The organism is Thalassospira sp. GB04J01 (assembly GCF_000751115.1).
GTDB lineage: Bacteria > Pseudomonadota > Alphaproteobacteria > Rhodospirillales > Thalassospiraceae > Thalassospira > Thalassospira lucentensis.
The window spans coordinates 171,282-286,624 of record NZ_CCDX020000015.1; the positions used below are offsets into that span (position 1 = coordinate 171,282).

The 115,343-nt window shown below is 53.2% G+C and carries 104 protein-coding genes, 5 tRNA genes and 1 riboswitch (1 of these 110 only partly in view); of the genes, 60 read left to right on the forward strand and 49 right to left on the reverse strand.

Annotated features, from left to right (window positions below; translation table 11 throughout):
* The 6 genes from AMM48_RS16560 to AMM48_RS16585 form a co-directional block, all read left to right on the forward strand.
* Positions 1-1,202, forward strand: the 3' portion of a protein-coding gene (locus AMM48_RS16560) for an LL-diaminopimelate aminotransferase (protein ID WP_022730507.1). The gene continues 40 nt to the left of window position 1, outside the view; the window shows 1,202 of its 1,242 coding nt (coding positions 41-1,242); its start codon lies off the left edge, out of view; its stop codon occupies positions 1,200-1,202.
* A gap of 125 nt (positions 1,203-1,327) precedes the next feature.
* Entirely contained in the window at positions 1,328-2,632 is a 1,305-nt protein-coding gene (locus AMM48_RS16565; protein WP_102784944.1) for a homoserine dehydrogenase, read from the forward strand.
* A 279-nt stretch (positions 2,633-2,911) separates the two neighbouring features.
* Entirely contained in the window at positions 2,912-3,871 is a 960-nt protein-coding gene (gene glpX / locus AMM48_RS16570) for a class II fructose-bisphosphatase (RefSeq protein ID WP_102784945.1), read from the forward strand.
* A 144-nt stretch (positions 3,872-4,015) separates the two neighbouring features.
* Entirely contained in the window at positions 4,016-5,308 is a 1,293-nt protein-coding gene (locus tag AMM48_RS16575) for an Hsp70 family protein (protein WP_102784946.1), read from the forward strand.
* Between the two features lie 139 nt (positions 5,309-5,447).
* A complete protein-coding gene (locus AMM48_RS16580) occupies positions 5,448-6,974 on the forward strand; it encodes an MBOAT family O-acyltransferase (RefSeq protein WP_146030420.1) in 1,527 nt (508 codons plus the stop codon).
* Positions 6,949-7,839, forward strand: coding sequence for a hypothetical protein (locus AMM48_RS16585; protein ID WP_102784948.1), 891 nt, complete (start codon positions 6,949-6,951; stop codon positions 7,837-7,839). Before AMM48_RS16580 ends, AMM48_RS16585 begins: the two co-directional genes overlap by 26 nt.
* Positions 7,840-7,973: 134 nt before the next feature.
* Here the strand turns inward: AMM48_RS16585 and AMM48_RS16590 are convergent, their stop codons facing one another.
* Complete coding sequence (locus AMM48_RS16590; protein ID WP_244271268.1) at positions 7,974-8,282, reverse strand: hypothetical protein; 309 nt, start codon at positions 8,280-8,282, stop codon at positions 7,974-7,976.
* A 225-nt stretch (positions 8,283-8,507) separates the two neighbouring features.
* Between AMM48_RS16590 and AMM48_RS16595 the strand changes: the two genes are divergently transcribed.
* The 7 genes from AMM48_RS16595 (at position 8,508) to AMM48_RS16625 (ending at position 13,830) form a co-directional block, all read left to right on the forward strand.
* Positions 8,508-9,044 (forward strand): peroxiredoxin, encoded by a 537-nt coding sequence (locus tag AMM48_RS16595; protein WP_102784949.1) that lies wholly within the window; start codon positions 8,508-8,510, stop codon positions 9,042-9,044.
* A gap of 111 nt (positions 9,045-9,155) precedes the next feature.
* Complete coding sequence (gene recJ / locus AMM48_RS16600; protein WP_102784950.1) at positions 9,156-10,952, forward strand: single-stranded-DNA-specific exonuclease RecJ; 1,797 nt, start codon at positions 9,156-9,158, stop codon at positions 10,950-10,952.
* Positions 10,953-11,154: 202 nt separating this feature from the next.
* Complete coding sequence (locus AMM48_RS16605) at positions 11,155-11,967, forward strand: ABC transporter substrate-binding protein (protein WP_146030421.1); 813 nt, start codon at positions 11,155-11,157, stop codon at positions 11,965-11,967.
* Positions 11,968-12,043: 76 nt separating this feature from the next.
* The gene (locus AMM48_RS16610) at positions 12,044-13,300 is read left to right on the forward strand and encodes an MFS transporter (RefSeq protein ID WP_102784952.1); all 1,257 of its coding nucleotides are present in this window, start codon (positions 12,044-12,046) and stop codon (positions 13,298-13,300) included.
* A gap of 233 nt (positions 13,301-13,533) precedes the next feature.
* Positions 13,534-13,609 (forward strand) — tRNA-Glu (locus AMM48_RS16615).
* 31 nt (positions 13,610-13,640) lie between these two features.
* Positions 13,641-13,716, forward strand: a tRNA-Glu gene (locus AMM48_RS16620).
* Between the two features lie 38 nt (positions 13,717-13,754).
* Positions 13,755-13,830: transfer RNA gene (locus tag AMM48_RS16625), tRNA-Glu, on the forward strand.
* 98 nt (positions 13,831-13,928) lie between these two features.
* Here AMM48_RS16625 and AMM48_RS16630 read toward each other — a convergent pair.
* Together AMM48_RS16630 and AMM48_RS16635 are read right to left on the reverse strand one after the other, a co-directional pair.
* Positions 13,929-15,296 carry a DNA polymerase IV gene (locus AMM48_RS16630; RefSeq protein WP_102784953.1) on the reverse strand — a complete coding sequence of 456 codons (1,368 nt, stop codon included), beginning with the start codon at positions 15,294-15,296 and terminating at the stop codon, positions 13,929-13,931.
* Positions 15,297-15,472: 176 nt separating this feature from the next.
* Positions 15,473-16,783 (reverse strand): EAL domain-containing protein, encoded by a 1,311-nt coding sequence (locus AMM48_RS16635; protein ID WP_102784954.1) that lies wholly within the window; start codon positions 16,781-16,783, stop codon positions 15,473-15,475.
* Between the two features lie 323 nt (positions 16,784-17,106).
* Between AMM48_RS16635 and AMM48_RS16640 the strand changes: the two genes are divergently transcribed.
* The 3 genes from AMM48_RS16640 to AMM48_RS16650 all read left to right on the forward strand — a co-directional run bounded on the left by AMM48_RS16640 (position 17,107) and on the right by AMM48_RS16650 (position 20,324).
* On the forward strand, positions 17,107-18,513 hold the full coding sequence (locus AMM48_RS16640; RefSeq protein WP_102784955.1) for an SPOR domain-containing protein: 1,407 nt from the start codon (positions 17,107-17,109) through the stop codon (positions 18,511-18,513).
* Positions 18,514-18,664: 151 nt separating this feature from the next.
* Positions 18,665-19,411, forward strand: coding sequence for an SAM-dependent chlorinase/fluorinase (locus AMM48_RS16645; protein WP_102784956.1), 747 nt, complete (start codon positions 18,665-18,667; stop codon positions 19,409-19,411).
* 88 nt (positions 19,412-19,499) lie between these two features.
* Positions 19,500-20,324, forward strand: coding sequence for an MBL fold metallo-hydrolase (locus tag AMM48_RS16650; protein ID WP_102784957.1), 825 nt, complete (start codon positions 19,500-19,502; stop codon positions 20,322-20,324).
* Positions 20,325-20,416: 92 nt separating this feature from the next.
* On the opposite strand, the gene AMM48_RS16655 is transcribed toward AMM48_RS16650, so the two are convergent.
* The 3 genes from AMM48_RS16655 to AMM48_RS16665 form a co-directional block, all read right to left on the reverse strand.
* Positions 20,417-21,109 carry a flagellar motor protein MotB gene (locus AMM48_RS16655; protein ID WP_102784958.1) on the reverse strand — a complete coding sequence of 231 codons (693 nt, stop codon included), beginning with the start codon at positions 21,107-21,109 and terminating at the stop codon, positions 20,417-20,419.
* A gap of 11 nt (positions 21,110-21,120) precedes the next feature.
* Positions 21,121-21,915: a MotA/TolQ/ExbB proton channel family protein gene (locus tag AMM48_RS16660; protein ID WP_101304630.1), complete on the reverse strand. Its 795-nt coding sequence runs from the start codon at positions 21,913-21,915 to the stop codon at positions 21,121-21,123.
* Between the two features lie 368 nt (positions 21,916-22,283).
* A complete protein-coding gene (locus AMM48_RS16665) occupies positions 22,284-23,996 on the reverse strand; it encodes a HAMP domain-containing methyl-accepting chemotaxis protein (RefSeq protein ID WP_102784959.1) in 1,713 nt (570 codons plus the stop codon).
* 256 nt (positions 23,997-24,252) lie between these two features.
* Here AMM48_RS16665 and AMM48_RS16670 point away from each other — a divergent pair, with 256 nt between their 5' ends.
* From AMM48_RS16670 to AMM48_RS16690, 5 genes are all read left to right on the forward strand, one after another.
* Entirely contained in the window at positions 24,253-24,519 is a 267-nt protein-coding gene (locus AMM48_RS16670) for a hypothetical protein (RefSeq protein WP_022730525.1), read from the forward strand.
* Positions 24,520-24,848: 329 nt separating this feature from the next.
* Positions 24,849-25,073 carry a hypothetical protein gene (locus tag AMM48_RS16675; RefSeq protein WP_102784960.1) on the forward strand — a complete coding sequence of 75 codons (225 nt, stop codon included), beginning with the start codon at positions 24,849-24,851 and terminating at the stop codon, positions 25,071-25,073.
* Between the two features lie 168 nt (positions 25,074-25,241).
* On the forward strand, positions 25,242-25,769 hold the full coding sequence (locus tag AMM48_RS16680) for an adenine phosphoribosyltransferase (RefSeq protein WP_102784961.1): 528 nt from the start codon (positions 25,242-25,244) through the stop codon (positions 25,767-25,769).
* Positions 25,770-25,885: 116 nt separating this feature from the next.
* A complete protein-coding gene (locus AMM48_RS16685) occupies positions 25,886-26,332 on the forward strand; it encodes a hypothetical protein (RefSeq protein WP_102784962.1) in 447 nt (148 codons plus the stop codon).
* Between the two features lie 139 nt (positions 26,333-26,471).
* Positions 26,472-27,014, forward strand: coding sequence for a hypothetical protein (locus AMM48_RS16690; RefSeq protein WP_101304633.1), 543 nt, complete (start codon positions 26,472-26,474; stop codon positions 27,012-27,014).
* Between the two features lie 52 nt (positions 27,015-27,066).
* On the opposite strand, the gene AMM48_RS16695 is transcribed toward AMM48_RS16690, so the two are convergent.
* Both AMM48_RS16695 and AMM48_RS16700 read right to left on the reverse strand, forming a co-directional pair.
* Positions 27,067-28,155, reverse strand: coding sequence for a ChaN family lipoprotein (locus AMM48_RS16695; RefSeq protein ID WP_244271269.1), 1,089 nt, complete (start codon positions 28,153-28,155; stop codon positions 27,067-27,069).
* A 31-nt stretch (positions 28,156-28,186) separates the two neighbouring features.
* Entirely contained in the window at positions 28,187-29,341 is a 1,155-nt protein-coding gene (locus AMM48_RS16700) for an aminotransferase class V-fold PLP-dependent enzyme (RefSeq protein WP_181951585.1), read from the reverse strand.
* Between the two features lie 102 nt (positions 29,342-29,443).
* Between AMM48_RS16700 and AMM48_RS16705 the strand changes: the two genes are divergently transcribed.
* The 3 genes from AMM48_RS16705 to AMM48_RS16715 all read left to right on the forward strand — a co-directional run bounded on the left by AMM48_RS16705 (position 29,444) and on the right by AMM48_RS16715 (position 32,824).
* A complete protein-coding gene (locus tag AMM48_RS16705) occupies positions 29,444-30,757 on the forward strand; it encodes an FAD-binding oxidoreductase (RefSeq protein ID WP_101304634.1) in 1,314 nt (437 codons plus the stop codon).
* Between the two features lie 181 nt (positions 30,758-30,938).
* The gene (locus AMM48_RS16710; protein WP_102784963.1) at positions 30,939-31,469 is read left to right on the forward strand and encodes a hypothetical protein; all 531 of its coding nucleotides are present in this window, start codon (positions 30,939-30,941) and stop codon (positions 31,467-31,469) included.
* Positions 31,469-32,824, forward strand: a complete 1,356-nt coding sequence (locus AMM48_RS16715; RefSeq protein ID WP_102784964.1) for an FAD-dependent oxidoreductase — start codon at positions 31,469-31,471, stop codon at positions 32,822-32,824. Before AMM48_RS16710 ends, AMM48_RS16715 begins: the two co-directional genes overlap by 1 nt.
* Before the next feature lie 9 nt (positions 32,825-32,833).
* On the opposite strand, the gene AMM48_RS16720 is transcribed toward AMM48_RS16715, so the two are convergent.
* From AMM48_RS16720 to AMM48_RS16740, 5 genes are all read right to left on the reverse strand, one after another.
* On the reverse strand, positions 32,834-33,685 hold the full coding sequence (locus AMM48_RS16720; RefSeq protein ID WP_181951586.1) for an EamA family transporter: 852 nt from the start codon (positions 33,683-33,685) through the stop codon (positions 32,834-32,836).
* A gap of 91 nt (positions 33,686-33,776) precedes the next feature.
* Complete coding sequence (locus tag AMM48_RS16725) at positions 33,777-34,829, reverse strand: MBL fold metallo-hydrolase (protein ID WP_102784966.1); 1,053 nt, start codon at positions 34,827-34,829, stop codon at positions 33,777-33,779.
* A gap of 230 nt (positions 34,830-35,059) precedes the next feature.
* Complete coding sequence (locus AMM48_RS16730; protein WP_102784967.1) at positions 35,060-36,025, reverse strand: ABC transporter substrate-binding protein; 966 nt, start codon at positions 36,023-36,025, stop codon at positions 35,060-35,062.
* A gap of 82 nt (positions 36,026-36,107) precedes the next feature.
* Positions 36,108-36,908: an ABC transporter permease gene (locus tag AMM48_RS16735; RefSeq protein WP_102784968.1), complete on the reverse strand. Its 801-nt coding sequence runs from the start codon at positions 36,906-36,908 to the stop codon at positions 36,108-36,110.
* On the reverse strand, positions 36,905-37,702 hold the full coding sequence (locus AMM48_RS16740) for an ABC transporter ATP-binding protein (RefSeq protein WP_102784969.1): 798 nt from the start codon (positions 37,700-37,702) through the stop codon (positions 36,905-36,907). Before AMM48_RS16740 ends, AMM48_RS16735 begins: the two co-directional genes overlap by 4 nt.
* Positions 37,693-37,804: riboswitch (TPP riboswitch) on the reverse strand. (Overlaps the previous gene by 10 nt.)
* 227 nt (positions 37,805-38,031) lie before the next feature.
* On the opposite strand from AMM48_RS16740, the gene AMM48_RS16745 reads away from it, so the two are divergent.
* Complete coding sequence (locus AMM48_RS16745) at positions 38,032-38,640, forward strand: GNAT family N-acetyltransferase (protein WP_102784970.1); 609 nt, start codon at positions 38,032-38,034, stop codon at positions 38,638-38,640.
* Between the two features lie 17 nt (positions 38,641-38,657).
* Here the strand turns inward: AMM48_RS16745 and AMM48_RS16750 are convergent, their stop codons facing one another.
* Positions 38,658-39,734: an alpha/beta hydrolase gene (locus AMM48_RS16750; RefSeq protein WP_102784971.1), complete on the reverse strand. Its 1,077-nt coding sequence runs from the start codon at positions 39,732-39,734 to the stop codon at positions 38,658-38,660.
* A gap of 123 nt (positions 39,735-39,857) precedes the next feature.
* On the opposite strand from AMM48_RS16750, the gene AMM48_RS16755 reads away from it, so the two are divergent.
* The 5 genes from AMM48_RS16755 to AMM48_RS16775 all read left to right on the forward strand — a co-directional run bounded on the left by AMM48_RS16755 (position 39,858) and on the right by AMM48_RS16775 (position 42,330).
* Positions 39,858-40,994: an acetoin utilization protein AcuC gene (locus tag AMM48_RS16755; protein ID WP_244271270.1), complete on the forward strand. Its 1,137-nt coding sequence runs from the start codon at positions 39,858-39,860 to the stop codon at positions 40,992-40,994.
* Complete coding sequence (locus tag AMM48_RS16760) at positions 40,991-41,437, forward strand: DUF192 domain-containing protein (protein WP_102784973.1); 447 nt, start codon at positions 40,991-40,993, stop codon at positions 41,435-41,437. Before AMM48_RS16755 ends, AMM48_RS16760 begins: the two co-directional genes overlap by 4 nt.
* 147 nt (positions 41,438-41,584) lie before the next feature.
* Positions 41,585-41,661, forward strand: a tRNA-Pro gene (locus AMM48_RS16765).
* Between the two features lie 146 nt (positions 41,662-41,807).
* Positions 41,808-42,101, forward strand: a complete 294-nt coding sequence (locus AMM48_RS16770) for an ETC complex I subunit (protein WP_022730547.1) — start codon at positions 41,808-41,810, stop codon at positions 42,099-42,101.
* Between the two features lie 152 nt (positions 42,102-42,253).
* Positions 42,254-42,330 (forward strand) — tRNA-Arg (locus AMM48_RS16775).
* A gap of 266 nt (positions 42,331-42,596) precedes the next feature.
* Here AMM48_RS16775 and AMM48_RS16780 read toward each other — a convergent pair.
* From AMM48_RS16780 to hisI, 5 genes are all read right to left on the reverse strand, one after another.
* A complete protein-coding gene (locus AMM48_RS16780) occupies positions 42,597-42,884 on the reverse strand; it encodes a hypothetical protein (protein ID WP_102784974.1) in 288 nt (95 codons plus the stop codon).
* Positions 42,885-43,040: 156 nt separating this feature from the next.
* A complete protein-coding gene (locus AMM48_RS16785; RefSeq protein WP_347876287.1) occupies positions 43,041-43,754 on the reverse strand; it encodes a YitT family protein in 714 nt (237 codons plus the stop codon).
* A gap of 129 nt (positions 43,755-43,883) precedes the next feature.
* Entirely contained in the window at positions 43,884-44,714 is an 831-nt protein-coding gene (locus AMM48_RS16790; RefSeq protein ID WP_102784975.1) for an aldo/keto reductase, read from the reverse strand.
* Positions 44,715-45,052: 338 nt separating this feature from the next.
* A complete protein-coding gene (locus tag AMM48_RS16795) occupies positions 45,053-46,177 on the reverse strand; it encodes a GTP-binding protein (RefSeq protein ID WP_102785131.1) in 1,125 nt (374 codons plus the stop codon).
* 14 nt (positions 46,178-46,191) lie between these two features.
* Positions 46,192-46,590: a phosphoribosyl-AMP cyclohydrolase gene (hisI, locus tag AMM48_RS16800; protein WP_022730553.1), complete on the reverse strand. Its 399-nt coding sequence runs from the start codon at positions 46,588-46,590 to the stop codon at positions 46,192-46,194.
* A gap of 150 nt (positions 46,591-46,740) precedes the next feature.
* On the opposite strand from hisI, the gene AMM48_RS16805 reads away from it, so the two are divergent.
* Genes AMM48_RS16805 through AMM48_RS16815 form a run of 3 tightly spaced genes read left to right on the forward strand, consistent with a single transcriptional unit; the run spans position 46,741 to position 48,813 of the window.
* Positions 46,741-47,217, forward strand: coding sequence for a Fur family transcriptional regulator (locus tag AMM48_RS16805; protein WP_022730554.1), 477 nt, complete (start codon positions 46,741-46,743; stop codon positions 47,215-47,217).
* On the forward strand, positions 47,198-48,019 hold the full coding sequence (gene znuC / locus AMM48_RS16810; protein ID WP_102784976.1) for a zinc ABC transporter ATP-binding protein ZnuC: 822 nt from the start codon (positions 47,198-47,200) through the stop codon (positions 48,017-48,019). The genes AMM48_RS16805 and znuC overlap by 20 nt, the downstream gene beginning before the upstream one ends.
* Entirely contained in the window at positions 48,016-48,813 is a 798-nt protein-coding gene (locus AMM48_RS16815) for a metal ABC transporter permease (RefSeq protein ID WP_198413548.1), read from the forward strand. Before znuC ends, AMM48_RS16815 begins: the two co-directional genes overlap by 4 nt.
* Positions 48,814-48,859: 46 nt before the next feature.
* Here AMM48_RS16815 and AMM48_RS16820 read toward each other — a convergent pair whose 3' ends face one another.
* Complete coding sequence (locus tag AMM48_RS16820) at positions 48,860-51,151, reverse strand: SulP family inorganic anion transporter (RefSeq protein WP_158246481.1); 2,292 nt, start codon at positions 51,149-51,151, stop codon at positions 48,860-48,862.
* A 298-nt stretch (positions 51,152-51,449) separates the two neighbouring features.
* Positions 51,450-52,634 (reverse strand): cystathionine beta-lyase, encoded by a 1,185-nt coding sequence (metC, locus tag AMM48_RS16825; protein ID WP_102784979.1) that lies wholly within the window; start codon positions 52,632-52,634, stop codon positions 51,450-51,452.
* A gap of 207 nt (positions 52,635-52,841) precedes the next feature.
* On the opposite strand from metC, the gene AMM48_RS16830 reads away from it, so the two are divergent.
* Entirely contained in the window at positions 52,842-53,798 is a 957-nt protein-coding gene (locus AMM48_RS16830) for a threonine/serine dehydratase (RefSeq protein WP_102784980.1), read from the forward strand.
* 237 nt (positions 53,799-54,035) lie between these two features.
* Here the strand turns inward: AMM48_RS16830 and rpmF are convergent, their stop codons facing one another.
* From rpmF to AMM48_RS16855, 5 genes are all read right to left on the reverse strand, one after another.
* Complete coding sequence (gene rpmF / locus AMM48_RS16835) at positions 54,036-54,215, reverse strand: 50S ribosomal protein L32 (RefSeq protein ID WP_007090029.1); 180 nt, start codon at positions 54,213-54,215, stop codon at positions 54,036-54,038.
* Between the two features lie 41 nt (positions 54,216-54,256).
* Positions 54,257-54,943, reverse strand: a complete 687-nt coding sequence (locus tag AMM48_RS16840; RefSeq protein WP_102784981.1) for a GNAT family N-acetyltransferase — start codon at positions 54,941-54,943, stop codon at positions 54,257-54,259.
* On the reverse strand, positions 54,940-55,482 hold the full coding sequence (locus AMM48_RS16845; RefSeq protein WP_102784982.1) for a GNAT family N-acetyltransferase: 543 nt from the start codon (positions 55,480-55,482) through the stop codon (positions 54,940-54,942). The genes AMM48_RS16840 and AMM48_RS16845 overlap by 4 nt, the downstream gene beginning before the upstream one ends.
* A 118-nt stretch (positions 55,483-55,600) precedes the next feature.
* Positions 55,601-56,473 carry a 3-mercaptopyruvate sulfurtransferase gene (gene sseA / locus AMM48_RS16850; RefSeq protein WP_102784983.1) on the reverse strand — a complete coding sequence of 291 codons (873 nt, stop codon included), beginning with the start codon at positions 56,471-56,473 and terminating at the stop codon, positions 55,601-55,603.
* 141 nt (positions 56,474-56,614) lie between these two features.
* The gene (locus tag AMM48_RS16855; RefSeq protein WP_102784984.1) at positions 56,615-57,325 is read right to left on the reverse strand and encodes an alanyl-tRNA editing protein; all 711 of its coding nucleotides are present in this window, start codon (positions 57,323-57,325) and stop codon (positions 56,615-56,617) included.
* A 250-nt stretch (positions 57,326-57,575) separates the two neighbouring features.
* Between AMM48_RS16855 and AMM48_RS16860 the strand changes: the two genes are divergently transcribed.
* The 3 genes from AMM48_RS16860 (at position 57,576) to AMM48_RS16870 (ending at position 59,490) form a co-directional block, all read left to right on the forward strand.
* On the forward strand, positions 57,576-58,301 hold the full coding sequence (locus tag AMM48_RS16860) for a hypothetical protein (RefSeq protein ID WP_102784985.1): 726 nt from the start codon (positions 57,576-57,578) through the stop codon (positions 58,299-58,301).
* 89 nt (positions 58,302-58,390) lie between these two features.
* Positions 58,391-58,903 (forward strand): hypothetical protein, encoded by a 513-nt coding sequence (locus AMM48_RS16865; protein ID WP_102784986.1) that lies wholly within the window; start codon positions 58,391-58,393, stop codon positions 58,901-58,903.
* 308 nt (positions 58,904-59,211) lie between these two features.
* Positions 59,212-59,490 carry a S4 domain-containing protein gene (locus AMM48_RS16870; RefSeq protein ID WP_022730566.1) on the forward strand — a complete coding sequence of 93 codons (279 nt, stop codon included), beginning with the start codon at positions 59,212-59,214 and terminating at the stop codon, positions 59,488-59,490.
* 44 nt (positions 59,491-59,534) lie between these two features.
* Here the strand turns inward: AMM48_RS16870 and AMM48_RS16875 are convergent, their stop codons facing one another.
* Together AMM48_RS16875 and AMM48_RS16880 are read right to left on the reverse strand one after the other, a co-directional pair.
* Positions 59,535-60,695, reverse strand: coding sequence for a PA0069 family radical SAM protein (locus tag AMM48_RS16875; protein ID WP_102784987.1), 1,161 nt, complete (start codon positions 60,693-60,695; stop codon positions 59,535-59,537).
* 75 nt (positions 60,696-60,770) lie between these two features.
* A complete protein-coding gene (locus AMM48_RS16880; RefSeq protein WP_244271271.1) occupies positions 60,771-62,408 on the reverse strand; it encodes an inverse autotransporter beta domain-containing protein in 1,638 nt (545 codons plus the stop codon).
* A gap of 352 nt (positions 62,409-62,760) precedes the next feature.
* Here AMM48_RS16880 and AMM48_RS16890 point away from each other — a divergent pair, with 352 nt between their 5' ends.
* On the forward strand, positions 62,761-63,393 hold the full coding sequence (locus tag AMM48_RS16890; protein WP_102784989.1) for a LysE family translocator: 633 nt from the start codon (positions 62,761-62,763) through the stop codon (positions 63,391-63,393).
* 56 nt (positions 63,394-63,449) lie between these two features.
* On the opposite strand, the gene AMM48_RS22210 is transcribed toward AMM48_RS16890, so the two are convergent.
* From AMM48_RS22210 to AMM48_RS16900, 3 genes are all read right to left on the reverse strand, one after another.
* A complete protein-coding gene (locus AMM48_RS22210; protein WP_158246482.1) occupies positions 63,450-63,608 on the reverse strand; it encodes a hypothetical protein in 159 nt (52 codons plus the stop codon).
* 1 nt (position 63,609) lies between these two features.
* Entirely contained in the window at positions 63,610-65,184 is a 1,575-nt protein-coding gene (locus AMM48_RS16895; protein WP_102784990.1) for an L-lactate permease, read from the reverse strand.
* A gap of 183 nt (positions 65,185-65,367) precedes the next feature.
* Complete coding sequence (locus AMM48_RS16900; protein ID WP_102784991.1) at positions 65,368-66,387, reverse strand: LLM class flavin-dependent oxidoreductase; 1,020 nt, start codon at positions 66,385-66,387, stop codon at positions 65,368-65,370.
* A 141-nt stretch (positions 66,388-66,528) separates the two neighbouring features.
* Between AMM48_RS16900 and AMM48_RS16905 the strand changes: the two genes are divergently transcribed.
* Entirely contained in the window at positions 66,529-67,047 is a 519-nt protein-coding gene (locus AMM48_RS16905) for an AAA family ATPase (RefSeq protein ID WP_102784992.1), read from the forward strand.
* Between the two features lie 10 nt (positions 67,048-67,057).
* Here AMM48_RS16905 and AMM48_RS16910 read toward each other — a convergent pair whose 3' ends face one another.
* Positions 67,058-67,972, reverse strand: coding sequence for a LysR family transcriptional regulator (locus tag AMM48_RS16910; protein ID WP_102784993.1), 915 nt, complete (start codon positions 67,970-67,972; stop codon positions 67,058-67,060).
* A 111-nt stretch (positions 67,973-68,083) separates the two neighbouring features.
* On the opposite strand from AMM48_RS16910, the gene AMM48_RS16915 reads away from it, so the two are divergent.
* Positions 68,084-69,442, forward strand: a complete 1,359-nt coding sequence (locus AMM48_RS16915; protein WP_102784994.1) for an MFS transporter — start codon at positions 68,084-68,086, stop codon at positions 69,440-69,442.
* A gap of 108 nt (positions 69,443-69,550) precedes the next feature.
* On the opposite strand, the gene AMM48_RS16920 is transcribed toward AMM48_RS16915, so the two are convergent.
* Both AMM48_RS16920 and AMM48_RS16925 read right to left on the reverse strand, forming a co-directional pair.
* A complete protein-coding gene (locus AMM48_RS16920; RefSeq protein WP_102784995.1) occupies positions 69,551-70,549 on the reverse strand; it encodes a cysteine synthase A in 999 nt (332 codons plus the stop codon).
* Between the two features lie 133 nt (positions 70,550-70,682).
* Entirely contained in the window at positions 70,683-71,312 is a 630-nt protein-coding gene (locus tag AMM48_RS16925; protein WP_101300128.1) for an NUDIX domain-containing protein, read from the reverse strand.
* Between the two features lie 295 nt (positions 71,313-71,607).
* On the opposite strand from AMM48_RS16925, the gene AMM48_RS16930 reads away from it, so the two are divergent.
* The 3 genes from AMM48_RS16930 (at position 71,608) to AMM48_RS16940 (ending at position 75,457) form a co-directional block, all read left to right on the forward strand.
* Positions 71,608-73,239 (forward strand): diguanylate cyclase, encoded by a 1,632-nt coding sequence (locus AMM48_RS16930; RefSeq protein WP_102784996.1) that lies wholly within the window; start codon positions 71,608-71,610, stop codon positions 73,237-73,239.
* Positions 73,240-73,343: 104 nt separating this feature from the next.
* Positions 73,344-73,853: a GNAT family N-acetyltransferase gene (locus tag AMM48_RS16935; RefSeq protein WP_102784997.1), complete on the forward strand. Its 510-nt coding sequence runs from the start codon at positions 73,344-73,346 to the stop codon at positions 73,851-73,853.
* Positions 73,854-73,996: 143 nt separating this feature from the next.
* Positions 73,997-75,457 carry an aminoacyl-histidine dipeptidase gene (locus AMM48_RS16940; RefSeq protein WP_102784998.1) on the forward strand — a complete coding sequence of 487 codons (1,461 nt, stop codon included), beginning with the start codon at positions 73,997-73,999 and terminating at the stop codon, positions 75,455-75,457.
* A gap of 68 nt (positions 75,458-75,525) precedes the next feature.
* On the opposite strand, the gene AMM48_RS16945 is transcribed toward AMM48_RS16940, so the two are convergent.
* Positions 75,526-76,878, reverse strand: coding sequence for a DnaJ domain-containing protein (locus tag AMM48_RS16945; RefSeq protein ID WP_102784999.1), 1,353 nt, complete (start codon positions 76,876-76,878; stop codon positions 75,526-75,528).
* A 184-nt stretch (positions 76,879-77,062) separates the two neighbouring features.
* On the opposite strand from AMM48_RS16945, the gene AMM48_RS16950 reads away from it, so the two are divergent.
* Together AMM48_RS16950 and ykgO are read left to right on the forward strand one after the other, a co-directional pair.
* Positions 77,063-78,094 carry a phosphoethanolamine methyltransferase gene (locus AMM48_RS16950; protein WP_101300135.1) on the forward strand — a complete coding sequence of 344 codons (1,032 nt, stop codon included), beginning with the start codon at positions 77,063-77,065 and terminating at the stop codon, positions 78,092-78,094.
* 148 nt (positions 78,095-78,242) lie between these two features.
* Positions 78,243-78,368: a type B 50S ribosomal protein L36 gene (gene ykgO / locus AMM48_RS16955; RefSeq protein ID WP_007090004.1), complete on the forward strand. Its 126-nt coding sequence runs from the start codon at positions 78,243-78,245 to the stop codon at positions 78,366-78,368.
* Positions 78,369-78,435: 67 nt separating this feature from the next.
* Here ykgO and AMM48_RS16960 read toward each other — a convergent pair whose 3' ends face one another.
* The 3 genes from AMM48_RS16960 to AMM48_RS16970 all read right to left on the reverse strand — a co-directional run bounded on the left by AMM48_RS16960 (position 78,436) and on the right by AMM48_RS16970 (position 82,829).
* Positions 78,436-80,328: an adenylate/guanylate cyclase domain-containing protein gene (locus tag AMM48_RS16960; protein WP_158246483.1), complete on the reverse strand. Its 1,893-nt coding sequence runs from the start codon at positions 80,326-80,328 to the stop codon at positions 78,436-78,438.
* Positions 80,329-80,484: 156 nt separating this feature from the next.
* The gene (locus AMM48_RS16965; RefSeq protein ID WP_102785001.1) at positions 80,485-82,344 is read right to left on the reverse strand and encodes an adenylate/guanylate cyclase domain-containing protein; all 1,860 of its coding nucleotides are present in this window, start codon (positions 82,342-82,344) and stop codon (positions 80,485-80,487) included.
* A 47-nt stretch (positions 82,345-82,391) separates the two neighbouring features.
* Positions 82,392-82,829 (reverse strand): Lrp/AsnC family transcriptional regulator, encoded by a 438-nt coding sequence (locus tag AMM48_RS16970; RefSeq protein ID WP_102785002.1) that lies wholly within the window; start codon positions 82,827-82,829, stop codon positions 82,392-82,394.
* A 176-nt stretch (positions 82,830-83,005) separates the two neighbouring features.
* Between AMM48_RS16970 and AMM48_RS16975 the strand changes: the two genes are divergently transcribed.
* Positions 83,006-84,088: a saccharopine dehydrogenase C-terminal domain-containing protein gene (locus AMM48_RS16975; protein ID WP_102785003.1), complete on the forward strand. Its 1,083-nt coding sequence runs from the start codon at positions 83,006-83,008 to the stop codon at positions 84,086-84,088.
* Between the two features lie 264 nt (positions 84,089-84,352).
* Positions 84,353-86,782 carry a tetratricopeptide repeat protein gene (locus tag AMM48_RS16980; protein WP_244271272.1) on the forward strand — a complete coding sequence of 810 codons (2,430 nt, stop codon included), beginning with the start codon at positions 84,353-84,355 and terminating at the stop codon, positions 86,780-86,782.
* Between the two features lie 68 nt (positions 86,783-86,850).
* Here AMM48_RS16980 and AMM48_RS16985 read toward each other — a convergent pair whose 3' ends face one another.
* The 3 genes from AMM48_RS16985 to AMM48_RS16995 form a co-directional block, all read right to left on the reverse strand.
* Entirely contained in the window at positions 86,851-87,354 is a 504-nt protein-coding gene (locus tag AMM48_RS16985; RefSeq protein WP_022730588.1) for a universal stress protein, read from the reverse strand.
* 239 nt (positions 87,355-87,593) lie between these two features.
* Complete coding sequence (locus AMM48_RS16990; RefSeq protein WP_244271273.1) at positions 87,594-88,358, reverse strand: TIGR02186 family protein; 765 nt, start codon at positions 88,356-88,358, stop codon at positions 87,594-87,596.
* Positions 88,358-89,281 (reverse strand): sulfite exporter TauE/SafE family protein, encoded by a 924-nt coding sequence (locus AMM48_RS16995; protein WP_028791257.1) that lies wholly within the window; start codon positions 89,279-89,281, stop codon positions 88,358-88,360. The genes AMM48_RS16990 and AMM48_RS16995 overlap by 1 nt, the downstream gene beginning before the upstream one ends.
* 24 nt (positions 89,282-89,305) lie before the next feature.
* Between AMM48_RS16995 and AMM48_RS17000 the strand changes: the two genes are divergently transcribed.
* Together AMM48_RS17000 and AMM48_RS17005 are read left to right on the forward strand one after the other, a co-directional pair.
* A complete protein-coding gene (locus tag AMM48_RS17000; protein ID WP_309471169.1) occupies positions 89,306-89,653 on the forward strand; it encodes a sulfurtransferase TusA family protein in 348 nt (115 codons plus the stop codon).
* Between the two features lie 86 nt (positions 89,654-89,739).
* Positions 89,740-90,222 (forward strand): GNAT family N-acetyltransferase, encoded by a 483-nt coding sequence (locus tag AMM48_RS17005; RefSeq protein WP_102785004.1) that lies wholly within the window; start codon positions 89,740-89,742, stop codon positions 90,220-90,222.
* Between the two features lie 53 nt (positions 90,223-90,275).
* Here AMM48_RS17005 and AMM48_RS17010 read toward each other — a convergent pair whose 3' ends face one another.
* The 4 genes from AMM48_RS17010 to AMM48_RS17025 form a co-directional block, all read right to left on the reverse strand.
* Positions 90,276-91,667 (reverse strand): DUF2336 domain-containing protein, encoded by a 1,392-nt coding sequence (locus AMM48_RS17010; RefSeq protein ID WP_102785005.1) that lies wholly within the window; start codon positions 91,665-91,667, stop codon positions 90,276-90,278.
* A gap of 12 nt (positions 91,668-91,679) precedes the next feature.
* Entirely contained in the window at positions 91,680-93,404 is a 1,725-nt protein-coding gene (locus AMM48_RS17015) for a diguanylate cyclase (RefSeq protein WP_102785006.1), read from the reverse strand.
* Positions 93,401-95,254, reverse strand: coding sequence for an EAL domain-containing protein (locus AMM48_RS17020; protein WP_102785007.1), 1,854 nt, complete (start codon positions 95,252-95,254; stop codon positions 93,401-93,403). Before AMM48_RS17020 ends, AMM48_RS17015 begins: the two co-directional genes overlap by 4 nt.
* 310 nt (positions 95,255-95,564) lie before the next feature.
* Entirely contained in the window at positions 95,565-96,260 is a 696-nt protein-coding gene (locus AMM48_RS17025; RefSeq protein WP_102785008.1) for a GGDEF domain-containing protein, read from the reverse strand.
* 146 nt (positions 96,261-96,406) lie between these two features.
* Here AMM48_RS17025 and AMM48_RS17030 point away from each other — a divergent pair, with 146 nt between their 5' ends.
* Positions 96,407-96,715, forward strand: coding sequence for a DUF5818 domain-containing protein (locus tag AMM48_RS17030; protein WP_102785009.1), 309 nt, complete (start codon positions 96,407-96,409; stop codon positions 96,713-96,715).
* Between the two features lie 24 nt (positions 96,716-96,739).
* On the opposite strand, the gene AMM48_RS17035 is transcribed toward AMM48_RS17030, so the two are convergent.
* The 3 genes from AMM48_RS17035 to AMM48_RS17045 all read right to left on the reverse strand — a co-directional run bounded on the left by AMM48_RS17035 (position 96,740) and on the right by AMM48_RS17045 (position 101,573).
* A complete protein-coding gene (locus AMM48_RS17035) occupies positions 96,740-97,588 on the reverse strand; it encodes an SPOR domain-containing protein (protein ID WP_146030422.1) in 849 nt (282 codons plus the stop codon).
* Positions 97,500-99,884, reverse strand: a complete 2,385-nt coding sequence (locus AMM48_RS17040) for an ATP-binding protein (RefSeq protein WP_102785135.1) — start codon at positions 99,882-99,884, stop codon at positions 97,500-97,502. Before AMM48_RS17040 ends, AMM48_RS17035 begins: the two co-directional genes overlap by 89 nt.
* A gap of 246 nt (positions 99,885-100,130) precedes the next feature.
* Positions 100,131-101,573 carry a PLP-dependent aminotransferase family protein gene (locus AMM48_RS17045; RefSeq protein WP_102785011.1) on the reverse strand — a complete coding sequence of 481 codons (1,443 nt, stop codon included), beginning with the start codon at positions 101,571-101,573 and terminating at the stop codon, positions 100,131-100,133.
* Positions 101,574-101,652: 79 nt separating this feature from the next.
* On the opposite strand from AMM48_RS17045, the gene AMM48_RS17050 reads away from it, so the two are divergent.
* The 10 genes from AMM48_RS17050 to AMM48_RS17095 all read left to right on the forward strand — a co-directional run bounded on the left by AMM48_RS17050 (position 101,653) and on the right by AMM48_RS17095 (position 114,360).
* On the forward strand, positions 101,653-101,937 hold the full coding sequence (locus AMM48_RS17050) for a DUF1127 domain-containing protein (protein ID WP_102785012.1): 285 nt from the start codon (positions 101,653-101,655) through the stop codon (positions 101,935-101,937).
* Between the two features lie 117 nt (positions 101,938-102,054).
* Positions 102,055-103,020 (forward strand): threonine dehydratase, encoded by a 966-nt coding sequence (locus AMM48_RS17055; protein WP_198413549.1) that lies wholly within the window; start codon positions 102,055-102,057, stop codon positions 103,018-103,020.
* Positions 103,020-104,453, forward strand: a complete 1,434-nt coding sequence (locus AMM48_RS17060; RefSeq protein ID WP_102785013.1) for a pyridoxal-dependent decarboxylase — start codon at positions 103,020-103,022, stop codon at positions 104,451-104,453. Before AMM48_RS17055 ends, AMM48_RS17060 begins: the two co-directional genes overlap by 1 nt.
* Positions 104,454-104,514: 61 nt before the next feature.
* Positions 104,515-105,339 (forward strand): PhzF family phenazine biosynthesis protein, encoded by an 825-nt coding sequence (locus AMM48_RS17065; RefSeq protein ID WP_102785014.1) that lies wholly within the window; start codon positions 104,515-104,517, stop codon positions 105,337-105,339.
* 273 nt (positions 105,340-105,612) lie between these two features.
* Positions 105,613-107,484: an SLC13 family permease gene (locus AMM48_RS17070; protein WP_022730606.1), complete on the forward strand. Its 1,872-nt coding sequence runs from the start codon at positions 105,613-105,615 to the stop codon at positions 107,482-107,484.
* A gap of 175 nt (positions 107,485-107,659) precedes the next feature.
* Positions 107,660-108,841 (forward strand): phosphoserine transaminase, encoded by a 1,182-nt coding sequence (locus tag AMM48_RS17075; protein ID WP_102785015.1) that lies wholly within the window; start codon positions 107,660-107,662, stop codon positions 108,839-108,841.
* Between the two features lie 154 nt (positions 108,842-108,995).
* Entirely contained in the window at positions 108,996-110,162 is a 1,167-nt protein-coding gene (locus AMM48_RS17080) for an ATP phosphoribosyltransferase regulatory subunit (protein ID WP_102785016.1), read from the forward strand.
* A 35-nt stretch (positions 110,163-110,197) separates the two neighbouring features.
* Positions 110,198-111,493 (forward strand): adenylosuccinate synthase, encoded by a 1,296-nt coding sequence (locus tag AMM48_RS17085; RefSeq protein WP_102785017.1) that lies wholly within the window; start codon positions 110,198-110,200, stop codon positions 111,491-111,493.
* A 251-nt stretch (positions 111,494-111,744) separates the two neighbouring features.
* Complete coding sequence (locus tag AMM48_RS17090; protein WP_102785137.1) at positions 111,745-113,877, forward strand: serine/threonine-protein kinase; 2,133 nt, start codon at positions 111,745-111,747, stop codon at positions 113,875-113,877.
* A gap of 9 nt (positions 113,878-113,886) precedes the next feature.
* Positions 113,887-114,360, forward strand: a complete 474-nt coding sequence (locus tag AMM48_RS17095) for a hypothetical protein (protein WP_102785018.1) — start codon at positions 113,887-113,889, stop codon at positions 114,358-114,360.
* A gap of 113 nt (positions 114,361-114,473) precedes the next feature.
* Here AMM48_RS17095 and rpoH read toward each other — a convergent pair whose 3' ends face one another.
* Positions 114,474-115,340, reverse strand: a complete 867-nt coding sequence (rpoH, locus tag AMM48_RS17100; protein WP_101300170.1) for an RNA polymerase sigma factor RpoH — start codon at positions 115,338-115,340, stop codon at positions 114,474-114,476.
* Between the last annotated feature and the right edge of the window lie 3 nt (positions 115,341-115,343).

Sequence of the window (115,343 nt, forward strand, 5' to 3'; positions counted from 1 at the left end):
ATGTATTCGCAGAAGTAAATGCGATGAAGGCGGCGGCACGGCGCGCGGGTGAGGACATTATTGATTTCGGCATGGGCAACCCGGACCCGGCCACCCCACAGCATATTGTTGATAAACTGGTCGAAACGGTTCAGAACCCGCGCACGCATGGTTATTCGATGTCACGCGGCATTCCTGGCCTGCGTAAAGCATTGGCTGCTTATTATGGCCGTCGTTTCGGGGTGGATATTGATCCGGAAACCGAAACGGTTGTAACCCTTGGCTCCAAGGAAGGTTTGGCCAATCTGGCGGCTGCGATCACAAGCCCCGGCGATATCTTTTTGGTGCCCAACCCATCCTATCCGATCCATGCCTTTGGTTTTATCATTGCCGGTGCCGCATTGCGCCACATCCCGATTGGCCATGATGATCAGGGCACATTCAGCACCGAAAGTTTCATGGAACAGCTGCACCGGGCGGTAAAACACTCCGTACCCAAACCAAGTGCGGTTGTGTTGAACTTCCCGGCCAACCCAACGTCACTTGTGGTTGATCTGGCGTTTTATCAGGAAGTTGTCGATTTCTGCCGTAAGCATGAAATCTATGTCCTGTCTGATATTGCCTATTCCGAGATTTATTTTGATGGCAATCCGCCTCCCTCGATCCTGCAATGCAAGGGGGCCAAGGATATCGCCGTTGAATTCTATTCGCTTTCGAAAACCTATTCGATGGCCGGCTGGCGCATCGGGTTTGCCACGGGCAATAAAAAGCTGATCAACGCCCTGACGCGGATTAAGTCATATCTGGATTACGGTGCGTTTACCCCGGTTCAGGTGGCGGCAACCGCCGCCCTTAATGGCCCGCAGGATTGTGTTGAGGAATTCCGTAACCTGTACCGTGAGCGCCGCGATATCTTTATCGAGGGTGCATTAAGTGCAGGCTGGGAAATCCCAAGCCCGGCGGCCACCATGTTTGCATGGGCACCGATCCCTGATGCCTTTGCCGAACTCGGATCACTTGATTTTTCCAAGTTGCTTTTGCAGGAAGCGGGCGTTGCAGTGGCACCGGGGCTTGGCTTTGGCGAGTATGGTGATCGTCATGTTCGGATTGCACTGGTGGAAAACAAACACCGCATCCGACAGGCCAACCGGAACATCAAACAGTTTTTTTCCAAGTGCCCGGATGCAGATTCTGCACGTGAACTGTTGAAGAAATCTGTCTGATATCTCATAAAGCATTCTGTGTTTCGCCCGGGACATGTCCCGGGCGTTACTTTGTCAGGATGCAGGACGCATGAAATGATGCGGTTTGTGTCCTTGCGGATTAAACCACGGGCTTAGGAGTTATCGTGAAAGACGTCGTTAAAATCGGTGTGGCAGGCCTCGGTACGGTCGGTGCCGGAACCGTTAAACTGCTGAGTGAACATCGCGACATTCTGACCGACCGTTCGGGTCGCCAGATTGTTGTTACAGCGGTATCGGCGCGTGATCGAACTCGCGATCGTGGTTTTTCAACTGACGGTCTGACATGGTATGAAGATGCCCGTGATTTGGCGGCTGACAAGGACGTCGACATTCTGGTCGAACTGATCGGTGGATCAGACGGCATTGCCTATGACGTATGCAAGGCCGCCCTTGAAAACGGCAAGCATGTTGTCACCGCCAATAAGGCGCTAATCGCGCTTAAGGGTGCTGAGCTGGCCCAGATTGCCGATGCCAACAAAGTCACCATTGCCTATGAAGCAGCGGTTGCCGGCGGTATCCCGGTGGTCAAGGCGCTTCGCGAAGGTTTGGCAGGGAATGCCATTTCGCGTGTCACCGGCATCCTGAACGGGACCTGTAACTTCATCCTGACCACCATGCGTGAGCAGGGCCGTGATTTTGCCGACGTTCTGGCCGAGGCGCAAAAACTTGGTTATGCCGAGTCTGATCCGACCTTTGACGTTGATGGTATTGATGCCGCGCACAAGTTGGCGATTTTGGCCAGCCTCGCCTTCGGGGTTGAGGTTGATTTCGATGCGGTGGCGGTTGAAGGCATTCGCAGTGTTTCGGCGCTTGATATTCAGCTGGCCGAAGAACTTGGATACCGCATCAAGCTTCTTGGGATTGCCAAGCAGACGCCAGAAGGCATTGAGCAGCGCGTATCGCCCGTAATGGTGGACCGTTCAACACAGATTTCCAAGGTCGAAGGCGTGTTTAATGCCGTCGCGCTTGAAGGCGATTACGTTGGCCCGGTTGTCCTGCAGGGACGCGGGGCGGGTGAACGCCCGACCGCATCCGCCGTTGTTGCCGATATTGTCGATATCGCAGCGGGCCGCACCGCACCGGTATTTGGTGTTCCGGCAGAACGGCTTAAGAAGAACGTGCGTGCGTCACTCGAAAAGCATGTTGGTGCCTATTACCTGCGCCTGATGGTCTGGGATCGTCCCGGGGTTATGGCAAAGGTGACCGCGACCCTTGCCCAGCACGGTGTTTCGATGGCCTCCATGATCCAGCATGGCCGGGCTGAAACCGAAGGTGGTGTTGTGCCCGTCGTGATTGTTGCGCATGAGACAACCGAAGCCGCAATGTCGGGGGCGGTCGAAGATATCGCAGCGTTTGAAAGCAATTCGCAGCCGCCGGTTCTGATGCGGATTGAAAGTTTCGCATCTTAATAAAACAAACAAGATATAAACGCCTCGCACCTGTCAAGATGCGGGGCGTTGTTGCAGCAGTCAGTTTGACTGGTATGATCACGCAGGTTCGCGGGGCTTGAGGCAACTGTCATAGAAAACCTGTAGAAAGACATATTTCGATCAAGGTTTCGCGCCACTGTAGGTTTTTACAGTTAGGCCCCCGGTCGGTGGGGAAATGCGGAAAAGACAAGAAAAATAAAGCAAGACAACAACGAGACAGGGCCCCCAGACCCTGCACCACGAAACAAGGAAGACAAAATGGATCGAAATCTCGCGCTTGAAACCGTCCGGGTTACCGAGGCCGCAGCACTGGCGTGCTCTGGCCTGATGGGACGTGGCGATGAAAAGGCTGCTGATCAGGCGGCTGTTGATGCGATGCGTAATGCGCTTAACAGCATGGACATCAGAGGCACGGTCGTCATCGGTGAAGGTGAACGCGACGAAGCCCCGATGCTGTTCATTGGCGAAGAAGTCGGGTCGGGCGAAGGCCCGGAAATCGACATCGCGCTTGATCCGCTTGAGGGCACGACCATCTGTGCGACCGGCGGGCCGAACTCTTTGGCGGTTGTTGCCATGGCGGAAAAGGGCGGCTTTTTGAACGCGCCTGACACCTATATGGAAAAAATCGCCGTTGGTGGTGGTTTGCCAGACGATGTTGTTGATCTTGATGCCAGCCCGGCCGAAAACCTGAAAAACCTTGCAGCGGCCAAGGGCTGTGCGGTTGCTGATCTTGTGGTTTGTATTCTGGATCGTCCGCGCCATCAGGACATCATTGCCAAAACCCGCGAAGCAGGTGCACGCATCATGTTGATTGGTGACGGGGATGTCGCCGGTGTAATTGCGACCTCGCAGAAAACATCGGGCATTGATCTTTATATGGGGACCGGTGGCGCGCCAGAAGGCGTTCTTGCCGCAGCCGCCCTTCGTTGTATCGGCGGTCAGTTCCAGGGGCGTCTTGTTTTTCGCAATGATGACGAAATTGCGCGGGCGAAAAAATGGGGTATCGAAGACCTTAACCGCAAATACAAGCTTGGCGAACTTGCCAAGGGCAATGTGATGTTTGCCGCCACGGGCGTTACCGATGGTGCAATGTTGCGCGGTGTGCGCCGTTTTGCCAATGGTGCGGAAACCGAAAGCATCGTGATGCGCAGCCAGTCAGGCACCGTGCGTTATGTTCGCGCGGTTCACGATTTCAGCCGGAAAGTCTGGTACAAATAAGCGCCATATTTTCGCAATGGTCAAAAGGGAGTGCCGCGCACTCCCTTTTGTCGTTATACCAGTATTCTAATCGCTTGCAGGGCAGGGCGGTCTGGGTTACATCCTGCGCCCCTTTAAAACATAAAAAACGCCGGAGCCCGCCAAATGTCGGAAATTATTGCGCTTGATTTTGGAACGACCAATTCCGTTTTGGCGGTGGCCGACAGTGCGGGCAATGTGCAATCGGCAAAGTTCGAAGTGGGTGCCAACAGTTTTGATACCTACCGCACCATCCTGTATTTCTGGGAAGAACAGGAACTGACCGCGCCAGGCGCACCGACCCATATGCAAAGCCGGTCCGGCCCGTTTGCGATTGCAGAATATCTGCGCGAAAGCCACGATTGCCGCCTGATCCAGTCGATGAAGTCATACCTTGCATCCAAGGATTTTGACGGCACGGATATCTTTGGCACGACCTATTCGATCGAAGATTTGATCGCGACGTTCCTGACCCAGATCCATCATTTTGCACAGCACAGCCTTGGCTGGTTGGGACAGCGGGTGATTTCCGGGCGTCCGGTGGCCTTTGCCGGGAGTAACCCGGACAATGATTTTGCCGAAATGCGCCTGCGCAGTGCCTATGAGCAGGCCGGGTTTGACGTTGAAGCCATGGTGTTTGAACCCTTGGCCGCGTCCTATTATTACGGGCGGGAACTTGAAAAAGCCGAAACCGTTCTGGTTGCCGACTTTGGCGGCGGGACCAGTGACTTTTCGCTGATCCGCTTTACGCCCGGTCTTGGTATGCGCGGCGTGCAACCATTGGCCCATACCGGCCTTGGCGTTGCGGGCGACCGGTTTGATTACCGCATCATCCAAAAGGCCGTCTGGCCGCGCCTTGGTTTTGGTTCTGACTATAAATCAATGGGGGCGACGCTGCCCGTGCCGCGCCAGTATTACACCGCATTTTCACGCTGGCACGAACTTGCCATGATGAACCAGCCCAAAACCATCAATGAAATCAAAAGTCTGATCCGCTCGGCGACCAAGCCCGATGATATCGAGGATCTGGTGGCGATCATTGAAGAAGAAATGGGTTTCCATCTTTATCAAACCGTGTCGAAAGCCAAGGCAGAACTGTCTGATAACGACAGCGCCTTACTGCAATTTTCCCACGGTGGGGTGGAGATTGAAGAACGCCTGACGCGGGCTGATTTCGAGGCTGCGATTGCGCCTGACATGGCCGAGATTGAGGTCGCAGCCAAACACTGCCTTGATCAGGCAGGCTTAAAAGCCGGTGACGTGTCCAAGGTCTTTATGACTGGCGGCACATCCTATGTTCCAGCAGTGCGCGAAATGTTTGAAGACGGCTTTGGCAAGGACCGCATCGAAATCGGCCAGCCGTTCCTGTCGGTCGCCCATGGCTTGGCGCTGATAGCAGCGGATGAGGGGATTGTTTGAAAAGGTGATCGAATTTATGGACGTGGACGAAACTGTGCTTTAAGCCATTTTAGACATTTGAAGTTCGAACTAGAAGACACTCACGGCAGGTTTGGTGTGAACTAGATGCTCTTGTGATTTGAGGGGGGGGGGGGAGACTTTGCTATTTCATGAACTGGCGTTTTTATACGTGTTCATGCCCGTAACTATGGCGATTGCGATTTGGGCCGGGCGTAAAGACGATAAGTCCCTTTTCATATACTTTCTATGTGCAGCATCCCTTGTTTTCTATGGTTGGTGGAACCCGGTTTTTGTGCCGCTTTTGGTTATGTCAATCGTATCTAACTATTTTTTGGGTAATTTCCTCGTTAAATCTCGGGACGCCTCTCGGAAAAAGGCATTCCTTTTCTTGGGAGTGGCGGCAAACCTGCTGGTACTTGTTGTGTTTAAGTATTTGGGGTTCTTTGCCGATATTATCGGGGATGCTTTTTCAGCCAAACCTGTTGTCCTTCAGTTAGAGCTTCCTCTAGGGATATCGTTTTTCACTTTTTTACAAATTGCATACATTGTTGATGCTGCAAAGGGTGAGACTGTTCGTGACAAATTTGCCCCCTATTTTCTTTTCGTTACTTTCTTTCCGCATCTGATTGCGGGGCCATTGGTTCATCATCGAAGTCTGATTAGTCAGTTTTCACAGAAGATGACTAACGCTACTGAAAATCTATCGGTAGGGTTTACGATCTTTGTGATCGGTCTCTTCAAGAAGCTGGTTCTTGCTGATATTGTTGTCTACTGGTCTGACGCAGTTTTTAATGGTGCAGCAAATGGTGTTGCTCCAAGTCTGGTTGACAGCTGGGTTGGCGCCATCTCCTTTACCCTGCTGATTTATTTTGATTTTTCGTCCTATTCCGATATGGCGATTGGATTGTCGAAAATGTTGGGCATCCGTCTTCCTGAGAATTTCAATTCTCCCTACAAGGCGACTTCGATCATTGAATTCTGGCGGCGATGGCACATTACGTTGTCGAGTTTCCTGCGAGACTATCTTTACATCCCCCTTGGTGGAAATCGTAAAGGTCAGATGCGCCGACATGTCAATCTTATGATTGTGATGCTTTTGGCGGGGCTTTGGCATGGTGCCAACTGGCAATTCGTTCTTTGGGGCGGATTGCACGGCACGTATTTGCTGATAAACCATCTGTGGGGATCGCAGAAACTTATTATACTTCCAAAACTTGTTGGGTTTCTTATAACGTTTGTCGCGGTAGTTTTTGCTTGGATTCCATTTCGTGCGGAAACTTGGGATGCGTCGGTGTTGGTTCTGAAAGGGATGATTGGGCTGAATGGCATTATTCTGCCGGTTCACTATGAAGCACTGCTGCCGAGTGCTGCTGCGCACGCGCTTGAAAGCCTTGGTGTTATGTTCTCTGCCCTTACTGTCTACGGCGGGTTGACACAATTAATGTCTCTGGGAATGTTGCTGGTATTTGTCTGGGTTCTACCCAATACGCAGCAGATCATGGGACGATATGACGTGGTGCTGGAAAAACGGGCGAAACCCGTTCCCATCTGGATGTGTTGGAAGCCTTCCATTGCATCGGGATGTGTCGTCGCGGTTTTAGGCGCCTATCTTTGGATGTTGGGTTTGCAGGGAAAAGCTGGTGAGTTCATCTACTTTCAATTCTGATCGTTACTTGGTGATTGTTCTCGTGGGGGGGCTCCTAGTACTTGCCTTTATTCTTTTCGGGCTGGAGTTGTTCCTTCGTAATCAGGCATCAGGCAGCGCTGGCGATCAGCAATATCGTGAGCGTTTCCTCCATGGTACGGCTCCTTGGGTTGCTTTTGGAGATTCGCATGTAGAGGGCGGTTTGCTCTCTGTTGCATGGTTGGACAATCTTGGAAAAGCGTCTGACAACCTTGAAACCATTTCGGATAAAGTATCGTTAAGGCTGCAGAGGGGCGGTTTACAAGGGGTAATACTGCCAGCTGATCCACAAATTTTCTCGTTCTACCGCCTGTCAGCAAAACAAGAAAACAGGATTGATGCTTTGCGGTCAGATCCTTCGGTTAGTTTGTTTATTCTCAACCCTAGTTACCGCCAATACCTGGAAATGATCTTTTGGACGTTGGTGCAAAAACCAATACATTTTTTTGTCGGGGAAAATGAACGAACTGAACAAGACAAGGAGGCCGATAGTTGGAACCGAACCATTGCAATAAGGGTGCAGTTGCATACGCCCGTACCAAACATTTTTGATCTTGATGCGGCGGATCAATACAGAAAAATGGTGCAGGTATTGAAATCGCATGGGCTGGCTGTTTGCCTAGTAAGATATCCAGTATCACATGACTACCTTCTCGCTACTCAGAAGTTGGATGGGTTTGAGAATGCGCAAAACTTCTTTAAAGCGGTGTCATCAAACTTAAATGTGCATTTCGTAGACTTATCCGAAATTCTGCCAAATGAAATCTTTGATGACCCCGATCATGTGCCGCCCTCTGCCAGAGGGGAAGTCACTGCCTTTGTGAAGGAGAGATGCGATATACAGTAGGCGAAGCGAATTCGTTGAGAGCGGAGATTTAGCCAGCATTATTTCTAACCGTGACCCATTGATCTGCGTCGACTGCAGAAAATGAAGAAATTTTTGCAGTTTCTTCTGTAACCTTTAGATAAATTTTATGATTTTTATGAACACGAAAAATCCCCGCCACATTGGATTTGCAAAAGCACCACAGCGGCGAAAAATAGGCCAACAGCCAAGCCGCTTAACGCATAAAGCCAGATCGAGAGCGGATGGCGTTTTAACACCCATGGCAGAATACCGCCCATAAGACACAGGGCCGGGAAGGCCAAGAGGCTGTAAAACATCAGTTGGGTAATCGGATTATTTTCCGATCTCGGTGCATCAAACATCATCACCATCGGCAGCGACAGAAGCGCGCCGAGGATGGAGATGATCGTCAAGGTGATCCGAAGGCCTTTTTTGTGGGTCATTTCGCGTATCCGTTTCGTGTTTTGATTGTTTTCTTTGCTATTGTTGTCGCACCAGTTTGCATACCTTTTGGCTGTGTGCAATGCGTTGTGGTGTAGGTGATGTTTTTCACCATGCGCAATCGCCCTTTCTTTTCAGGTGGTTCGACCACATCTATTTGCCAATGTAACGGACACGGTCGGCAACGGCATGCGAAGGTCCGCGTTTGAGATCAGGGAGAACGACCGATGAGTATGGAAAGTGACACTCATGTCATTGAACGGCTAACCGGGCAAATCGTGCCCGCACTTCCCTTACCGGCAACAGACGGGCAGCCGGTTGATTTGTCTGTTCTTTCCGGGCGCACGGTTGTCTATGCCTATCCACGGACCGCCGAACCGGGAACACCATCTCCCGCCGGGTGGGATCAAATTCCCGGGGCCAAGGGTTGCACGCCGCAATCCTGCTCGTTCCGCGATCACGCCAAAGAACTGGCTGGTGTTGGTGTCACCAACCTGTTTGGGCTTTCAAGCCAAAGCACGCAACACCAGCAAGAAGCGGGCGAGCGTCTTCATTTGCCGTTTGCGTTGTTGTCGGATGCCGATCATCGGTTTAAGGAGGCTATGGCAATGCCCGACTTTGAGGTCGAAGGTATGCGGCTGTTCAAGCGTCTGACGATGGTTCTGGACGATGGCAAAATTACCAAGGTGTTCTATCCGGTTTCGGAACCTGCACAGGATGCCGACAACGTTTTGAAATGGTGTCGGGACAATCCGCGGGCCTGATCTTTGACGCACGGGCGGTTATCATGGTTGGCTGATTCCGCCATTGTTCGGGCCGAACTGCATGAGCCGAAAAATTATCCAGTTTAAGCTGACCCAAGATTGCGCTATTTCATGGGCATGACAGATCATGCGTTTGAAAAGACTTTTATGGGGATCGAACGATCCGCGACCGGTAAATGGTGGCGGGAGCGCGATCTGGATGAGCGACTTGGCATTACCATTGCCCAGCGGTTCGGGGTGCCCGAAATTGTCGGGCGGGTGATGGCATCGCGCGGCATCGGCTTGGATGATGCCGAAAGTTTCCTGACCCCGACATTGCGTGATTTGATGCCTGATCCGTCCTCGTTAAAGGATATGGACAAGGCGGTATCGCGCATTGCCGATGCGATTGAGGCGGGTGAAAAACTTGCCGTTTTTGGTGATTATGACGTTGATGGTGCGACCAGCACTGCGCTTTTAAAACGGTTTTTCCGCGCTCTTGGCGCCGATGTGCCTGTCCATATTCCCGACCGCATGAAAGAGGGCTATGGACCGAATGCCCCGGCGTTGCTGGAATTGCAGCGCAACGGTGCCAACCTGATCTTAACCGTGGATTGCGGGGTGACTGCCTATGCCCCGCTGCAAGAAGCCAAGGATGCCGGGATCGAGATCATTGTGGTCGATCACCACGCGGCAGAACCGGAATTGCCGCCTGCGGTCGCGGTGGTGAACCCCAATCGACTGGATGACGAAAGCGGTCTTGGTAATCTGTGTGCGGCAGGTGTGGCGTTTTTACTGTGTGTCGCGATTTTGCGCGAAGTGCGCAGTCGCGGCTGGCTCGAAAAAGCCGGACTGCGTGCGCCGGATTTGCGTAACTGGCTTGATCTGGTGGCGTTGGGCACGGTGTGTGATGTTGTGCCGCTGCGTGGGTTGAACCGTGCCTTTGTCACACAGGGGATCAAGGTCATGCGTCATCGATCCAATGTCGGCATGACGGCATTGGCCGATATTGCTGGGGTGAATGAAACGCCAAGTGCCTATCACCTTGGGTTTGTTCTGGGGCCGCGTGTAAACGCTGGTGGGCGCGTTGGCGAGAGTTTCCTTGGCACAACCCTGCTTTCGGGGGAGAATCCCGCTGAGGCGCAGGATATCGCGCGCAGGCTTGATGAATATAACCGTGAGCGCAAAGCGATTGAGGATATCGTCCTTGATCAGGCAATTAGTGCCGCCGAAGGCAAATCAAAAGTCGGCTCGATGGTGCTGGTCGGTGGTGAGGACTGGCATCCTGGCGTGATAGGCATTGTCGCAAGCAGGCTTAAGGACCGGTATCACGTGCCATCCTTGGTGATGGGGATGGTTGACGGGGTCTATAAGGGATCAGCACGATCTGTGCGCGGCATTGACCTTGGGGCGGCAATCATTGCCGCACGCCAGTCCGGGCTTCTGATCAATGGCGGCGGGCATGGCATGGCGGCGGGCTTTACGCTTGATCCCGAAAAACGCGATGCGTTTGAAGCATTCCTTGAAGAACGCTTTGCCAAGATCATTGCCGAAAATGATATTCGCCCGACCATCACGGTTGATGGTGCGCTTCATGCCGCAGGCGCGACGTTTGATTTGGTTGAGGCGCTTGAAAATCTGGGGCCGTTTGGGGCAGGCAATGCCGAGCCCCGGTTTGTCTTTGTCGATTGCCGGGTGATCAAGGCCGATGTGGTCGGGGCTGATCATGTGCGCTGTATCCTCACCGGATCGAACGGCAAGGGGCGGCTTAAGGCCATCGCATTTCGGTGCCTTGATAATGATATGGGCCAGACGCTTATCAGGCATGGTGGGCGTCCATTGCATATTCTTGGTCATTTGCGTCGTGATAGCTGGCAAGGGCGCGAAGGCGTTCAGTTGATGATTGATGATGTGTCCCTGCCGGTGTGATCGTGATGTCTTGGTGGGGGCGCAAAACCCTGATATATTAAGAGGATAAATCGTCATGTTGCGTGAAATTCGTGGCTCATATGTGCTGAAATAGCATTAGAAGCGAGTATCCTTGTTGATCCTTTCTGGCGAAGCTCAGGACCTTCAGACAAGCCGACTTTGCCGCAATAACCCTGTTTTGCGTCGATGTTGCGGGTGCTTGTTGAGGGTTTTGCTGACTGCTGCGGTTGTGATGGTGACGGGAACCATTGTTCAGGCGGGGCCGCTTGATGGTTTGGACCCGTCCGATTTGCAAAAAGCGCGGAACGTCACACTCGTCACCGAAGAATATCCACCGTATAATTTTATCGACTCAGGTCAATTGCGCGGGGTTGGTGCCGATGTAGTGCAGGCCATGGCCTTGGCCATCGGTTATCATAAGGAAATAGAGGTTCTGCCGTGGAAGCGCGTACTTCTGCGTCTTGAGGATGAGGCGGAGCTTGGTGGATTTTCCATGACGCGCACCGCGCAGCGTGAAGAACAGTATGCCTGGGTTGGCCCGATTGTTAAGGCCAGTGTCGGGATGTACCAATTGGTGGGGCGAATTCCACCTTTGCGCTCGATTGAGGGGTTGCGCCATGTTGAAGCAATTGGCGTGCAGGCGGGCGGTGCGCATGAGCAGGCATTGCGCACATATGGTTTTGAGAATCTTGAGCCGATCTACAATCAGGGCAGTAGCATCCAGATGCTTGCAGCGGGCCGGATTGATCTTCTGGTTTCCTCGGACATTGAACTTTTTGAGCAGCTGAACAAAACAGCGCTTACGCGAGAAGACCTTGAATTGGTCTATAGCTTTGGCCGTGGTGATCTTTATCTGGCTTTTTCAAAAAAAATATCGGCATCTGCCCTGCAGGTTTGGCAGTCGGCCTATGATCATATTGTCGAAAACGGGGAGTTTGGTCGTATCATGGCAAAACACGGCGTGATGGACGGTCAGCATCCGCTGCTTGAAGGTGATCTGTCCGTCGGGCAGTAAAGAATAAACAACGCATATTTGCCCTGTGCGGCAAAGACTTGCCGTAATCTCAAGATGGGATTATGCCAGACGCATCATGACAAAGCACCCCACGACGCCATCCTCATCTTCTTCTCACAGTCTCAAAGCTTTTTTGACGGTTTTGATCCCGATCCTTCTGGCATTTTCACTCAGTCAGTTTTTCAGATCCGCTCAGGCGCTTCTCGCCGAACCGCTGCGCGCGGAGCTTATGGTTTCGCCAGAACAGCTTGGCCTGATTTCCGGTAGTTTCCATTTTGCCTTTGCCCTGATGCAAATTCCGGTTGGCGTGATGCTGGACCGTTATGGCCCACGGTTGACCAACGGCTGCCTAATGTTGGCGACGGTGGTTGGCGTTTTGATTTTTGCCAATGCGCAAAGCGTCGTCGGATTGATGATCGGGCAGGCGGTGATTGGACTGGGGTGCTCGGCGGCATTTATGTCTGCCCTTGTTCTGGCCGCCCGCTGGGTGGCACCCGAAAAGTTTGCGGCAACATCGGGTTTGATTGTGTCGTTTAGTTTGCTGGGGGTTCTGGCATCGGCAACACCATTGGCCGCCTTGGTCGAAAGCCATGGCTGGCGCATGGTTTATTACGGGTTGGCGGGATTGAGCGTTTTTGCCGTGATTCTTGACTTCCTGTTTGTGCGCGATACGCCGCCGGGCCGGGTCAAGGCCGACCAGAAGGGCGAAACCGTTATAGAGGCCCTACGCGGGATGGTTTCGGTCTGGAAAAATCGACAGGTCTGGCTTTTGTGCGGGGTGGCGTTTTTCAGCTATCCGACGATCCTGACGGTGCGTGGGCTTTGGGGCGGACCTTATTTGCATGATGTGTTTGATCTCGGGCCGGTCGGCGTTGGAAATATCCTGCTGATCATGACGGTGGGTATGATCCTTGGGCCGCCGACCTATGGGCAATTATCACGCAAGTGGGTGGGCAAGACGCATGGCTTGATTGTCTTTGCGGTGCTGGTCGGAGCGGCGGCCTGTTTGTTACAGGCGTTTCTGGGCCCTGTGGGGGTTGGTGTGGCCGCGGTGTTGCTGTTGCTGCATGGGTTCCTTGGCAGCAGTGCGACGCTTAACTACGCGGCCTCGCGTGAGGCTGTTGCGGAACATCAGATCGGCCGGGCCCTGACGACGATCAACCTTGCAACTTTTGCCGGGCTGTTTGTGTTGCAAGGCATTGCCGGATTGATCATAGGTCAGTATGAAGCCGGATCGCCCGATGGCTATCGCGCGATGTTTGTTTTCCTTGGAGTAGGACTTGGCGTGGCGGGGATCAGTTTCTGGTTCGGCGCGCGGCGTAAAAAGGGATAATCTGGAACCGTTCGACCATCGGCTCGGGTTGTCGCAACATGCTTTCATCCTTATGTGGAAGGACGAAACGTGAAATAAACCACCTGGTTAAACAAGGAGGCTTGGTTTTTCCGGGATTTGGCCGGTTATGGCCCTATTTTGGGTGGGGGATTAAAAAAAACGTCACAGGGGCGAAAAAGCCGCTTGACCTTACCCGACCCAATCGCTAAAAACCGGCCTCGTTAACGCGCTGCGTCCCCTTCGTCTAGAGGCCTAGGACACTGCCCTTTCACGGCGGCAACAGGGGTTCGAATCCCCTAGGGGACGCCACTCGTTAACACAGACTGTTTTTGGTGACCGTGTCCCCTTCGTCTAGAGGCCTAGGACACTGCCCTTTCACGGCGGCAACAGGGGTTCGAATCCCCTAGGGGACGCCACCGAAACACAGTCCACATAAAATCGCTTTGCGATCTGCGTCCCCTTCGTCTAGAGGCCTAGGACACTGCCCTTTCACGGCGGCAACAGGGGTTCGAATCCCCTAGGGGACGCCACTTTTCTGATCGCAGGATCAATGTGTTACCAGCAAATGCTCGTCCGATGGTTCGGCGGGCATTTTTTGTTTTCCAATCTCCCTTAAAAGTCGGAAGCCTTAAAACCGAAATCGGTGTTGGCGGACGATTTTCTTTTTGTGCAGGCGATATCGCCGCGTCAGGCTTTCACGCAGTTGCTCGGCCGTCGGGCGGGGGAGTTCGATGGTTTTGCGCAGGTCGGGTGTTTCATCCTCTGTGGTGGCATTGTCCGTGGCGATGACCGCTGCCGTCTCGGCGAATAAATCCACCGGATCGGCTTGGTCCGCGGCAAACAGGTCGGTCACCCCTACACCTAGCAAACGGTATTTCGTGCCGTCGATTTCCTTTTTCAAAAGTGTCAGTGCGGTATCGAGAATGACGTCTTCGCGTAACGTCGGATAGGTCAGGCGCATGTTGCGGGTGCGGATTTTGAAGTCCGATGATTTCAGTTTTAGCACCACGGTGTGGCCAGCAATTTCCTTGCGCGCCAGATCACTGGCGACACGGGCGGTCAGGCGGGTAGCAATTTTGGTCAGTTGATCAAGGCCTGCGACATCTTCGTTAAAGGTGGTTTCCGACGACAGGCTTTTGCGTTCGGTACTTTGTTCGACCCGACGATTGTCTTCTCCGCGTGAAAAGTAATACAGCCGTTTGCCAATGCTGCCGTAACTGCCTTGCAGGGCATGGATATCGCGTTCCTGAAGCTGTCCGATGGTGGTGATGCCATCGTCATGGAGCTTGCGTTCCATCGCCGGTCCAACGCCCCACATCATGCGCACCGGCTTGTCGGCCAGAAAATTAACCGCCTCGGCCGCACCTATTATTGAAAAGCCAAAGGGCTTGTTGAGATCAGATGCGATCTTGGCGAGGAATTTGTTATAGGAAAGCCCTATGGAAACGGTAATGCCGACCTCACGTCGGACGGTTGTCTGAAGTTCGACCAAGCATTCGGCAGGTGACTTGCCATGCATGTCATGGGCGTTTGACAGGTCCATAAAGGCCTCGTCAATCGACAGCGGCTCGATGTCCGGGGTCAGGGCGCGCATCATATCGCGAACCCGATATCCTTCGCGCTGATATTTCCTCATATCAGGGGGCAGGAACACGGCATCGGGGCACAATTCACGGGCCTTGAAGGCGGGCATGGCAGATCGGACACCGTATTTACGTGCCACGTAACAACAGGTCGAGACAACCCCGCGATGGCCACCACCAATGATCACGGGCTGATCAATCAATTCCGGGCGGTCGCGTTTTTCGATGGAGGCATAAAACGCATCGCAATCAAGGTGACCGATAAAAAGGTCCGGCAGTTCAGCGTGCGCAATGGCGCGTTTGGCACCGCAGGATGAGCAGGCAACATAGGAACCCGCACCGCCCTTGGGCAGCGGTCGATCAAGGGTCAGGCGCCATTTATGCTGGCAATCGGTACAAAGCGCATAGAGCATGCTTATTTGTACTTCTTTTGTTCCTTTGTTGCCAAGTCCGGAAATAGCCAAGCTGGTTTGAATTGTATGTTTGCTGACAGGTGCTGTCAGCAAGTCGGGCCAAGAAAAAGCCGGGGATGTGCCCGGCTTTGGTTATTGGTCTTATGGGTGACCGCGCATTTGCTTGGCGCCTGATGCTAGCTTGTCGGTTTTCGCTCGGCTGGTTTTGGGGCGGCCGGTTTTGTCGCTGCGGGCTTTTGCCCGGCCTTTGCGGCACGCTTTGCGCGGCGCTGGCGGGCGATCATTTGATCAATGTAGCGTCCCTGAAACAGCGTAATGCCAAGCGACTGGCCAAACTTGATGGCGGTTGGACTATCGCACCGGCACAGGATGACGCGTTCACGCCCGGAGTTTTTAACTAGACTGTCCATCTCGCCGTATTTTTTGCGGATGACATTGTCGGTCATTTCTTCGCGCCATGCGACTTTGATGAAATCGGCCTTAAGCCGTTTGCGATCCACAAAGGACAGCGATTCCACGGTCAGGTTGTCAATCAGGATGCGATAACCGCGTTCATGGAAATCATCACGCACCTTCAAATATGTTTCCAAATTGGAAAACAGATCGACCTGATTAAGTTCGATGATCACGTTGCCCGGCCATTTGCGCCGCACGGTTTCATCAAACTTGTCAAAATCCTTGGACGTCAGCGTGCCAAGGTTCAAGTTTAACGAGAATGAGCTGGCGTGTGTCTTGAATGTCCGCTTGCACAGGTAATTGAGCATGCGTTTATCAAGGACTTCGGTCATGTGCTGAAACAGCCAGCGATTTGATGCCAGATCAATCTTTGGCATCAAGGCATTGCGCAGATCGGTGATGGAGACAAAGAATTCATCGAAAACCGGATGGAGTTCCTTGGACCCGCCATGGGCAAATACGCACACGGGTTGCTGACGGATATGTTCCGAAAGGTCGGCCGAATGAATGGTTTCTTCAAGCTGGGCGAGGTTTTCCGCATCAATCGGCTGCAGGGTTTCATCCTTGTCGCGCTGCTGGGCTGCGCGCATGTTGAGGTTTTGCTGCAGTTTTTTGGCGCGTTCATCAAGATGCTGACACAGCAGCAGGAATTCCTGAAACTCGGTATTCAGGTTGTACCAGGTGCAAAAGCCGGTTTCTTCGCTGTCGTCCTGTGACAGCGGGTCATCGCGGAACAGATAGCGCAGCGTATCGACCGCCGGTTCAACATCGGCGATTGATTTGTCTTTCCACACGAAAATAAGATCGTTGTTGGTCAGGACAAAGATACGCCCGACATAGAGTTTCACATAGCTTTCAAAGGTATTGGTCGCAACGCGGATGTGATAATCGCGGCGATGAAACGGTTTCATCCGCGACATATGGATATGTACCGCGCGATGCCCGTATTTCCGGGTTTCCAGCCGTTGCACATAATCAAGCAACAGGTATTCCTGTAACGCCTGCTGACCATATTGCTGCGGTTCAATCACGAGCGACCCCTGAAAGAGAAACTAATAGTTTTATATCGTTATGGGCTCATTCCATACAATGGCGAGCAACGCCGGAGCAAATCATATTCTTCTGAAGTTCAGGTTAACACCTCGATCTGCCTGTCTCTTTTATATGAAGTATCTATTGCCAAGGGCAAGTCGGAGCTGAATGACAGTTACGGTTTTTTCTTTAACGAATTCTTGGCAAGCAGAGTGCAAAATCAATGTGATATGGGGTGATCGATACTAATTTTTTGCCAATTGTCGGGTGGGAATGCAGTATGATTTTACGAATTGTCTTTAGATTATAGGGGATTGGCGCCATGCAGGTATCCGCAAAGCGGACCGCAAACTGGCTGAAAATCAGCAAGGGGCTTGCTGTAATCGGCATGGTTTCATGGGTGTCGGCCTGTGCGCCGCTGCTAGATCAGGACTTCTGGGACGAAGCAACATCGTTTGCGGATGAAAATTATACCGCACTTGGTCTGCAGCAACTTGCCAGTGGCGACTATGCCTCGGCCGAGAAGTTGTTTGACGAAGCATTGCGCAAAAATCCGCAAGACGGTCACGCGATGCTGTGGCGGTCGGTTCTTTATCAAAACACCAATCGACCGGACCGTGCGAAGGATGGCTATGACACATTGGTCGCCATGAACCCGCCCGGCACCGTTTTAATGAGTACGGCAAGCGGCACGCAGCCGCGCCCGTTGCGCGATGCGGCGGAATTCAACCTGATGCGTTTGCAGCGCGGATTGCCCGGATCGCTCAGCATCAATGATCAAATTGTCACCGGACCGTCGGGGTTGTCCAATGTGAACAGTGGCATGGATACACCGGCTGGCATGGGCAATAGCATGCCACAGGCAAAATCGGGCATGACCGCGACACGGACGGCGAGCATCCCGGCAGGTGCGGCACTTTCGGCGGGCGATGAAGCCATTGCAAAACGGTTCGGGATTTTGCGCGATCTGCAATCAACCGGCCTGATCACACCCGAAGAATATTCCGCACGGCGTTCAGCAAACCTTGGCGCCTTGTTGCCAATGAGTCAGCAGGTGCCGTCAGCCTTTCTTGATAGTCCGCCACCAGACGGGTCGCAGGTCGAACAACGGTTGAACCAGCTGAACCGCGCCTTGCAAATCGGTGCGATCACGGTTCAGGAACATGTTGCAGAACGGACCGCCATTCTGGATGCCTTGTTGCCCGCCCAACCACGCCAGCGTGCAACACCCGCACCCGCACCACAAGGCTTGATGGATGCGGCCCGTCAGATTGCCCGGATCGAAGATCTGTCGCAGATGAAGCTTGTGACAGCCGATGAGTTCAAACGGGAACGCGACGCCATCGAGGCTGCGATTATCGAGCCAGCTCAGGCAAATGTTATGCGCGTTAATTCCGGTGAACCGGTACGCCGTGTCGCCACGGGCGAAAGCCGCGCGGTTCAGCCCGGCGATGCCGACGCAATGGCCCCAGACACCGCACCGATGGCAAGTGGCGGACGTTCCGCCCATCTTGCATCGTACCGCAATGAACAGCAGGCCGAGCGAGGGTGGCAAGTCCTTAAGGGGCGTTATGGTGAGCTGGCATCCTTGCAGCATGGTGTGACACGCGCCGAAATTTCCGGCAAAGGCACATATTATCGCCTGATGGCGACGGGGCTTAGTGACAGTGCTGCAAAATCGCTGTGTGCGGACCTTAAACGTCGTGGTCAGTTCTGCGAAGTTAAGTAACGCTGTCACAGCAGGGTTTTGGGATATACGGCCTTAAGCCTAAGATACTGAATATAACGCCGGTGGGTTGATCCTTCGTGATCTTGTAGCCCGCCGGCGTTATTGTTTGTGCAAGACTATCAGCAAGTTGTCCCCAAAACGGTGCAAAGTGATGATTTTTATCTTTAGCGATTTTGGCATTAACGGACCCTATAGCGGCACCATGCGGTCGGTCGTGATGCGCATGGCCCCCAAAGTACCAGTGTGCGATTTGATGGTGGATGCACCTGATCGTAATCCCAAGGCAGCGAGTTATCTGCTGGCAGCCCTTTGTTGCGAATTCAAACCCGGTGATGTGGTGCTGGCGGTGGTTGATCCCGGCGTTGGCAGTGCGCGAGAAGGGGTGATTGTGCAAAGTGATGGGGTGTCATTTGTCGGGCCGGACAACGGTCTGTTTGAAATCATCATGCGTCGCGGCAAAGACGTTTCCATGCGCACGATTGACTGGATGCCAGATGATCCGTCGGCCAGTTTCCATGGGCGGGATATTTTTGCGCCGGTTGCGGCGATGATTGCGACCAATACGTCGTTTGAAACACGCCCAATGGCGGCCAAAGATCGAAATATAACGGCGCAAGGCTGGCCAGATGAGCTGGCGGAAGTGATCTATGTCGATGCATATGGCAACCTGATGACCGGACTACTGGCGCAAAAAATGTCAGATCAACTGGTGCTCAACAATCAGGTTATCTCGGGGGCGCGCACATTTTCAGACGTGAACTTGGGAGAAGGATTTCACTACCACAACTCAATCGGCCTATGTGAAATCGCGGTTAATTGCGGACGTGCCGATCAGCAGTTTGATGCCGTGATCGGAACGGCGGTTGCAAAACATCGCCTTGATGACAACAATCTGTGATTGGTTTGTCTGGGAAAAGTGATATCTTTCAAGGGTATTTCATCATTGGTTCGCATCATGCGAACAGAAGTCAGCCGGGGTCCGTTGAATGACGATTGAGGTCAAATTTTGGGGGGTGCGTGGAAGCATTGCGTGCCCGTCACCGGACCATGTTGTGTATGGCGGCAACACCAGTTGCCTCGAAATGCGGATTGGCAATCAGGTTCTGATCTTTGATGCCGGGACCGGCATTCGCAACCTTGGCAAGGACATGATCCGTCGCAAGATCACCCACGCCACAATCTATTTGACCCATACCCACTGGGATCACATCAACGGTTTTCCGTTCTTTGTACCGGCCTATAACCCGGATGCGTCGTTTAAGGTGATGGCAGGGCATTTAACCAATCAGGGTGGGGTGGAACGGGTATTTTCCGCCCAGATGGCAGACCCGACATTTCCTGTACCCTTGTCGACCATGCGATCCAAACTGACGTTTGAGGATTTCAATGTTGGTGATGAATTGCATCCGGGCGAAGGCATTGTTGTGAAAACGGCACCTTTGCGCCACCCGAATGGGGCGACGGCTTACCGCGTTGAGTATGATGGTAATTCGGTGTGCTATGTCACCGATACCGAACATGATCCCGATACACCTGATCAGGCCATTTTAGACTTTATTCAAAATGCCGATCTGGTGATTTACGACAGCACATATACCGACGAAGAATTCCCCGCCAAGGTCGGTTGGGGGCATTCCACATGGCAGGAAGGCATTCGGTTGTGCCGGGCGGCCAATGCCAAACGATTGGCCCTGTTCCATCATGACCCGGACCATAATGATGCCGCCATGACCGTGATCGAACAAAAAGCCAGATCAACCTGGGCGGATTCCTTTGCCGCACGTGATGAAATGGTTCTTAGGATCGAATAGGCGAATTTTCCCGGTTTTCTGACACGGTAACGTATCTTGATGTGGTGATTAACGTGATGAAACGTCAGGTCACTCTTTGGTGCATTTGGTGTTTAGAAAACGCGGGAATATTTCGGGAATATGCGAATTTCAATGCGGCGATTTGCCTCGCGGTTTTCCTCGATCGGGTTGCCGAAATCGTCGCGGTTGGGTAGCTTTGGCTTGGTGTCGCCATAGGAAATCGCGCGCATGCGTTTCTGATTGGGATCAACTCCAAGTGCATGCAAAAATCGCACAACGGCAATGGCGCGACCTCCGGCCAGTTCCCAATTTGACGGGAATCGCGCCGTGCTGATGGGACTGTCGTCGGTGTGGCCGGTGACTTCAATCTGAAAACCCAAATAGCGCGGCTGCTTTAACAGATCGCCTGTGTCTTTGAGGAACACGACCGCATCACGGGTCAGATTAGCCGATCCTGGCTGGAAGAACGCGCCACTGCCAAGCTCCATCAGGATGCCTTCATCGTCGGTGGACACCTTGACATCACTGTCCATCGCCATATTGAAAACGACGTCTTTCAGATCGGTTTCAAGCACCTCGGTCGGGCGGATAACCTCACGCTTGCCGATTTGTTCGGCAATCCCGGCCTGCACTTTTTCAAAGATCGGGATTTCGACTTTGGAAAAGCTGACCAGCATGACGAAAAAGGCCATCAAAAGGGTAATGGCGTCGGCATAGGTTACTAGCCAGTCCTCCTTGATCTCTTCTTCCTCGGTGCGCTGCATGCCTGGTTTGCGGCGTGCCATGGCGATATTCCCTATTTCGCAGATTTATCGATGTTAAAGTGGATCGCAGGATCAAGGAATGAGTTCATTTTGTCCTGAATGGCGCGTGGGCCTTTGCGATCCGCCAGCATGATCAGGCCTTCGGCAATCAGGTAATTGCGAAACCGCATGATTTCTTCGCGCTGCTGAATTTTGCTGGCAGCGGGCATAAAGAAAAACCGGGCCGCAACAATGCCATAGAGCGTTGTGATCAAGGCAATTGCCAAACCAGCCCCCAGCGACGTCGGGTCATCGGCCATTTTATCAAGCATGATGACAAGACCGACCAGTGTGCCGATCATGCCAAAAGCTGGTGCTGCTGCCGCCATGCTTTTAAGGATTGAAACCGGGACCAGATTACGGCTAAACGCATTTTCTATAGCGTTATGGAGCATATCGGCGGTTTCATCGCCGTCGTAGCCGGTAATGACCACTTCCATTGCCCAGCCAAGAAAAGGTTCGTCCTTGCCAACGCGCTCGGCTTCCTGCTCAAGCGCGTTGATGCCCTTTTTCTGCAGAAGATATCCCCATTTGACAACACGGCCGACTTCGCCGGTCAGTTGCCCACGGCCCATCTGAGGGGCGCGAAAAATCTTGAAAATCAGTTTTAAGGCAAGCAGTACATAGCGTGCTTCATAGGCAATAAATGTCGCGGCGAGTGTGCCGCCGATAACCATCAATGCACTCGAAAGGCTAACAAATACAAGGTAGTTATCGGTCGAAATAAAAATCGATCCGATAAACAGCCCAAGCCCGACCATGATGCCCAAAATTGTCGTAAACGACATGGTTGCTCTCATTCCCCCAGAAAGTACGCATCGGAATTCCCCAACCGATGACTTCAGTCTTTATAAACAGTCTAAATCTTTTGCGCTAGCATCGCTGTCTCAATGGATGCCATTCGGTAAAATTTGGGGCGAGATATTGCCTGATTTGAAGGGTCAGGTGTCTAAGGGGAGCAGGGGTTCTCAGGGTATTGAGTAAGCCGTACGGTGATTGTCCCTCCCTTTAAGGTGCTTGATCAGGTATCGCGTGACGTTTAGATCAGTGGAGGCGTCCCATCTGCTCGCAAATCGATCCCTTTATTTTTGCCCGCCGATGGGAAAATACAAGGTTTCTTTGGCTTCAGGTTATCTAATCAAGGTTCGTGAATGCTCTATGACGCCCGAATGTCGCGAAGGAACTTGTCGACCTCGGTGCGCAGATCAACCGACAGTCCACCAAGTTCATCGGCAACGGCCAAGACAAGATGGGCAGCCTGATCGGTTTCCGATACGGTGCCACTAACACGTTCGATGTTGGAACTGACTTCCTGTGTGCCGATGGCAGCCTGTTCGACATTTTGGGCAATTTCGTCGGTTGCTTCGGATTGTTGCTGAACCGCATCTGAAATGGTGTTGGTCATATCGGTAATCCGCGTGATCACACTGGCGATATCGCTGATAGAGGTCACCGTTTTACCAGTTTCTTCCTGAATGGCAGCGATCTGGGCGGAGATGTCATCGGTCGCCCGTGCGGTTTGATTGGCAAGGTTTTTGACCTCAGCGGCGACAACTGCGAACCCCTTGCCAGCTTCGCCAGCACGGGCAGCCTCAATGGTGGCATTGAGGGCAAGAAGGTTCGTCTGACCGGCAATGTCACTGATCAACTCGACAATTTCACCAATGCGGTTGGCCGCATCCGACAGACCCGCAACTGTGGCGGATGATTGTTCGGCTTCGCGCGATGCTTCCTGCGCAACGCGGCTGGACTGCTGAGCCTGTTGACCGATTTCGGAAATTGATGCGGATAAATGATCGGCAGCGTTCGATACAGTGCGCACATTAACGGTGGCTTCTTCGGACGCGGCGGCGACGGTTGTTGCACTTTTGCTGGCAAGGTCAGCGGCCTGCACCAAACCACGCGCCGTTGTTTGCATTTCACCTGCAGAATGCGATACCGCATCAATGATTTTGGCGATCAGACTATCAAAATTCTCAATATGGCGTTCGAGCTTGCCCATGCGTTCTTCGCGGCGTTGGAATGCGGTGTGTTGTTCGGCCTCCATCTGCTTTTTGGCAATGGCGTTGGTGCGAAAGACATCAACTGATTGCGCCATGCGCCCGATTTCATCGCGGCGGGTCAGGGCATTGATTTCAAAATCCGTGTTGCCATTGGCAAGGGCGGTCATGTCGGTGCCAAGGTTGGTCAAAGGGCCGGTGACGATACGTGACAGCAAAACGCGCATGCCGATAATGGTGGCAATCGCAATCGCGATCCCGCCGATCAAGATACCGATCAGGATGCGGTTGGTTTTGGCCTGTTCCGGGGCAACAGACAGACTGGACGACAGGACTGCAATCACATCGCCTTTTTGTGCGTCCATGGCGCCATGGCAGCTAAAACAAACTTCGCGGTCGGCCCCCTTGGTCACGCCTAGAACAATCGGCATGGATTTGCGATAGGTCCCATCATCGGTATAGCGACCGATGGTTTTACCGGTTTCTATGGCCTCGATATCAATGGCGTCACGCGGGGCTTTAATCGGCTTGTCACCAAATTCCTGCATGTAGGCGACCGTTGTTGGCCCCCATGCCGACCAAAGTTCGCCGGGGTAATCTTGGTTGCGGCTGTCAAACCAGTTGTTGAAAACGTTAATACCAATATCATCAACATCATCTGGGCGGGCCGCCATAACATTGACGATCAGGGCATGAAGCGACGTCAGCTCATTCTGGCTAAGTTGATCAAGCTTGGCATCCATGGCGCGTTCTTCGACGATGGTCATCATCAAAAGCGCAATGACCACAGTTGTTGTCACACCGAACGCAGACGCCCACATGAAACGTTTGCGGATGCCCATGGCATTGAAGGCAGACAGAATGCGCATATTTCTTCCCCGGGTGGCAGTAACGGACAAACCACGCGGATGCCCCGCACGGATTTCCTATGGTTCATGGATGGACCGAACATCGTCTGAACGCGGGCTGCGTGCTTTGATGTGCGTCAAGACAAGTTAAAGTCGTTGGAGCGACGCAGGGGAATCGGTGCATTGATCAGGAAAGACCTGGGGTGGGGGCTTGTCAGGTTTACGGTGAACAGGCATAACCACGCTAAGAGATACATTCGAAAGACAGGACTGTTTGATGACGCTTTCATATAGCGATACGCGTAAAAAACTCGATCAAATCACCGCTGAAATGGTGGGTTTGATCCGGAAATATGATCTTGATGCTGCCAGTCCGTTTGACGTGATTGCCGTGGCGCGCGCCAAGATTTCAGATGAGCGCGATTACATCCGGTTCCTTGAACTTTCGCTTGAAGGCCGGATTTACGGTGAATATGGCGAGGCGTTGCAAAAGCAGATTGATCAGGAAGCCAAGCAGGCAGAGGCCGCCAAAAAGTTGAACTGAAAGCCAAACCTGTCTGGTGCTTGTGAGCGCGGCTGAAACCAAACAAATCGCGAAAATTTGAAACGCCTGTTTTCGTTTGAGAAGACAGGCGTTTTTGGTTTCGCAACGGCTGATAAATGACGGAAATATTATAGTCGGCATTGCCTGATAAATCGCGGGTTTTGCGATTAAGGCGGGGTGTCACAAAATATTCCCGATGTTGTCACCGTCCTGACGTTGAGAGACCGACAAACACCGATTATATCGCTGCTCTAAGGACGCGGCATTAACGCCCCGTCATTGTTTCGCGAAATATCTCGTGAAACGTCACGAGCAACAGGATGGCTGACATGAAAAAGAGTTATGTCCAAACTCTGATGGAAGTCGAAAAAGTATTCGGTCAGATCAATGACCATGACTATCGCCTTTACCGCGCGGTATGGGGAAATCGGCAAGCCGCCGAAACCGGCCTTTCGCGTGGTATACGGGCTGAAATCAGCAAGAAACTTGCCAATGATTTTGTCACGAGCCCCAAGGCATCTGTGCCGCGCACGGCAATTGCCCACGCAGCCTGATCACGTGACAAACATAAACGACCGGATTCTATGGCGGGCAGGGTGATCGACCTTGCCAAGGCAATCGGTTTGAGGCATCAAGTGACGCTCATGAAGGGTAAACAGCGACCATGTTCGTCGTTTACCCCAAGCAGCGTTTTTATGCCTGATTGCTAAGCGGAGTTTCCCATGTCGATTAAGTCGTTGATCCGTACTATTCCCGATTATCCGAAAAAGGGAATTATGTTCCGCGATATCACGACGCTGTTTTCCGATGCGGACGGATTGCGTGATGTGATCGACGGTTTCGCCGCCGAATATCAGGATAAAAACATCGACGTGATTGCCGGGATCGAAGCCCGTGGCTTTGTCATTGGTCCGGCAGTTGCCGTTGCGCTTGGCATCGGGTTTGTCACGGTGCGTAAAAAGGGCAAGCTGCCCGCTGAAACCATCAGTGTTGAATATGATCTGGAATATGGTTCGGATGTGATTGAAATCCATAAGGATTCCATCAAGCCCGGCCAGCGCGTTTTGATCATGGATGATCTGATTGCCACCGGCGGGACGGCTCTGGGTGCGATTGATCTGGTTGAAAAGGCCGGTGGTGATGTTGCCGGATGCGCCTTTATCATTGATTTGCCCGACCTTGGCGGTGCGCAGAAAATCCGCGACCGTGGTGTTGAAGAATTCCATCTGGTTGAATTCGAAGGCGATTAAAACAGGCCTCATTCGGCCGGTTTGTCGATTTTTCTGCCGTTTTTTCCCGTTTTCGGGTATAATGTTGCAGTTGAATAAGATTTAATGCGTTGCTGGTTGCCGGCAGGGATTGGAAAATGGTTGTTGCTGTAAATACACCGCAGGCCGTTACGCAAGTCAGTCAGTACGGGCGACTGATGGCTGCTGGCGCGCGCGGTGTGGCAACAGTTGACCGCAACAGTCAGGTCGAAGAACCTTCCCAGCATTTCGGATATAACCCCGACGATGACGGCATTTTGTTCAATGCCTATGTCGATGGCAAAAACAAACGCCAATCGGGGCAGGGGCATTCTAGCGAGCAAAAAGACCAACGCACAGAACAACGCGGCATGTCGGCCGCACGCCGTTCCAGTGACAAGAACGGCGCGATTGAGCCACAAGGCGACATTGATTTTGCAAGCCTGCTTGATCCCAGCATTCCGTTCGATCTGTCGTCAAACAGCGGCACGTCTTTTTACGCCGTGGTGAATGCGGTGGTACATGGTGCGGGCTATCGCGGGACGCATCTTGATACGTCTGTCTGATCGCTGTTTGGTAAAACAATCATCATTCAAAATTTCGAAAAATGGGCTGGTGGGTGCTTGTTGGTGTCTGCCATAGGCCGTATGATTGCCCATCGTTAATTCTTAGGGTTCAGACCCTAGTCAGACCATCGGGCGTAGCATGAAGAACAAGCCGGTTCTCAATACGGTTTTCGAAGCAGCATTCAGGCTTATCGATCATGCGCTGAATGATAACGAATATCTGCAGCCGCAAAAGCTGCACCGGCTTTTGTATCTGGCGCAAGCCTATTACGGGGCAAATTACCACGGCAACATGCTGATGCCGGCCATCTTTGTCGCCGAGGAATTCGGTCCGGTTGAACCAAACCTGTATGCCGTGATGGAAGAATGCCGCCCGGATGTGCGGCTTAAACCGGTTGATCCGAAAACATCGCATTTCATCGAAAGCATCTGGGCCCAATTTGGCCACCACACGGTCGAACATCTCAGCATGACCGTGTGTAACCATCCGCCCTATACCAAGGCCTACAAGGCGGGTACAGGGACGATCATTCCCTATCAGGAACTGGTCGATTTCTATGCGTCGGTTCGCAAATCTGCAACCACACCAGAAGCCAAGGAAGTCGTGCGCCCGCGTGTCATGCAGTCGCACAAGGGTAAGCCGGTTGCCACAACGGACTGGTTGCCGCGACGTCTGAAATAGTCGGTGAGATGGTCCCAAAACCTACGGGACGAGGGGAACTCGATCTTGTGCGTTACTGACCCATTTTAAGGTCATCGCACGGATTTCCGCGCACGATGTCATTGGTAAACCACATGAAATCAATCGCATCAGACGGCCCAAACCGCAGTGCGTAATCTTCAATGTTGCTGGGATCGTCACTTGGGTCATCGGCCTCGATCAGGCTGACAACTGCGACATCCTGATCGGTCAGGTTCGTATCAAACCGGCGTAAATGCCATGGGGCGGCGATGCCACGGCGGACATGCATCGCACCGGCAATCAGATAGGCGCCATCTGTGGTGTCACTGTTCGCGGCATCATACATCGCACGTGCAAGCGATGCATCGCGGGCAAATTGCACGGTTGAAAAGGCAGGAAGCATTGATTTTGGCAACGTGTCGCAATGTCCCTCGGCGATTTCCTGATCAAGCAGAACTTGAATATCAGTCGGAATATCAGGAAGCGAAAGATCCTTTGCCAAATCATCTGGCAGGGCCGAAACACCATTGGCAATCATTGGTCGCAAAATATCATCTGGCAGGTTGCCCGCCACCATTGCCAGATCATTGTTGCGTGCGGCTTGCGCAATCGGGGCGTAATCCTGCCAAGACGGCCAGCCGCGGTCTTCCCACGTCATGGCCAGGCCGAGATCGGCAACAGTCAAATCTTGCCAGTTTTGGTCAAGCGAAGCCTGCTGATCGCGGGTGAACATTTCCCAGACGACCGCACGATTGCGATTGCCCGATTTGCTCAGCGCATCAATCAGTTCAGCCTGATGGTGATGATGGATCGGGTTGTCATGCTTTTCACCGATCAGGACATATTTGGCGTCGCCAATGCGCCGGACCAGTTCGCCGAGCATGATGTATTCCCCGGCCCGAACATCAAAAATCAAACCCGGTGCAGGCGGAAGGGGACTGACATCTGTAATCACGATGTTAGCGCTAACATCGTTTGTATTGGCCGGATCATTCGCAAGGGCTTCATCGGCTTTTACCGGCGGACTAAGCAAGGTTGCGGTGGTTACAATTGCAGTGACAACGCCCAATCGGCGTGCGGCAACTGGGCCGCATAAGGATATCAATTTGTATGCTGGTGTTGTCAGTCGCAATGGCGTCACAGGCAGATCCCCGATGATGGAACAATATGGCTTATTTGCTTAAGGTCAGAGCTGTTTCGATGTCGTTAACAAGGTCATTGCCGTTTTCGATGCCAACCGACAACCGCAACAGGTCATCGGGTACGGGGCTGGTTGGGCCTTCGACCGATGCGCGGTGCTCAATCAGGCTTTCCACCCCGCCAAGCGATGTGGCGCGTTTAAACAGTTTGCACTGGTTGTGGAAATCAACAGCCCGTTTGCCGCCGCCCTTTACCCGGATCGACAACATGCCACCGAAACCGCCGGTCATTTGCTTTTTCGCGATGTCATGGCCGATGTGGCTTTCAAGGCCGGGATACTGGATCTGTTCGACTTCCGGGTGGTTTTCAAAATGTTTGGCAATCGCCATGGCATTGGCCGACGCACGTTCGACCCGGATCGAAAGGGTGCGCATACCGCGCAGCAACAGCCACGTTTCAAATACGCCCAGAACCGCACCACCTGATGCGTGTTGCTTACACACACGTTGCCAGAATTCACTGTCCTTGGCGGTGGTCAGGCTGCCCGCCAAAACGTCACTATGACCGTTCAGATATTTGGTCGCCGAATGCATGACGATATCCGCGCCAAAATCAATCGGGCGGGTCAAAAGCGGGGTGGCCACCGTGTTATCAACCACGACCTGCGCGCCAGCCGCATGGGCAACCTCGGCCACGGCGGCAATATCGGTGATTTGCCAATCGGGATTTGCCGGGGTTTCAAGCCAGACCATTTTGGTTTTGCCAGCGACAATGTGCTTGGCCCAATCGGCGGTATCACCGTTATCGACAAAATCAAATGTCAGTCCGGCGCGGACACTGCTGTCGAGCATAAAGCTGCGCAGTGCCCAATACATGACCTTAGGGGCCACCACATGATCACCGGGATTAAGTGCGTGCAATACCGCAACGGCGGCCGCCATGCCCGATGCAAATAGGCGGGTTTCAGTGCCGCCTTCAAGTGCGTTTAAAACCGCACTTGTCTGATCATATGTCGGGTTATCTGCACGGGTATAGCACCGCCCGTCATGGTAACTCAGGTCCGTATTCCGTTCGAAGGTGGTCGACGGATACAGCGGCGGTGTGACCGAGCGCGTTGTGTCATCGACCCAGCCCAAAGCCTGTGCGGCAATGGTTGCCGGGGATTGTTTTTTTGTCTGATCAGACATGGTGGCACCTGATTTTGTTGAGATTTGTTGGCGCGCAACATAACTTGGTTCGCGCCACACACCAAACCGAAAACCATCTGAAACCCGATTAAAAGGCCCCACATGACGCAGTACCCTGAAATTGACTTACCCAAAGAATGTGACGTCGTTGTGATCGGCGGCGGTATTCATGGCGCATCAAGTGCCTATTACCTGACTAAGGCGGGTATGAAGGTTGTTCTTCTGGAAAAGGACACGATTGCATCGCACCAGTCCGGGCGGGCATGGGGGTTTGTCCGCCAACAGGGGCGTGATCCGGTTGAAATGCCATTGATGATGGCCTGTAACCGCATCTGGCAGGGGCTGGAAAAGGAACTGAATGCCGATCTGGAATGGCGGCAAGGCGGGGTTCTTTTTGTTGCGCGTGATGGTTCTGAAATGGCCGAGTACGAACAATGGATCGAAGACACCAAGGGATTTGGTGTTGAGACACAGGTTCTTGATGCCAAAGGGATCGCGAAAATCACGCCGGGCATAACAACACCGGGGGTGGGTGGGATTTACACCCCGTCCGATGGGCAGGCCGAACCGAAAAAAGCCGCACCTGCGATTGCCAAACGGGCATCGGAACTAGGGGCCGTCATCGCCGAGGGATGCGGCGCCCTTTCGATTGAAACCCAAGGAGGTGCGATCAGTTCGGTGGTGTCTGAACGTGGCGAGATCAAATGCAAATACGTCATTTGTGCCGCCGGGGCCGCCACCCATAAATTCGTTGCCAAACTGGGCCGTCGTTTGCCCCAGCAAACCACGCGCGGCACGGTTATTCGCACCACTCCCGTGCCCGATATTTCGGCTGCTGGAACGTTGGCCGCTGGCCTTGCATTTCGTCAACGCACCGACGGGTCGATGAATATCGCCGATGAATTCATGACCGATATTGATCTGACCTTGGGCCGGTTTAAATTCGCGCGCGATTTTGCGCCGGGGCTGTTTGATAACTGGGCGACGTTTAAGTTTCACCTCAATAAACGGTTCTTTGACGATCTGGTGGATCGCATGCCGGGATCAGACGCCTCGAAACAACCAACCATCGGACGGCGCACCAATCAGGCCGAGCCTTATAAAGTGCGGGTCAGCAATGCAATGGCCAACCTGCAAAAGGTTTTCCCGCAGATCAAACAGGTCGGCATCGTCGATACATGGGCCGGTGATATTGATGTTACCCCGGACGCCGTGCCGGTGATTGATCAGTTCGACAATCCCAAGCATTTCTTTGTCGCAACCGGCTTCTCCGGCCATGGATTTGCCATGGGGCCGGTGGTGGGCAAAGTGCTGGCCGACTGGATCACTACCGGACAACCTTCGATCACACTGGCCGGGATGGAACTGTCACGGTTTGAAGACGGATCGGTTCGGCGGCCACGCTCGCGGGTTTGATAATTGAGCGATGGAATAAGACAACCTGCAAGCTGATCAATTATGTCCACCCAAGATACTTCGACTAAGACCGGCATCGCCTTTTGGTGTTGCCGGTCTTTTCACAGACGGTTGCTGCTTTCGTCATTCAGGTGCAGGTCGCTCCGTGGTCCTGCCCGATGAAGCATGAATGAGGCAGGCAATGGCACTTGATCCCGATCTTCAAAACAGTATTCAGGCTGCATTGCAAAATGTTGACGATGTCAGCAAGACCATTCTGGCGCGTCGGGACTTAAGTGACGTAAAGCCAGGCAATGATGTGGTGACGACCGCTATGGTCTTGGAAAAGGAACTGAATGCGGTCCTTGTGGCAAAGAGCATGACGTCACCGATGGCGGGTAGCATTGAAAAATCCATCGCTGCGATTTCGCCGGGACTGGGACAGCTTCATATCAGTGAAGCGAAAATGAGTGCGAAGACAGGACAGCTCAATACATCGAAAAAAGTCTCAACAGAGGTCAGTACGGCATTCTCTGTTCTGTTGAAGAAAACCCTGACAAGCCTGAATACGGTGGATGCACTTATCAAGATCCAGTCTCCATCTCCATCTCCATCTCCATCTCCATCTAAAAGTGGTGCAGGGGACTATCGCAAGGCAATTATGGTCGAGCTTGGAGCGCTCAAGCAGGCGCAAACGAAAGTCACCCTAAAGCCGCTTACGAGGGCAGGTTAATGGCAAAAGTTTTGATCATCGGGGCTGGTGTTGCTGGATTAAGTGCAGGTATCCAATTAAAGGAAAAAGGGCATGATGTGACAATCTATGAAGCAGCCCCGATCCTTGGAGGGCGGACATACAGTACCATGGTTGGCGGTAATGCCTTTGATTGGGGTGCAGAGGCGATTGAGGCAACAACCGATGCTGCCGCGTGGCTCTTTGCCCACGTCGATCCTGATATAGGCCAACAGCCGGTTGATGCGGACTTCAATGCCGGAACTTTTATTCTGCCATTTGACGAGAATGATGCGGTTACGCCGTTGCCTGATGATGCAGTAGAACCAACAGCACAAACCACAACAGTTGAAAACAATATTGATGCCGTCAGTAATAATTTCAACGGTACGCAAAACGACGATTATTTTGGGAATGTGGACATGCGATTGGGGCAAGTTACGCCTGATGACGTAACGTTCCGTCAGCAACAATTTGCTAATTGGCAGGTCATTTCCGATGCGGTTGAGGTCAACCCGCCGTGGGGATCTATTCATAACCACGTCCGATCAGTGCAGCAAAATGCCAATGCCGAAGGCGGCGATTATGCGATTGATCAGACACTTGGGTACCGGGTTGTGAAATGGGCGACGGCCGCAGGGATTGCGCAGAATGTTGTCTTAAACGTTAAGGTCAATAGGATCGAAAATACCGACGACAACAAGGTCAAGGTCGAAGCCCTCAACAAAGACCCGGAACTTTATGACGCGGTGCTTGTCACGGTTCCAACTGACAGGGTGAAGTCCGGCGCAGAACAGGCAGGGCAAAACGACCTTGTCATTGCCGACTTATCTCTTCAGAACGTAGCCCCCTTCCGCGCCAATCCGCTTGGCTGTTACCTTAAAATGGCAATGACCGGCTTGGCCAATGTTGCGCATCCGGCACCGGGCAGGAAAGTCACGGTTACGTTTGAAACTGGGTATAGCAATTTTATCATCACCCAGAATGGGACGGGCACACAGGTCTATATGCACGCATTTGGCGATACTGCGCGCGTGATGTCGGCCAATCATCAACTTGCCGCAAACGTTTTGCTTGGTGCGGTTAATCGGCTGAACAATGGCGATGACGATCACTATAATCCACCTGACGCGGTCACAGCCTATGTCCTTGACTGGTGCGATGATGCTCTTATCGGTGGGGCCTATTCGACGACACACCCCGGAACATGGCAAAGCCGCCAAGCGTTGCAGGACTTCATCCATGGGCGGATTTATTACGCGGGTGAGGCGGCATCAACGCGTTGGTATGGGCAGGTTGCCGGTGCGATGGAAACTGGCAACTTGGTGGCAACCCGTATCCACACCGCACTTGGCTGATAAAACTGATTAAAGACTTTTGGACAGACGCAGGATAATCGCACCGCCCAGCGTCATCATGGTGGAGGAAACTTTCACAAGATTGAGTTTCTCGCCCATGAAAAACACGCCGATAAAAAGGGCAAAGACAATCCCGGTTTCGCGTAAGGCGACCACCAGCGGGATTGGTGCTTGGGTAAAAGCCCACATCACCGTGGCATAGGCGACAAAGGATGCCGTGCCGCCAACAAAGAAGATCCTTTTGCCGCGCTTGGCGACATCAACAAGGATGCGCGGCCGCATAACTGTGGCGATCAGGCCAAAGATCAAAACGTCACCGACGGTCTGATAAGCATAATAGTCAAGTGCACTTCCGGCCAGCCGGGCGCCGGTGCCATCGACCAGCGAATAACTGCTGATAAAGCAGCCCGTTATAATGGCGGCAAGGGCGGCGTTGCGGTTGCGCATGCCATCAGCCTGACGCACGATGCACATGCTTAAAATCCCCAAGCCGATGACAACAATCGCCAGCCATTCACTGACCTGAAGCGTCACACCGAGCACAAGAACCGATACCGCAGCCACGATTAGGGGTGAGGAGCCGCGCGCAATCGGATACACCTGACTAAGATCACCAAGGCGATAAGCCAGAATCAAAAATAGCTGATAGCCGATATGAAGCCCGATCGAGCCAATAAGATAGGGCCAGCTTTCGCGTGCGGGAACGTCCACAAAGGGAAACAGGATCAGAACAATTGGAATATGACCCAGCACAATCGCGGTCATGTTCATCAGTTTGTCCGGGCCACCCTTGACCAATGCATTCCAGACGGCATGCATCAGGGCAGCACCCATAACGGCAAGAAAGACGGTCAAGCTCATGGCAAAGCAATCAATGTTACGGTTTTGTGACGCAATCACTGATGCTTAGCATAGAGACGGAATAACCACTAAACCGATCTGATGGGGGCTGCTATGCCGGGGACGCTGTGGGCTCGACCTTTTGCGATGTTGTCTGTGGGGCGGCGGATTTACCGTCAAAGAACCGGGTTGCACCAATCGGCGGGGCAATAAAGTCACCGTGCCCAAAGCCCGCATCCGTGCAGGCAGATGCCAGTCGCACAGGCGGTTCATCAACCGGTTCGGCGGTTAAGACAAACGTGCCCCAATGAATGGCAAGCGCCTGCTTAACGCCCATCACCTGCATGATCGAAACGGCTTCTTCGGGATTGCAATGCGCATTGCGCATGAAATCGCGCGGGTCATAGGCCCCAATCGGGATCAGGCCAAAATCAATACCGCCATATTGTGCCCCCAACTCGGTAAAAAGCGCCTCGTTCCAGCCGGTATCACCGACGAAATAAAACCGGTAGCCATCGGCAAATTCAAGAATATAGCCACCCCACAGCATTTCCTTGCGGTCCTTGGTCGTGCGGCTCGACCAATGGTTGGACGGCACATGGGTGATGGTCACATCGGAAAGCGATAGCTGGTCATCCCAATCCATTTCGTCATAACGATCCGCGGTTATTCCAGCCTTTTCCAGCAAGGTGCCGTTTTTAAGCGGCAAGACATAGCGCGGCCCGTTGCCAAGTTTGGTCAAACTATCAAGATCGAAATGGTCGTAGTGATTGTGCGACAGCAACACCAGATCAAGCTTGGGCAACTGATCGATGGTCAGGCCCGGCTGGCTATAACGTTTTGGTCCGACACGCTTGAACGGCGATGCGCGGTCGGCAAAGACCGGATCGGTCAGGATATTCAGCCCGCCATATTGCACCAGAACCGTGGCATGGCCGATCCATGTGACCTGCAAACGCGTCGGGTCAGGATTTTGGATGGCGTCATGATCTGGGGCCTCGACCGGGGTTTTGCCGTGCTGATGTTTGGCTTTGGGCCATTCGTCGACACCAAAATAGCGCCGTTTCAAAAACCGCCAGAACGACCGTTTGACCGGATCGGGCAGCGGGTGCCGGTTTTCAAATCCGGTTTCGGTGTGGTGTGCTGGCTTGGTTTTTCTTTGCACTTGGTTGTCCTGACTGTGAGTTGATGCGACCTGCAGTAGATGTCGCACTTTATAGGGTGACCATAAGGTAACCGTCTGCTGATGCGATGCAAGGTTTCAACGGTTGGTGTTGATGATGCACACATAAAGAAAGGCCGGAACGGTCCAGTTGTTCCGGCCTTTCACGGTGCCTTCGCAATCACCGGGACAAGCAATGCGAAAGCAGGGGGGACTTGTCGGTTAGGCGATCATCACTCAATAACAGTGGCATAGGTTTCAAGGGCCGGGGCATCGGTAATCAGGCCCTGTTTGACCATGTAATCGGCAAAGCGGGCATATCGTGCTCTATCAAGGGCGGCCGGGCGCAGCGCAAAGCGCGGCAGGGTATCTGCCCATGCCTTGATATTCAGTTCATCATCAAGGTTGGGATAGGCGGCAACAAAGGCATCCCAGCTATCATCGGGATGGTTGATCAGGTACTGAACGCCTTCTTCCAAGGCCGCCAACATCCGGGCAAAGCGCGGATCGTCTGTTTTATCGTTGCGCACGGTCAGGATCAGCTCGTCATAGGGTGGCACGCCTTCTTCTTCGACAAAGAATGCCTTGCCCGGTTTGCCTTCAATTTCCATCTGGTTCAGTTCAAAATTGCGATATCCGCCAATGATCGCATCGACCTGCCCGGAATAAAGTGACGGGGACAGCGAGAAGTTCACGTTGATCAACTCAACATCATCAATTGATACCCCGTGATTGCCCAGCATGGTGCCAAGCAGCGCATCCTCAAACCCGGCCAGTGAATAGCCGATTTTCTTGCCCTTCAGATCGGCGATTTCCTTGATCGGGCCGTCTTTCAGGACAATCAGGCTGTTGAGCGGGGTTGCCACCAGCGTTCCGATGCGGGTCAGCGGCAATCCTTGGGCGGCCTGCACATGAAGCTGTGGCTGATAATTGACGGCAACATCGCCCTGACCAGCAGCAACAAGACGCGGTGGGGCGGATGGATCGGATGGTTCGATCAATTCAACATCAAGATCATGCTTGGCAAAAAAGCCCTTTTCCTTGGCGACAATCAGCGGCGCATGGTCGGGATTGACGAACCAGTCGAGCAGGATGGTCAGCTTGTCCGCGCTCCAAGCCGGAGTTGATGAACCCAAAATTGCGGCACTTAATGTTGCGCCAATGGTGGCTACTTTGATCATGGATTTCAGGCGTGACATGGATGAACCTTTGTTTTGAGGGGCCATTACGTATTTGTATGAGTTTTAGTGTCGCGGCCATTTCGGTCGCAACAGATGGGGGTTATCGAACCGGTGTCAGGCTGTCGGGTTGCCACGGCAGGGCGGCACGTAGCACGCGATCCACAATGAAATATTGCGTGATCGAAAACGCGCACAGGATCAAAAGACAGGCAAAAACCATATCAATCTGAACCCGCGCATTGGCGTGCAGCATTAAATATCCCAGCCCGTGGCTTGATCCCACCCATTCACCAATCACCGCCCCAATCGGGGCAACGGCGGTGGCAACGCGAAAGCCCGATGCAAATGCGGGCAGGGCGGCAGGCAAACGAATATGGGTCAAAAGACGCCACCGGCTGGCTCCCATGGTGCGCGCCAGATCAAGCCAGCCGGGTTCGGTGCGGGCCAATCCGTCAAAAAAGGCGACGGTGACCGGGAAGAAAATAATAAGCGCTGCCATGGCGATCTTGGATGCCAAGCCAAATCCAAGCCAAAGGACCAAAAGCGGGGCCAAGGCAAAAAACGGAATGGCTTGGGACACCAGCAAGATCGGCATCAACCAGAACCGGACGGGGGTAAATAGCGCCATCGGAATGGCCGCCAGCGCGCCAAGGGTCGCCCCGGCAAACAGGCCAATCACCGTTTCGGCAATGGTATATCGCGCATGATCAAACAACACCGCATAACGGGTGATCAGGGTGTGCCAGACATCAACCGGGGTCGGCAGCATGTATTTCGGCGCCCCGGTCAGGGTCACGGTCAGTTGCCATGTCGCAATCAGGGCAACAATGATGATGATCGGGCGGGCAATTTTCAAAAGCCGCCGTTCAGACAGTGGGGTGTGCTTTGCCGGGATGCTCATTGGGCATTCTCCGACACTGCTGCTGCGGTTTCATTGGCGCCCAGTTGACGCAGCAATTGGGCCTGCTGGCGCAAGATATCGGCATCGGTGATGTCGCGCGGGCTATGGCCTGCCGGGGTGATGGCGTCTTGCAGGCGGGCGGGGCTGCCGCGCAGAACATGGACAAAGTCGCCAAGACGAAGCGCTTCTAGCGGATCATGGGTGACCAGAAGGACGGTTTTGCCGCGCAACACCTGTGCAGCGAGTTCCTGAAGGCGCAACCGATTGACTGGATCAAGGGCGGAAAATGGCTCGTCCATCAGGACAACCGGTCGGTCTTCCATCAGGGTGCGGGCAAGGGCGGCGCGCTGTTTCATGCCGCCCGATAACTCGGCGGGGCGTAGATGGGCGGCGTTGCTCAGCCCGACCTCCGCAATCAGGCGGTCGGCCTTGTCATGATCGGGGCGTTGCCCGCGAAGGGATGCACCAAGTTCGACATTTTCGCGCACCGTGCGCCATGGCAACAGCAAGTCCTGCTGCGCCATATAGGCAATGCGACCCTTAAGCGGAGTCCCATCCGAGCAGGTGATGTTACCGCTAACATCGCCTTCGACCAGATCGGCGAGAAAACGCAAAAGCGTGCTTTTGCCCACACCACTTGGCCCGAGCAAGCAGGTGAAACTGCCTGCAGGCAGGTTAAGATCAAGGTCATGGAAAATATCGACGCCGCCAAATGCCACCCGGGCAGAACGCAGGTCAATATCGAACTGGGTTGGATTGGGTGCCGCAGCGGGCGTGAGTGTCGTGTTGGTCATACGATCCTTCCTACGCCGGTCTTAACCGGTTCAGGTTCAAAGGGTCGTTTGGCAACACCAAACCTCTCAGCCGATTTACGATCGGCCCCCCCGGAGATGACGGGACTATGCGCAGACATTTTACCCGCGTCAAGTTTTGTAACAATTGATCGCAATGGGCCCTAGCATGTCACGGCGTGAAATTTCGGTTTCCCCCCCTTTGTTTGGGGTGTTGATGCATTGGTCTGATGATTTGAAAAGGTGAGCTGGGTCACAGCCTGTGATTGTTATTTCAGACGGGTTGTCTATTTTTGTTTGGGTGTGGTTGGAAAGGCGCTTGGAACACAAAAATGCAGCATCAGGGATTTACCCTTCAGCCCGGCATTGCCGATAAACATCGCGAGGCGGCCTGTGCCCTGTTCTGGGAAGCGTTCCGTCAAAAGCTCGCCCATGTGATGAACCCCGAAGACAAGGCATTGGCGTTTTTAAAACAGGTGATGGTGTCGAGCCATGCCATCAGTGCGATTGGTGAGGATGGCGGGTTACTGGGCGTCGCCGGATTTAAAACCACGGCAGGCGCCTTCGTCGGGGGTGGTTTGTCCGATATCTGTTCGGTGTATGGTGCGTGGGGTGGATTGTGGCGCGGGTTGTTGCTTGATCTGCTTGAACGCGATCTGGCGGCGGATACGCTTTTGATGGATGGTATTTTTGTCGATCCGATTGCACGTGGGCAGGGGGTTGGAACGGCACTTTTGGCCGCGGTGGCCGACACGGCGCGGGAACGCGGGCTATCACAGGTTCGTCTTGATGTGATTGATATCAATCCGCGTGCACGTGCGCTTTATGAACGATGCGGTTTTCGCGCGACCGGGACACAGGATATCGGGCCGTTGCGGTATCTGTTTGGTTTTAAGGCTGTAACCACCATGCATCGGGATATTGGTCGGGCAGCACTGTAAAGCGATACAATTTGCCGCTATGGGCTGTTGGTGACCTGACGGATCCAGTTTACTGTTTGGTCAAGGACGTCAGGCGCGTAGGCATAGCGCCCCATCGCAGCAAATAGCCATTGGCGTTCTTCGGGCATTTCTGATGCCAGTTGATAGTTGAACAGATTGCTACGCAACAATCCGTGGCTGGCACCGGGGATCAGGATGACGTCATTTTGTAGATGGCGCCCGATCAGGACATCTCGATAAATGACCGAATCGCTTTTGGCATCGACATTCAGGTCATCCGCGCCGAACAGGGCAAGGACAGGTTGATCAATACGTGCCAGGTCGGACCGGGCATCTGCTGTAATGTTGCGTTTGACAAAGCCAAACCGGTCTTCTGACATCGGAAAGCTATCGTTTATAGCTGAACGATAGGTTTGATAATCCGCATTCGGGGCAAAAATTGCACTATCGCGCAGGCGACTTTGCGCGATCTGTTTGGTGATTTCATTATCGGCAATGCCATCGCTCATCAGGCGCTGGCGCATGTAAAATGCGCCCTGATCCTGCCAGTTAGCGGCACCCCCGATGACAACGCCAAAGGCGATGCCAATATTCATCGACAGGGCCTTGGGAATTACCCAGCCAGCTTGCGAAAAACCGAACAAGCCGATTTTGTCGGCTTGTTTCGGACGTACCGTGGCTATTGCGTCAAAGGCGCTGATGGCCTCCTTTGCGCGATCTGACATGGATTGATCCAGCCAGTTGCCGGAACTTTCGCCTATGCCCGCTTTGTCCCAGGTATAGACCCCAATCCCGTGATCCAGCAGGGCGTTGATCAGGGGCAAATAGCCATCATCGGAAAATCGGTTCTGTGGTCCATCCCCATGAATGATAAGGGCAATCGGCCCACGATGACTGGCATCGGGTAATATCAGGCTGCCCGATAGCTGGTTTTGGTCATGGGTGAAATCGAGTTCTGCTACATGTCGACCTGACAGACCGAAATCGGAAAGCCCGTTCAGGGCAAAACCAACCGGTACGATGATAATCAGGAAAATGACGATCAATGTCGCGATAAAGTACCGGCGAAACCTTTTGCGGTGGGGCGATGACATGTGGGGGCTTTCGATCCGATGATGGAAAGGGCAGCTAATGATAATCAGAGCTTGCGCCAAGCTGTGTAAACGGTCAATCCTTTGGACCATGCCCGAATTCACACTTCGATCCGGTCTTTTATTGTGACCCTTCCTGATTTTCGAGATGCCAAAATTCCCCCGCGCATGATCGCGGCCGAGATTTACCGTGGGTCGAGCTATGGGCCAAAACATCCATTGGCTATCCCGCGTGTATCGTTGGTGGTTGATATGGTGCATGCGCTGGGCTGGGTCGATGACAGTAGCTATGTCACCGGGCCGGTGGCGACACCAGCGCAACTCACCCGGTTTCATGATCCTGATTATGTGCATGCAGTGATGCAGGCCGAACGTGATCAGATTCTTCCCGAAGACATGATGGTTAAATTCGGATTGGGCAAAAACGGCAATCCGATTTACCCGGAAATTTTCCGGCGTCCGGCAACCGCCGCCGGATCATCGATCCTTGCCGCTCAAATGATCGCGAAAGGGGGCATTGTCCATCATCCTGCCGGGGGCACTCATCACGGATTGCGCGACCGGGCATCGGGATTTTGTTACTTCAATGATCCGGTTTTGGGGATTTATGCGTTGCTCGATTCGGGGCTGGATCGTGTGCTGTATGTTGATATTGATGCCCATCATGGTGATGGCGTGCAGATTGCCTTTGCCGAAGATGACCGGGTTCTCACAGTTTCCATGCATCAGGAAGACCTGTGGCCCAAGACGGGGGCGATTGATGACATCGCCGGGGGCATGGCGCGCAACTTGCCGATGCCTGCCGGGATGAACGATGATGAGATGCGCTATGTTCTTCATGAATATTTCATTCCTCTTGCATTAAGTTTTGTGCCACAAGCCATTGTTTTGCAATGTGGGTGTGATACATTAGCGGAAGATCCGCTGTCGAAACAGCTTTTGGGCAATCAGTCGATCTGGGAAGTCGTGGGGACGATGACCCGATTGGCGCCAAGAAGCCTTGTCCTTGGCGGCGGAGGATATAGTCCGTATGGGGTGGCGCGCTGTTGGTCCGGGGTGTGGGCAACCATTAACGGGATCGAAATACCACCTGTGTTACCCATCACAGCGGAAAATATCCTGCGTGTCATAAAATGGACGCATAGCCGTGGAAGACAGCCCGACGACACTATGTTTACGACACTTTGCGATCCGTGGCGGGGTGGCACGATCCGGGAGGACACCCGTGAGCGTGTTAGAAGACTAAGAGGGTATGGGGTATGAAGTCGCTTTTTCAGATGGTCTTGGTTGTGTGCTTTGTCAGTGCAGCAGTTGTTGCCGGACTGAATGCAAAGGCAACCGGGTTTGAACGATCCCGCATTTTGGTGGATGGCGAAGTTTTCAATGTGGAAATGGCCATAACACCCGATGAGCGATCACGTGGATTGATGTACCGCACCGAAATGGCCAATAACGCGGGCATGCTGTTTGATTTTGGCCGGGCGGCGGATATTTCGATGTGGATGAAAAACACCTTCATCTCACTCGATATGCTGTTCATTGATGCCAAGGGCACGATTGTCGGTATTGAAAAACGCACCGTGCCACAGTCGGAAGCCATCATTCTGGGTCCAAAGCCGGTGCGCTTTGTGCTGGAGCTGAATGGTGGGGCATCCGACCGGATGGGATTTGAAGTCGGCGAAAAGGTCGAAGGCCTGCCGCGCTAAAGGCCGGATTTCGGACGACATATATCAATCAGCAATAGCAAGCCCGCAGAGGATATCTGCGGGCTTTGGTTTTTTGTACGTTTTTACGATAAAAACGATAATACGGGCTTGCCCACATCAAAGTGTGGTGCTAAACCCTCCCTCGTTCGGGGAGTAGCGCAGCCTGGTAGCGTACCTGCTTTGGGAGCAGGGGGTCGCGAGTTCGAATCTCGCCTTCCCGACCACTTTTCCCCTTTTGTTGTTTTATGAAGTTCCAATGGGATTTCCAATTGGCAGCAAAAGGTGTAAAAGATGGGGTGATAGCAGGGGGTATAGAAACCCGTTTAACTGCCATCTCCATCTTATCCTGACGGTCAAGACGAGGGTCCCGATGAAGGTCCGTGTTTACAAACCTGCCAAGAACGCCATGCAGTCCGGTCAGGCTGCGACCAAGCACTGGGTTATGGAATTTGAACCGGGTGCGAAAAAAGTCGCGGATCAGCTGATGGGATGGATCGGTTCCACCGATACCCGCGGTCAGGTCAGAATGTATTTCGAAACGCTTGAAGAAGCACAGGCATTCGCCGCGAAACACAAATTGATCGCCGACGTCGAGCAGCCCAAACGCCGTAAAATCCAGATCAAGGCCTATGCCGATAACTTCGCGTTTAAACGCGTCGTCTGATTGCGGGCGGACTTCTGGATAGCGGAACGTCAAAGACCATTCACCGGGGCGGATTTCCGCCCCGTTTGTCTGACAGGGGACGTTAAACCCTGAAATACTTACGGGCAGGCGCCCAATGCCATGCCCTGGGGTTTGTAACCACCCCACACTGCGGTCCCTTAGCTCAACTGGATAGAGCAACAGACTTCTAATCTGTAGGTTGCAGGTTCAAGTCCTGCAGGGATCGCCATTTTTTCCCAGTTGAATCAGTATCTTCAAACGATGTCCGGGTTTTTCCATATGAGCAGACACTGCTTTATGGTGCTATGAGACATCTAGCGGTCAACTCGGCCCTCGGGTCACGATCAAACTCGAGCAAACAATTCCATCTTTGATAATGTTTATTAGACCTCATAAGTCGGCTCTGGCAATCTAGCCAGCCAAATAGGCGAACGGTTTCAGTCTGCCTTAGCCGCGAAAGTCGCATTCTAAACTTTTCGGTCGTGTCATTCGGGATTAACTTTTGCCGAGCGAGTGTCGATGGATGTCCTCGACGAGCGTGACAATATGACCTAAAGCGTAAAGCACGATTGCCCCTACCGCTCCCCCAACTAAAATGTAGACAATCCCGCTGCTTAGCCCAGTCATAATTCCGGCTGTCATTTCTTCGCAATCTATTCGTGCCAGAATATCTTCAATACCTTGGCATCCTGCCATTTGTGGGCCGTGATTTTTGGTCATTATAGCCAAAGCGATTGCGGCAACCATCTCGAGAACGGCGAGTATCTTAAGTATGTTTCCCATCGAAGCATCCTCGCATTGCTATTGATTGATAAATTTACGCACGAATCAGATAAAAAGAAAAGCCGCTCGACAGGAGTGCCTATCGATCTATGTGGCATTCTTAATGTTCACGAACTCTACGTGACGATTTACCAATCTATCTTTAGTGGTGAAGTATTACCGCGCCGCCAAATATCGCCCCGGACGGTGGTTGATCGCGATGATCAGATTGAGGACGACGGCACCTAAGATCGACAGAAGGACTTTATCAAACGGCAGGGTCAGGAAGGCGATGATCAGGATGATCATGTCGATGGCAAGCTGCACGTAGCCCGCCCGGATGCCAAAATGTTCCTGTAGATAAAGGGCGAGGATGTTGATCCCTCCAAGGCCTGCACGGTGACGAAACAGCATCAAGAGGCCAATTCCCATCAGCGCGCCGCCCGCAACCGCCGCATAAATCGGGTTGAGCATGGTGAAATCGACCATCATCGGGGTCAGTTTGGAAAAGATCGATACCAACCCGACCGCGACAAAGGTTTTAAGCGTAAATGCCTTCCCCATGCGTTTATAGGCCAGCCAGTAAAACGGCAGGTTGATGACAAAGAAGATCACGCCAAAGCTAAACCCGGTGGCATGTTCGATCAAAAGGGCCGCGCCGGCGGTACTGCCCGTGACCAGAACGCTTTCGCTATAGAGTGTTACGCCAAGCGAGACCACCATGGTGCCGAGCAGAAGGGCCAAGACATCCTCATACAGGCGATGGGAAATATCGTCCTTTTTGGGGGCGTCGGAGTTGGCGGTGTGTGCGGTGGGTTTGGTCATGATCTGCGAACTGTCTTTTGTCTGATGAATGGTGATCAGGGTACGATGTTCGCAGGTGCGAAACAAGCAGCCGTCGATGGTGCCGTATTCTTCGCCGGTTTCTGACAGTGTACTGAGTATAAACGCAAAAGACCGGCCCAGTTCAGGCCGGTCTTGGTAATTTTATGTGTTGGGGGATATATGGTTAGGACGCGATCAGGCCGCGTCATCCCATTTGGGTGCGAAGTCTGGATCAATCAGGCGGCCGTCGGGTTTGGCCAGCTCATCGATTTTTGTCATTTCTTCGTCAGTCAGTTCGAAGTCAAAGATATCGAAATTGGCCGCCGCATTTTTGGGCGATCCTGATTTCGGGATTGCCATGACGCCATCCTGTTGCATCAACCAGCGTAATGTGACCTGCACAGCCGACTTGTCGTGTTTGGCCCCGATGTCGGTAAGAACGTCGTCCTTGAGCACAGCACCACGTGCAATCGGGCAATAGGCCGTCATCAGCATGTCATGCGAATGCGCGTTTTCAAGCACCTTCGTCTGATTGATATAGGGGTGATATTCAACCTGATTGACCGTCAGCGGGACGTTCGTCAGGTTAATCGCCTTATCCACCAGTACGGTCGGGAAGTTTGAAATCCCGATCAGGCGCGTCATGCCAAGGTTTTTAACCTCGTTCAAGGCGGGGATGGTTTCGCTAAGAGAAACGTCTTCGTTTGGCCAGTGCAGCAGCAGCAGGTCAACGTGATCAAGGTCAAGTTTGCGCAATGATTCAACGACAGAGGTTTGCAAATCGCCGCTTTGGAAGGCGTCAGGCCAGATTTTGGTCGTTAAGAAATAATCGTCGCGCGCAAGGCCTGAGGCCTTAAGGCCCTGACCAACGCCTTCTTCGTTATGATACATCTGGGCGGTATCAAAATGGCGATAGCCAATTTTGGCGGCTTCGGCGACCATCTTTGCGGCCGCAGCATTATCAAGCTCGTACGTCCCAAATCCGAGGGCCGGAATCTTGTTACCCTGCCAGTTCCGGTAAATCATATGTGTACCCCCTTGGTTTGATTGTTGTGTTTGTGGGTGCTGTCATTTGTCCTTGAGGTGACAAATATCCCGATATGCGCCTGATTTAGTCCATAACCAGATCATCGCAACCTGTACGATTGGATGAAACGGGCTGTTCTTTCGGGCAAAGACGGCAGGGGGATGGGCTTGTGCCAAAAAAAAGAAAGTTCACACAAAAAAAAGGGCGGCCAACGCGCGGCCGCCTGAAGTTCTGAACTTAGAGTGAGGCTGTATCAAGCCAGAAATGAGGATGCCTGAACGCGCGGGTGATATCCTTGATGTGGCTCAATCTCTGAATTTATATCCGTTTGGGAAAATCAATCAGGCGTGCCATTTTCCGCCGTTTCGGCCACGGCTGCATTCAAATGATAGAGCGATTCCCGAATGATCTGCGGGCCAAGGTCCTTGGTGATAAAGACGATCTTTGATCGATGATCATCGCTTGGCCATGCGGGCAGGGTTGCGGGCGGGTGGAAGATATGCTGCACGGCGTGAATGGCGACGGGTGCGTCTTCGCCAACCAGATTTAAAATGCCCTTTACCCGCAGAAGGCTTTCGCCGCGCATCTGGGTAAAGATTTCGGCCCAGGTGACAAAGGCATCCCAGTGGATCGGATCATCAAAGGTGATGCAGAACGATTGAATATGGTCATCATGGCGGTTTACGTCGTTGGCGTGGCTATGGCCATGGTGTTCGTGGTCATGGTCATGTTTGTGGTCGTGCGTATGGTCATGCACCTCTTCGCCGTGATGATCATATGCTTCGTCGCGCAGCCATTTCTGCACGTCCATGCTTTTGGTCGTTGGATCATACAGCCCGGCATTAAACAGTTTTTCGGCGGCAATATTGCCGTTGTGAACCGGATAAATCGGTGCGGCGGGATTAAGGGCGCGCAGGCGTGTTGCCAGCGTATTGCTGTGTGTTTCGCCGGCAAGGTCGGCCTTGGTCAAAAGAACACGGTCGGCAACGGCGGCTTGCTTAACACTTTCGGGATGGTGATCAAGCTGATGTGCACCGTTCACCGCATCCACCGTGGTCACCACGCTATCAAGACGGAACTTGGTCGTTAGCAAGGGATCGGTCATAAGCGTGTGCAGGATCGGTGCGGGGTCGGCAAGGCCGGTAGTTTCAATGATCACGCGATCAAACTGCGGGATTTCACCGCGCGTGCGTTTGACAAATAAATCACGCAAACCTGAAATCAGATCGCCGCGCACTGAACAGCAAATGCAGCCGGAATTAAGTAAAACAACGTCTTCGGAAATTTCGCGCACCAGCAAATGGTCCAGCCCGATATCACCAAACTCGTTGATCAGGACGGCAGTTTTATCCATGCCGTCTTGGGTCAGTAATGCATTAAGCAGGGTGGTTTTACCGCTGCCGAGAAAGCCGGTGATAACCGTGGTGGCGACGCGTTCGACTTGTTCGTTGGAAATAGCCATGGGACTGGTTTTGATCACTTTTTGCCATAGAGTTCATCGACAGCGACTTCCGGCTGGGAAATCACGACTTCCGCACCATCGCGCGCGGCAAAATAGAAACAGTTGCGCCGCCCGGTGTGGCAGGCCACGCCAAGCTGATCAACCTGTGCCAGTACCGTGTCCTGATCGCAGTCATAGCGAAAATCAACCAGTGTCTGTATCTGGCCGGAACTTTCGCCCTTACGCCACAGCTTGCCGCGCGAGCGTGAGAAATAGCACACCCGACCGGTCGAAAGCGTTTCAAGCACGGCATCGCGGTTCATCCATGCCATCATCAGGACTTCGCCGGTATCATGTTGCTGGGCGATTGCCGGGATCAGGCCGTTTTCATTGTATTTCAGCTTATCGGCAATCTGTTCATTGGCGGTGGTCATGAAGGGCTCCGGTCGATGATGGTTGACTTTTTGGGCGTGGCACGGCAGAAAATGATATATTATAACATTTCAACAAATGCCACGGCTTTTTGGCTGCTGCCAATATGACCGAAAGAGGGCCACAGTGGCAATGCTGCGAGAAAACCTAGTATGAGCGATCTTTTCCCGAAAAAGGGCCACGATCACGACAGATGCGTACATAGCGCAATTGCCCAGGCAGAGAAAGTCTGTGACGACGCAAGTGCACGGTTTACCGACATGCGCCGCAAGGTCTTTACTTTGATCTGGCAATCGCACAAGGCGGTGACGGCCTATGAGTTGCTTGATGCGCTGACGTCCGAAGGACAGCGCGTGCAGCCGCCAACCGTGTATCGGGCGCTGGAGTTTTTGACCGACCTTGGCTTGGTGCATCGGATTGAATCGCTAAATGCCTATTTCGGCTGTGACCGGCCAGATTGCGATCATCTGGGGCAGTATTTCATTTGTACCGAGTGCGGCCGTGTGGCCGAGGAAGTCAACGAAGACATGAGCAATGCCGTGCGCAAGGCCGCGGGCAATGTGGGCTTTGCCATTCAGGCGACCACGGTTGAAATCAAAGGGCTTTGCCATGACTGCGCCACTCATTGAGGGTCGGGGACTGACCCTTTCGTATGGTAGTGAGCGCGTGCTTGATCAGGTGTCGCTGTCCATTCAGGCTGGCGAAATCATGACGTTGATCGGTCCCAATGGGGCGGGTAAATCAACGCTGGTTAAAACGTTGCTGGGTTTGCAAAAGCCTGACAGCGGCGATGTGATCCGCAAAAACGGCCTTCGTATTGGTTATGTGCCGCAAAAGTTGGCGATTGATCAGGTTTTGCCCATGACCGTAAAGCGGTTTTTGACCCTGACGCGGTCGGCTACGCGCAGTGCCTGTGAAACGGTGTTGGGGCAGGTCGGTGCCGCGCATGTGATTGATGCGCAGATGAGCAGCCTTTCAGGTGGAGAATCCCAACGCGTCATGCTGGCACGTGCCTTGTTGTTGCGCCCGGAACTTCTGGTTCTCGACGAACCGACACAGGGCGTTGATGTCAGCGGACAGGCGGAGCTTTATCGGCTGATTGATGACATCCGCGCGGAGCTGAACTGTGCGGTCCTGATGATTTCCCATGATCTGCATCTGGTGATGGCCAAAACCGACAAGGTGGTGTGTTTCAATCGCCATGTGTGCTGTTCGGGCATCCCTGACACGGTGCGTCAGCATCCTGAATACAGGTCTCTTTTTGGCGTGCGCGAGGCCGATGCCATTGGCATCTATATCCACGAACATGATCATGAACATGATTTGTCGGGGCATGTGGTGGGCGACTGTGGCCATGACCATTCCCATGACCACGGGCATTCGCATCATCATCATGACCATCAGAAGCAAGAGGCAGAAACCACAAAATGATGGATGATTTCCTGTTTCGTGCAGTGGCGGGTGGCGTCTTGCTGGCCTGTGTCTGTGGGCCGTTTGGCGCGTTTATCGTCTGGCGGCGGATGGCGTTTTTTGGCGATATGCTGGCCCATTCGGCGTTACTGGGTGTTGCACTTGGTTTGCTGATCGGGGTTGATGTACGACTTGGCATGATTGCCACGTGCCTTGCCAGTGCGTTGATCCTTGCCATCGGGCAACGTCAATCACGGATTGGTAGTGATACGGTGCTGGGTATGTTGGCGCACTCGACACTGGCCCTTGGCATGGTGGCACTTGCATTCGTGCAGGGTGTGGCTGTTGATATTATGGCCTATCTGTTTGGTGATATTCTGGCGGTCAATGTGACCGATATCTGGATTTTGGCCGCGGGCGGCAGTTTTGCCATTGCGGTACTGATCTGGATGTGGCGACCGTTGCTGGCGGTCACGGTCAGCCCGGAAATTGCCGCAGCTGAAAGCATTCCGGTTGAACGGTTACGCCTTATTTTCATGCTTTTGATGGCGCTTGTGATCGGCATGGCGATCAAGATTGTCGGGGTGCTTTTGATCACAGCCCTTTTGATCGTGCCTGCCGCCAGTGCGCGGTTCTTTGCCAGAACGCCCGAACAAATGGCGATTGGCGCGGCGGTGTTTGGCGTGGCGTCTGTGATGGCCGGTATTGCGCTGTCATGGCATGTCGATACACCCGCGGGCCCCAGTATCGTGATTTCAGCAGCCGGTTTGTTTGTGCTCAGCTCGATCGTGATGATGGGGTTGCGCCGGAACTAGGAGGTTGGGCGCTGTTACCAGATGAGCCGTGGCATGATGAGCGGGATCACTGTTCAAGTTCTGAAATCATCATATTTGCCTGACGCAGGCGGCTTGCCAGAATGCGATTAAGGTTAAGCAACAGGCGCGAGACAATGTCCTGATGGTCCTGTCGCAGGGCTGCGAAATCGGTGCCATCAAGTGACAGACACAAAGCATCGGTTGTGGCGACGATGGTGGCCGATCTTGGCGCACCATCAAGCAGTGCGACCTCGCCAAACAGCGTGCCTTCCGTGATGGTGTTGATGCGTTTTTGACGACCCGTTCCCGGCACGTTGATCACAACATCCATACGCCCGTAAATCAGGAAATAGGCGCGATTGCAGGTGTCGTCCTGCTGGAAAACAAGGTCGCCTTTTTTGAAACGCTGACGTTGGGCTTTGTGACCAAGTGTTGTGATTTGATCGCGCGTCATGCCGTTTAACAGCAAACTTTTGGCAAAAACCCTGTGAATGCCGCGATCAGGTTTGTCGCAGAACCGGCGCAACAAAAGTTCTTCGCAATGAGCAAGGGCAGCATCGGTTTCGGCAAAGAAGTTCTCCTTGCTGACCGCTTTGATAACCCCGTTCGCATCAAGGTTTAACCAGATCCAGCGTGGCTTTAATCTGTGATCGCGTTGATCGGGGGACGAGCTAGAGCTTGGTTCAGAGCGTTGTTTGTTCGGGGACAATCTGCGTTCCGGCTGAATGGAGCTTAGGAACAGGTGTTTGCCACCGTCGAGACATTGTTGATGAATGGCGCGAAGGGCCTCGGAGCCGGTGCTGTCGATTGACGTGACATGGCGAAAATCAAGGATGAGATAATCGATCCCGGTTTCAAGGTAACGGCTGACGGTGCTGCGCAACCGGGAGCATGATCCGAAAAATAGTGCGCCCTGAAGTTCAAGAACGGCAATGCGATGGCCTTCTTTTTCAAGGCATTCAACGATGGCGACTTTACGCTGTCGATGCGCATGAACACGAGATCCAAGATAGCTGCGCCGGACCGGATTTTTGCTCATACCCAGAACGAATAAAATCACCGATACCAACACGCCAACGCAGACGGCAGATGCCAGATTAAAAAGAAGTGCAATGGCAACGACAAACAGGCTGATGAGTACATCCCCGATAATGACCCTTGGGTAGGGGAATTTGCCGGTGACAAGTTTCGAAAGCTTGATAAAGGTTGGTTGATCAATTGCCTGAATGGCAATCGCGATCACCATGCCCGCTGTTGCCCAGATCGGCAGGGCGGCGACCAATGGGGCGAAGATCAAGAGGCTGAGTGCGAGTGTGAGACTGCTTGCCCAATTGGCGATGCGTGATCTTGCGCCGGCATCCAGAATGGCAACCGATCTGCTGATTGTGCCGGAACCGGGCAGGAAGCCGATAAAGCCCATGAGAATGTTCAGAAGGCCGTGGAGACGCAGTTCGGCATTTACGTCACTATGCCCGGCGGTTCTGGCGTCAATTGCCCGGCTTGAAATCACCGTATCAAATGACGACAGCAACCCGATGGTCAGGGCGCTCGTGATCACGATGTCGATGTTTGGGCTCAGCTCATTCCAGACCGGTGTTGTTTTGATCAGGATGGGCATGCGCCAGATCTCGGAAAACTCAATGGTGCCGATCAGGGGGGCGTTGGCAAGCGGGAAGATCGAGACACCAATATAATAAATGGCCGTACCGCCGACCAACCCGACAATGGCAGCTGGTACAAACCGAATGGTGCGCGCAGCAATGAACTGGAACGAAATCGTTGTAAGGCTGACGGCAATTGCAAAGAAAAGAATGCTGTTGTCGTCAGGTTCGAAAATGGCCGTGATGTCGGGTGTCAGACTGCCAAGTGCGGTCGGGAGGGTGTTGATCAACACCAGAAGGGCGGAGGCATTTACAAAACCTGACAACACGGGGGCCGGAATGTAGGACGCCGCATTCCCCAGACGAAGCAGACCTGCGACAAACTGAAATATACCTGCGGCCAAAACGGCGACAAAGGCAATTACGATAGCATCACCGGCTGAGCTGCCACGTGTAATGGCGATCTGGATTGCAGATGCCAGAACAAGTGCGGTAACGGCACGCGGACCTGATACCAGAAACGGGTTAACGCCAAACATCCCGCTAATAATACCAAACAGAATGGCACTTCCGATGCTTGCACTAATGCCAAAGGATGCCCACTGAGGTCCGAGCGGGTAAAACGCGATTAGACCATAGGCAACCGCCTGCGGCAGGGTGGCCAGCATCCCGACGCACGCCGCCCCGATATCAAAGCGTGCTGTTTCTAACCGGGTTTGACGTATGCCTTTGATCATTAAGTGCCTCATCGGAGGGTATCCACCACGATCTGGTGTCCTCTGTATGCATGAAAACGCGATGCGATACAGGTTGCCAGTCGTCCGTATTTTGGACTCGTGAAGAACGTGGCAGTTCTTAACCACCATCCCCTAATTGTTTGATTTGATTGTTTATTGGATAGGCACGTATCAGTGTAAAATTAGATGTGACATTTTTGGAAAATTAAGTCCATCCACGGTTTGGTCAATATTTTAAAACGACAAAGGCGACGCAGCATGATCTGCGTCGCCTTTGTCGTTGGTTTGCCTGTTTGAGCTAGGCCGTCTTTAGCCGTTCAAACCCGGCCTCAAGATCGGCAATCAGATCATCGGGGTCTTCAAGTCCGACATGCAGACGGATCAGTTGGCCGTCGTCTTCCCATTTGGTGGCGGTGCGGATTTTGGTTGGGTCGGATGGCAGAATCAGGCTTTCAAACCCGCCCCAGCTAAAGCCCATGCCAAACAGGTCCATATTATCGACCATATTGGCCAGTTGCTTTTTCTCGACCGGCTGCATGACGAATGAAAACAGGCCACACGCACCACTAAAATCACGTTTCCAGATTTCATGGCCGGGATGATCAGGCAGGGCCGGGTGCAGGACGCGGGTGACCTCGGAACGGGTTTGCAGCCAGTTGGCAACCTTAAGGCCGCTTGTGTGGTGTTGCTTCATCCGAACGGCAAGGGTGCGCAGGCCGCGCTGTGCGAGATAGCAATCATCTGGACCAATGGCGTCGCCGGAAATCAGGACCTGCTTTTTAATGGTCAGCAAATCTTCCTCAGTCGCGGTGGTAATCGTACCCATCATGACATCGGAATGACCAACGATGTATTTGGTGCCAGCCTGAACCGACACATCGACGCCCAAGTCGAACGGGCGGCACAGGATCGGGGACGCCCAGGTGTTATCAAGCATGACTTTGACGCTACGATCATGGGCTGCGGCGGCAATCGCGGGGATGTCCTGCATTTCAAAGGTCAGCGACCCCGGGCTTTCGCACCAGACAAGAACCGTATTGTCACGGATAAGTCCGGCAATATCGCCGCCAATGGTTGGATCGTAATATTCGGTTTCAACACCAAAGCGTTTCAGGAAGGTGTTGCACAGATTGCGCGTCGGGAAATAGGTGCTGTCGGTAATCAGGATATGATCGCCCGGTTTGACAAACGCCAAAATCGCATTGGTGATTGCCGAAACCCCCGATGATACACATAGCGTGCCATAGCCGCCTTCAAGTTCGGCAACGGCTTCTTCGAGCAAAAATCGCGTTGGCGTGCCGTGGCGGCCATAGGTGACTTTGCCCGGAGCCGATGCACCGGCCTTTTCAAGTTCGGCAAGGCTGTCAAACAGGATGGTTGAGGCATGTAGCACGGGGGGGTTGACCACGCCGTGATATTGGCTGGACCGGCGACCGGCGTGAACCAGCTTAGTTTCAGTTTTCTGGGGGCGATGACCTGACATCGGTGGTGCTTCTCCTTGGGCGTGGGCCTTATTGTTTATGGATAAGACAAAGCATCTCAAACGCGACCGTTCAAGGCTTTTTCACCGCTTTGTCACGCATCACCATTGTGAAATCAGCCAACTGGGTTATTTCTTATGCGCGGACCAACCGGTCCTTCGTGCATTTTACCATCCCGTCAGACAAAGCCATTCCCGTCAGGAGGCCTCGTGATCGAACTTCAGGATTTCCGTGCCGCGCGTCGCGCCATTTCCAGTCATATGCGATTGACCCCGGTATTTAAGGCAGACAATTTTGCGTCCAAATCGGTGTTTGATAAACCCGACCGCCTGCCTGAAATGTTTCTGAAGCTTGAAAACATGCAGGTCACCGGATCGTTCAAGGCGCGCGGGGCGATGAATGCTGCATTGGCCCTTGATGAAGACAAGCGCGCCAACGGGTTGTGCACGGCATCGGGTGGCAATCACGGCATGGGTGTGATCTATGCGGCGCGAACTTTGGGTGTTCCGGTGAAAATCTTTCTGCCGACCAACACGCCCAAGCCAAAAGTCGAAAAGCTGCGCGCACAGGGCGTTGATGTCGCACTGACCGGGGCGGTCTGGGATGATGCCAACCGGGCGGCAATGGATCACGCACGCCAAAGCAACATGGCCTATATCCATCCCTTTGCTGATCCCAAGGTGATTGCCGGGCAGAGCACTATCGCGCTTGAGATGCTTGAGCAGCAACCTGATCTTGATACGCTCGTTGTTGCGATTGGCGGTGGCGGGTTGATTTCAGGTGTTGCAACAGCAGCACGACTGTTGCGCCCGGCCATTCGGATCATCGGGGTGGAGCCGACCGGGGCGGCAACGCTTTTTGAAAGCTTAAAGGCCGGCGAGGTCGTGACCCTGCCAACGGTCAATACCGCCGCAACCAGTTTGGCGCCGCGTCAATCATCGGCATTAAATGTTGATTTGATCGGTAAGAATGTTGATCGTATTGCGCTTGTCTCGGATGAGGAAATGCAACAGGCGGCAAGCTGGCTTTGGCGCGAGCTTGGCATTGCGGTTGAGCTTTCCGCAGCGGCCGGGATGGCTGCGATTATGAAAGACCGCTTGGGGGTGAATGATCCGGGCCGGATTGGTGTGATTATTTGTGGGACCGGGAATGACGGGATGAAATAGCCCGGTTTGGGTGCGGGGCCGTCGACAAGAATATGCGGGCGGACAGGGGGCTGTGCCGCCCGTTTTGTTATGGTTTTTAAAGCGTTACCGCCGCACACCTAAATCATCAGACAAATAAAAAGGGATGGAACCGTTGGGCTCCATCCCTTTTTAAACCAGACGCCATCCGAAAAACGGATGGCGCGGAATTTTGTAGCGTCGCAAACCGCCAAAGAGCAAAAGCCCTTTGGAACGGAATTACATCTTAGGCTCGACCACTTGACGACCACGGTACATACCGGTGTTCGGATCAATGTGGTGCGGGCGATGCAGTTCGCCGGTTTCTTTGTCTTCGCGGTACGAGCCCTTGGCGAGCTTGTCATGCGAGCGACGCATGCCCTGACGGGACTTGGTCACTTTTTTCTTTGGCACTGCCATGGGTCATCATCCTCTGGCTTGGGTAAACTCAGGCGCGCTTGTTACCGTGCGCGCTCGGGAAAGTCAACGATCAAAGTGTCAGAATTTGCATTATCTGCATTTTCTGTGGCACTTCCGCTGTCGGGCGCTTCGCCGTCCTGATTGCCAGTATGATCAACATGGTGATCAATTGGCGGGATCAGCCCGACATCGCGAGGATCGTCAACAATATCTGTTCGCTGGTCGTATACAACAAAGCCAGCCTTTTGGTAAGCCCCCAATGCGCTTGGATGATCCAAAGTGCAGGTATTTACCGTAAGGCGGCGCGGCTTAAGGCCCCAGGCGGTATCAATCGCCCAGTTTAAAAGGTATTTGCCATAGCCCTTGCCGATGAAATCGGGGATCAAACCCATGTAATGCAGATCGATCACGCCGTTTTCTTCAAGGTCGCCCAGATCAAGCTCGGCAAAGCCCGCCGGAACACCAGCAACATACAAAACATACACATGTGTTTCAGGCAGGGCCAGAATCGGGCCGAGTTCGTCGTCACTCATTAAACGGCGCTGCCACCAGAGCCACGGTTCGCCAACCGTATCATATAAGTAGCGGTAAAAAGACAGTGTCAGGTTTTCGGCCCGCACAATGGCGACCTTTCCCGGTGGGATGGTGGCGGGGGCCCGTTCGGGCGGTGCGGGCATTTCAAGGAAGCTAACAACAACGTCAAGCTTGCGCGGATTGGATGGGGTCATGGGGTTAACCTCTTGCACATGAGGGTTGTTTGAAAAACGTCATGCGCCTTTATCTGTGGGGCATCAGTAATCGGTTCATAGCCCAGTTTTGCATAAAAGTCAGCAATCTCAGGGGTTTCGATTGTGACCCGAACTTCAGCAAGATTGGACACACGCAGGATGTCTTCGGCCAGCTCCACCAGTTGACGACCAAGGCCAAGGCTTTGGACGAATTCGGCAATCGCCAGATAATGAATCCAGCCAGATATCTCATCATGGCCGGTCATCATGGTGGCGATGATCTGGCGGTCTGATGGCAGGCGGGCAACGATCAAGCTGCCGTGATTGGCATTGATGCAATTTTCGATGTCTTTGCGGGCATCACGGATTGCCGGGATCAGGCCGGTGGCGATCCAAAGGTGCGTTATGGCTGCAACATCATCATCCGAAGAGGTTTTAAGCTGTTCAAGTAAAATGCCCGTCCCGTCATCTGCGCCCGCCGAGGTGGCCGCATTTGCGGCTATATCCGGTTTCGGGCGATAAGACGTCGGGTCGGGCATTTTTATTCCAGTCGGTATCTATATCTTGAGAGCGGTCAATAACCATGGGCGATGATTGCGGGTCAGTCTAACAGATTGGCACATGCATGCGAAACTGCCCGCAATTCATGTCGTTGCTTTATGGGGTCTCGCTTTGTGTTGGGCCGGTTGTGACCGGGCTGTCTTCGGTGGTGGCCCATTGTGCCCATGATCCGTCAAAGACGGCGACTTGCTTATGACCGGCGATGTAAGCGCCCATTGCAAGCACGCAGGCGGTGACGCCTGACCCGCAGGTTGCGACCACAGGGCGATCAAGAACAATACCGGCATCCTTAAATGCAGCACTGATTTCGTCTGCATCCTTAAAGGTGCCGTCTGCGTTCAGCAGCTGATCAAAGGGCAGGTTAAACGCGCCGGGCATATGGCCTGATTTCCCCCAAGGGTCGTCGACCTCACCCCGGAAGCGTTCGCCCGCACGAGCATCGACAATCTGTTCGCGCTTGCTGGTGACGTTTGAAAGCACCTGATCATATTCGCGCAGCAAGAAACTGTTGGCGCGCGCGGTAAAGTGACGTTCGTGCGGCGGGGTGATCGCATCGGTCACCGGATGACCTTCGGTAAGCCATTTGGGCAGGCCGCCATCCAGAACGACAACGTCCTGATGGCCAAAGTGGCGTAGCATCCACCACGCCCGACATGCGGCCATGGCGGCACCGGTCTGGGCATACACCACAATGCGTACCCCATCGCCAAGGCCAAGTTTGCGGACTTTGGCGGAAAACTTGATGGCGTCTGGCATCATATGGGGTAGGGGGGCGCTGTCATCAGCGGCGATGTCGTCAATATCAAAGAAAACCGCACCGGGAATGTGCTGCGCATTATAAAGGTCGCGCGCATTTTTGTTCTGGGCGGGCATGTAATAGCTGGCGTCAACGACGCGCACGTCCGGCGCGTCGATGTGATCCGCAAGCCACTGGGTGGAAACCAGGGCATCGGAAAGTGGGTTGTTCATGGACAAGCTCCGATTGGCAATGGTGGGTATTGCGTGACCCCCGTTGGTCCGGGGATCGATTGTTTTTAAAGTGATCCTGTAGGTGAATTTGTAACGGGCCCATACCGCGCTGGCAATATCCGGCCTGAAATCGGTTGTGTCTTATTCCTCAAAAACAAGATTAATGCGCCGGTTCTGACGGCCTTTTTTCTCGATCTTTGAAATAATAACGCGGCCAATTTCCGATGTGTTTTTAACGTGCGTGCCGCCGCAGGGCTGAAAATCAATGCCTTCGATGGTGACGGTGCGGATGGAGTGACCATCCATCGGCGGCTGAACCGACATGGTGCGGACCAGTTCGGGGTTGGCTTTCAGTTCTGCGATGCTGATTTCGCCGTCATAGACATCGGCGTTGCGCGCGATCAGCTCATTGAGCTTTGCAGTGATGTCGTCTTTATCAAGCACCGCATCCGGCAGGTTGAAATCAAGTCGTGCCTTGTGGGCTGCAATGTTGCCGCCGGTCACATCCCCGTCGATCACCGCACAGAGTAAATGTAGGGATGTGTGATAACGCATCAGACGATGTCTGTTGTCCCAGTCAAGTTCAGCTTCGACGCTGTCGCCGATGGCTGGCAGGTCATGGCCATCGGCAATGATGTGCAAAAGGGTGCCTGTTTCGCGGTCCTTGACCGTTGTGGCGACCGGAAGGCTTGCGCCTGATGTGGTTTTAAGCGCGCCAATGTCGCCGGCCTGTCCGCCGGATGTTGCGTAAAATACGGTCTGATCAAGGGCGACGCCGCGGTCTGAAATCCCCGTTACGGTCGCGGTGCAGGTTTTGGCATAGGCATCTTCACGAAACAAAAGGCGGGTCATTTTTCGGATGTTCTCCCTTGGGCGTATTGGTGGCGATGGTCGCGTGCTGGGGCCGCGTACTGGGCGATCTTGGATGCGTTCTTTTAGTTGAATTCATCGTGCGGTGGGGTGGGGCAGGTTGTCGAGGGGAAATGTGTACGCCATCTATTTATTAGATGTGTATAATTATTTACATAAAATGAAAAATGATGTTTGTAGTTGTACATAATGTATGATATCCCGGTGGCGTAAATCAGGAGTATCACCAACCTTGGCGGCACTTATTCACGTTAAATTGACGGGCGAAGGGGATTTCGGGCCGGTGGATCTCGAATGTGCGATCCCACCTGCGCGTTTGCCTGTGGTGATGGCGGCCTTGTTTGGGCAGCCTGTATCGGCATCGAATGTTTCGGGCGCGACAAACGCGGCGCGCATGGCGCCTGCTGGTCGGCCTTCGCGGTCTGCTGCGCAGACTTCGCTGCAACCATCAGATTATCCGATCCAGAACTCTGAGGCCCAACCTTCTGGGAGCCAGCCTTTTGAGGGAGGCGCTGATGCCTCTTTGGATATGTCCGGGGCCGATACGCAAATGTCGCGTAACGATGACGCCATTGTTGGCCCAGCTTTAACGGATCAAGTTCCCCATGCATTTGACGGTGGTTCGGCCGCGTGGGATGGGGCGATGGATCCGGGCAGTTTCCTGACCCGTTTTGTCGGATCTCTTGGGGATTTGATCGCACGCCTTCAGCCGCGTGGATATGCAGAAACCATTCTGATTGCGGCGATCTGGCTGCATTACCGTGATGGGCGCAATATGGTGACCCGCGATGACATTCGCCGGGTGCTACGCCGACAGGATCATCTGCGTATGCCGCGAAACTTCAGTCGTGATTTCCATGCTGCCCTGTCACGTGGGTATCTTGAATCGATTGAAAACGATGATGGATTTGTTGTTTCCAGAGCTGGTTATCAGTGGTTTCGTGCTGAATGTAATTAATAGTACAATTTGTCGAGAAATATGTTGACGAAATGTATGGTTGATGTATCGTTTTTGACAGGGACAATAAAAGCGGGCAGGACCAAAAAATGCGTGAATGGGAAGTTAGAACCAGTTGTCGGGTGTGGCGCGGTCGTTATGTCATCCGGGGGGATGTTGATCGTATTGCCAATGACATTGTCGAGTTGCAGCAAAACCGTTTCCCGGGGCTTGAAACCAGTAAGGTATCGCTTCGGGTTGTGACCATGGCGGTGATGTCTGTTTTGGCCGAGGAATGCTGCGAAGACGGGGTGACAGCCGCCGAACTTTCCTTCCTTTTGACCACCTGTTTGGGCATGCCGATTTCACCGACCCGGATCGAACAGGAAATGGATGGCCTGTCGGGCCTTGTCTGGACCGGGCAGTGGGGGGGTGAAACCCTGTATGTTATGGAAAAGCGTGGTCTTCGGTTCTTTGAAAGTGCACGCGCAATGGCCTTGTCGGAAAATGGCACTGTTGCGCTTGGTGATGTGGACATCGCATCGGCAGTTAATGATGCCGGGCTTGATCCGGCGATCATTGCTGATCCGGCCCCCCATGCGCGGTACCGTGTTGTCAGCTGATATCTGCTGATGATTTCATCGCCCGCTTTAAGTGATTTCACCCGTCAGGTTCGTCCGGCGGGTTTTTTCATGCATGTGGTCACAGCATGCCCTGTTACAAAAGACGCTTGACCATCCCTGTTTTCAGCCTTACTAATTTTGGCATGGAAAACGCGATCATTCATTTCAACGCCTATTTTACGTCGTACACATAAGTGCGGCGCGTGTTGATTTGTATCTGATCAAATGAAAACAGGCTGCCACAGGGCAGCCTTTTGTTTTTCATCCCCGGTTTGCCCTAGGTGGTCGCACCACGAAGGAAAACCGAAATGACCCATATCTCCGTTACTGACCGTACCCCGGCACTCGAATTCGCACCACAAGCCCTCAAAGATGGGATTGAAGTCGTATCCCTTATCCTGATGGCGGGATTTGCCAAAACAAGCACCGAAGCCCAAGACCTTGTTACAAGTGGGACGGTGTGGATAGAAGAAAAGAAAATCACTGATCCTCATCATCATGTGCTTAATTACGCCTTTGATGATGGTGAAATTCTGCGGCTTTCGGTTGGTGCGGGCAAGCACACAACAATCCGGCGGGTGGGCTGAGCACTTTGGGCATGTGCCGGGTGGATGTTGGGGCGTGGGTGCGCCTAGAACAACGACATCTGCCCATCCGCGCTGGGCCGTTTAAACCCGCTACAATCAAGATCAAGCGACCGTCCGATCAGGCCGTGTTTCTTGCGCGCGGCCTTAAACCGGGTGGCGACCAAATCGGCAATTGGGCCGGTGCCGCGCATGCGGGTGCCAAATTCGGATTGATAGCGTTCACCGTCGCGCATCTGGCGGATCAGGGACATGACTTTGGCTTTACGATTGGGGTAATTGGCTTCGAGCCATTCTTCGAACAGATCGGCGATTTCAAGCGGCAGGCGAATGACGATATGCGATACCGATGTTGCCCCGGCGTCATGAACAGCGGCGACCAGATTTTCGATTTCCATGTCATTGAGGCCGGGAATAATCGGCGCGCACAGAACCGTGACCGGAATGCCCGCGTCGGATAATTTGCGGATGGCATCAAGGCGACGGTGCGGGGCGGACGCGCGGGGCTCAAGCAGGTTCGACAGCCTGTGATCAAGGCTTGTGACCGATACGGCAACCGATGCCCGGTTTTGGGCGGCCATGGGGGCGATGAGGTCAATGTCGCGGGTGACAAGCGCGCTTTTGGTGATGATCGAAAAGGGATGCTGGCAATCGCTGAGCACACCTATGATCGATCGGGTCAGTTTCTTGTCCCGGTCGACGGGCTGATATGGATCGGTGCTGGTGCCAATCACAATCGGGGCGGGGGAATAGCTGCGTGCCGAAAGTTGTTTGCGCAAAAGAGTGGGCGCCTCAGGTTTCCAGAACAGCTTGGTTTCAAAATCAAGCCCCGGCGATAGCCCAAGATAGGCATGGGTCGGCCGTGCAAAGCAATACACACAGCCATGCTCACACCCTCGATACGGATTAATTGAACGATCAAACGGGACATCGGGGCTTTGATTACGGGTAATGACACTGCGCGCGCCGTCAATGCCAAGGGTGGTTTTGATGCGTGGCGGTTCGTCATCAAGCAACTGGTTGATCCACCCGTCATCAACCGATTGATGGACATGGCGTTCAAACCGGCCATCGATATTTGACACCGCGCCGCGTCCTTTTTGGCTACGCGCTGGAAGAAGGTCAGGGTTGGAATTCGGGTCATACCAACCTTCGCCGGGAAGGGCTGTTGTTATGGTGTCCGATGATGGTTCGATGATGGTTCGCATATGGAGAACATTAAGGAACAAATCAGGAACATTCAAGTGAAAAGCACTATGGTCAAGTTTACGGGCATCTTCATGTCAGGGGCATGTTGTGCCATTTGTGAAACTGATTGAGCCGGTATTTGTCCCACCGCCAACACTGCATGTGCTTAAATTGCCGCTGTTCCCGGAGCCGGAGAGATTTGTATTGTTACTGTTAAAGAATATCAGGTGGTTGTTTGTCGCCCCGCTGACATTGAGCGTATTATTCTCGAATACGAGGTTGTCTGATCCGACTGCTGAGAGGGCGTAGGCAAAGTCACTATTGCTGCTGGTTGTGATCGTGTTGCCGCGAATAACGGTATTTTGTGCGTTCCCCAGAACCTGTATGCCAAAGACCGTGTTGTCCGTTGCGGTGGTGTTCAAGGTGCTGTTGATAATTTCAACGTTATCCACGTCGTCAATCCGCACCGCTGTGACCGCCTCTGTTGCGGGGCCTGAAACAGTAACAGTAACGCCAACAAGGCGACTGTTGGCGGCCATATTGAAAATATGGTGCGGCGTGCCGAAGCCGGCCGGAGGGGCGCCATCACCGCTTAGGCTGGCGCCCGGTGTGGTGATGGTCACAGTGCGACCGGAAGGTGTTTTAACATCAAGATTTCCCGTTCCCATGATGGTTTGGCCATCCTGCACATCAAGGCGGTCGTTGACATTGGTAAAGCTGCCGTTAAGGACCACGGTCGAATTGGCACCGGCGGTTGATATGGTGTTGGCAAGGTCGGTGCTTGACGTTGTTGCGCTGCTGACAAGCGTAATGGCGTTACCGTCGGCCGTGCTGGTGATTTCCTCTGCCTCGGTGAATTGCCCGGCTTGGCTGACAATATCAATGTCGCGGATGATCGGGTCGGTCATCCGCCGTTCCATAGCGGTCAGTTTGGGTTTTGGGCTGTCACCAAAGTCTTGCAGCGGAATACGCAGACGGAAACTGGCAAAACCTTGGGTGCCGCGCGGATCGTCATGCTGGATTTCTGCCCCCAGCGAAAAGCGCGATCCTTCCCACAGAAACGGGACCTCATCAAACGTCAGATCAAGTCGCCCACGAGGCCCTTGCACCGTATCGGCGTTTTTTTCTGTGAACCGATACCCACCAGCATAGGCGCGGAGCTGTTGTCCGGCATCGGCGTCAAACAGCGGAACGCGCCAGCCGATTTCGGCATCGAACCCGCGAAGGGCGCGTTCTTCGCCTTGTGTGTACATGATCGACGCGCCGGAAAAATCAACGGTACTCAGACTGTCTTCCATATAACTTGTGGTGCCGATCGGAACATAGCCATTGGCACGAAAGTCCCAATCCATAGACAGGGCCTCGACCCCGATGGTGACCTGATTGAATTTATTGCCATACGGGCTGTGGCGGCGGTCAAAATACCCGTAACCGCCAATATTCCATCCCGTATCAAGCATCTGACGGATGCCAAGGCCAAAGTTGCCCTCATGGCTGTTGTTGTCATCCATGCGTGCGCGGATGCTGCCAAAACTTAGCGTGTCGTCATCTTGCCAAAGTGGGATGAACAAATCCGTTTCGCCAAGGTTTCGATCCGTCCCGGCCTTGCCTTCAAGATCGATATGCGGGGCCCATTTTTCGGGTTCTTCCTGTGTTTGTGCATGGGCGCCAGAGGCCGCCAAAATCGTCGAGCTAAACAACAATCCAATCAGGGTGATATTTTTTATGTACATCTCAAAATCAGGTCAGCAGGCATCATTGCGCAGCAGCAATATGCCGCAGCACCGAGATACATCAGGGGTATAAATACGTGGGAATTACAGTGTCCCGCTCATGCATGACTGTTTGTCATGTCTCTGTTTTCTTACGGTAAAGTTACCGACAAAGAGCCGCGTGAACCACAGATATTCTTTATCATTTTCGCAAGAGTTATCATTTTCCGCCAACGCGTTTTGAATGTGGTGTTTGGCGTTGATGGTAAATGTCATGGTGACAATTACCTGCTTGTCGGGGAGGGAAATAGATTTATAGTTTTGGGAAAGGTGCTTCTTCTTAAGGTGCCTGCCAGCCTCAAAGGAGTGCCCCATGGATTGGACCCAGTTTTTTAGCTTTGCACTTGTGACATCGCTTTTGGTGATGTCGCCCGGCCCGAATGGGGTGTTGATTGCGCGCACCGTACCGACATCTGGTCGGGCGGCCGGGGTTGCCAATGTGGCTGGTTTCGTTACCGCCTTTTACCTGCATGGTGCGCTGTCGATCCTGGGGATCTCGGTCATTCTGGTGCAATCGGCACAGGCGTTTATGATCGTCAAACTGCTGGGTGCGGCCTATTTGTGCTGGGTTGGGTTTAAGGCATTGCGTGATGCGTGGCGCGGTGTTGCCAAGGTAACGGACGTATCACCGGCAAAGCGTCGCCGGACCTTGATCACGGCCTATGGCGAAGGTTTTTTGACCAACGCGCTCAACCCGAAAGTGTCGATTTTCTATCTGGCGGCGTTTCCGCAGTTCATTCCGGTCGGCGAGGGCGCCATTGGATCGGCCTTCATGCTGGTATGCGTGCATGCCATGATCAACGCGGTTTGGTTCGGGGCGATGATTATGCTGTTGGCGCGCCTGACACGCTATGCCGGAAGCGGGCGTTTTCAGCGGGCGTTAAAGGCGACCACCGGGGCGGTTTTCATTGCCTTTGGCGTTAAGCTGGCAACGTTCCGGCCCTAAACACATTTTAATTCGGATAATCGGTCGCACCCGTCGGGATGATTGCCCGACGGGTTTTATTTGCGCAGAATAATCAACGCCATGATGACAGCAAACAGTCCAAGCAGAATGTCGGCTGCTGTGGTGCTTTGAGCGATCACCGCTTCAAATGCGGCGACCGGCAGGATCAGGGATGCCAGAAACAAAAAGACCGGATTGAACAGCATGTTTTTCATGTCAAATACCCCCTGCGTGCATAGAAATCAGCAACATGCCTAGCGCCATCACTCCGCACAGCAATGTCAGGATGATACCGGTTTTTAACACAACCGACAGGACCGGGCCTTCCTTGCCCGACAGGCCGACGGTTGAGCAGCCAACAAGGATTTTGGATGGGGCCAGCATGCTGCCAAGCGATGCGCCAGCCGCCTGTGCAGCCAACACAAGTGACGTGGAAATGCCGGCAAGTTCGGCGGTGTGACGCTGGAACATGCCAAAGACAACGTTGGAATTGTTCGTACTGCCGGTCATAAACGCACCCAGCGCACCAATGGCCGGTGAAATCACCGGGTAGGCGACCGAAAAGGCCCCGGAAAACAGGGCCGCACCGCCCTCGGCCAAGGCATAGGTCATGCCTGCATGGTCCATAATGATCGCAAGCCCAATCACCGGAACCATGCCGATACTGGTTGGAAGGCCACTTTTAAGGGTGCGTTGCCAGATACGTTTGCCAATGCCGTCATCATAGTGACCGCGCATTTTAAAGAAGGCGAAGCTGATGGCAGACGTATAAAGAAGTAACGCCCCCGGATGGCCGAAAATGGCAATTGCCTTGGCGCTTTCCGGGTTGATCAGCCAGCCAAGGGATGTGCTGGTGGCCGGGAAATCAAGGGTAAAGCGGATGTGGCCAAGGAACGCCTCGACCGCCGGGATAAAGGTCGCACAGCCGACCAGCACAATGAACACCAGATAGGGAGTTAGCGCTTCAAGAAGCGGCATGTGTTGATGGTCATCTTCGACCTGTTCGACAATATCATCGGGATGAGGTTTCCAGAACCGGGTGACAAGGATGGACATTGCAAGCCCGGCAATCCCGGCGGTAAGGCCGCCCAGCGTCCAGACGCCGTAATTGGCCATAACATATTGTGCAACACCCATTACACCGGAAATCAGGACAAGCGGCACGATCCGGCGACGAATGGTGCGAAAACCGCCATCAAGCCACAAAACAGCAGCACCACACATCATCCCCGACAGCCCCAAAAGAATGGCGGCGTCATGGGTAAGCTCGGTTCCGGGAATGCCCGTCACACCAATAAGGGCTTCGAATGAGGTGGCCATATTGCCAAACAGCACCGACCAACTGTGCCCGATCATCGGGGCGGCAACAGCCAGAACCGGCGAAAACCCCATGCCGAGCAAAAGCGGTGCGACCACGGCAATTGGCACGCCAAAGCCCGCAACCCCTTGCAGGAAACTGGCAAACACATAACCAAGGATCAGCAATTGAAGTGGGCGGTCATCGGTTAGCGACCGGATTGCACGGCCAATGGTCTTAATCGCACCTGCTTCGTCAGCGGCGAAATACAGGATCAAGGCAGCCCAGACGATATAAAGGATATAAAGGGCCAGCATCACGCCCTTGGCCTGGGCAATGATCAGCATGTCGGTTGGGGCGCCGAAATAGAAAACGGCAATCAGGGCTGTGACAAACCAGGCCGCAGCACCGGCACGGGCTGCCCCCCAATTGGCCTTGATCATTAAAAAAAGGATCGTCGCAATCGGCGTTGCCGCGAGGAGAAACTCAGTCATAGGGAGCGCACCATAACCTTTTGAAACAAGGGTATTGTCGTCACGATTGCGACGGTGCGCGCATAGTGTCCGAGCAAGGATATAAGTGCAAGCTGTGATGAATTGTATTTCGTATGATGAAATGCAAATACCGGGTTCACGATGCACCCGGTATTTGCATTTTTTAATCGGTTATTTGATGCGTTAGGCGCAGTCTTGTTTGGTTTTTTCTGCGCCGAGCTCATTGAACAGGTCGGCGGCAATACCAAATGATTTCAGGCGGGATTCCTGATCATAAATATTGGCTGTAACCATGACTTCATCGACATTCGTCATATAAATGAATTCGCGCAGTTTTTTGCGCACGGTGTCACGTCCGCCGATGGCGGCATAGCGCATGGCGTGATCAACCCCGGCTTTTTCGACCCGGTTCCAGATTTCACTCATATCCTTAACCGGCTTGGGAAGCTGACCCGGAGTGCCGCGGCGCAAGTTCAGGAACTGTTGCTGCATCGAGGTCGCAAGATATTCACCTTCTTCGTCACTATCCGCAGCAAAGAAACCCATCGCGGCAACCGCATAGGGTTTATCGAGCTGTTCGCTTGGTTCAAACCGGTGACGATAAAGCGAAAGCGCATCCATCAGCATGTCCGGGGCAAAATGCGATGCAAAGGCAAACGGCAGGCCAAGGCGCGCTGCCAAATCAGCCGAAAACAGGCTGCTGCCTAAAAGCCACATCGGAACTTGCGATCCATAACCCGGAACTGCGCGGATCGGCGGGTTGCCTTCAAGCGGGGCCAGAAATGCCTGAACCTGAAGCACGTCCTGAATAAATCGGTCTTCCGACCCGTGCATATCACGGCGAAGGGCTGCGGCGGTCCGTTGGTCGGTTCCCGGTGCGCGCCCGATCCCAAGGTCGATGCGCCCGGGGTGTAATGCGTCAAGCGTGCCGAATTGTTCGGCAATCACAAGCGGCGCATGGTTTGGCAACATTACGCCGCCCGATCCAACGCGAATGGTTTTCGTGCCCGCCGCCACATGGGCGATTACGACCGACGTTGCCGCACTGGCAATGCCGGGCATATTGTGATGTTCGGCCAGCCAGTAGCGGTGATAGCCGAGTTTTTCTGCATGCTGAGCAAGTGTGAGCGTATTGCGCAATGCATCACTGGGATGCTCACCGGCATTGACCGGGCATAGATCAAGGAGAGAATATCGTACCATTCGACAGACTTTCAGTTTGGCGCAGGCCGTTAGATGCTGGCGCGCCTGATTTCGACGTTGATGTTAATCTAGCCTGAAATCGCAACCTTGCCAGTACCAAGAGACAATGAACATGATGGAACAGAACAAAAGAGATCGGAAATGTTGATCATTCTTGGTGGTTTACCCGGTGTCGGCAAGACATCTGTGGCGCGAATTGCCGCGCGTGCCCTTGGGGCAATTCATTTACGGATTGATACAATCGAACAGGCAGTTCTTGATGCCAATGTGCCACCAGATGACGATATAGGTCCGGTTGGCTATATGGTGGCAAACCGGCTTGCGACGGATAACTTGCGGCTGGGCCACACGGTGATTGGCGATGCCGTCAATCCGATTGAAATAAGCCGTTCTGAATGGCGGCGCGCTGCTGAACGTGCCAAAGTGCGATATGTTCAGGTTGAGTTGATTTGCTCGGACAAGGCGGCCCATCGTCAACGGGTCGAAACACGGATCAGCGATATCGAAAACCATAAGCTGCCAGACTGGGCGAAGGTTTGCGCGCGTGAGTACGAACCATGGCAGCAGACTGATCTGGTGATTGATACAGCACGCATGTCACTCGAAGAAGCGGCAGGGAAACTTGTTGAATTTGTTCAGGATCAAGATTCAAAGCTTTGATTTTAAAGTGTCATTTTTGAATTTCGCTAGGTGTTGTATCGCGATGAGCGGCCAGCGTACGGCTGACAAAATTGCGAAGTGCGATTGAAATGTCATTGCCGCGATAGGCCAGCGACAGTTCGGCGATTGGCACGTCGCCCTTTATTTCGCGGTAGACAACCCCATTGGCCTGAAGCTGGGTCATCGGTTTGGGGACAAGCGAAAAGCCAAGTTCAGCGGCAACGAAATTGATCACCGAGCCAAGCTGTGGCGCGGATTGACCCAGTTGCGGTTCAAACCCGGCCACGCGACAGGCGCTGACGACTTTGTCAAAATGGGTGGGGCCAACCGCGCGCGGCGTCAAGATCAGGGCGTCATCTCGCAGTTCGGTCAGGGCAACCTTGCCACCTTGGGCCGCAGGATGCCCAGCGGGCAGGACCAGCACCATCGGTTCGGCCGAAATCACATGCAGGCGAATACCGTCACCGGCAACGGCATCCTGACGCAAGAAAACCGCATCAAGACGTTCGTCCTTTAACCCGGTGACAAGCTGTGCCGAGTTGGCTTCTTCGAGTGTCATTTCAACACCGGGAAAGGCACGGCGGAAGTCGCGAAAAATGCGCGGGACCGATGGGCTGAAGGCGGCGGATGCGGTGAAGCCAACCCGAATGGAGCCGACTTCGCCGCGCCCGGCACGCTGGGCCGCACGAATGGCCCGTTCGGCAAGGTCGGGGAACTGTACGACGATGTCCAAAAAGGCCGATCCGGCCTCGGTCAGTTCCGCACCATGGGGGACACGGTGAAACAGCGGTGTTCCGATTTCGGTTTCAAGATCACGGATTTGCTGGCTGAGTGGCGGCTGACCAATGCCAATCTTGGCTGCTGCACGGGTGAAGTTTCCTTCGCGGGCGACGGCCAGAAAATAGCGGATATGACGCAGTTCCATGATTGGTATATCCAAAACATATCAAGATTGACTGTATCATATATTGGACGGATGACGGGCGAAGTGCAACCATAAGAACCGTTCCACGAATAGTTCCAAACGAGGCCATAAATGCCTGCATATCGGGAAAAATCCCCGGCTGCGCCATCTGATTGCGATGCTGATACCACATCACAGAAAAGCACGTCGCCCCAACGTGTTGATGACCCACTCGCGTCCACCAACGTCCAAACGACCACTGAACCGGTCTGGATTAAACCCGGTTCAGCGGCGTTTCGCCGTATCAGCATCGCACTTTTTCTGGCCGGTTACGCGACATTCTCGCTGATTTACTGTGTGCAGCCATTGTTGCCTGAACTTTCGCGTCATTTTGCCGTAGGGCCAGCCGAAAGCTCGCTCGCCCTTTCCTTGACGACCGGTTTTCTGGCCTTTGCCATTTTGCTGGCGGGCGCGGTATCGGAGGCGACAGGGCGCAAGAAACTGATGCTTGTATCGATGTGTGTGGCGTCGGTTTTGAACCTGATTGCGCCATTGCTTTCGGACTGGCATGCCTTTTTGGTGGTGCGCGCCCTTGAAGGATTGATGCTGGGCGGGGTGCCTGCGGTTGCCATGGCCTATCTGGCCGAAGAAATAGACCCGAAAGCCCTTGGCATGGCGATGGGGATTTACATCAGCGGGACGGCGATTGGTGGGCTGAGTGGCCGTGTCGTGATCGGGTTCCTGACCGATCTTTTTGGCTGGCATATCGCATTGGGGGCGATGGGGGCGCTTGGCCTTGTCGCGGCCCTTGGGTTTGCGATTTTGTTGCCAGCATCGCGCAACTTTGTCCAGAGACCGGGATTTCAGATCAGATATCATCTGCGGGCTTGGGCAGGGCATCTAACCCATGCGGGGTTGCCGTTTGTGTTTCTGATCGGCGCCTTTGCCATGGGCTGTTTTGTGACGATCTTTAACTATGTTGGGTTCCGTCTTTCAGATGCGCCATATGGGCTGAGCCAAAGTCAGATCGGCCTGATCTTTGTTGTCTATCTGTGTGGTTCGGTGACGTCTTCGATTGCCGGGGCTTTGTCGGACAAGCTTGGCCGGGGTCCTGTGTTGGTTGTTGGGGTTCTTTTGGCCGGTGTTGGTGTAGCGATGACCATGCTGGAAAGCCTGCTTGGTGTGATTGGTGGCATTGTTGTTCTGACCAGCGGATTTTTTGTTGCCCATTCGATTGCAAGCGGCTGGGTTGGGCGTCTTGCACAAACATCCAAGGGCCATGCATCATCCCTGTATTTGCTGGCCTATTATCTGGGATCAAGCATTATGGGGTCGGTCGGTGGCTGGTTCTGGGCGCATGGTGGCTGGAATGCGGTGGCTGGATTTGCCGGAATGCTTCTGGTTTGTGCGCTGTTATGTGGTCTGTATCTTTGGCGGTTGGCAACGCAGGCCGCCCGGCGTGCGCAGGGTAATTTAGTCGAGGCGGCGTAGGCATGGGTGAGGGGGCGCATATGTTCCTGAACCTCAGGACCTAAAACAAAACCCCCGGCCATTTCTGGTCGGGGGTTTTGCTGTTTCGGGTGCTGTTTTCGGCGTGGCCTAAAGCCAGCTTGGGCTCGGCAGACCTTTTTCTTTGAGGAATTCCGGATTCCAAAGCTTGCTTTGATAGCGCGTGCCAAGGTCACACAGAATGGTGACGATGGTTTTGCCCGGTCCGAGTTCACGGGCAAGGCGCACCGCACCTGCAATATTGATCCCGGTGGAACCGCCCATGCACAGACCTTCTTCTTTCAAAAGATCAAAGACGATTGGCAGCATTTCTTCATCAGAAATCTGGAACGGGTGATCAATCGCAACCCCTTCGAGGTTGGCGGTAATACGCCCCTGACCAATGCCTTCTGAGATCGAGATTCCTTCGGATTTCAGTTCGCCAAATTTATAGTGACTGTAAAGGGCTGCCCCCATCGGATCGGCAAGACCGATATGGATGTCTTTGTTGCGTTCTTTAAGTGCCAGCGACACGCCAGCAAGCGTACCACCGGTGCCAACAGCACAAATAAAGCCATCGACTTTGCCATCGGTCTGTTCCCAGATTTCTGGTGCCGTGGTGTCGATATGACCCTGACGGTTGGCGACATTGTCGAACTGGTTGGCCCAGATCGCGCCATTGGGCTCAGACTGTGCCAGTTCTTCGGCCAGACGGCGCGACACATGAACATAGTTGTTCTGATCGCGGTACGGCACGGCGGGGACTTCGCGCAAATCCGCACCCAAAAGACGCAGTAGGTCTTTCTTTTCCTGGCTTTGGGTTTCCGGGATCACGATGACAGTACGATAGCCAAGCGCATTGCCGACAACAGCAAGACCGATACCAGTATTGCCAGCCGTTCCTTCGACAATGACGCCGCCCGGCTTTAAAAGGCCGCGTGCTTCGGCGTCGCGAATGATGGCAAGGGCGGCGCGATCTTTCACCGATCCGCCCGGATTGGCGTATTCTGCCTTGCCCAGAATGGTGCAGCCCGTCAGCTCGGAAACTTTTTTAAGCTTCACAAGTGGGGTGCGGCCAATGGCGTCAATGGTGCCATTGCGAATGTCCATGACAGACTCCCAACGTGGTTAGGTTTAAAATGTGATTACCCGTTGATTGGGTCTTTTATACACAAAAGTCAAGATGGTTTGAAATATATAACTTATGTTTTGTGTTAAATGTCAATTGAGCGCAAAGTCTATATTATGGGCGCAATGCGCTGGTTTCCTTGCGGATGCGGTCGCGGTTGAGCATAAGCCACTGTACTGCAATTGTCGCCGTTGCATTGCAGAGTTGCCCGTTTTGCAACATGGCAAAGCATTCCTCGGCCGATACTTTGTAAACGCGGATGTCTTCGCCTTCGTCAACAACACCGTGAATGCCACCAATGTTCGTGCTGTCCACGCGACCATAATAAAGGGTGACGGTTTCGCTTGAGCAGCCCGGTGTGACATAATAACGCGATATATATTCCAGATCGCCAATGATGGTGCAGCCGGATTCTTCCAGGGTTTCGCGATGTGCAACGTCTTGCGGTTTTTCACCGTCTTCTATGATGCCTGCGACAATCTCATTTAGCCACAGTGGCATGTCGGGATAGGTTTTTTGAACTGATATCGCACCCGGGCGAAACTGCTCGATCAGAACGACTTCATCACGTACCGGATCATAGGGAAGGACGGCAACCGCATGTCCGCGCTCAAGCACTTCACGATCAAGAATAGCACTTTTGCCACCTTCAAAGGTGTCGTGGCGCAGGCGATATACATCAAGCTTGAAATACCCGTTCCAGCCGCGGCTGTGTTCGATAATCTCGTAGTTTTTCGGGGACATGTAATCCGTTTCCATAGTCGTTTCGAGCAAGTGCGATAAACATATTTGTAGGGTGTTTAGGAGGCAATACTCAGCCTAAAGTATTTATTATCCATTTGTATGGTAACTCTAGACTCCTGTTTATTCAGACGATATCACATTAAGGGTGATGCAGGCGCTTGAGTGGCAGGCAGGGTATCGGGTTGTTTTAATGATCGCTAATGTAGTGTAGGCTAAGAGGCCAATTAGGCGCAGTGATTGACACATATCGATCCCTGCAGAAAATGGTCCGGATTCCGGGGGATGCAGGACGTTGATGCGGTTCGAGCCAACAGAGATCGCACGTCTGTATGGGCGTTCACGCGTAGGGGTTGTTGTCCACAAGGACCTTCAGGCCGTGTACGTCAACGATGCCTATGCCAAGATGCTTGGCCGTCGGGACGTCAAGGATTTCATGACCGCACCCGACATGCGCCAGTATATCCCGCCCAGTTTTCACCATGAAGCCACCAAACTTTCCGAAAACTATCAAAGCAGCACGGGTTTTCACGGCTGGAAGAAGGTCTATAACATTCGGGCTGACGGGTCGCCTGTGTGGATGGAAATCAGCGATGAAACCGTTGAGTGGGAAGATGGTAGTGCTGTTCTGACCACCGCACAGATGATTGATAATGGCACAACCGCCATGCAGGTCGATCATATGCTTGGCCGGTCTTTCATCGGGGTGATGGTTCATCGCAATATGACCGCACTTTATGTGAACGATTCCTTTGCGCACCTCATGGGGGCGAAAAATGCCAGCAGTTTTATGGAAAAACCCAATGTTCTGCGGTTTATCCCTAAGGAACATCAATCCAGAGCCATTAAGCATGTTGCCGATATTCTGAGTGGGGACCGCACAGGGGATCGTCATCGGGTGGAGGATGTTCTTGATGATGGAACATCAGTTTGGCGTGATCTGACAGATGAGCGCATTTTATGGCATGACGGAAAGCCAGCGGTTCTAACGACCGCACATGATGTCCGTGACGAAGTCGAAATGCATGACGAATTGGTGCGTGCGAAGTCCGGACTTGAGGCCGCCGTCACCGAAGTCATCCGGATGGTGCCTTCGGCTGTGGCCATGCTTGATAGCAAGCTTGATGTCATTCATTACAATTATGAATTTTCCCGCCTTTTTGGCGCGGATGGAACGGCAGAAGACGTCGAGCCAGTATTTGAAATTACGGCGTTGCGCGATTGTTATGAACGCTTAAAGGCCGCTGGGCATGGGCACGCGACGATTGATGAAATGCAAACACCTTCCGGGCGTATGGCCGATATTCGTATGAATATGATGGAGGGCGGTGGTGTGATGGTTTCGGCCACTGACATTACCGATCACAAGCGTAAGGAAGAGTTCCTTGATACGCTGGCATCGACCGATCCGCTTACCCGGGCGCTCAACCGGCGCGGCTTTGAAAGTGCGGTCAGTCGGTTGCGTGAAATCCGGCATCTTAAAGATAAAAGTTGGTTGTTTGGCTTGATCGTTCTTGATCTTGATTACTTTAAACAGACCAACGATACCTATGGCCATTCTGTTGGTGACCGTTTGCTTGAAAAAGTTGCTCAGGTTTTGCGCCAAGCATTGCGTGATGATGACCTTGTCGTGCGCTTGGGGGGCGAAGAGTTCGCCGTTCTGTTGCCTTCGGCGACAGCTGCGGTAACCAAACGCATTGCAGAACGTTTGGCCAGCATGATCCGAGAAATCGAAGTGGCCGTCGACAAGGACGGCAGTACGGTCGCAAAAATCACGGCAAGTTTCGGCGCAACCGTTGGCGGTGAGGGACGGCAAAAGTTTGTTGAACTTGCCGATGCGATGCGGGTTGCGGATCGTGCCATGTATGAAGCCAAAGAAGCCGGTCGTGATCAAATCAAGTTCAAAACGCTTGATGAGATAGACGATTAGGGGCAGCGGTGTTTAATGCCCGGTTCTTAAATTCACACTTCCCGAAAGTCGAATTTATCCTATTCTGTTGCATGCCATAGCCATGTGAAGCAGGAGAGTTCCAAATGGATGTTCGCGCAATGATACCCGCTGATGGATCCGCCGTTGTGGATGTCTATCACCGTGGATTACAGTCCGGGCATGCGTCGTTTCAGGAAAATGCAGGCACATGGTCCGATTGGGATCAGGGGCATCTTGATGTCTGTCGATTGGTTGCCTGTGATGGGAACGGACGTATTTGCGGCTGGGCTGGGCTTTCGGGTGTTTCCGGGCGATGTGTCGATCAAGGGGTTGGCGAAATATCGGTTTATGTTGACCCGGCCAGCCAAGGACGGGGCATTGGCAGCATGTTGCTGGCATCCCTGATCGCGCAGAGTGAACAGAATGGGTTTTGGTCATTGGAGGCCGGAATTTTTCCAGAAAACCAAGCCAGCATCGCGCTTCACCAAAAACACGGATTTGATATTGTCGGGCGCAAGCGTGGTTTGGGCCGGATGAACTATGGGCCAATGGCAGGCCAGTGGCGCGATGTTATGGTGTTGCAACGGCGCAGTGAAACTGTTGGGATTGAATAACTTGCGGATTTTTCGACGGTGCTAAGCAGGGAAAACTGCGCAGAAACCCTTACATGCGCTTTAAATTCGGCCTCGAATAGGGTAATCAACTGATCGAACCCGCGAAAACCCACAAACGAAGATTTAAACAGGAGAGCGCCACCGTGAACGAGATCAGCAAAATTGCCCCGGTCGCGATTTGGGGGAACTTCCAGAAACTTTGCGATACCCCGCGTCCGTCGACCAAGGAAGAAGCTGTGTTGCAGCTTTTGGAAAAAATGGCAGATGCCAAAGGGTTCGCACACTTCCGCGATAGCGGTAGCAACCTTGTTATTACGGTTCCCGCCAAGCCGGGCTATGAAGACCGTAAAATGGTTATTTTGCAGGCCCATGTCGACATGGTGACGCAGGCAAATTCCGGTTCGAGCCATAATTTTGATACTGACCCGATCCGCATGGTGATGAACGGCGAATGGATTACGGCCGATAACACCACGCTTGGTGCGGACAATGGTATCGGTGCTGCGGCCATGATGGGTTTTATGACCGAAGATGGTCTGGAGCACGGTCCGCTGGAGCTTCTGTTCACAGTTGACGAGGAACGCGGCCTGACCGGCGCGATGAACCTTGAACCGGGGCGTCTTAAGGGTGATATCCTTCTGAACCTTGATACCGAAGACGAGTATGAGCTGTGTGTCGGCTGTGCCGGCGGCGGCGATCTTGTCGCGACCTTTAATTATGCGCCAGTTGCTGTGGATGCCGGGTTTGTTGCCCGTGATATCGCGCTGACCGGTCTTAAGGGCGGCCATTCGGGCATCGACATTATTCTTGGTCTTGGCAATGCCAACAAATTGATGGCGCGTTTCCTGCGCACCGCAATCCGCGACCTTGGTGCGCAGATTGTCACCATCAATGCCGGAACGGCCCGCAATGCCATTCCGCGTGAATCTTTTGCATCGGTTGTTTTGCCAGCTGATCAGGCTTCTGCTTTCAACACCACACTGGCAGCCTTTGGTGCCGCCGTGAAAGACGAGATTGGCGCAATCGAGCCAAACTTCAACATTGCCGCCAAGGATGCTGATCTTCCTTCAACCGCAATGAGCGCGTCTGACTCGCAAAAATTCAACAATGCTTGTGTCGGTGCGCCAAATGGTGTGCAGGCCATGAGCACAAGTGTTGAAGGGGTTGTTGAAACCTCGATCAATCTTGCGATCATTAAACTGGCGAATGGCAAGGCCGATGTGACCCTGTCGGCACGAAGCTCAATCAACTCGGCGCGCGATTCGATCCGCGAAGCCGCAACCGCTGTTTTTGAAAACATTAGTGCAACCGTTACATGGGGCGATGCTTATCCCGGCTGGAAACCGGACGCGGATAGCGAAGCTGTTAAAATGATGATGGCGGTTCATCGCGATATGTTTGGCAAAGACCCGGAAATTCGGGTGATCCATGCGGGTCTTGAGTGCGGGGTTCTGGGATCCAAATATCCGCATTGGGACATGGTATCATTCGGGCCAACGATTAAACGCGCGCACAGCCCGGACGAATGTGTACATGTGCCAAGTGTGACCCGCTTCTGGGATTATCTTTTGGCCGCATTGAAGTCTATTCCGGCAAAGGCCTAATCGTTTTTTGTGACGTGAAAAGACCTGCAGATTAGAAGTCTGTTGCTGCGGCTGACTGCCTTTGGTGGTCAGTCGCAGCTGTTTTTGCTGCACCATGTATCGCGCGCATCTGCGCCATTACCCGGGACAAGTGCATCAAGATTGACAAAGCCGGTTTCACCGATGGATGTGTCGATCTCAACCCAGATGCCTTTGCTGTCACCGGAAATATAAACCGTTTCAAACCGCGCCAGCCGTCGAATGATCGTGTTGGTCACGCCCGCACCGTTGCGCATGTTGAGTAAATCACGGTCGACATAATATGGATCGCGGTCTTCGCCGATCATCTGTTCGACTTGGCGGGTGATTTGACTGCCTTTTTCAGCGACCATGGCAGGAAGATCACGGGTCAGGAACCCTTGGCCAGGGCCAAAGGCGATCAGCAGGGCAAATATCACGACGAAAACCGGACTGAGATGGAGCAGGGCAACCATCATGCCCACCCGTTGCCATTCATCACGCACCCGTCTGGCGGGTTGACCATCTTCGAGGCGGCGGATGCTGGTGCGAATTTGTTCGGCAAGGGCCGAGCGGTTTGTACCGATGAAATCACGTGCCTGAAGCAAGACCGCGCGCGCCAGTGGTCGGTTGCCGGATTTTTCAAAGGCGGTGGCTTGGGTGAAAAGAAGTTTTGCATTGCCTTCGGCCGGGAACGTGCCGCCGCGCATGTTGCCAAGGATCGCACGCCATGCCGGGATGAAACTGCGCCAGCCCCAGAACCCCCGCAGCCATGTCTTAAAACTTGCTTTGAGCGCCATCCGCCGAGCCCCTTTGGGGGCAAGGTAGGCTGAGACGACTTCTGTGCGGACAGAATTGAAAAAGCCACGCACGATTTTGAATTCGACGAGACGCGGCTGTGCCGATACGACGCCGGTGACCGCGCACTGGATAAATCCCGCGGCGTTGCTGTCGGGTCTTTTGCCTTTGTGGCGGCGTGCGCCGGGGTGAATGTTGCTTTTGCGCGCGCTGGCTTTGGCCTGCTGTTCGCGGTAGGCCTGATTGGCACGGGCGACCTTGTCATCCTTGCCGGGGTTGGCCTGTTGTTCTTTGCGGCCGGATCCGGCAAAACCTTGACGGGTTTTGTTGGCATTGCGTGCACCTGCGGCATCAGGGCCATAAGCCGAGGAAGTCGATGATTTGGTTTGAGCTCCTGCGGAGCCGTTTTTAGGACTACTGGCCTGCGCGGGAGCCTTGCGTTCACCGGTCAGGATTTCATAGGCCTCGGTAATGTCTTTGAATTTTTCTTCCGAATCCGCGTCAGTGTTGCGATCAGGATGGAATTCAAACGCCAGTTTGCGATAGGCAAGCTTGATTTCCTTCGCACTGGCACCAGGCGCAATGTTCAGCATGCGGTAATATATGCTCAGGCGATCCTGATTCATGGTGAAAGAAAATTCCTGTCCTGCATGGGTTCCCGGCATGGGGAAGTTATTTGATGGCCATTTTGACAATGGCTTTTACGCCACAATCATATGATTGAAATCTTAACACGTTGTCACTTTTGACGAATTGCCATATTTTGCAAGAATCAAGTTTAAACACGTCCGGAACAAGCAGGTAGCAACATTGAAGCTGAAGTTTTGGCAACGCAATGTCGATGATGACGACGATTTGTCCGAAGACGACAACGCGTCCGAATTCCAGATGCCACCGGGTCATCACCTTAGCTTTGGTATCCGCATGCGGGCAAAGTGGGAAGGGTACGATGATCCGGTTGAATACTATCTGCTTCAGCTTGAAATAGATGCCTATGCCGATTGGCTGCGCAAAATGCGGGTATTCCTTGCCCGTCCTGTCGAGCCGGAACTGGGCGAACTTGACCTTGATGACGAAATCGGGCGCTGGCCGCCTGAGCGCATCAGGCTGTATGACAAATTGTTCGATCACGGGATCATGATCCCGGGAGGGCATGAATATGCACTCGAGCTGGCCAAGCCGCTGGCACTTGATGAGACGTTAAGTTGTCTGGAAATTGGGGCGAAGCTTGGCGGGGTGGCACGTATTCTGGCAGATCGGCTGGGGGTTTGGGTCACGGCGTATGAGCAGGACGGTGAATTGGCGCTGCTTGGTATGGAACGTTCAGTTCAGTCGGGGGTTCAGAAAAAAGTTCCCGTTCAGGTGTTTGATCCGCGCGCCCCGGAATTGCGCAAAGCGTATTTCAACGTTGTCTATTCCTATGGGGAGTTGTTCAAAATCCCGGAAAAGGACGCCTTTCTTCCTGCGATTGCGGATACCTTGCGTGACCACGGACAGATATTGCTGACCGATTACGTGCTGACCCGTGATCTCGATGAGGCAGAGCTCGGAAAATGGGCCAAGTTGGAAGGCGAGGAGCTGTTTCCATGGACGGCACAGGAATACAAAGAAAAATTAGGCGCACTTAAATTTGACATCCGTATTGCCAAAGATGAGTCGGAAACGCATCTGGCTCATATAAAAATGGCGTGGATGACCTTGTTGTCGGACATCCAAAAGAGCGGTTTAGACCCCGATGTGATGGATTATATGGTTTCTGAGATGGAAATGTGGATGAATCGCGTAAAAATGCTTGAAAATGGGTCGCTAGCCTTTTATCGGTTCTACGCAACGATCAGGTGATCGGTAAGGTTTTAGATTGCTGCTGGCGCTTTTATAGGGATTTGTCCCGATTTCTGTCGCCGCAACCTGTTTTAGGTGTTGACAGGGGCGAGTCCTACTTCTATTTTCCGGCTTCCTCGAAGGGGCCAAGTTTCTAAGGTTTAAGATTATGAAGATCCGGAACTCATTGAAATCCGCTAAGCTGCGGGAAAAGGGCTGCCGTATCGTGCGCCGCCGTGGCCGCGTATACGTGATCAATAAAAAGAACCCGCGTTTCAAGGCGCGTCAGGGTTAATTCCCGGCATCTTGACCGCAAAGGTTTTACAAAACGCCGCATTGGTTTTCCAATGCGGCGTTTTGTTTTATCTGCTTTCGGGGGATGTGCTGTCTTTCGCTGCGTCATCGATGCCGTCAATCAAAACTTTATAGACGGCTGTTGTTTCGCTTCGGCCACGCAGAAGAACTTCCTTGGCTGGTATGGCCTGTGACGGATTGCTGAGCCTGCTATATGTGCTCTCTCCGATCAGTATTTTCGTTCCCAGTTCCTTGTTCATCGCTTCAAGGCGGGCGGCACTGTTTACGGCATCGCCATTGACGGTAAAGGAAAGCCTGCCCGGCGCGCCAACGCTGGCGGCAACCAGTTCACCGGTATTTACCCCGCAGCGGCACCGTAAAGTTGTTTCCTTGAACTGTTTGGCATGAACCATCTTTTGCAGGGAAATGGCCGTTTCAACAGCGGCATCGGCATGGTTGGGCAGTTCGCCAACCGCGTTAAACACCGCAAGGATCGCGTCGCCCTGATATTGGGTGATAATCCCTTTGTTGGCTTCGATCACTGCCGTAGCATCCGTGAAGTAGGCATTCAGAATATCAACAACATGCTGCGGGTCTGCTTTCTCACTCATGCTGGTGAAGCCCTGCAAATCAACAAAAAGCGTTGTCGCAATGCACTTATGCGGTGGGATTGTTCCGACATCGCTTTGTGATGCCAAAAGTTGCTCGGCAATTGCCGGGGGCAGGAACTTACCAAACAGGCGTCCGATCCGTTCGCGGTCATGTAGTGTGACGACCATTTGGTTAAAGGACGTCGCTGCATCGTTAAATTCTGTGATGTAGCTTTCTGGAAGGTGGGGCAGGGATGTTAGATTGCCTTCTTCAAGCTGGCGGGTGGCGGCGGAAAACCGCTTAAGAGGGCGCGAGAAATAGTGGGCAATCACAGCCGCGCCGATTAGGGCACCAATGAACACAACAACGCCGATCCACAGCAGAATATCAAGGCGACGACCTTCTGCTGCGAAGACAGACGGCGCAAAATGCATTCCAAAGGTGATCGGCGTCGCAGACGACTGTGATGCTTTGCGGGTGACGATAATGTTGTAAGTCGAATTGATGATTACCTGCGATACATCAAGGCGTTGATCCAAAGCGAGTTTAAGGCCGTCACCAAGGTCAAGCGGTTTCCATCTGGCACGCTGGGAAAGGATCGGATCGCCGATTTGATCAAGTTGCGGAAGGACGCTTGTCGCTTCTTCAAGCGTCTCGGGGACAAAGGCTGAATCCTCGGCGCGCATATTGACCCGTTGCCAGTTTGAAAGGCTTGGATGGGCGATGATGTGATTTTCAACCATGATGAAGGCTGTCCGTCCATCGCCTTGCTCCTGCATTGGAAGGTCACGCGACAAGCCGGGCAGGGTCAGGTACTGGATCAGGACACCAAGATATTCGCCGTTCTGAAAAAGCGGGATGGCTTCACCAATCACGACCTGACGAAGTGCGCTTTGCCAGTAAGGGAAAAGCGTTTGGCTCTTGGCTGGACCAGTCTCGGGGAAAAGTTCTGCAATCTGTCTGTCGAACAGATCGGCCTTGGTTTTTAAAAACTTATGTGTCTTTGGATCATAGCCAAGAAATTCACCATCCGGTGTTGTCATTCCGATGGCGGCGATATCGGTTTCACCGGCAATCAATGACGGGATATTATCGGTCCAGAAAGACGGGTTGCGCGGATTGACAAGACCCTCGGCAGTTTGTGTTGCGACCCAGTTATTGCGATCGGCAAGTCGGATCAGGCGTTTTTCGACAGTGCGTTCCGCCTCGGCAAGGTCTGCACTGGTCATGCTGATCCAAAGATCGCGGGTATTTTCAACCGCGGTCTGTAGACCAACATAAAGCGACAGACCAACACCAACTACACTGCAAAGCAACAAGCCCCCCAGCAAAACGCCAAAAATGGAAAAGCGTCCGTGACGTTTTGCCAAACTGTTTCCCCCAAGTTTAATGGAAATGCGATGATGCCTGTCCATTTTGAACATGCTTATCTTACCATTCAATTCATCAGCTTATGTACTTTTGATGAGCATGGAAAGAGGGCAGTCAACTCTGGGTAGGTATGCACTGTTCAGTGTGTTTTGACGTTATGATAGGCCGAGCAAGTCCGACGGCACTGTATAAAGCTCGGTCATGCTATGGCGCCCCCGCAGCAGAACTTCACCTGCCTTGATCACTCTGTCTGGGTTGGAAAGTAGGATACGCGTACTTTCTGATATCAAAACATCAGTATGAAGCACCTTGTTCTCTTGTTCCAGACGCGACGCCGTGTTGACCGCATCGCCGTGAACCGTAAACGACAGCCGTGCCTTCGCACCGACGTTCCCGGCCACCATGTTACCGGTATTTACCCCGCATCGGCAACGGATCGACAATCCTTCAAATGTTCTGCTATGGACTTCTTTTTGTAGGGCAATTGCGCTGTCGAGGGCGGCATCAGCGTGATTTTCCAGGTCATCGAACACATTATAAACCGCAAGGATAGCATCGCCCTGAAACTGGGTGATGATGCCGCCATGCGATTCGATAATGCTTGTCGCACAATCAAAATAGGCGTTGAGCATCGAAATGATCTGATTTGGGTCGAGAGTCTCGCACATCGATGTAAACCCGGCGATGTCGATAAACAGGACCGTTGCTTCTGTTTGTTGTGGGGGTAGTGCCCCGGAATCTGTCCCTGATGCCAAAAGTTTTTTGGCAATGGATTGCGGGACGAACTTACCAAACAGACTTGTGATACGTTCGCGGTCATGAACCGCAATCATCATGTGATTGAAGGATCGGGCGGCATCGTCATATTCGCGAATTCGGCTACCTTCAAGTTGAGGTACATCGGCAGACGCGATTGCTTCGTCTTCGAACGCACGTGCCGCGGCCGCGAACTTTCGGATGGGTTTTGTGAACTGGCGTGACATCACAATCGCGACGAGGATGGCAAGCACTAGAACACCACCTCCCAGAATGGATGCCAATACGAGCCGTTCCCATTCATCGTTAAACAGTTCCTCGTCGAAATGCATGCCGATGATGATGGGTGAAATGGCAGCGTTTTCGACCTGTCGTGTAACGATCAGGTTGTACTTGCCATCAAGTTCAAGACCGGAAAGCTGAATGCCTTTTCCTTTTTCCCCGTCGTCATCGCGTTCGGTTTTGATCCTTTCGGATTTGCCGATATTGGCCAGAACCGGATCACTGATGTCATTTATGGTTGGAAGGGGGATCGGGCTGCGCGCAATGTTCGCATCATCGATGAGTTTGGTTGCGGTGTTTGTGCCCCAGTCACGCAAACCCGGATGTGCCATCACCCGATTGCCGCCAATCAGGATAAAAGGTGTTCCGGGTAAGTCTTCGCGCCCTCTAATCAGGCTATCGGACAGGTTCGAGAGCGATAGATATTGTATGAAGGTTCCAAGGTAATGCCCGTCATTAAATAACGGGACCCAGCTGGTTAACACGGTTTTGTCGAAATATGGGTCCCAGCGGGGAAAGCCGGTTCTACTGGTCGCTGGTCCGCGTATCTGGGCCAATTCGGAAAATAGCATATCGTCCATTGGAAGGGTGCGGTGGATGACGCTCATATCATCGGGGTTGTAGCCGATAAACTGCCGTTCACCGGTGACAATGCCATAGGCCATGACATCCATATTTGCCGCGGCAAGCGCGCGCATTGCATTGTTCCAGCCGTATTGGAAGCTGGGGTCAAGCGCACCGTCGGCAACTTGCTCGGCGACCCAGTTTGATCTTTTGTCAACCTCATCCATGCGTTCCTGCATGGTGCGTTGAACTGATGTCAGATCGACATCTGCAAGCATCACCCAAAGATTGCGGGTGTTCTCATAGGCCGCTCCAAGCCCGACATAAAGGGCCAAGCCGACGCCCAGAATGCTGGTGGCGGAAAAACCGGCAAGAAGGACAGAAAGGACGGAATATCTACGTTTTGACGTCACTCGGTGTTTCTTCCTGAAAAGAAGGTTCCCCAACCTTGAGAGGCAGTTTAGCGGCGATCGAATTTAGTTGAAAGGATGATCGAACTCGACGTGCGTTTTATTCCCGCAAGCCCACCAATCCGGTCAAGTACGGTATCTAGTTCCTCGGATGTATCTGCCGCAATTTCCGCGATTAGATCGAACTCCCCGGCAATCGCAAGACAGCGAATGCAGTGGGGGATTTTCTGTAGTGCGCCAACAACACCCGCAGATTGCTTTTGTTCAAGCTGGATCATGACTTCGGCCAGAAGAACCGGGCGTGCCTGATCACCAAGTTGAACGGTATAGCCCATAATTGTCTGTGACTTTTCAAGCCGTTCAAGACGTTCCTGAACAGCACTGCGCGATAATCCAACGTCGCGCGCAAGGGCGGCAATCGGAATACGTGCATTTTCCTGTAACCTGGCAATCAGGCGACGGTCGGTTTCATCAAGTCGGCGTTTCATCGGGTATGCCCATAAAAATGACGGTATATTCAATGATTTTGACAGTATCGCCGGGTTGTAAGCGTCAGTCCAGCAGCGGACGATAAAAGGGTCATAAACAAAACGTTATCAGGACAAGCACGGCATCGGAAACATGGCTGTTTGTTTATTGTGTGTTGATCTGGGAGTGAACGAAAATGAAAAAGATTTTAATCCTTGGGGCTGGTAAAATCGGGCGTATTGCCGCCGTCATGCTCAATGAAAGTGGCGATTATGCGGTGACACTAGCCGATGCCAATGGCGACATGCTGGAATTCTGCGCGCAGGATAATGCAGCAACGCTTGTAAAGGTTGATGTTACAGATGAAGCCGCCCTGACCGAGGTTGCCCTTGGGCATGATGCCATCTTGTCGACCTGTCCGTTTTATCTGAACGTGGCGATTGCCCGTGTGGCGGGCGCAGTCGGGGCATCCTATTTTGATGTGACCGAGGATGTTGAAACCACCCGTGCCATCCGTGAAATCGCCGAGGGGGCAAGCAGCGCGTTTGTGCCGCAATGTGGTCTTGCACCGGGATTTATTTCAATTGCTGCCCATGACCTGTTTAAGCGGTTTGATAGCGTGCAGAAACTGCGTCTTCGGGTTGGGGCGTTACCGCAAAATCCGACCAACCGTTTGAAATATAACCTGACCTGGTCAACTGACGGGCTGATCAACGAGTACCTCAACCCGTGTGAGGCCATCCTCAATGGCAAACGTGTCGAGGTGCTTCCGCTTGAAGGATATGAACGCTTCACAATTGATGGCACAGAATACGAAGCCTTCAATACGTCGGGTGGGGTTGGGGCATTGTGCGACATGCTTCAAGGTAAGGTCGCCAATCTTGATTACAAAACAGTGCGTTACCCGGGGCATCAGGAAATCCTGAAAATTCTGATCGAAGATCTACGTTTGGGCGAACGTCCCGATATGATGAAAGAAATTTTTGAAAACGCCCTTCCGATTACCCAGCAGGATGTGATTGTCATCTTTGCCGATGTGGTTGGTATGAGAAATGGGGACCTGTGCGAAGAAAACTTCATCCGCAAAGTGCATGGTACTGAAATTGGTGGTCAAAAGTGGTCAGCGATCCAGATTACGACCTCTGCCGGGTTATGCGCGCTGATCGATATGGTTTTGACCCAACAGCTCCCGGGGGCTGGCTATGTTCGTCAGGAAGAAGTTGGTCTTGATGATTTTCTCGCCAACCGGTTTGGCCGGTATTTCAGTCACGACGGATAGGCGTTAACCTTTCCGGCATTGCTTTATCGATGTCCATAAAATCCTCTGAATGGAAGTTCGGAGGATTTTTTCTGGTTTTTTCGAGGATTACGGTGAATTTCTGAGAGATTGAAAGATGAAATTCACCGTGGCGCAGGATGGTATTGCATCAATGCAACCGTTGGGCATGGCCACGAGCAAGAATTTATGGCAAAGACGTGGTTTGTTAACGCTTGGCCCGTATGGTGACGGGATAAATTGATACTCTAACGGCGAAGGCATCTCTTGTCTGATTTCGGCAACATATTCCGGTCTGCGATGGACCTGTATGAAGCAGGCCAGCTTGCGGAGGCTGAACAAGCCTGTCGCAAGATGACACGCGCATTTCCACAGGCAGCAGAAGCAATGCATCTTGCCGGTCTTGTCGCCATGCGTCAGGGAAATCAGGCCGTTGCTGCCGAACGAATGGGGCGTGCGGCCATCGCCGACGCCAACAGTGCCGAAATCCAGCATGATCACGCACAAGCCTTAAAAGCCGTTGGTAAATTGCGTGATGCAATTGGTGCGTTTAAACGCGCCATACGGCTGTGTCCGGATGCACCAGCACTTTATTGCAATATCGCCAATACCTATCGCCAGCTTGGTGAACTCGACGCAGCACGGGAAAATTACCAACATGCGTTGGAATTGGCCCCTGACGTTGCAGAAATTCACGCCAACTATGCCGCCTGCCTTTATGCGTTGGGCGATGTTGCCGGGGCTGAAACGTCCTGTTTAACTGCGCTTAAAATGCGCGATGATATCGTCAATGCACTCGTTCTGATTGGCCAAATCAGGCTTGATCAGGGACGAACGGTTTCTGCCAGCGAGCCGTTGCGCCGCGCGCTTGATCTTGAGCCCGGTCATCAACGGGCCTTAACGGCCTATGGTGACGCACTTTTCCGTTTGGGACAGTTTGCCGGGGCGCAGCATTGTTTGCGTCAGGTTCTTGCGCTTGATCCCACCGATGCGCCCGCCCGCCGGACTTTGGCATTGCTCAATTTGCGGGTAGGGCAGGGAACAGAAGCCATTGGCGCGCTTGAACCACTTTTACAGGCCAACCCCGAAGACCCTCAACTTTTACTGATGATGGGTGAGGCGCTCAGCATTGTGGGCCGTCATAGCGAAGCCGTTGAACGGTTTGGCGCGGCAATCGGTGTTGGTGGCGGCGATGACGCTGTATTTCGCCTTGCTGTCGAATTGGCCGAAGAAGGTGATACTGCATCGGCGCAATCGGTCTTGCAAAACGGCATTGATCGCAAGATCGCAGCAGGCGAAAACGCCGCCCTGTTTAGGACGGCCCGCCGGTTGCTGTTTGCGCCCGTGCCGACCAACATTGCGGCACAGAATGACGAAGTCGTTCGTGAGCTGCTTGACGACACGATGGATGAAGACTCGCTTGAACCGGGGCTGGAGTACGTCGGTGCAGACCGCATTGATCCTACTATTCTGACACGCTTTCCGCCAGTTTGGCGTGCTGCCCTTCGTCCTGAAGGTGACAAGCAACTGCGCGCGGTTGGTCATTACTGGGAGCAGCTGGTGTCGGGATACGACGTGCCCGAAGTCAGCAAGGACAAGGTCCATAACGGCGGTAAAATCCGCATCGGGGTCGTTTCCGCCAATATGTGCGAAAATGGTATCGGACGCTGGATTGTCGGGCTTGTGGATGCGATTGACCGGGATCGGTTTGACGTTACCGTGATCCGTCCGCCAACTGGTGAAGACGATATTACTGCGCGTATTGACGAACATGCCGATCTTGTCGTGCCATTGCCACTTGATCCATTGCATTCCGCGCGCGTGATTGCCGGACTTGATCTTGATGTGTTGCATTATGTCGATCCGCAGGCCGATGCCTATACAATGCTGCTGGCAAGCTGGCGTTTGGCCCCGATGCAGATTTCCGGTGGCGGTATTGCCGCAACCAGTGGTCTTTCCAATATCGATTATCATTTGATAGCCGAAGACTGGGAAACCGCAGGCGGCGAAAAACGGTTTAGCGAAAAATTGATTCGGTTACCCGGATTGTTTGTCAATGCCACACGGCCAGATGACCTTGGTCTGACAACGACCGATCTGCAGCGGCATTGGCGCCTGGCGCAAGATAGAAATACCTATTTGTGTCCGCAGCCATTGGATGTTTTGACCGCCGAATTTGATCCGTTGATTGCCGAAATCCTGCGACTTGATGAAACGGCTGAACTTATTTTAATCGCACCGGAACGCGATAGCTGGGACGCGGCATGGGGGCGACGGTTTGCTGTTAATTATGCCGACGTTGCGGGACGCATGCGGTTTGTTTCGGTGCGCAATCGGTCCGATATGTTGTCGCTTTTATGTGCGGTTGATGTGGTGCTTGAAAGTCCGGCATGGAATGATGCGATGCTGGCGTTTGATTGCCTTGGGCTTGGCGTGCCACTGGTGACCCTGCCCGGTAGTGCAGCCCGGTCACGGCGCAGTCATACCTGTTATCGTCAGATTTCAGTGTTTGATTGTGTGGCCTATCATTCTGCCGATTACGTTGATACCGCCCTTACGCTGGCGACGGATAAACGTCGCCGTTCGGTCGTCTCACAAGCTATCCGGAGCCGATCCCACATCCTGTTTGGGCAAAAATCATCCTTTGATGCTTACATGCAGTTTCTTGAGAAAACCATTCAACCGGCCTATGCCTAATCCCGATGTATGAGGATAGGTGGCCGGTTGATTTGATGTTTCATCAAGGTTTTCAGCAAAAGCTTGCGTCAGCTTAATGCGTCGATATCTGCTTCTGACAGAGCGGCGGGGACGATGGTTAATGGCAACCGCAACTGACCAACCGTGTCGCTTTTGGTCAGGTCGGTGATAAGCGGGCCGGGGCCCTCGGAATTGGTGCCAGCTGCGAGAACAAGAATGGAAATCTGTTCTTCTTCTTCAAGCAACGTCAGCAATTCGTCCTTCAGGCGGCCTTCGCGAATAAACAGAAGCGGCATGGCGCCGGTTTGTTCATGGACATAGGCGGCAAGTTCATTGACACGAGCTTCTGCCTCCTCGCGGGCTTCTTCCTTCATCAGGTCGCCAACAGCGACCCAGTGCTGAAATTCTGCAGGTTCAATAACACTCAATAACGCAACGCGACCGCCTGTATGTTGCGCACGGCGGCAGGCATAACGAAGTGCCTTGGTCATCTCGTCACTGTCATCAACCACAACAAGAAACGTTCGGTTTGTTGATGTGCGCAGTTCCGCATCTGCATCGTGTGAAGTCATATGTAAGCCCTGATTAGTTTACCTGATCGGCAATCATGGCACTGAGTGTGGGACAGCGTCATTGGCCAGTTCCATAAAGTGTGCCGTAATTCGAGGCCTGTTTCCAAGCTGTTTTTTAGCTCGTCGGGTAAAGAATTATCTATTGCGCAAGTGCGAGATAATTGCTGCGAGCGCACAGTCAGATATTTTGAAAGCAGGCAATAAGGGACGTTAGCCTTGTCAGGCGACGGTTTGGGAAATTATCCCTTGCGGAAGACGACGCTTGCGACCCAGCCAGAAATCACGGCAATGATCACGGCAATGATGCCGTAAAGTGCCGAGTAACGGTGGGCAAAGTCATAGACTTCTGCGCTAACCCCGGTTTTGGAAACCACCAGCGGGGTTGTTTTGACACTGGCAATGCGTCCGTCTCGGATCAAATAGACATTGATCATGTAGGTGCCGGTCGGTGTGTTGGCCGGGAAATGGATGTCGGTCCGGAACAGCTGGTTTGACAAAAAGCTGATTTTTGCCGGGCGCTGGTTAAACAAGCCAACGTTTTGCATGTTGCGCACCAGCGCGTCACGATAGGCCTTCTGGTCGACTTCCGTGATGTCGGTGGCTGCGATAAAACGCTGATGTTCCAGGCCAATACGATAATCTCTGAGCACATTATCGTTGGCGATAATGTCCATCGGCCGGTTTGATGCACTGGCGTAATATGTCGGAACGTTTTTGAAGGTTGCACTTTCGCGGTTCACCCATATTCCGACAGTGCGTTCCTTGCGCCGCACGACCATATCCTGATCGGGGCCGCGCACAGTGACGATAATGTCGCCTTCGTTCTGAACCGCACCAAACAGCAGAACATCGGTGCCGGTAAAGCCGGTTGTGATGGCAACAAGGTGGTTTGACAAATCCACCACCAGCGCATCGGCACGGCTGTTCTTAAGCGGCAAGGTCGCTGCGATGACGGTAACAGCAGCCATGAATGCGATGCGAAACATGTGCGGGGAAAATGACATCACAGGTTTCCCGGCATGATCGAATAAAGCTCGCTTGGTTCGATCACCAAATCAAACAACAGTTTGAGACAGACCGACAGGACAAGCAAACCAAGGAGTGCACGAAGGTGTTCTGCCTTCAGGCGCGATCCGAACCGCGCGCCAAACTGTGCGCCAATCACCCCACCAATCAAAAGCAGGGTCGCAAGGGCGACATCAACCGTTTGGGTCTGGATCGACTGCAGGAATGTGACGTTCGCAGTTACAAAGATGATTTGAAAAAGCGACGTACCGATCACGACACCGGTCGGCATACCAAGAAGGTAAATCATGGCAGGCACCATGACAAAGCCGCCGCCAACCCCCATCAGGGCTGTCAGCATGCCGACAAAGAATCCAATGACAAGGGGTAAAAGCGCACTGATGTAAAGGCCCGAACGGTAAAACCGCATTTTGAACGGCAGGCCATGAATATAGCTGTGCTGGTGTTTTTTACGGCGGCGGATACCACCACCTTTGCGGCGCGTGCGAAAAATGGCGCGCGATGCCTCAAACAGCATCATGCCGCCAATGATGCCAAGGAAGATCACATAGCAAAGCGAAATCACAAGATCGATCTGCCCGAGTGATCGCAACCAGGCAAAGACCCAGACACCAACCGTTGATCCGACGATGCCGCCGACCAACAGAACCAGCCCCATCTTCAGGTCAACATTACCGCGTCGCCAATGGGCGAAAACACCCGATACTGACGATGCGACGATCTGGTTTGCTGCCGTGGCAACAGATACTGCCGGGGGGATACCATAAAAAATCAAAAGCGGCGTAATCAAGAATCCGCCGCCGACGCCAAACAGGCCAGACAAAAAGCCTACCCCGCCGCCCAGTCCCAGAATAAGGAATATATTTACCGATATTTCGGCAATCGGGAGATAGATTTGCATCTTGGGGAGGCTAACAGCGTTTGATTGATTGTTATTATTCAGTCTAACATATTGTGCAAATGCAACAATCGCCAATTGGCGCTTTATCACACAGAAACCGCTTTTTTTATAAGGTCCTTCATGTCGACATCTTCAAGTGATGATTTTGATGTAATTTTGGATGCGCGGGGCTTGATTTGCCCGATGCCCGTGCTCAAGGCGAAAAAAGCCCTCCGGGATGTTCCAGCGGGCGGTATGCTTAAGGTTATGGCCACAGATCCGGGGTCGGTGGCGGATATGAAAGCATTCTGTGAGATGACCGGAAACCGGTTGCGATCGTCTGAGAAATCCGATGACGTTTTCATTTATCATATTGAAAAAGTTGCGCCCTGATCCGGGATCGCAAAATACCATCGATGCGGAACATCTTTTCTACATCTGTCTGACAATGCACAATGCCCTTGAGAAAGACGATTTCCATGCAAGACGCCCCACAAAAACTGACATGGGTTTCCTGTCGTTTTGACGAGATGACCCCGCATCAGGTTTACAGCCTGCTAAAGTTGCGCCAGCAAATCTTTATCATCGAACAGGAATGCATTTTCCCCGAGATTGATGGTCTTGATCCGCTGTGCGATCACATCATTGCTCTTGATGGTGAGGTTGTTCTCGCCGCCGTTCGCATCGTCGGACCGGGCATTGATCCTGATCATGTAGAACAAGGCGACCGACCTGCCATTGGCCGTGTCGTGGCAAGTGAAGTTTTGCGCGGGAAGGGGATGGGGCGCGAATTGATGACCCATGCGATTGACCATTGCGAACAAAAGTTTTCCGGCAAGGCGATCTATCTTAATGCGCAGCTGTATCTAAAGAAGTTCTACGAAGACCTTGGCTTTATTCAGTTTGGCGAGGTGTACGAGGAAGACGGCATTCCTCACATTTGTATGGAACGCCCGGCGTAATCTGCTTTCTGATACATTGATATGGGTTTGGGAAATGCGCTGATTGTTAGGGATCAGCGCAAGCCGGTCGTTGTCATCCCGGTAAAGAATTCCAGTTGCCAGTTCATGTCATCCTCGCTAAGCGGGTATTGATTGCCGTTGCGTGGATTAAGCGTCTGACTTGGTGGGACGTGGCCCAGTTTGACCTGAATTTTAACGGCAAGGTCGGCAGGTAACCCGGCTTTCCAAGTCAGGGCAACAACCCCTTTGGCCGAATGCGTATTGAGAACCTTTGTCACAGCTTCCGGGGGAATACCGGCAAGCACGGAAAGGGCCGCACGGGCGAATTTAACATCATTGGCGGCAAGAGCTTTGGCGACTTCGTTGTCGGTGAGCTTCTTTTTGGCATGCATGGCAACCGCCTTGTCGTAGGCGGGTTCTTCTTCCTCTTCTCCGGCAGCCGCCGTTGCCGTCGCCGCATCCTTGCCATCGGCTTTGCCTTTGGCCGGTTCAGCCGGTGCGCCTTTTTGGGCTTTCTTCTTGGGCTCTTCGGCAGGGGATTCGCGTTTTTCGAACTCGCCAGATGCAATTCGGCGCTGGACGACTTCGCGCACGGCCTCAAGCTGGTCTTTCTTAAGGTCCTTGCGCCGTTCAAGTACGCTGATCAGGTTTTCTGCAACAAACCGGGCAAGTTTACCCGCCGCAGTTGGCGGCAGTTCCGGGCGCTCGACCAATGGCTGGTGCCATTCTGGATAATCGGGGGCACGGTCAATCAGTTGATCAAGGGTTTCTTCGCGGATTTGTGCCGAACGGTTGCCCAAAAGATGCGAAATCGCGTCTTTGTCACTACTCGCAGCAATGGCATCTGCCAGTTTTTCGCCGACATTGCGTCGACGCGAAACAAAGCTCAGTGCGCCGCGACCAGAACTTCCCTCGATGATTTCAAGAAGGTCGTCTTCGCTTAGAACCGGCGAATATTGCAAGACCGGGCCACACACGACACTTTCGGCATCACGCGCAAGCTGCTGAATGATCGGCTGCGGGGCGTCGGCGATGTCTTTAAGTGTCTGGGCAATAACCTGACGAACATGGACGGCCTGATCGCGCGCCAGTTTATCAAGTGCCTCATAGGTCATGCGGCGGAGTTTGTCGCTTTCGTTGGGCGTCAAGCCAGCCGAAAGGTGGGCGATTTTTTCGGCAAGGCTTCCACGAACGCTGTCATCTGTATCGTCGGTTAGAAAGACGTCAGCTTGTACCGGCGTTGCTTCGTTGGCGGCAATATGCCGACGCACCGAAGAATCGGTGTCGTTGGCAAGGAAATACAGGATTTCAGGGCGCGTATCATGGCGCTGGGCAAGCGTTCCGCGCACACCGGCATCGGGACTTGCCGCCATTTCCTTGGCTTCGTCGTAGGTGATGGGGGTTTCGCGTCGCTTGGTAAATACCCGCTGCAAAAATCCCTTCATCGGGCATTCCTCCTAATCTTCGATCTTAGCCGAATTGGTTGTACCGGGGGCAGATGCAATGCCAAAGCGGCCCTTGCCGAGTTTTTTAACTTGATACATCGTTTGGTCAGCACGCTGAACAAGGAGTTCCAAATCTTCCCTTGATCCAGCTTCATGCACGGCAATCCCCACTGATATGCCCAGCGGATGGTCCTTGTCACCGGAATACTTCGAAAGTATGGCGCTTTCTTTCATCAGTGTCTTGGCACGATTTGAGGCGGCCGCCACATCTGCACCTTCAAGCCACAAGACAAACTCGTCGCCACCCAGCCGCGCAACCAGATCTGATGGGCGGACATTTTCTTCGAGCACCTTGGTTAAGGCCAGAATGGCTTCATCTCCCACCTGATGTCCGTGGATGTCGTTGACCATTTTGAAGTTGTCCATATCGACATACATCAACGATGCTGGCTCAAGGTCGCGTTGCAGGCGGCTGTGACGGCGTTTGAGTTCATCAAAGAATGCCCGGCGGTTCAGAAGTCCAGTCATACCATCTGTACGTGACAAGGTCAGAATGCGTTCATGCTGAATTGCCTGTTCGATGGCGATGCCGATTTGATCAGCAACTTCCGTCATGATCGCACGTTCGCCGTCATTGGGGTCCGGATGATTACTATCAAACAGGAAGATGACTGCACCATTGTTACGCTGGTGATAGTGGCAGGGCAGGGCAAAGACATGCCAGGTGTCAATCTGGGCATCGAAAACTTCGCCCGATTGTTGGAGTTTCGCTAGTGCTTGTCTGGAAATCTCGTTTGCGTCTTTGTTGTCATCACCTGCCGCGATCTCCAGTTCGTTGGTTTCATCATTGCGTTTGAAAATGACACAATTTGCGCAGGCCAGTGCGCGTGTGCTGGCCTCTGATGCGCCCTTAAGAACCATCAGCGGATCAATTTCATCACGCATTGTCCGCACGATATAGGTCATTAGACGATCACGGTTTCGCGCGATCGATACTTCGCTTTCGCGGCGGCGTTGTTCGGTGATGTCATGCGCAAGCCCGCGGGTGCCGATCCATTTTCCTTCCCGCGAGTAAACCGGTGTTGACGATACCGCAAGACAGGCATCATTGCCGTTTGACCGGCGCAACCATACCGGAACATCGCGCACGGCCTTCTGGGTGCGGAACACGTGTTCGGCATCCTGATCGGCAATATCAAGAATGAAATGACGTGGAAAACGGTCGACGATTTCTTCGGCGCGATAGCCAAGTGCGCCGCGCGGCGAAACAAAGATAAATTTGCCGTTCTCGTCGGTTTCCCAAGCAAATGCGGATGATACTTCGACAATGTCGCGATATCGTTGACGCGAATCAATCAGGGCTTCGCGTAGGTTGCGGTCCATGCTGACATCGCGCGGCAGCAACATCACATGATTGTTGGTCGTCGGAAGCGCTGTTAACTCAAGTGTGGCCGTGCCACGCTGAACTTCAAAGGTCAACATTTCAACTACACCGCCGGGTGTGGTTAACGCGCGTCGGATCAGTTGGTAAATTTCGGGAAACAATCCGTCGCGAATACCATTGGCAAAACCAACCGCATTCTTATTGGCAAACAACGGAACGCCATGCGCATCCATGACAATCACTGGTGCTTCGGCATCTGCCATCACCTTTGGATCAAGCGCAAAAACTTCTGCCTCGTAACCTGTCAGGTCGTCACTATTATGGTCGATGGGGGCAGGATGACGGGTGTTCATGATCGTCCTCCTGAAACTGTTTGACTGCGATCTGTACTGCTTGAGCCCATTTCAAGGTCGCTGTTGGTTGGAGTACTGCCAATGGTTACCGGCGGGCCAAGGTAATACCCTTGACCATAATCAATCCCAAGCTCGCAGACCATCTCGTAACTGGCCTGATCATGGATCATTTCTGCAATCGTATGAATGCCAAGATCACGGCAAAGAAGGGCCGTTGCCTTAAGGAATGCGCGGCCTTTTGGGTTGGCAAGCGCTGTACGCATTGCACCGCCGTCAAACTTGATGATGTCGACGTCAAGGGCGCTCAGATATTCAAAATTGGCTGCCCCGGCGCCAAAATCATCAAGACAAATTTCGTGTCCGCGTGCGCGCAGTTTCTGCAGGCCATTGTTCACGTCCTTAAGCCCACGAATGCGCGATGTTTCGGTTACTTCAAACAGAACATGTTCCGATTTAATATCATACTGATCGAGAAGGTTTATCAAATCAGGCAAGAAATCAGCTTGCTCAAGCGAATGCCCCGAAAGGTTAACCGCGACCGGATAGGGGATTTTATCAGGGGTGTCACGTACATGGTCGAGAACCTTGCGGCTCATCGCCAGATCAAATTCTGTAATCAGGCCCGTGCCCTCGGCAAAGTGAATAATCTGATCAACGGCAAGTGGGCTACTGCCATTGGTGAAGCGCGCCAGGGCTTCGAAATGGTGCATTTCCTGACTGCCCAAATGAACAATCGGTTGCAGGGCGACAGCAAATGAACCGTTTTCAACGATCTCACGAAAGGCGCGAACGGATTTCAATGTTTCCTGAATAAGGTGTGGCAAGCTGGCCGACAGGCGTTCGGCCGATACATCGCTTTGGCTTCGGTGTTGCATACGGTTAAGCGCATAGGCAACCGCGCGCGTCAGGTTGGTTTCACGATCATTGTCGCTACCGACAAAGTTTTCTGTGGCGTCAAACTGATGAAAATTGCGCGCGCTTTCATAGTCACTGCCAAACATATCCTTGTTAGATGATATGGTCTTCTGCTTGCTTGTGAAGGTTTCTGCCATGCCGTTGGTCAGAGACAATAACGCATCTGTCGTTTCACCCGTAGTGGCATCACCCAGATCAACCCGCAATGCGCTGGCATAGGCAACGATCCTGCGTTCAAGTTCGATCATCGGTTCATCAACCGGGTGGATCCGGTCTGACGAGCTTGTACTGGCCGACGCGAACAAGTTCGATGATTGCATGGTGCGCATGCCAATCAAATGGGCTAATTCGTTGGTTGCGGCTGTTTCGGCCTGTGATCGTGATGCCGCTAGGTTTTCAAGCACCACCAGTGCTTCGCTGTGATATTTCGACGATATTTGATCAAGATTTCGAGAAGCCGACAGCTTGTCTGATCCGCGTTTTTGTTCTTGAACCGCACTTTGCAAGATCAATCGATCAATGCCCGAGCGCGCACGCGGTCGGATGGCCCGGTGGCGTGCTGCAATGTAATATCGGCTAGCTGGATTGGCGATCATGTAACCGCTCAGTGACAGCGGCACGATATCCTGTACCGGAGTGCCATCTGCATCAAACAGTTGGAAATCAAGATCAAGTTCTTCAAGCCGTTTTAGGCCAGACCCGCTGTGCAGGTAAGCCCGCAACAGTGGGCGTTCCGACTTCACAACTAGCTTTTCAAGCGCTTCGCCAATCAGGCGGTCCGGAGTGCAGCCCAAAAGACTTTCCGTGGCACCGGCAACAAACAGCACATATCCGTTTTCATCAACTTCCAGCAGCATGTCTGCCCAGCAAAATGCCATTGCAGCCAACAGGTCCTGGTCATTTGTTTCCGCTGAATAGCCAACGCTGTCTGTCATTGAGGACCCATCATCAAAAAACACCTGATCAAAGTAGGTGCGATATTACCTGTATATATTAAATAACAATCCTATAGGGGATATGAAGGATTTGCACATTATTCGCCAAAAAATCAGACAAAAACCCAAAATATCAGACGTTGTCATGCTCGATCGTTGCCGCACGGCTTTCTGAACTGGACAACATGACAGATTCTAGCGTGTGATCAGTCAGGTATCGACGTTTGATATGGGGGCTTGAGCAAAAGAATACGGTGAGGAGGCGAATATTTTTCTCATGCAGGCAGGGCAACTAAAGCGCGCTTGAAGGTCAGGCGGCGTTATGGTCCGTTTGGGCGGATTTTTGATTATTGCGGCCTGCGTGCTTGTTTTTATACATGTCTTTGTCAGCATCGCTTATCAGGTCGGAAATGTCATTCTTGGTGGTGTAGACCGAAAACCCGAAACTGGCCTGAATACGAAGTGGCGTACCATGCCAGATCAGCGGGAAGCGTGCGGTTGCCTGTTGAAGCTGTTTAAGGCGTTTTTCTGCGGCATCGGGGTTGCTTCCGGTCATGAGAATGGCAAATTCGTCGCCACCAAACCGTGCAACAAAATCATCAGCCCGGGTATGAGTTCGCAGGTTTTGGCCAAAATGACGCAAGACTGCGTCGCCCGCCGCGTGGCCGTGCTCGTCATTTACCTGTTTGAAACCATCAAGATCGGCGATCACCATAAGGCCTTTTTCGCCACTGCGCGCCGAGCGGGCAAGAGCTTCGCGGGTTCGGCGCATAAAGCCGCGACGGTTATACAGGCCGGTGAGTTCGTCGGTTTCGACCATTAGCTCAAGCTGGCGAATGCGGTTTTGCTGCTGGTCCAGCCGGGCTTGCATGTCACGCGCCAGATCAACCAGCGTCGACAGTGCGTCGCTTTGCTCGGATTCCTCCGTCGCGCGATTGTTAATCGCAGTCTGTTGCTGAAATTCTTCAGCAAGTTCTGTCAGAAATTCGATTTGCGACTTTTCCATAACCCGTCTGGTAACCCATGACATCAGATTGCGAAACCCGTAAAAGGATGAATACCTTTTTACAGCTGGCTGCGTTACAAGAACCTTAACGCGACACGAAAGAGTTTGTGACGAAGAACAATCGTTCACACACAGGAGATTGAAGAATGAAGACCGGTTTAATGGCAGGACTTTCAGGGAAAATTGCGATTCTCACAGTCGCAGCGGCATTGTCGGCCTGTTCATTTATACAAAAGAATAATTTCACCATTGCCGGTGAAATTACCGATCAGGGACAAGAATGCGTAACTTTCCGTGCCGATGACGGCACATTGTATGCGTTGGCGAACAAGGCAACGAAATTCCGCCCGGGCGACAAGGTTCGTGTCACGGGACATGAAGCCTTGATGACGACCTGCACCGAGGCATCGACGCTTATTGTTGATAAGATCGTTTTGCTTGTGCCTGCGAAATAAATCGGGACTTTGCCTCGCCATCGTTTACGGACGGATGGCGAAACAATCGGTGCCGTCAGCAATAAGCTGACGGCATTTTTCATCGGCGGTTACCTGATTGGGAAAGCCCCCCAGACGAAGGCGATGAAAAATACCTTTGCTTCCCAGGTCCGCCGTGGCGATTTCGCGCGGGTGGGATTGGGCCAAGTCGGGATAGCGGATACGAAAACTGGCCCAATATGTTTGCGCACTGATGGTGTCGTGAAAGGCTCCAAGTTGTATCTGATACTGGCCTGTTGTCTCACCAAGTGACGCGTTCTCAACGGATGGTGACGGTGTGGCTGCGACTGTCACAGTTTGCATCGGGGCAGGGCGTTTGACTGCCGGTGTTTTTTGGGGCGCCGAAGAGACTTTTGGTTTTTTAGGGGCCTGCTTGGTCGCGCGGGGGGCTGTGCCGCTTATTGTTTGATGATATTGCGCTGCTAACGACGGAACTTCTTCAACAAACTCTGCTGAGTCGATGATTGGAATGGTTCCGGGCAGCAGGCTTACCGGCTGGTTGGGATCGCGCACGGTTGAGGCATGCACAGGGAGGTCTGTTGGAATGGCATCAATCCCGCTGATTGGTGCATCATCAGAATTTTGCTGTGCGATGGCCGCGTGTGGAGTGGCAATAATCATCACAGAAAACGAAATTATACTGGCTTTGCGGATGTTTAGAAACCCCCGCCATAAAACCACGCAAGGGTTATGCGAAGCGGGTTTCGCATGACGTGGTTTATGGCGGGTGGGTTCTGACATTTTCTTAACGCTCGCCCCGTGGCGGATAGGCATATCTGTCACGCAATATAATGTCATTCTGGCGCAACCGCTCCATGGCTTTGCCGTAAACACTTTCGGACGGATATTGTCCGTCGGCACGATCCCCCGATGGCATGCCGCTTAGAAGTTCAATCGCATCATTGATGTGTTCAATGGTCCAGATGTTGAATTTGCCCTGACGGATGGCCTGTACGACTTCCTCGCGCAGAACAACATTTTCGGCGTTTGGTTGGGGGATGATAACGCCCTGATCGCCGGTAAAGCCCTGATCGGCACAAATGCGATAGAAACCTTCGATCTTATGCGAAATGCCGCCAACCGGCTGAGCTTCGCCAAACTGGTTCATCGAGCCAGTTACGCCGATGTTTTGACGCATCGGAATGTTGGCAATCGACGAAATGATCGCGCAAAGCTCGGCCATTGATGCTGAGTCGCCCTCGATCCCACCGTAATTTTGCTCAAACGTGACGTTACATGCGAACGAAAGCGGGAATTGCTGAGCAAAGCGTGATTTCAGGAACCCTTCGATTGTCATGACCGACTTTTGCTGAAGCGGACCCGACATATCGACCATGCGTTCAATGTTTAAAACCCCGAGACTGCCGACATAAGACCGTGCCGAGACGCGCGCGGGCAGGCCAAAGGCATGGTCACCATAGTCAAGAACGGTGAGCGCGTTGACTTGACCGGCAACCGATCCGTAACTGTCAATCAGGATTTCACGCCGCTGAACCCGTTCATGGGATTTGTCTTCAAGGCGGCTGTTGCGGTGTCGGCGTTCTTCAATGGCGCGGCGCACGTCGGCGGCACGAATGCTGTCTCGGCCATCGGTTTTGGCAAGTGCGCCGGCTTCGCTACCGACATCTTCCACCCGTTCGATCTGGGCGGTCAGTTTGTCGCGTTCGCCCGCCCAACGAGCAGCTTGGCCAAGAAGTTGGCGAATGGCCCCGTTATCGACCGGAATGCCGGATCGTGACAGGGCAGACTCGCGCAAGAGGCCGGTATAGATCGATATGTTGCGACCAGCAGCGGGCATATCTGCGTCAATATCGGCCTTGACCCGGAAATGGTTTCGGAAATCCACATCCAGCGAGAAGAAGCTGTAATAGAATTTCGGTGCGCCAACGATTACGACCTTAAGATCAAGCGGGATCGGGCGCGGCTCTGGTGCACCTGCGGTCGGTGGTCCGCCCTTATGGGTTTCTTCAATGCGGATTTCGCGGTCACGAAGGGCTGCCTTGAGGTAGCCCCAGCTGTCTTCATGTTCAAGCAGCGATTCGGCGCGCAAAACCAAAACGCCACCATTGGCACGATGCAGCGCACCGGGCTTGATCAGGCTGAAATGCGGGTGCATCCCACCCCCCATTGGGCGGTACTGGATTTGCCCGAAAAGGTTGTCATAGCTTGGGCTTGGTTCCAGCACGACATCGGGGTGGGTATCGCGTGAATGATCGATTAAAAGATTAACCGCATAGCGATCATCCACGGTTTCGGGGATCTTGCCATCGCCACTTTCGATGGCGGGTTGATCGCTTTCTTCTTCAAAGGCATCAATATTATCAAGGATGTCTTTTTCAAGTGCTTCAAACCATGCCTTCAGGCCGGGGCTTGTGAATTTGTCGCGGAGTTTCTTGATGCGGGGTTTCAAAACCACCTTTGCGGCATCGCGGCGCAGGCTATCAAGGGTGTCAGCGATTTGTTCTTCAAGGTCGCGGGTCGAAAGCAGGGTTTTGCGGGCTTCTTCGGCGACGTCTTCGAACGATTTTTCGGCCTCGCGACGGCGTTCCTTGGGGATTTCGTCAAGCGATACCGGTTCGCCTTCCTCGTTCAGGGCGACGATCATGACGCCTTTTTCATTTTCCTGAACATCAAGGTCGCGTTCACGGGCGTATTCACGCAGGGCATCAAACTTTTCGCGCACCTGAGCACGGGCTTCTTCCGTTTGTGACTGGGTATCTGTCAGATGGGCCGGGGCATTGAAGGCGGACGAAAAGGCTTCGCGCAGGTGTGAAATCAGCGTTTCCATCGCCGTCATCAATTTGTGACCGTCACCGGCCGCCATCGCATAAGGGCGGGGCCGGTTGGTACGTGAGAAATTGTTTAGATATACCCAGTCGTCAGGGGCCGCGCGTTCTTCCATTGCCTTGTTCAGGTAATCAAGCGTCGCGGTCATGCGACCGGCCCGATCAAGCCCCAGAACAAAGATGTTGAACCCGGGTTCTTGCATGGAAAGCCCGAATTTCAGGGCCTCTGCGGCACGGTAGTGCGATGAAAAATCAAAAATCTTTGGCGTTTGGTCTTTGTGTGGGCTTCTAATCCGAAAGTGCGGAAAACCGCAATCTTCTGCGTCGAGACGGGAAACTGGCATCTGCTGACTTTCTTCTGCCCAGGGTAATAAATGGCGACGGGCTTTTAGGCCGTGCAGCATATCTTGGAAGCAACGCAATACAGTGGTCAAGCGCTGCTTGGAGAAATTGTTGTTATCACAACAAAAATCATTCCCCAAAGATTAGGGTGATGAGAAGAAAGACCAAAACAACAAGCTTTAAGCGTGTGATAGCGGGGGCGCGGTGCGCCCGAAGGTTCACGCCACGCAACACCGCATCAGGTCACATTACATGACAACTGAATTGCCAAAATCGCTACTTTTAAGCAGCCGGTCGATTGTTTGAACCCCACGACGGAGCCGCTCAACCGACTTTTCGGCCCCAAAGCACAGGCGAAGCCCGCGTGGGACCGGGCCGACAGCAAATTGCTGTGCTGCGGTTAACAACACACCGCTGTTGGCGGCGTTCATAACCAGCTCACCGGGGTCAATGTGGTCAGGAAGGTCAAGCCAGATGTGATAATTCGTCGGGTGCGACCGGATGTCGTATCCTTTGAGTGTACCAAGGATTATCGCAAGGCGTTTGGCCGCTTCTTCACGGTGCCATGCTTCAAATTGTTGCAGGCTGCGATCCATGATCATCCGCGACACCAGTTCAAGGTTGATGGTTGAAACCATCCAGCAGGTTGCGCGGATGGCACTTGCCAGCTTGCCGATGAGTTCGCCGGGTGCATGGATATAACCAACGCGCAATCCGCCACCGATGCTTTTTGATACACCATCCAGGTAGATGCTGCGTTCTGGTGCAAAACATGAAAGCGGGGGCGGGGCGTTCGGATCAAGGAAGTGGTAAATGCCGTCTTCGATCAAGGTCAAATCGTATTTGCGCAAGATTTCGGCGATATCAATGCGACGTTGCTGGCTCATGGTGCTGCACAGTGGATTGTGAAGGGTTGGCATCAGATAGATGGCGCGCGGACTGTGCGTGCGGCACAGGTTTTCCAAAACATCCGGGATGATGCCATCGTCATCCATTGCAACACCGCGCAGACGAAATTGCAGCAAATTGGCAAGGCTGCGCAAGTTCGGATAGGTCATTTCTTCACAGAGAACCAGATCGCCGGGGCGGATGGTTGCCAGCAACGACACGGTCATGCCGTGTTGAACGCCTGCGGTCGGAACAACGCGTTCGGGGTTGTCGTCCAGCCCAAGTCGACCGGCCGCAGCGGCAAGAGTCTTGCGCTGATGGGCCATGCCATATTCCGACTTGTAGGTAACCATGTCGTCAAGCGGCATGGTTTGGGCAATTTCAAGCAACGTATTGCGCAAGTGATCATTCTGCGGCGGCAGAGGGCAATTCATCCGAAAATTGATTGGCCCGGTATTTTCGGCTTCGACTTCCGGCGTGCCATGGCGCATAGGGCCGATATTGTTGGTAAATGACGGTGGTAGCGGCGTTGTTGCGGCCATGTCGAGTTGGGCCTGAATGTTATCAAGAACATACGTGCCGCGACCGACTTCCCCGGCGACAAGTCCAATCCTTTCGGCTTCCCGGTAAGACCGGGTGATGGTCCCAACGGTAACGCCGAGGTGATAGGCAAGATCACGGTGTGTGGGTAAGCGTTCGCCCGGCTTTAACGTGCCGTCATCGACCGCCGTGCGGATGGCCTGTGCGATCTGTCGATAAACAGGACCGCCGGCATCTTTAAGGTTTGGAATCCATATTGTCATGGTGACAATGTTTAAATTGACACAAAAACGATGTCAATGACAAAACAATATCGAGACAATTACCCGATAGGAGATGGATATGGTAAATTGTAACGATACAATTCGGATTTCCAATATCGGGGTCGATGATCGCAATGTGATGAACGGCCCCACGACGGTAAAGACCGTAACTTGGCGTTCAGCGATGATTGGCACTGCCATCTCCGTTGTCGAGAAGCTTCGGCATTTGCAAGAACGTGCGCGTGATCGTAAGGCATTGCAAAAACTTGATGATCACTTGCTTAAGGATATCGGAATGACGCGTGCCGAACTTGATCGGCAGCTGTCGCAGTCACACTGGACCAATTTCCCCCCGCGCGGTTAGCCACTGCCGCGTTGAACGGAGACACCATGCTCCCGGTGTCTCCGTTCCGGTCCGGTTTCGATGTGCTTTGCGTGCACATGTGTTGATGTTCTTCTTGTGATGAATTGAAGGGGTACAATGCCTTTGTTTAATCTGACTGAGTTACGTGAGGCGGCGGACTTTGTGTATCAGCATGTTGCGCCAACACCGACGATACGTTGGCCGCTTCTGGATCGTGCAACGGGATTGTCGCTGTATGTGAAGCATGAAAATCACACCAAACTGGGAGCCTTTAAAGTCCGTGGTGGTTTGACATTCTGCCGATATCTGGGGAATTCCGTTGATGTGAGCCGCGGGGTAATCAGTGCAACACGCGGCAATCATGGACAAAGCATTGCACACGCTGCCAGCCGCTTTGGTATGGCTGCGACCATTGTCGTGCCGCACGGTAACTCGATCGAGAAAAATGCCGCCATGCGGGCATGGGGAGCCGAGGTCATCGAACACGGCGATGATTTTCAGGAAGCTGCTGAATTTGCCGCCAAGCATGCCACGAACGAAGACCTTGTAATGATCCCACCCTTTCATCGCGAACTTGTGCGCGGCGTGTCGACCTATGGACTTGAATTGTTCGATGCCGTTTCGGGGCTTGATCGCGTTTACGTGCCAGTTGGGATGGGATCGGGGATTTGTTCGCTGATTACGGCGCGTGATGCCCTTGGACTTGAGACTGAAATCATCGGTGTTGTCGCCAGCGGCGCGGATGCAATTGCCCAGTCGTTTAAGGCCGGCAAGGTTGTTGAGACAGCTGCTGCGCGTACCTTTGCCGATGGGGTGGCGTGTCGCAGTCCAAATCCGTCTGCCCTTGATATCATTCTCAAGGGGGCTGCGGATATTGTGACGGTCGATGAAGAACAAATTCGTGACGCCATGCGACTTTATTTCAGTTCGTGTCACACGGTGGCAGAAGGTGCCGGTGCTGTACCGCTGGCCGCGGCCATTGCCGGGCGTGATGACAATATCGGTAAAAAAGTCGCCGTCATTTTAACAGGCGCAAACATTGATCGGGCTGAATACGCCCGAATTCTAGTAGGAGATATCTGATGAGCCGCGTCGAAAACCGTGCCGAAAGCAGCCCCACTGCCGATACGGCACGTCATCTGATGTTTGATGACCTTGAAAAGCTTGGCCGTATTCTTGTGCAAACAGGGGACGTCGCACACAGCTTTGTTCAAGGCGCGGATGACATGGATGCGACATGCCGCGACTTTTCTGCATTTGACCCTTCGCGCCCACTACCGCAGAAAGGTCGCGGCACACTCGATGCGTTGCGCGCAGTGCAGGATGAAATTCTGCCACTGCTGGCCGCCTCAATTGGTCCAAGGTATCTTGGCTTTGTGACCGGCGGCACGACGCCAGCAGCCCTTGTCGGCGATTGGCTTGCCGGGGCCATCGATCAAAATGCCACCGGACCAGAAGGATCGGTAAATGCCGCCGTCGAAGAACAGGTCATCAATTGGTTGTGCGAAATTGCCCACCTGCCAGCAAAGAAATTTGATGGCGTTTTAACGACTGGAGCGACGGTATCAAACCTTTTGGGGTTGGTCGCAGGTCGCCAATGGTGCGGTGAAAAAGTTGGTGTCGATATTGACGCGGACGGTGCGGTTGCTTTGCCCGATTTGGAGCTTCTTGCCGCCAGCCCGCACGCCAGCATGGTCAAGGACCTTTCGATTGCCGGGATTGGACGGAACAACTTTACCAAGGTTGCGACCCTTTCCGGAACAGAGCAAACCGACGTTAATGACCTCAAAGCCAAGCTTGCTGCCAGCGATGCACGCGGTAAAATCGTGATTGCCTCGTCCGGGACGGTTAATGCGACGGACTTTGATGATTTGACTGTCATTGCAGATATTTGTGCGGCCTATGGCGCGTGGCTGCATGTTGACGCCGCATTTGGAATGTTTGCCGCCCTTGATGATCGGAGGTCACACCTTTTGGCGGGCCTTGATCGGGCAGACTCGATTACGTCCGATGGGCATAAATGGTTGAACGTTCCTTATGATTGCGGAATTTTCCTGACCCGTCATATCGGCGTTTTGGAAAAATGCTGCCGGGCGTTTGCGCCGTATCTCGACACCAAGGCCGAAGGCAACATGTATATCAACCGCGGGGTGGAAAATTCGCGTCGGTTCCGAGCCTTGCCGCTTTGGGTGTCGATGCAGGCCTATGGCCGCGAAGGATTTGCCGGGATCATTCGTGCAAACTGTGATCAGGCAACCGATCTTGCCGCGTGGGTTAGGACCCATGAAAAGCTTGAGTTGCTTGCCGAGCCAAAATTGAATGTCACAATGTTTGCCAGTCTTGGATCAGATGATGACAATCGTGCCTTGCTTGAACGGATCAATGCAAGTGGCAAACTGTTCCTTACACCAACGGTATATGGCGGGCGGTTTGGGTTCCGCGCAGCATTTAGCAATTGGCGGACGCAGGACCATGATCTTGTCATTATCAAGCAGGCAATTGACGCTGTGTTGTAATGCTGCGGTGTTATAATAGGCTGCTATATATCGGAAAACAGTACTGTTTCAGGAAGTGACGATGACGACCAAGAATTTGCCCATCTATCAGATTGATGCCTTTAGCGACGTTTTGTTTGCCGGTAATCCGGCGGCTGTTGTGCCGCTGTCGACATGGTTGCCTGATGACGTGCTTCAGAAAATCGCAATGGAAAACAATCTGTCGGAAACGGCGTTTTTCGTGCCGGTTACGGCAGGGGGAGCAGATTTTCACATTCGCTGGTTCACTCCGACAGTTGAAGTTCCGCTGTGCGGGCATGCGACCCTTGCGAGCGCCTATGTGATTTTTAATCAGCTTGGGTTTGAGGGCGACATTGTCCGTCTTCAAAGCAAAAGCGGCATTCTGACTGCCCGCCGTTATTTAGATGCCATTGTTCTGGACTTCCCAAAACAGCCGATTGTGCCAGAAATAATCGCAGATAATGTGATTGCGGCTCTTGGTGGCGATACGCCGGTGGAAACATTTGGCGTGGCAAGTCGCGATACTGATCTTGTTGCGGTTTATGACGATGCGGCGATTGTTCGTTCGATGACGCCCGATATGTCACTCTTGGCCAAGCTTGCTGATCGTGGGGTTATCGTGACGGCACCGGGGGACAAGACCGGGCTTGATATGATTTCACGCTATTTCGTGCCGGCCATTGGCATCAACGAAGACCCGGTGACGGGATACATGCACTGTGTTGTCGCACCGTATTGGGCAGACAAGCTCGGTCAGGACGATGTTGTCGGTTATCAGGCATCCGCACGTGGTGGTGTCGTTGCCTGCAAGGTGGTTGGTGATCGGGTGCATCTTACGGGGGAGGCGATGCTGTACCTAAAAGGTGAAATCACCGTTCCAGCCTAATTGGTTGAGAATGTCGAATATGAATTTCGCGAAACGGGCATCTGTGAGGGTGCCCGTTTTTTGATGCGGATATCGTGAGGATTTACCTGTATTTTGGTAATCGTGCGACTACCGATTAATCCGCATTGCGCTGGTTTCGGTTTGTTTTTTATTGACCACGGTATGGGGCTTTCGTCTAAGTAATGGGAAAATACGATGATTGCGGCAGGGCCAGACGGGAAAATCCACTGGTCTGAAACCGCATGGGTTTGCAATAGCAGGGGAAGATAGATCGTGATCGAAAGTGTTGTCGCCAGTTCTGCAACACCAATGCAGATGTGGGTGGTTCTGGCACTTGTTGCTGGGTCGCTTGTTCTGTATGGGCTGGAGCGTATTTCGCTCGAACTGACCAGCATGGCGCTGATCGCGACCCTGTTGTTGTTCTTCAACTTCTTCCCACTTGCCGATGCCAATGGCGACAACATGATGGGGGCGGCAACCATCATGTCCGGCTTTGCCAATCCGGCATTGTTGACAGTGCTGTCGTTGCTCGTGGTCGGGCAGGGCATGGTTCTGACCGGTGGGGTAAGTTATATCGCCGGTCTCATTACCGAACATGGCGGCAAGCAGCCCGCTGTGGCCATCTTTATCGGCTTGTTCGTTGTGATGTTGATGTCGGCATTCCTGAATAATACCCCGGTTGTCGTTATCTTTATCCCGATCATTCAGGCGCTGTCCGAGCGTATTCAGCGATCACCAAGTGCGCTTATGATACCGCTATCCTACGCGGCCATCCTTGGCGGGATGACCACCCTGATTGGCTCATCAACCAACCTTTTGGTGTCGAGCTCGTTGATTGAACTGGGCATGCCGCCGCTTGAATTCTTTGAGTTCACCGTCATAGGCAGTGTGTTGGCTCTGGTCGGCTTTGCCTATGTTTTGTTCGTTGCGCCGCGACTTTTGCCGGCACTGGCCTCCATGAGCAGCAAGCTTGCCAACCCTGATAGCAGCGGCAAACAGTTCATTGCCCAAATCACGGTCGGTCCTGCATCGCAAATGATCGGAACGCGTCCGGTTGCCGGGTTCTTTAAAAACTTGCCCAACATCACCATCCAAATGATCGTGCGCCGCGAACATGCCGACTTGCCACCATTCGAAGATGACATGGAAATTCAGGCAGGTGACGTTTTGGTGGTGGCCGCCACGCGCAAGGCCCTTACAGAAGCGCTGCAAAAAGACCCCGGTTTGCTGCATGCTGATGCCGCAGCGGTCAGTGATAGTGGCGAGGACACACCGCAAAAGTCGACCCAGCTTCTGGCCGAGGTTATGTTGCCACCTGGTTCGCGCCTGATTGGTTTTAACCTTGAGCAGATCGGTTTCCGGTATCAGTACAAATGCCTTGTTCTAGGCATTCAGCGCCGGTCGCGTATGATCCGCACCCAGATGACAGAAATCCGGCTTGAGGCCGGTGACGTCTTGCTGGTGCAGGGCCGTTCCGAAGATGTCGAAGCACTTCGCACAATCCGTGATGTGGTGTTGCTGGAATGGTCAACTCGTGCCTTGCCCCGTCCGTTCCACGCCCGTCGTGCGGCAACGATTTTCCTGACTGTGATTGCCTTGGCGGCGACGGGAATTGTCCCGATCATGATTTCAAGCTTTATCGGTGCGGGATTAATGATTGCGTCAGGCGCGCTTAACCTGCGTCAGGCATCGCGTGCGATTGATCGCAAGATTGTTTTGATGGTTGCAGCCGCCCTTGCGCTTGGCAATGCCTTGCAAATGACCGGCGGTGCGGAATTTGTTGCTGATCAGTTGCTTGCCGCGACGCGTGGTGCACCGGCCCCTGTGATATTGTCATTGTTCTTCCTGATCGTTGCAGCCTTTACCAATGTGTTGTCAAACAATGCCTGTGCGGTGCTGTTTACCCCGATTGGAATCGGTATGGCGCAACAACTTGGCGTGCCCCCGCATGTGTTTGCGATTGCCGTGGTAATGGCTGCAAACTGTTCGTTTGCGTCCCCGGTTGGCTATCAGACCAACCTGCTTGTCATGGGGCCGGGGCATTATCGCTTTATCGACTTCCTTAAGGCCGGGACGCCCTTGATTATACTGCTTTGGGTGACCTTCAGCCTGTTTGCGCCCTGGTACTACGGTATCCCGTTTTGATCTGGGGCTTCACGCAATAGCAACCCTCAATGACTACCCGGGTCAGCCATGCAAATTTGGCTGGCCCGTTTGTGGTGATGGCGTTTGACTTTTGCCTTCGTCTCAATAGGATCAGCCCCGTAATTTGATCTGAAATAATCCATCCAGATCGTTCTTCTTGCTCAGGAATATGCCGATGGCCCAGAATGCTGTGAATGCCAAGCCCGTCCTTCGTCCTGCCAGTCCGAACTTTTCATCGGGTCCGTGTAAAAAACGCCCCGGTTGGTCGGCAGATGCGCTTGAGACAACCGTGCTCGGTCGTTCACATCGTTCGAAGCTGGGCAAACAACGCATGGAAGAGGTCATTGACCGTTCACGCGCAATCCTGAACCTTCCTGATGATTATTTGCTTGGCGTTGTGCCCGCGTCCGATACCGGGGCGGTGGAAATGGCGCTTTGGTCGATGCTTGGCGCGCGCGGTCTGGATATGCTGGCGTGGGAAAGCTTTGGCGCGACATGGGTCACCGATGTGATCAAGCAACTGAAGCTTGAGGATGTCCGAACTCTTGAGGCCGATTACGGCACGTTGCCCGATCTCAATACAGTTGATTTTGACCGCGACGTGGTTTTCACCTGGAACGGAACGACGGCGGGAGTACGCGTGCCCAATGGTGACTGGATTGCCGATGATCGCAAAGGGTTGACCATTTGCGATGCGACGTCAGCGATTTTTGCGATGGAACTACCGTGGGATAAGCTCGATGTCGTGACCTATAGCTGGCAGAAAGTTCTTGGTGGTGAGGGTGGTCATGGTGTGATTATCTTAAGCCCGCGTGCCGTCGCGCGTCTTGAAAGTCATGTGCCAGCCTGGCCAATGCCAAAAGTCTTCCGCATGACCAAGGGCGGGAAACTGATTGATGGCATCTTCCGGGGCGAAACCATCAATACCCCGTCGATGCTTGTGGTTGAAGACGCGATTGATGCCCTGAAATGGGCTGAGGACATTGGTGGACTTGAGGGGCTTTTGAAACGGACTCGGGCGAACCGTGCGTACCTTGATGCTTGGTTGGCGACTAGCGACTGGGCCGCAGATTTGGCCGAGGACCCGGAAACGGCGTCAAACACGTCGATGTGCATCAAAATCGTCGATCCGTGGGCGTTGTCATTGTCTGATGACCAGCAGGCAGCCTTGCCCAAGCGCATTTCACAGATTTTGGAAGCCGAAGACATCGCAATGGACATCAATGGCTATCGCGATGCGCCCCCGGGCTTGCGAATTTGGGGTGGGGCAACGGTTGAACCCGACGATGTAAAGGCTCTTTTGCCATGGCTTGATTGGGCATATTTGTCTGTAAAAGCTGAAATTCAGACTGGATAAGACGTATTTCGTACGTATTATTTGCGTTTTAGGACTTTTCCCCGTTGCCCTGTCCGGCACAAAGCGGTAGTAACCGCTACCGGATAGTGAGCCATGACCAAGATCAGGCTGCCATCAACTTGAATTTGCGCGCCCAGTCCGGAAAGCACACAAAATGACCGAACTCGCCAGGAAAGCACTTTTGCCCGCCGGCCTGCAGGATGTCCTGCCAGGAACCGCCGCACGGGAAGCTGAAATCCGTGAAAAGCTGATGGCCAGTTTGGCACATGCAGGCTATGACCGGGTGAAAACCCCGTTGGTCGAGTTCGAGGAAAGCCTTCTTGAAGGTGCTGCCCCCGAACTTTCCACCCAGACATTTCGCCTTATGGATCCCGAATCACGCCGCATGATGGGTGTTAGGTCCGATATGACCCCGCAGGTTGGTCGAATTGCTGCAACCCGATTGGTTGATGCGCCGCGTCCGCTGCGCCTGTCGTATTCGGGTGATGTTCTGCGGATCAAAGGATCGCATTTGCGTCCGGAACGTCAGTTCGCCCAGGTTGGCGCCGAACTGATTGGCGTATCAAGTGCCGCAGCCGATACCGAGATTGTTCTTTTGGCCCTCGAAGCCCTTGATCGCATCAATGTGCCATTTGTTTCGGTTGACCTCAATTTGCCGACTTTGCCAGTCCGCCTGTTTGATGCCTTTGGTGTTAAGGGCGATGAGCGTGAGGCGCTCATTGAGGCGCTAGAGCGTCGTGATGTCGCCGCCCTTAAGGGGATTGATGGCAAGGTGACAGATGTTCTGGTGGCTTTGCTTGAGGCGGCAGGCCCGGCCAAAACCGCATTGCCAAAACTTAAAAAACTCGAGTTGCCGCTTGGTGCATCTGATGAGTTGTATCGCCTGATTGATGTTGCCGAACGCGTTTTGGCATCGGGGCTTGATGCGGCGCTTACGATCGATCCGGTTGAAATGGCTGGTTTCCGATATCAGACCGGTGTCAGCTTTACCCTGTTTGCCAAAAACGTTCGCGGTGAGATTGGCCGGGGTGGTCGTTACCGTGCGGGTGGCACTGCGGGCGAAGCCGCAACCGGCATGTCGCTTTATATGGATAGTATTCTACGTGGCTTGCCGGACGGTGACGCGATATCGCGGGTTTATCTGCCGCTTGGCACGCCGCAGCGCGAAGCACGTCAGCTGCGCCTTGATGGTCATTACACGGTTGCTGCCCTTGAAGGGGCGGCTGAGGCCAAAACAGAAGACGGCGCACGCATTGAAGCGTGCCGCATGGGCTGTGACTTTATTTACCTTGGCGGCCAAGTGATGCCGCTAAGCGCGTAACTTTACGAAATCTCTATCGCACAAGGAGTTTTGCGATGACCAATGTTGCCGTGATCGGATCCCAGTGGGGAGACGAAGGAAAAGGCAAGATCGTCGATTGGCTGTCAGAACGCGCCGACGTTGTTGTTCGTTTCCAGGGTGGTCATAACGCCGGTCATACTTTGGTGATCGACGGGACGACCTATAAGCTGAGCCTTCTGCCGTCAGGTATTGTGCGTCAGAACAAGCTTTCAGTGATTGGCAACGGTGTTGTTGTTGATCCGTGGGCATTGCTGACCGAAATTGCGCGCCTGAAAGAACAGGGCGTGGATATTTCGCCGCAAAACCTGCGTGTGGCTGAAAATGCCTGCCTGATCCTGCCTCTGCATGGCAACCTCGACCGTGCCCGCGAAGCTGCGGCTTCGGGTGACAACAAGATCGGCACGACCGGTCGTGGGATCGGCCCGGCATACGAAGACCGCGTTGGTCGCCGTGCGATCCGTGTTGGTGATCTGGCCGATGAAGATCTGCTTGAAGCCAAGGTCGAAAACCTTCTGACCCATCACAATGCGCTTCTGCGCGGTTTGGGCCAGCCGGAAGTCGATGGCGCCAAGTTGCTGGCACAGCTTAAAGAAATCGCACCGAAAATCCTGCCGTTTTCTGACACGGTTTGGAAATCGCTGAACCAGTTCAAGGAAGCTGGCAAGCGTATCCTGTTTGAAGGTGCGCAAGGTACGATGCTTGATATTGATCACGGCACGTATCCGTTTGTGACCTCGTCAAACACTGTTTCCGGTCAGGCAGCTGCTGGTTCAGGCATGGGGCCATCGGGTGTTGGTTATGTTCTTGGGATCACCAAGGCATACACCACGCGCGTTGGCGAAGGTCCGTTCCCATCCGAACTGTTTGACGAACACGGTACGCGTCTTGGCGAACGTGGACATGAGTTCGGTGTTGTGACCGGTCGTAAACGCCGCTGTGGCTGGTTTGATGCCGCCCTTGTCCGTCAGTCGGTCAAGGTCAACGGCATTACCGGTATTGCGCTGACCAAGCTTGACGTTCTTGACGGGTTTGAAGAAATCAAGATCTGCACGGGCTATGACATTGATGGCACGATCTATGATCATTTGCCTGCAAACCAGCGTCTGCAGGCCAAAGCCAAACCAGTTTATGAAAGCATCGAAGGCTGGTCAGATACCACGATGGGTGCACGCAGCTGGGCCGACCTTCCGGCCGCGGCGATCAAATATGTCCGTCGTATTGAAGAGCTGATTGAAGCACCGGTTGCGTTGCTTTCGACCAGCCCGGAGCGTGACGATACCATTCTGGTGCACGACCCGTTCAGCGGATAATATAAGAAGTGCGTTATGCACTGCAAAAGCCACCAGTCTAGCTGGTGGCTTTTTTGCGTTCTAGATGAAAGACTTGCTGGCACGCTTTGCCATACCGGCGGCTTATAACCGCTTGCTACGGTGTGATATCAGAAGTATCGTTTTGTCAACCTTTTGAGGGTAGCGTATTGATCGTCCTGTCAGGCAGACTTTTGGTCAATGCGATCCTGCCACTCAGGGAATGATACCAGTCGGTAATGAATATCGGGACCATGGCAGAGCAAGCGGAAGACCAGAAACAGGACGTTTCAAACGACGCTGGGCAAAGACCAGAAATGGACAAGCCCGGCGGTGGTGCGCCTGTGGACGAAACCGCGGATGCCAACGCCAATCGGGAAGAAGAAATTTCGACTGGCGGCAAAAATCTGGAAATCGGTAACTTCCGTGTCTTTACCGATTTGCGCTTACCTGAATTTGATATGGGCCATTGTAAGGCCTATGCCGCAGATAACCTGCGCCGGAGCGAGGGCAATGCATTTGCGCTTGTGACTGACCCGGTATTGCCAACACGTTATGATTTGATCAAGTTTCTGTCTGGCGTTCATATGGCGGGCCAGATTGATCTTCTTGATAGTGCTATCGCCCATTGGCCGATTTTCGGGCGCAAAACCATGGTGCTTTTCTTTGAAAAGCCAAAGGGTGGCCACGTTATCGTGTCTTCTGGCAAGCAGCGCTCAATTAATGAACAAGACATCGCCGCATCGGTGGTCGAACCGCTGATGAATGTGCTTCAGGCACTTGGCGAGAAAGGGCTTACACACCGTGCGGTCCGGGCGACCAACCTTTTCTTTGGCGATCCGGAGGGGGGGAAAGTCATTCTGGGGGATTGTGCTTCGGGCCCCCCCGGCTATGACCAACCATTGGTCTATGAAACGACTGCACGCATGGCCGCAGATCCAGCAGGCCGTGGTGTCGGAACCTTGAGCGATGATCTTTATGCGCTGGGCATGACGCTTGCTGAATTGGCAATTGGACGTCGGCCATTGGCAAATATGACCGATCAGGAAATCATGGACATTAAATTGTCCAAGGGATCGTTCCAGGCCATCGCGTCACAAGAAAAACTCCCGCTTATCATGATTGAACCGGTACGTGGATTGCTGTGTGACGATCCTGAAGAACGTTGGGGCTTTGCCGAGTTGCATGCATGGCTTGACGGGCGTCGTACCAAGCCAGTTCAGGGCAATACGGAAAAGCGCGCTGCGCGATCACAAAATATTTCTGGCAAGGATTACTATACTGTGCGCGCATTGGCCCAGGGGGTTGCCAAAAATTGGGTAAATGCCCTGACACCTTTGCGCGATGGCACGGTGGAAATCTGGTTGCGCCGGGGGCTTGGTGACAACGATCGGGCAAAGGCCATGGCCGATGCCATGCGCCAATTACAATGGGCCGGTGCGGATAAACGATCAGCCGAGGAAGTTCTTGTTGCCCGGTCGATCCTCATCCTCGATCCGAGCGGCCCTGTTCGTTACAAGGGCTTTTCGGCGATGGTCGATGGGTTTGGTAATATGCTGTCTTATGATGTGCAGCATGGCAGTGGCCCGCAGCGTTTTTCCGATGTTATTGTGCGCGATATTCCTGCTTTCTGGTTTGGCCGCCAGGAAGGTTACAGTCCTGAAGTTCAACGGCTTCAAAGTGCATATAAAAACCTGCGCTACTACATTCAGCAAAAAAGTGCCGGATATGGGTATGAAAGATGCCTGTATTCGATGGTGCGGAACCAACATTGCCTAAGTCCGATGATCGAACAGGAATATGTTGTTGATATCGCGCAATTGTTGCCTGCGTTGGAAAAGGCTGCTGAGAATGTATCGGACGATGCATGGCCGGTAGATCGTCACATAGCAGCCTTTATCGCAACACGCCTTGAAGATGACGTTGAAGGCCAGTTGATGGCGATGCAAAATCCGTCTGACGAGGTTGAATATAGCCGTGCGATCATCAGTATGTTGGCGGTTGTTCAATGGCGTCACGGGCCGGATAATTTGCAGAACTTGTCGCACTGGGTCGCACGTCTGATGGAGCCTGCTGTGAAGGTCTTCCACAGCAAGGCACGTCGTGAACGTGTTGAAACCGAAATTCCGAAACTGGCGAAGCGCGGCAACCTTGTCGAACTTTACAACCTGATCAACGATGAACAGGAACGTCGTAAGGACCAGTCTGAATTTGTCGAGGCGGTGGCGGAATATTCCGAAGCCGAAAGCGAGGTCTTTGACCTTGAATCTTCTGGCCCCGCACGTCTTGAAATGGCCGAAAAAGTCGGGCAGCAGGCAGCTGCATTCGCATCAACCATGATCGCACTTCTGACAGTGTCCGCGCTGTTTTTGATGCATATCTTTTAAGGGACTGACATGGCAGCAAGAGGTAGAAAGCCCAAAGGACGCAGCGCATTTTCCGGCTTGTCGGTTATCGCATCAGCCGTTTTGTTGTTCATGGTTGCGTTGCCGACATTCATTACACTGACGGTGGGGCTATTGCCGTCCTTGGTCGCGTTCATCTTTGACCGCAGCCCGGGACGCATGATGGCGCGTTGTGTGTTTGGGTTGAACTTTTCTGGTGTGGCACCCTACATTCTTGAGCTTTGGCAAGATGGTGCACAGACTGTCGGCGGGGCAACACAACAGATTTTCCAGCCACTTGCTCTTTCAATTATGTATGGTGCGGCTGGGTTGGGCTGGTTGCTGTATCTTGCTATGCCACCAATTGTTGCAAATGTTTTGAATCTGTCGGCTCAGCGCAGGGTTGCCGAATTGCGCAAGAACCAGCGCGGACTGATAAAAACCTGGGGCGATAGCCTGATCAAGGAAGTAGATCGGTCAGGCTAATTAAACCTGCACGCAGTCAAATCAACCATGTAACAAAAAAAGACGGCGGACAATGTCCGCCGTAGTTTTGTTTGATGGAGGGACGCGTATCAGGAACTCAACCCGGGAAGGGTTCAGTGCGGAAGATCAGTGTGAATTGATTTACGGACTTTCTCAAACGCGCGAACTTCGATCTGACGGATGCGTTCGCGTGATATGCCATAAGCAACACTCAGGTTTTCCAGTGTTACCGGGCTTTCCAGCAAGCGGCGTTGTGTCAGAATGTCTCGTTCACGTTCATTGAGGTGCGACATCGCACTTTTGAGCATATCCATACGCTGAAGGAACTCTTCGCGTTTGCCATATGTCGTTTCCTGATCTTCTTCGTTGCTTTCGAGCCAATCAAGCCATTCACCATCACCTTCAACACGTACCGGCGCATTTAACGAATGATCAGGACCTGCAAGGCGACGGTTCATCATGATTACTTCGTCTTCGGTAACGCTCAGCTTGGTGGCGATGAATTCGACCTGTTCTGGCTGCAGATCACCTTCATCAATAGCCTGCATCTGGCTTTTGAGTTTGCGAAGGTTGAAGAATAGTTTTTTCTGAGCAGCAGTGGTGCCCATTTTGACCAGCGACCAGGAATGAAGGATGTATTCCTGAATGGCAGCACGGATCCACCACATAGCATATGTTGCAAGTCGGAAACCCTTGTCCGGGTCGAACCGTTTAACAGATTGAAGAAGACCGACATTACCCTCAGAGATCAGCTCGTTGACGGGCAGGCCATATCCGCGATAGCTCATCGCGATTTTGGCCACCAGCCGCAAGTGGCTTGTAATCATGCGCCCTGCGGCGGCATCGTCATCGTGGTCTCGGAAGTCACAGGCGTACTGCGTCTCTTGTTCCGGTGTTAGCATCGGGTAACGGCGAATACGCTGTAGATATACAGTCAAACCATCTTGAGAAACTGTTGGAAGTGCATTTCCCTGTTTCATTGA

Bases quoted from the DNA above. Each gene is read 5' to 3' on its own strand.
- AMM48_RS16705 (WP_101304634.1), top strand. From the start codon at position 29,444: ATGACGCAGTACCCTGAAATTGACTTACCCAAAGAATGTGACGTCGTT.
- AMM48_RS16715 (WP_102784964.1), top strand. From the start codon at position 31,469: ATGGCAAAAGTTTTGATCATCGGGGCTGGTGTTGCTGGATTAAGTGCA.
- AMM48_RS16840 (WP_102784981.1), bottom strand. From the start codon at position 54,943: ATGACCCCATCCAATCCGCGCAAGCTTGACGTTGTTGTTAGCTTCCTT.
- AMM48_RS17075 (WP_102785015.1), top strand. From the start codon at position 107,660: ATGGCCCAGAATGCTGTGAATGCCAAGCCCGTCCTTCGTCCTGCCAGT.
- znuC (WP_102784976.1), top strand. From the start codon at position 47,198: ATGACTGCGCCACTCATTGAGGGTCGGGGACTGACCCTTTCGTATGGT.
- AMM48_RS16675 (WP_102784960.1), top strand. From the start codon at position 24,849: ATGAAAAAGAGTTATGTCCAAACTCTGATGGAAGTCGAAAAAGTATTC.
- AMM48_RS17045 (WP_102785011.1), bottom strand. From the start codon at position 101,573: ATGACAATATGGATTCCAAACCTTAAAGATGCCGGCGGTCCTGTTTAT.
- AMM48_RS16575 (WP_102784946.1), top strand. From the start codon at position 4,016: ATGTCGGAAATTATTGCGCTTGATTTTGGAACGACCAATTCCGTTTTG.
- AMM48_RS16970 (WP_102785002.1), bottom strand. From the start codon at position 82,829: ATGAAACGCCGACTTGATGAAACCGACCGTCGCCTGATTGCCAGGTTA.
- AMM48_RS16770 (WP_022730547.1), top strand. From the start codon at position 41,808: ATGAAGGTCCGTGTTTACAAACCTGCCAAGAACGCCATGCAGTCCGGT.
- sseA (WP_102784983.1), bottom strand. From the start codon at position 56,473: ATGAACAACCCACTTTCCGATGCCCTGGTTTCCACCCAGTGGCTTGCG.
- AMM48_RS16915 (WP_102784994.1), top strand. From the start codon at position 68,084: ATGCCTGCATATCGGGAAAAATCCCCGGCTGCGCCATCTGATTGCGAT.
- AMM48_RS16760 (WP_102784973.1), top strand. From the start codon at position 40,991: ATGAAGTCGCTTTTTCAGATGGTCTTGGTTGTGTGCTTTGTCAGTGCA.
- hisI (WP_022730553.1), bottom strand. From the start codon at position 46,590: ATGACCACCGCCAATGAACAGATTGCCGATAAGCTGAAATACAATGAA.
- AMM48_RS16890 (WP_102784989.1), top strand. From the start codon at position 62,761: ATGGATTGGACCCAGTTTTTTAGCTTTGCACTTGTGACATCGCTTTTG.
- AMM48_RS16805 (WP_022730554.1), top strand. From the start codon at position 46,741: ATGAGCGATCTTTTCCCGAAAAAGGGCCACGATCACGACAGATGCGTA.
- AMM48_RS16905 (WP_102784992.1), top strand. From the start codon at position 66,529: ATGTTGATCATTCTTGGTGGTTTACCCGGTGTCGGCAAGACATCTGTG.
- AMM48_RS17050 (WP_102785012.1), top strand. From the start codon at position 101,653: ATGGTAAATTGTAACGATACAATTCGGATTTCCAATATCGGGGTCGAT.
- AMM48_RS17060 (WP_102785013.1), top strand. From the start codon at position 103,020: ATGAGCCGCGTCGAAAACCGTGCCGAAAGCAGCCCCACTGCCGATACG.
- AMM48_RS16845 (WP_102784982.1), bottom strand. From the start codon at position 55,482: ATGCCCGACCCGACGTCTTATCGCCCGAAACCGGATATAGCCGCAAAT.
- AMM48_RS16685 (WP_102784962.1), top strand. From the start codon at position 25,886: ATGGTTGTTGCTGTAAATACACCGCAGGCCGTTACGCAAGTCAGTCAG.
- AMM48_RS16660 (WP_101304630.1), bottom strand. From the start codon at position 21,915: ATGTCGTTTACGACAATTTTGGGCATCATGGTCGGGCTTGGGCTGTTT.
- AMM48_RS16710 (WP_102784963.1), top strand. From the start codon at position 30,939: ATGGCACTTGATCCCGATCTTCAAAACAGTATTCAGGCTGCATTGCAA.
- AMM48_RS16690 (WP_101304633.1), top strand. From the start codon at position 26,472: ATGAAGAACAAGCCGGTTCTCAATACGGTTTTCGAAGCAGCATTCAGG.
- AMM48_RS16670 (WP_022730525.1), top strand. From the start codon at position 24,253: ATGACGCTTTCATATAGCGATACGCGTAAAAAACTCGATCAAATCACC.
- AMM48_RS16735 (WP_102784968.1), bottom strand. From the start codon at position 36,908: ATGAGCATCCCGGCAAAGCACACCCCACTGTCTGAACGGCGGCTTTTG.
- AMM48_RS16720 (WP_181951586.1), bottom strand. From the start codon at position 33,685: ATGAGCTTGACCGTCTTTCTTGCCGTTATGGGTGCTGCCCTGATGCAT.
- AMM48_RS17085 (WP_102785017.1), top strand. From the start codon at position 110,198: ATGACCAATGTTGCCGTGATCGGATCCCAGTGGGGAGACGAAGGAAAA.
- AMM48_RS16590 (WP_244271268.1), bottom strand. From the start codon at position 8,282: ATGACCCACAAAAAAGGCCTTCGGATCACCTTGACGATCATCTCCATC.
- AMM48_RS16820 (WP_158246481.1), bottom strand. From the start codon at position 51,151: ATGATCAAAGGCATACGTCAAACCCGGTTAGAAACAGCACGCTTTGAT.
- AMM48_RS16790 (WP_102784975.1), bottom strand. From the start codon at position 44,714: ATGATTTACCGGAACTGGCAGGGTAACAAGATTCCGGCCCTCGGATTT.
- AMM48_RS16910 (WP_102784993.1), bottom strand. From the start codon at position 67,972: ATGGAACTGCGTCATATCCGCTATTTTCTGGCCGTCGCCCGCGAAGGA.
- AMM48_RS17095 (WP_102785018.1), top strand. From the start codon at position 113,887: ATGGCAGCAAGAGGTAGAAAGCCCAAAGGACGCAGCGCATTTTCCGGC.
- AMM48_RS16875 (WP_102784987.1), bottom strand. From the start codon at position 60,695: ATGCGAACCATCATCGAACCATCATCGGACACCATAACAACAGCCCTT.
- AMM48_RS16815 (WP_198413548.1), top strand. From the start codon at position 48,016: ATGATGGATGATTTCCTGTTTCGTGCAGTGGCGGGTGGCGTCTTGCTG.
- AMM48_RS16925 (WP_101300128.1), bottom strand. From the start codon at position 71,312: ATGTCCCCGAAAAACTACGAGATTATCGAACACAGCCGCGGCTGGAAC.
- AMM48_RS16930 (WP_102784996.1), top strand. From the start codon at position 71,608: ATGCGGTTCGAGCCAACAGAGATCGCACGTCTGTATGGGCGTTCACGC.
- glpX (WP_102784945.1), top strand. From the start codon at position 2,912: ATGGATCGAAATCTCGCGCTTGAAACCGTCCGGGTTACCGAGGCCGCA.
- AMM48_RS16610 (WP_102784952.1), top strand. From the start codon at position 12,044: ATGACAAAGCACCCCACGACGCCATCCTCATCTTCTTCTCACAGTCTC.
- AMM48_RS17065 (WP_102785014.1), top strand. From the start codon at position 104,515: ATGACGACCAAGAATTTGCCCATCTATCAGATTGATGCCTTTAGCGAC.
- AMM48_RS17005 (WP_102785004.1), top strand. From the start codon at position 89,740: ATGCAAGACGCCCCACAAAAACTGACATGGGTTTCCTGTCGTTTTGAC.
- AMM48_RS16900 (WP_102784991.1), bottom strand. From the start codon at position 66,387: ATGGTACGATATTCTCTCCTTGATCTATGCCCGGTCAATGCCGGTGAG.
- AMM48_RS16650 (WP_102784957.1), top strand. From the start codon at position 19,500: ATGACGATTGAGGTCAAATTTTGGGGGGTGCGTGGAAGCATTGCGTGC.
- AMM48_RS16595 (WP_102784949.1), top strand. From the start codon at position 8,508: ATGAGTATGGAAAGTGACACTCATGTCATTGAACGGCTAACCGGGCAA.
- AMM48_RS22210 (WP_158246482.1), bottom strand. From the start codon at position 63,608: ATGAAAAACATGCTGTTCAATCCGGTCTTTTTGTTTCTGGCATCCCTG.
- AMM48_RS17090 (WP_102785137.1), top strand. From the start codon at position 111,745: ATGGCAGAGCAAGCGGAAGACCAGAAACAGGACGTTTCAAACGACGCT.
- AMM48_RS17040 (WP_102785135.1), bottom strand. From the start codon at position 99,884: ATGCCAGTTTCCCGTCTCGACGCAGAAGATTGCGGTTTTCCGCACTTT.
- AMM48_RS16920 (WP_102784995.1), bottom strand. From the start codon at position 70,549: ATGGACATTCGCAATGGCACCATTGACGCCATTGGCCGCACCCCACTT.
- AMM48_RS16745 (WP_102784970.1), top strand. From the start codon at position 38,032: ATGCAGCATCAGGGATTTACCCTTCAGCCCGGCATTGCCGATAAACAT.
- AMM48_RS17055 (WP_198413549.1), top strand. From the start codon at position 102,055: ATGCCTTTGTTTAATCTGACTGAGTTACGTGAGGCGGCGGACTTTGTG.
- AMM48_RS16935 (WP_102784997.1), top strand. From the start codon at position 73,344: ATGGATGTTCGCGCAATGATACCCGCTGATGGATCCGCCGTTGTGGAT.
- AMM48_RS17010 (WP_102785005.1), bottom strand. From the start codon at position 91,667: ATGAAGGGATTTTTGCAGCGGGTATTTACCAAGCGACGCGAAACCCCC.
- AMM48_RS16870 (WP_022730566.1), top strand. From the start codon at position 59,212: ATGACCCATATCTCCGTTACTGACCGTACCCCGGCACTCGAATTCGCA.
- AMM48_RS17020 (WP_102785007.1), bottom strand. From the start codon at position 95,254: ATGACAGACAGCGTTGGCTATTCAGCGGAAACAAATGACCAGGACCTG.
- AMM48_RS17080 (WP_102785016.1), top strand. From the start codon at position 108,996: ATGACCGAACTCGCCAGGAAAGCACTTTTGCCCGCCGGCCTGCAGGAT.
- rpmF (WP_007090029.1), bottom strand. From the start codon at position 54,215: ATGGCAGTGCCAAAGAAAAAAGTGACCAAGTCCCGTCAGGGCATGCGT.
- AMM48_RS16880 (WP_244271271.1), bottom strand. From the start codon at position 62,408: ATGTACATAAAAAATATCACCCTGATTGGATTGTTGTTTAGCTCGACG.
- AMM48_RS16985 (WP_022730588.1), bottom strand. From the start codon at position 87,354: ATGACTTCACACGATGCAGATGCGGAACTGCGCACATCAACAAACCGA.
- AMM48_RS17025 (WP_102785008.1), bottom strand. From the start codon at position 96,260: ATGGAAAAGTCGCAAATCGAATTTCTGACAGAACTTGCTGAAGAATTT.
- metC (WP_102784979.1), bottom strand. From the start codon at position 52,634: ATGTCAGGTCATCGCCCCCAGAAAACTGAAACTAAGCTGGTTCACGCC.
- AMM48_RS16780 (WP_102784974.1), bottom strand. From the start codon at position 42,884: ATGGGAAACATACTTAAGATACTCGCCGTTCTCGAGATGGTTGCCGCA.
- AMM48_RS16640 (WP_102784955.1), top strand. From the start codon at position 17,107: ATGCAGGTATCCGCAAAGCGGACCGCAAACTGGCTGAAAATCAGCAAG.
- AMM48_RS16990 (WP_244271273.1), bottom strand. From the start codon at position 88,358: ATGTCATTTTCCCCGCACATGTTTCGCATCGCATTCATGGCTGCTGTT.
- recJ (WP_102784950.1), top strand. From the start codon at position 9,156: ATGGGCATGACAGATCATGCGTTTGAAAAGACTTTTATGGGGATCGAA.
- AMM48_RS16750 (WP_102784971.1), bottom strand. From the start codon at position 39,734: ATGTCATCGCCCCACCGCAAAAGGTTTCGCCGGTACTTTATCGCGACA.
- AMM48_RS16700 (WP_181951585.1), bottom strand. From the start codon at position 29,341: ATGTCTGATCAGACAAAAAAACAATCCCCGGCAACCATTGCCGCACAG.
- AMM48_RS16895 (WP_102784990.1), bottom strand. From the start codon at position 65,184: ATGACTGAGTTTCTCCTCGCGGCAACGCCGATTGCGACGATCCTTTTT.
- AMM48_RS16680 (WP_102784961.1), top strand. From the start codon at position 25,242: ATGTCGATTAAGTCGTTGATCCGTACTATTCCCGATTATCCGAAAAAG.
- AMM48_RS17015 (WP_102785006.1), bottom strand. From the start codon at position 93,404: ATGAACACCCGTCATCCTGCCCCCATCGACCATAATAGTGACGACCTG.
- AMM48_RS16865 (WP_102784986.1), top strand. From the start codon at position 58,391: ATGCGTGAATGGGAAGTTAGAACCAGTTGTCGGGTGTGGCGCGGTCGT.
- AMM48_RS16995 (WP_028791257.1), bottom strand. From the start codon at position 89,281: ATGCAAATCTATCTCCCGATTGCCGAAATATCGGTAAATATATTCCTT.
- ykgO (WP_007090004.1), top strand. From the start codon at position 78,243: ATGAAGATCCGGAACTCATTGAAATCCGCTAAGCTGCGGGAAAAGGGC.
- AMM48_RS16795 (WP_102785131.1), bottom strand. From the start codon at position 46,177: ATGGCTATTTCCAACGAACAAGTCGAACGCGTCGCCACCACGGTTATC.
- AMM48_RS16630 (WP_102784953.1), bottom strand. From the start codon at position 15,296: ATGCTCTATGCGCTTTGTACCGATTGCCAGCATAAATGGCGCCTGACC.
- AMM48_RS17030 (WP_102785009.1), top strand. From the start codon at position 96,407: ATGAAGACCGGTTTAATGGCAGGACTTTCAGGGAAAATTGCGATTCTC.
- AMM48_RS16730 (WP_102784967.1), bottom strand. From the start codon at position 36,025: ATGTCACGCCTGAAATCCATGATCAAAGTAGCCACCATTGGCGCAACA.
- AMM48_RS16945 (WP_102784999.1), bottom strand. From the start codon at position 76,878: ATGAATCAGGATCGCCTGAGCATATATTACCGCATGCTGAACATTGCG.
- AMM48_RS16655 (WP_102784958.1), bottom strand. From the start codon at position 21,109: ATGGCACGCCGCAAACCAGGCATGCAGCGCACCGAGGAAGAAGAGATC.
- rpoH (WP_101300170.1), bottom strand. From the start codon at position 115,340: ATGAAACAGGGAAATGCACTTCCAACAGTTTCTCAAGATGGTTTGACT.
- AMM48_RS16740 (WP_102784969.1), bottom strand. From the start codon at position 37,702: ATGACCAACACGACACTCACGCCCGCTGCGGCACCCAATCCAACCCAG.
- AMM48_RS16975 (WP_102785003.1), top strand. From the start codon at position 83,006: ATGAAAAAGATTTTAATCCTTGGGGCTGGTAAAATCGGGCGTATTGCC.
- AMM48_RS16855 (WP_102784984.1), bottom strand. From the start codon at position 57,325: ATGACCCGCCTTTTGTTTCGTGAAGATGCCTATGCCAAAACCTGCACC.
- AMM48_RS16645 (WP_102784956.1), top strand. From the start codon at position 18,665: ATGATTTTTATCTTTAGCGATTTTGGCATTAACGGACCCTATAGCGGC.
- AMM48_RS16665 (WP_102784959.1), bottom strand. From the start codon at position 23,996: ATGCGCATTCTGTCTGCCTTCAATGCCATGGGCATCCGCAAACGTTTC.